The organism is Curtobacterium sp. ME26, from assembly GCF_903970945.1.
GTDB classification, from domain to species: domain Bacteria; phylum Actinomycetota; class Actinomycetes; order Actinomycetales; family Microbacteriaceae; genus Curtobacterium; species Curtobacterium citri.
On sequence record NZ_CAJCKG010000011.1, the window covers coordinates 1 to 96,892 of the forward strand.

The 96,892-nt window shown below is 72.0% G+C and carries 93 protein-coding genes, 3 pseudogenes and 1 riboswitch; of the genes and pseudogenes, 49 read left to right on the forward strand and 47 right to left on the reverse strand.

The features are described 5' to 3' along the window. Positions 1-572: 572 nt before the first annotated feature. Complete coding sequence (locus H7A69_RS06435) at positions 573-1,553, reverse strand: FecCD family ABC transporter permease (RefSeq protein WP_182046301.1); 981 nt, start codon at positions 1,551-1,553, stop codon at positions 573-575. Further along, positions 1,550-2,602 (reverse strand): FecCD family ABC transporter permease, encoded by a 1,053-nt coding sequence (locus H7A69_RS06440; protein WP_069711186.1) that lies wholly within the window; start codon positions 2,600-2,602, stop codon positions 1,550-1,552. The genes H7A69_RS06435 and H7A69_RS06440 overlap by 4 nt, the downstream gene beginning before the upstream one ends. Positions 2,603-2,791: 189 nt before the next feature. Between H7A69_RS06440 and H7A69_RS06445 the strand changes: the two genes are divergently transcribed. After that, positions 2,792-4,285, forward strand: a complete 1,494-nt coding sequence (locus H7A69_RS06445) for a S1C family serine protease (RefSeq protein ID WP_182046302.1) — start codon at positions 2,792-2,794, stop codon at positions 4,283-4,285. Positions 4,286-4,331: 46 nt separating this feature from the next. On the opposite strand, the gene H7A69_RS06450 is transcribed toward H7A69_RS06445, so the two are convergent. Further along, positions 4,332-5,489, reverse strand: coding sequence for a hypothetical protein (locus H7A69_RS06450; RefSeq protein WP_182046303.1), 1,158 nt, complete (start codon positions 5,487-5,489; stop codon positions 4,332-4,334). Between the two features lie 107 nt (positions 5,490-5,596). Continuing rightward, entirely contained in the window at positions 5,597-5,857 is a 261-nt protein-coding gene (locus H7A69_RS06455) for a hypothetical protein (protein ID WP_259346114.1), read from the reverse strand. Positions 5,858-5,901: 44 nt separating this feature from the next. Here H7A69_RS06455 and H7A69_RS06460 point away from each other — a divergent pair, with 44 nt between their 5' ends. After that, on the forward strand, positions 5,902-6,264 hold the full coding sequence (locus H7A69_RS06460; RefSeq protein ID WP_069711189.1) for an RNA-binding S4 domain-containing protein: 363 nt from the start codon (positions 5,902-5,904) through the stop codon (positions 6,262-6,264). Between the two features lie 23 nt (positions 6,265-6,287). Here the strand turns inward: H7A69_RS06460 and H7A69_RS06465 are convergent, their stop codons facing one another. The 3 genes from H7A69_RS06465 to H7A69_RS06475 form a co-directional block, all read right to left on the reverse strand. Further along, the gene (locus H7A69_RS06465; RefSeq protein ID WP_182046304.1) at positions 6,288-7,235 is read right to left on the reverse strand and encodes a J domain-containing protein; all 948 of its coding nucleotides are present in this window, start codon (positions 7,233-7,235) and stop codon (positions 6,288-6,290) included. 209 nt (positions 7,236-7,444) lie between these two features. Continuing rightward, positions 7,445-8,197, reverse strand: a complete 753-nt coding sequence (locus tag H7A69_RS06470) for a phosphotransferase enzyme family protein (RefSeq protein WP_182046305.1) — start codon at positions 8,195-8,197, stop codon at positions 7,445-7,447. 169 nt (positions 8,198-8,366) lie between these two features. Next, entirely contained in the window at positions 8,367-9,305 is a 939-nt protein-coding gene (locus H7A69_RS06475; RefSeq protein ID WP_182046306.1) for an NUDIX domain-containing protein, read from the reverse strand. A gap of 91 nt (positions 9,306-9,396) precedes the next feature. After that, a riboswitch (TPP riboswitch) is annotated at positions 9,397-9,492 on the forward strand. Between H7A69_RS06475 and thiM the strand changes: the two genes are divergently transcribed. The 4 genes and pseudogenes from thiM to H7A69_RS17425 all read left to right on the forward strand — a co-directional run. Then, complete coding sequence (gene thiM, locus H7A69_RS06480; RefSeq protein ID WP_182046307.1) at positions 9,481-10,338, forward strand: hydroxyethylthiazole kinase; 858 nt, start codon at positions 9,481-9,483, stop codon at positions 10,336-10,338. Its footprint overlaps the riboswitch before it by 12 nt. Continuing rightward, positions 10,335-11,003: a thiamine phosphate synthase gene (gene thiE, locus H7A69_RS06485; protein ID WP_182046308.1), complete on the forward strand. Its 669-nt coding sequence runs from the start codon at positions 10,335-10,337 to the stop codon at positions 11,001-11,003. Before thiM ends, thiE begins: the two co-directional genes overlap by 4 nt. A gap of 17 nt (positions 11,004-11,020) precedes the next feature. Then, a pseudogene (thiD, locus tag H7A69_RS06490) lies at positions 11,021-12,031 on the forward strand (bifunctional hydroxymethylpyrimidine kinase/phosphomethylpyrimidine kinase); the annotation flags it as partial. Between the two features lie 119 nt (positions 12,032-12,150). Next, a pseudogene (locus tag H7A69_RS17425) lies at positions 12,151-12,375 on the forward strand (bifunctional hydroxymethylpyrimidine kinase/phosphomethylpyrimidine kinase); the annotation flags it as partial. Positions 12,376-12,563: 188 nt separating this feature from the next. On the opposite strand, the gene H7A69_RS06495 reads toward H7A69_RS17425, so the two are convergent. From H7A69_RS06495 to H7A69_RS06510, 4 genes are all read right to left on the reverse strand, one after another. Then, the gene (locus H7A69_RS06495; protein ID WP_182046309.1) at positions 12,564-13,073 is read right to left on the reverse strand and encodes a metallophosphoesterase family protein; all 510 of its coding nucleotides are present in this window, start codon (positions 13,071-13,073) and stop codon (positions 12,564-12,566) included. Beyond that, complete coding sequence (locus H7A69_RS06500) at positions 13,070-13,558, reverse strand: MarR family winged helix-turn-helix transcriptional regulator (protein ID WP_182046310.1); 489 nt, start codon at positions 13,556-13,558, stop codon at positions 13,070-13,072. Before H7A69_RS06500 ends, H7A69_RS06495 begins: the two co-directional genes overlap by 4 nt. Positions 13,559-13,646: 88 nt before the next feature. Next, positions 13,647-14,108, reverse strand: coding sequence for a VOC family protein (locus tag H7A69_RS06505; protein WP_182046311.1), 462 nt, complete (start codon positions 14,106-14,108; stop codon positions 13,647-13,649). Between the two features lie 55 nt (positions 14,109-14,163). Next, on the reverse strand, positions 14,164-14,475 hold the full coding sequence (locus tag H7A69_RS06510) for a GNAT family N-acetyltransferase (RefSeq protein ID WP_353062841.1): 312 nt from the start codon (positions 14,473-14,475) through the stop codon (positions 14,164-14,166). 41 nt (positions 14,476-14,516) lie between these two features. On the opposite strand from H7A69_RS06510, the gene H7A69_RS06515 reads away from it, so the two are divergent. Beyond that, positions 14,517-15,164 carry an NADPH-dependent F420 reductase gene (locus tag H7A69_RS06515; RefSeq protein ID WP_182046313.1) on the forward strand — a complete coding sequence of 216 codons (648 nt, stop codon included), beginning with the start codon at positions 14,517-14,519 and terminating at the stop codon, positions 15,162-15,164. 163 nt (positions 15,165-15,327) lie between these two features. Continuing rightward, positions 15,328-16,467, forward strand: a complete 1,140-nt coding sequence (locus H7A69_RS06520) for a hypothetical protein (protein WP_182046314.1) — start codon at positions 15,328-15,330, stop codon at positions 16,465-16,467. 44 nt (positions 16,468-16,511) lie between these two features. Here the strand turns inward: H7A69_RS06520 and H7A69_RS06525 are convergent, their stop codons facing one another. Next, positions 16,512-17,369 carry a LysR substrate-binding domain-containing protein gene (locus tag H7A69_RS06525; RefSeq protein WP_069711201.1) on the reverse strand — a complete coding sequence of 286 codons (858 nt, stop codon included), beginning with the start codon at positions 17,367-17,369 and terminating at the stop codon, positions 16,512-16,514. A 148-nt stretch (positions 17,370-17,517) separates the two neighbouring features. On the opposite strand from H7A69_RS06525, the gene H7A69_RS06530 reads away from it, so the two are divergent. After that, a complete protein-coding gene (locus H7A69_RS06530; protein ID WP_182046315.1) occupies positions 17,518-18,843 on the forward strand; it encodes an MFS transporter in 1,326 nt (441 codons plus the stop codon). 308 nt (positions 18,844-19,151) lie between these two features. Here the strand turns inward: H7A69_RS06530 and H7A69_RS06535 are convergent, their stop codons facing one another. After that, positions 19,152-19,805, reverse strand: coding sequence for an NAD(P)-dependent oxidoreductase (locus H7A69_RS06535; RefSeq protein ID WP_182046316.1), 654 nt, complete (start codon positions 19,803-19,805; stop codon positions 19,152-19,154). A gap of 91 nt (positions 19,806-19,896) precedes the next feature. Here H7A69_RS06535 and H7A69_RS06540 point away from each other — a divergent pair, with 91 nt between their 5' ends. The 8 genes and pseudogenes from H7A69_RS06540 (at position 19,897) to H7A69_RS06575 (ending at position 29,281) form a co-directional block, all read left to right on the forward strand. Further along, the gene (locus tag H7A69_RS06540; protein WP_182046317.1) at positions 19,897-20,259 is read left to right on the forward strand and encodes a winged helix-turn-helix transcriptional regulator; all 363 of its coding nucleotides are present in this window, start codon (positions 19,897-19,899) and stop codon (positions 20,257-20,259) included. A gap of 138 nt (positions 20,260-20,397) precedes the next feature. Further along, positions 20,398-21,426, forward strand: a complete 1,029-nt coding sequence (locus tag H7A69_RS06545; RefSeq protein WP_182046318.1) for an NADPH:quinone reductase — start codon at positions 20,398-20,400, stop codon at positions 21,424-21,426. A gap of 96 nt (positions 21,427-21,522) precedes the next feature. Beyond that, the gene (locus H7A69_RS06550; RefSeq protein ID WP_182046319.1) at positions 21,523-22,695 is read left to right on the forward strand and encodes an ROK family transcriptional regulator; all 1,173 of its coding nucleotides are present in this window, start codon (positions 21,523-21,525) and stop codon (positions 22,693-22,695) included. A 155-nt stretch (positions 22,696-22,850) separates the two neighbouring features. After that, positions 22,851-23,966, forward strand: coding sequence for a sugar ABC transporter substrate-binding protein (locus H7A69_RS06555; RefSeq protein WP_182046320.1), 1,116 nt, complete (start codon positions 22,851-22,853; stop codon positions 23,964-23,966). A gap of 160 nt (positions 23,967-24,126) precedes the next feature. Then, on the forward strand, positions 24,127-24,891 hold the full coding sequence (locus H7A69_RS06560) for an ATP-binding cassette domain-containing protein (protein ID WP_182046384.1): 765 nt from the start codon (positions 24,127-24,129) through the stop codon (positions 24,889-24,891). Then, on the forward strand, positions 24,888-26,156 hold the full coding sequence (locus H7A69_RS06565; protein WP_182046321.1) for a sugar ABC transporter permease: 1,269 nt from the start codon (positions 24,888-24,890) through the stop codon (positions 26,154-26,156). The genes H7A69_RS06560 and H7A69_RS06565 overlap by 4 nt, the downstream gene beginning before the upstream one ends. 93 nt (positions 26,157-26,249) lie before the next feature. After that, positions 26,250-27,122: a patatin-like phospholipase family protein gene (locus tag H7A69_RS06570; RefSeq protein ID WP_182046322.1), complete on the forward strand. Its 873-nt coding sequence runs from the start codon at positions 26,250-26,252 to the stop codon at positions 27,120-27,122. Between the two features lie 87 nt (positions 27,123-27,209). Then, positions 27,210-29,281 (forward strand): annotated as a pseudogene (locus tag H7A69_RS06575) (S9 family peptidase). A 98-nt stretch (positions 29,282-29,379) separates the two neighbouring features. Here H7A69_RS06575 and H7A69_RS06580 read toward each other — a convergent pair. Next, positions 29,380-30,573: an acyl-CoA dehydrogenase family protein gene (locus H7A69_RS06580; RefSeq protein WP_182046323.1), complete on the reverse strand. Its 1,194-nt coding sequence runs from the start codon at positions 30,571-30,573 to the stop codon at positions 29,380-29,382. A gap of 63 nt (positions 30,574-30,636) precedes the next feature. On the opposite strand from H7A69_RS06580, the gene H7A69_RS06585 reads away from it, so the two are divergent. Beyond that, positions 30,637-31,257, forward strand: coding sequence for a QsdR family transcriptional regulator (locus tag H7A69_RS06585; RefSeq protein ID WP_182046324.1), 621 nt, complete (start codon positions 30,637-30,639; stop codon positions 31,255-31,257). Between the two features lie 47 nt (positions 31,258-31,304). On the opposite strand, the gene H7A69_RS06590 is transcribed toward H7A69_RS06585, so the two are convergent. From H7A69_RS06590 to H7A69_RS06605, 4 genes are all read right to left on the reverse strand, one after another. Then, positions 31,305-31,742 carry a VOC family protein gene (locus H7A69_RS06590; protein ID WP_182046325.1) on the reverse strand — a complete coding sequence of 146 codons (438 nt, stop codon included), beginning with the start codon at positions 31,740-31,742 and terminating at the stop codon, positions 31,305-31,307. A 64-nt stretch (positions 31,743-31,806) separates the two neighbouring features. Then, entirely contained in the window at positions 31,807-32,286 is a 480-nt protein-coding gene (locus H7A69_RS06595) for a VOC family protein (protein WP_259346115.1), read from the reverse strand. After that, positions 32,283-32,438 (reverse strand): hypothetical protein, encoded by a 156-nt coding sequence (locus H7A69_RS06600; RefSeq protein WP_182046326.1) that lies wholly within the window; start codon positions 32,436-32,438, stop codon positions 32,283-32,285. The genes H7A69_RS06595 and H7A69_RS06600 overlap by 4 nt, the downstream gene beginning before the upstream one ends. A gap of 202 nt (positions 32,439-32,640) precedes the next feature. Continuing rightward, the gene (locus H7A69_RS06605; RefSeq protein ID WP_182046327.1) at positions 32,641-36,099 is read right to left on the reverse strand and encodes a bifunctional proline dehydrogenase/L-glutamate gamma-semialdehyde dehydrogenase; all 3,459 of its coding nucleotides are present in this window, start codon (positions 36,097-36,099) and stop codon (positions 32,641-32,643) included. A gap of 81 nt (positions 36,100-36,180) precedes the next feature. Between H7A69_RS06605 and H7A69_RS06610 the strand changes: the two genes are divergently transcribed. From H7A69_RS06610 to H7A69_RS06625, 4 genes are all read left to right on the forward strand, one after another. Continuing rightward, positions 36,181-37,101: a LysR family transcriptional regulator gene (locus H7A69_RS06610; RefSeq protein WP_182046328.1), complete on the forward strand. Its 921-nt coding sequence runs from the start codon at positions 36,181-36,183 to the stop codon at positions 37,099-37,101. A gap of 124 nt (positions 37,102-37,225) precedes the next feature. After that, the gene (locus H7A69_RS06615; protein ID WP_182046329.1) at positions 37,226-38,965 is read left to right on the forward strand and encodes a hypothetical protein; all 1,740 of its coding nucleotides are present in this window, start codon (positions 37,226-37,228) and stop codon (positions 38,963-38,965) included. A gap of 243 nt (positions 38,966-39,208) precedes the next feature. Beyond that, the gene (locus tag H7A69_RS06620; protein ID WP_182046330.1) at positions 39,209-40,753 is read left to right on the forward strand and encodes a putative Ig domain-containing protein; all 1,545 of its coding nucleotides are present in this window, start codon (positions 39,209-39,211) and stop codon (positions 40,751-40,753) included. A gap of 175 nt (positions 40,754-40,928) precedes the next feature. Beyond that, entirely contained in the window at positions 40,929-41,561 is a 633-nt protein-coding gene (locus H7A69_RS06625; RefSeq protein WP_182046331.1) for an FMN-dependent NADH-azoreductase, read from the forward strand. 24 nt (positions 41,562-41,585) lie between these two features. Here H7A69_RS06625 and H7A69_RS06630 read toward each other — a convergent pair whose 3' ends face one another. Beyond that, the gene (locus tag H7A69_RS06630) at positions 41,586-42,629 is read right to left on the reverse strand and encodes an MBL fold metallo-hydrolase (protein ID WP_182046332.1); all 1,044 of its coding nucleotides are present in this window, start codon (positions 42,627-42,629) and stop codon (positions 41,586-41,588) included. 91 nt (positions 42,630-42,720) lie between these two features. Between H7A69_RS06630 and H7A69_RS06635 the strand changes: the two genes are divergently transcribed. Together H7A69_RS06635 and H7A69_RS06640 are read left to right on the forward strand one after the other, a co-directional pair. Continuing rightward, the gene (locus H7A69_RS06635; RefSeq protein ID WP_182046333.1) at positions 42,721-43,764 is read left to right on the forward strand and encodes an ATP-dependent DNA ligase; all 1,044 of its coding nucleotides are present in this window, start codon (positions 42,721-42,723) and stop codon (positions 43,762-43,764) included. Positions 43,765-43,792: 28 nt separating this feature from the next. Next, positions 43,793-44,008, forward strand: coding sequence for a hypothetical protein (locus H7A69_RS06640; protein ID WP_141718782.1), 216 nt, complete (start codon positions 43,793-43,795; stop codon positions 44,006-44,008). Between the two features lie 22 nt (positions 44,009-44,030). On the opposite strand, the gene ligD is transcribed toward H7A69_RS06640, so the two are convergent. Then, the gene (ligD, locus tag H7A69_RS06645; protein ID WP_182046334.1) at positions 44,031-45,050 is read right to left on the reverse strand and encodes a non-homologous end-joining DNA ligase; all 1,020 of its coding nucleotides are present in this window, start codon (positions 45,048-45,050) and stop codon (positions 44,031-44,033) included. A gap of 47 nt (positions 45,051-45,097) precedes the next feature. Here ligD and H7A69_RS06650 point away from each other — a divergent pair, with 47 nt between their 5' ends. The 3 genes from H7A69_RS06650 to H7A69_RS06660 are packed head-to-tail and all read left to right on the forward strand — an operon-like array spanning position 45,098 to position 47,781. Then, positions 45,098-45,934, forward strand: a complete 837-nt coding sequence (locus tag H7A69_RS06650) for a DUF429 domain-containing protein (protein ID WP_220456204.1) — start codon at positions 45,098-45,100, stop codon at positions 45,932-45,934. Between the two features lie 9 nt (positions 45,935-45,943). Then, positions 45,944-47,146, forward strand: coding sequence for a glycosyltransferase (locus H7A69_RS06655; RefSeq protein ID WP_182046336.1), 1,203 nt, complete (start codon positions 45,944-45,946; stop codon positions 47,144-47,146). Beyond that, a complete protein-coding gene (locus H7A69_RS06660; RefSeq protein WP_182046337.1) occupies positions 47,146-47,781 on the forward strand; it encodes a hypothetical protein in 636 nt (211 codons plus the stop codon). The genes H7A69_RS06655 and H7A69_RS06660 overlap by 1 nt, the downstream gene beginning before the upstream one ends. Positions 47,782-47,983: 202 nt before the next feature. Here the strand turns inward: H7A69_RS06660 and H7A69_RS06665 are convergent, their stop codons facing one another. Beyond that, positions 47,984-48,412, reverse strand: a complete 429-nt coding sequence (locus H7A69_RS06665; protein ID WP_069711223.1) for a DUF6892 domain-containing protein — start codon at positions 48,410-48,412, stop codon at positions 47,984-47,986. Positions 48,413-48,535: 123 nt separating this feature from the next. On the opposite strand from H7A69_RS06665, the gene H7A69_RS06670 reads away from it, so the two are divergent. Together H7A69_RS06670 and H7A69_RS06675 are read left to right on the forward strand one after the other, a co-directional pair. Continuing rightward, positions 48,536-50,005: an APC family permease gene (locus tag H7A69_RS06670; protein ID WP_182046338.1), complete on the forward strand. Its 1,470-nt coding sequence runs from the start codon at positions 48,536-48,538 to the stop codon at positions 50,003-50,005. Positions 50,006-50,241: 236 nt separating this feature from the next. Further along, positions 50,242-50,856 (forward strand): hypothetical protein, encoded by a 615-nt coding sequence (locus tag H7A69_RS06675; RefSeq protein ID WP_182046339.1) that lies wholly within the window; start codon positions 50,242-50,244, stop codon positions 50,854-50,856. Here the strand turns inward: H7A69_RS06675 and H7A69_RS06680 are convergent. The 3 genes from H7A69_RS06680 to H7A69_RS06690 form a co-directional block, all read right to left on the reverse strand. Continuing rightward, positions 50,816-51,292, reverse strand: a complete 477-nt coding sequence (locus tag H7A69_RS06680; protein ID WP_182046340.1) for a hypothetical protein — start codon at positions 51,290-51,292, stop codon at positions 50,816-50,818. The two genes, H7A69_RS06675 and H7A69_RS06680, sit on opposite strands and share 41 nt — an antisense overlap. A 97-nt stretch (positions 51,293-51,389) precedes the next feature. Next, positions 51,390-51,857, reverse strand: a complete 468-nt coding sequence (locus tag H7A69_RS06685; RefSeq protein ID WP_220456205.1) for a DUF6264 family protein — start codon at positions 51,855-51,857, stop codon at positions 51,390-51,392. Beyond that, the gene (locus H7A69_RS06690) at positions 51,857-52,246 is read right to left on the reverse strand and encodes a hypothetical protein (protein ID WP_182046342.1); all 390 of its coding nucleotides are present in this window, start codon (positions 52,244-52,246) and stop codon (positions 51,857-51,859) included. Before H7A69_RS06690 ends, H7A69_RS06685 begins: the two co-directional genes overlap by 1 nt. 117 nt (positions 52,247-52,363) lie before the next feature. Here H7A69_RS06690 and H7A69_RS06695 point away from each other — a divergent pair, with 117 nt between their 5' ends. Then, the gene (locus H7A69_RS06695) at positions 52,364-52,696 is read left to right on the forward strand and encodes a hypothetical protein (RefSeq protein WP_182046343.1); all 333 of its coding nucleotides are present in this window, start codon (positions 52,364-52,366) and stop codon (positions 52,694-52,696) included. A gap of 37 nt (positions 52,697-52,733) precedes the next feature. Here H7A69_RS06695 and H7A69_RS06700 read toward each other — a convergent pair whose 3' ends face one another. Then, positions 52,734-53,225: a DUF427 domain-containing protein gene (locus H7A69_RS06700; protein ID WP_182046344.1), complete on the reverse strand. Its 492-nt coding sequence runs from the start codon at positions 53,223-53,225 to the stop codon at positions 52,734-52,736. A 46-nt stretch (positions 53,226-53,271) separates the two neighbouring features. Here H7A69_RS06700 and H7A69_RS06705 point away from each other — a divergent pair, with 46 nt between their 5' ends. From H7A69_RS06705 to H7A69_RS06715, 3 genes are all read left to right on the forward strand, one after another. Continuing rightward, positions 53,272-54,702 (forward strand): amino acid permease, encoded by a 1,431-nt coding sequence (locus tag H7A69_RS06705; RefSeq protein WP_182046345.1) that lies wholly within the window; start codon positions 53,272-53,274, stop codon positions 54,700-54,702. A gap of 99 nt (positions 54,703-54,801) precedes the next feature. Further along, positions 54,802-55,128 carry a hypothetical protein gene (locus H7A69_RS06710; protein ID WP_182046346.1) on the forward strand — a complete coding sequence of 109 codons (327 nt, stop codon included), beginning with the start codon at positions 54,802-54,804 and terminating at the stop codon, positions 55,126-55,128. Positions 55,129-55,177: 49 nt separating this feature from the next. Further along, positions 55,178-55,438 carry a hypothetical protein gene (locus H7A69_RS06715; RefSeq protein ID WP_182046347.1) on the forward strand — a complete coding sequence of 87 codons (261 nt, stop codon included), beginning with the start codon at positions 55,178-55,180 and terminating at the stop codon, positions 55,436-55,438. Between the two features lie 42 nt (positions 55,439-55,480). On the opposite strand, the gene H7A69_RS06720 is transcribed toward H7A69_RS06715, so the two are convergent. Both H7A69_RS06720 and H7A69_RS06725 read right to left on the reverse strand, forming a co-directional pair. Further along, positions 55,481-55,786: a hypothetical protein gene (locus H7A69_RS06720; RefSeq protein ID WP_182046348.1), complete on the reverse strand. Its 306-nt coding sequence runs from the start codon at positions 55,784-55,786 to the stop codon at positions 55,481-55,483. A gap of 64 nt (positions 55,787-55,850) precedes the next feature. Then, positions 55,851-56,300, reverse strand: coding sequence for a BLUF domain-containing protein (locus H7A69_RS06725; protein ID WP_182046349.1), 450 nt, complete (start codon positions 56,298-56,300; stop codon positions 55,851-55,853). Between the two features lie 85 nt (positions 56,301-56,385). On the opposite strand from H7A69_RS06725, the gene H7A69_RS06730 reads away from it, so the two are divergent. The 3 genes from H7A69_RS06730 (at position 56,386) to H7A69_RS06740 (ending at position 60,400) form a co-directional block, all read left to right on the forward strand. Then, the gene (locus H7A69_RS06730; protein WP_182046350.1) at positions 56,386-59,688 is read left to right on the forward strand and encodes a DEAD/DEAH box helicase; all 3,303 of its coding nucleotides are present in this window, start codon (positions 56,386-56,388) and stop codon (positions 59,686-59,688) included. Between the two features lie 74 nt (positions 59,689-59,762). Next, complete coding sequence (locus H7A69_RS06735; RefSeq protein ID WP_182046351.1) at positions 59,763-60,005, forward strand: hypothetical protein; 243 nt, start codon at positions 59,763-59,765, stop codon at positions 60,003-60,005. Further along, positions 60,002-60,400: a type II toxin-antitoxin system VapC family toxin gene (locus H7A69_RS06740; protein WP_182046352.1), complete on the forward strand. Its 399-nt coding sequence runs from the start codon at positions 60,002-60,004 to the stop codon at positions 60,398-60,400. The genes H7A69_RS06735 and H7A69_RS06740 overlap by 4 nt, the downstream gene beginning before the upstream one ends. A gap of 8 nt (positions 60,401-60,408) precedes the next feature. Here the strand turns inward: H7A69_RS06740 and H7A69_RS06745 are convergent, their stop codons facing one another. Further along, the gene (locus H7A69_RS06745; RefSeq protein ID WP_182046353.1) at positions 60,409-61,188 is read right to left on the reverse strand and encodes an aldo/keto reductase; all 780 of its coding nucleotides are present in this window, start codon (positions 61,186-61,188) and stop codon (positions 60,409-60,411) included. A gap of 178 nt (positions 61,189-61,366) precedes the next feature. Between H7A69_RS06745 and H7A69_RS06750 the strand changes: the two genes are divergently transcribed. Next, positions 61,367-62,200, forward strand: coding sequence for an HNH endonuclease family protein (locus tag H7A69_RS06750; protein ID WP_182046354.1), 834 nt, complete (start codon positions 61,367-61,369; stop codon positions 62,198-62,200). A gap of 92 nt (positions 62,201-62,292) precedes the next feature. After that, a complete protein-coding gene (locus H7A69_RS06755; RefSeq protein WP_182046355.1) occupies positions 62,293-63,084 on the forward strand; it encodes an SDR family oxidoreductase in 792 nt (263 codons plus the stop codon). Between the two features lie 43 nt (positions 63,085-63,127). On the opposite strand, the gene H7A69_RS06760 is transcribed toward H7A69_RS06755, so the two are convergent. From H7A69_RS06760 to H7A69_RS06775, 4 genes are read right to left on the reverse strand one after another with little or no spacing between them, the layout of a single operon-like run. Next, positions 63,128-64,147, reverse strand: coding sequence for an aminoglycoside phosphotransferase family protein (locus tag H7A69_RS06760; RefSeq protein WP_182046356.1), 1,020 nt, complete (start codon positions 64,145-64,147; stop codon positions 63,128-63,130). After that, positions 64,144-65,055, reverse strand: a complete 912-nt coding sequence (locus H7A69_RS06765) for a carbohydrate ABC transporter permease (RefSeq protein WP_182046357.1) — start codon at positions 65,053-65,055, stop codon at positions 64,144-64,146. The genes H7A69_RS06760 and H7A69_RS06765 overlap by 4 nt, the downstream gene beginning before the upstream one ends. Continuing rightward, positions 65,055-66,014: a carbohydrate ABC transporter permease gene (locus H7A69_RS06770; RefSeq protein WP_182046358.1), complete on the reverse strand. Its 960-nt coding sequence runs from the start codon at positions 66,012-66,014 to the stop codon at positions 65,055-65,057. Before H7A69_RS06770 ends, H7A69_RS06765 begins: the two co-directional genes overlap by 1 nt. Then, entirely contained in the window at positions 66,011-67,360 is a 1,350-nt protein-coding gene (locus tag H7A69_RS06775) for an ABC transporter substrate-binding protein (RefSeq protein ID WP_182046359.1), read from the reverse strand. Before H7A69_RS06775 ends, H7A69_RS06770 begins: the two co-directional genes overlap by 4 nt. A 134-nt stretch (positions 67,361-67,494) precedes the next feature. Here H7A69_RS06775 and H7A69_RS06780 point away from each other — a divergent pair, with 134 nt between their 5' ends. Continuing rightward, positions 67,495-67,914 (forward strand): SseB family protein, encoded by a 420-nt coding sequence (locus H7A69_RS06780; protein WP_182046360.1) that lies wholly within the window; start codon positions 67,495-67,497, stop codon positions 67,912-67,914. 62 nt (positions 67,915-67,976) lie between these two features. Further along, the gene (locus H7A69_RS06785) at positions 67,977-68,114 is read left to right on the forward strand and encodes a hypothetical protein (RefSeq protein WP_182046361.1); all 138 of its coding nucleotides are present in this window, start codon (positions 67,977-67,979) and stop codon (positions 68,112-68,114) included. A gap of 149 nt (positions 68,115-68,263) precedes the next feature. Here the strand turns inward: H7A69_RS06785 and H7A69_RS06790 are convergent, their stop codons facing one another. The 7 genes from H7A69_RS06790 to H7A69_RS06820 form a co-directional block, all read right to left on the reverse strand. Next, positions 68,264-69,061: a nuclease-related domain-containing protein gene (locus H7A69_RS06790; RefSeq protein ID WP_182046362.1), complete on the reverse strand. Its 798-nt coding sequence runs from the start codon at positions 69,059-69,061 to the stop codon at positions 68,264-68,266. 135 nt (positions 69,062-69,196) lie between these two features. Continuing rightward, entirely contained in the window at positions 69,197-72,688 is a 3,492-nt protein-coding gene (locus H7A69_RS06795) for a TM0106 family RecB-like putative nuclease (RefSeq protein ID WP_182046363.1), read from the reverse strand. A 200-nt stretch (positions 72,689-72,888) separates the two neighbouring features. Further along, complete coding sequence (locus tag H7A69_RS06800; RefSeq protein ID WP_182046364.1) at positions 72,889-73,950, reverse strand: PD-(D/E)XK motif protein; 1,062 nt, start codon at positions 73,948-73,950, stop codon at positions 72,889-72,891. Then, positions 73,937-76,537: a Z1 domain-containing protein gene (locus H7A69_RS06805; RefSeq protein ID WP_259346118.1), complete on the reverse strand. Its 2,601-nt coding sequence runs from the start codon at positions 76,535-76,537 to the stop codon at positions 73,937-73,939. Before H7A69_RS06805 ends, H7A69_RS06800 begins: the two co-directional genes overlap by 14 nt. A gap of 227 nt (positions 76,538-76,764) precedes the next feature. After that, positions 76,765-78,654 (reverse strand): DUF262 domain-containing protein, encoded by a 1,890-nt coding sequence (locus tag H7A69_RS06810; protein ID WP_182046366.1) that lies wholly within the window; start codon positions 78,652-78,654, stop codon positions 76,765-76,767. Further along, entirely contained in the window at positions 78,651-80,120 is a 1,470-nt protein-coding gene (locus H7A69_RS06815; RefSeq protein WP_182046367.1) for a DNA cytosine methyltransferase, read from the reverse strand. Before H7A69_RS06815 ends, H7A69_RS06810 begins: the two co-directional genes overlap by 4 nt. A gap of 866 nt (positions 80,121-80,986) precedes the next feature. Next, entirely contained in the window at positions 80,987-81,940 is a 954-nt protein-coding gene (locus H7A69_RS06820) for an AraC family transcriptional regulator (RefSeq protein ID WP_259346116.1), read from the reverse strand. 122 nt (positions 81,941-82,062) lie between these two features. Here H7A69_RS06820 and H7A69_RS06825 point away from each other — a divergent pair, with 122 nt between their 5' ends. Continuing rightward, on the forward strand, positions 82,063-82,836 hold the full coding sequence (locus tag H7A69_RS06825; RefSeq protein WP_182046368.1) for an SDR family NAD(P)-dependent oxidoreductase: 774 nt from the start codon (positions 82,063-82,065) through the stop codon (positions 82,834-82,836). A gap of 87 nt (positions 82,837-82,923) precedes the next feature. Here the strand turns inward: H7A69_RS06825 and H7A69_RS06830 are convergent, their stop codons facing one another. Further along, on the reverse strand, positions 82,924-83,139 hold the full coding sequence (locus H7A69_RS06830; RefSeq protein ID WP_259346117.1) for a DUF1653 domain-containing protein: 216 nt from the start codon (positions 83,137-83,139) through the stop codon (positions 82,924-82,926). A 52-nt stretch (positions 83,140-83,191) separates the two neighbouring features. Between H7A69_RS06830 and H7A69_RS06835 the strand changes: the two genes are divergently transcribed. Together H7A69_RS06835 and vsr are read left to right on the forward strand one after the other, a co-directional pair. Continuing rightward, positions 83,192-83,782: a hypothetical protein gene (locus H7A69_RS06835; protein ID WP_182046369.1), complete on the forward strand. Its 591-nt coding sequence runs from the start codon at positions 83,192-83,194 to the stop codon at positions 83,780-83,782. Positions 83,783-83,853: 71 nt separating this feature from the next. Next, positions 83,854-84,387 carry a DNA mismatch endonuclease Vsr gene (vsr, locus tag H7A69_RS06840; protein ID WP_182046370.1) on the forward strand — a complete coding sequence of 178 codons (534 nt, stop codon included), beginning with the start codon at positions 83,854-83,856 and terminating at the stop codon, positions 84,385-84,387. On the opposite strand, the gene H7A69_RS06845 is transcribed toward vsr, so the two are convergent. Continuing rightward, positions 84,377-85,309, reverse strand: a complete 933-nt coding sequence (locus tag H7A69_RS06845; protein WP_182046371.1) for an NADP-dependent oxidoreductase — start codon at positions 85,307-85,309, stop codon at positions 84,377-84,379. The genes vsr and H7A69_RS06845 overlap by 11 nt on opposite strands. A gap of 112 nt (positions 85,310-85,421) precedes the next feature. Here H7A69_RS06845 and H7A69_RS06850 point away from each other — a divergent pair, with 112 nt between their 5' ends. The 5 genes from H7A69_RS06850 (at position 85,422) to H7A69_RS06870 (ending at position 91,565) form a co-directional block, all read left to right on the forward strand. Further along, positions 85,422-87,872: an ATP-binding cassette domain-containing protein gene (locus H7A69_RS06850; RefSeq protein WP_182046372.1), complete on the forward strand. Its 2,451-nt coding sequence runs from the start codon at positions 85,422-85,424 to the stop codon at positions 87,870-87,872. Between the two features lie 130 nt (positions 87,873-88,002). Further along, complete coding sequence (locus H7A69_RS06855) at positions 88,003-88,887, forward strand: ABC transporter ATP-binding protein (protein ID WP_182046373.1); 885 nt, start codon at positions 88,003-88,005, stop codon at positions 88,885-88,887. Further along, complete coding sequence (locus H7A69_RS06860) at positions 88,884-89,690, forward strand: ABC transporter permease (protein ID WP_182046374.1); 807 nt, start codon at positions 88,884-88,886, stop codon at positions 89,688-89,690. Before H7A69_RS06855 ends, H7A69_RS06860 begins: the two co-directional genes overlap by 4 nt. A gap of 52 nt (positions 89,691-89,742) precedes the next feature. Continuing rightward, positions 89,743-90,942, forward strand: a complete 1,200-nt coding sequence (locus H7A69_RS06865) for a sensor histidine kinase (protein ID WP_182046375.1) — start codon at positions 89,743-89,745, stop codon at positions 90,940-90,942. Then, the gene (locus tag H7A69_RS06870) at positions 90,939-91,565 is read left to right on the forward strand and encodes a response regulator transcription factor (protein WP_182046376.1); all 627 of its coding nucleotides are present in this window, start codon (positions 90,939-90,941) and stop codon (positions 91,563-91,565) included. Before H7A69_RS06865 ends, H7A69_RS06870 begins: the two co-directional genes overlap by 4 nt. 90 nt (positions 91,566-91,655) lie before the next feature. Here H7A69_RS06870 and H7A69_RS06875 read toward each other — a convergent pair whose 3' ends face one another. The 3 genes from H7A69_RS06875 to H7A69_RS06885 form a co-directional block, all read right to left on the reverse strand. After that, positions 91,656-91,976, reverse strand: coding sequence for a hypothetical protein (locus tag H7A69_RS06875; protein ID WP_182046377.1), 321 nt, complete (start codon positions 91,974-91,976; stop codon positions 91,656-91,658). Between the two features lie 79 nt (positions 91,977-92,055). After that, entirely contained in the window at positions 92,056-92,286 is a 231-nt protein-coding gene (locus tag H7A69_RS06880) for a hypothetical protein (RefSeq protein ID WP_182046378.1), read from the reverse strand. Further along, positions 92,283-92,573 (reverse strand): hypothetical protein, encoded by a 291-nt coding sequence (locus tag H7A69_RS06885; RefSeq protein ID WP_182046379.1) that lies wholly within the window; start codon positions 92,571-92,573, stop codon positions 92,283-92,285. The genes H7A69_RS06880 and H7A69_RS06885 overlap by 4 nt, the downstream gene beginning before the upstream one ends. Here H7A69_RS06885 and H7A69_RS06890 point away from each other — a divergent pair. After that, a complete protein-coding gene (locus H7A69_RS06890) occupies positions 92,566-92,823 on the forward strand; it encodes a hypothetical protein (protein ID WP_182046380.1) in 258 nt (85 codons plus the stop codon). The genes H7A69_RS06885 and H7A69_RS06890 overlap by 8 nt on opposite strands. A 115-nt stretch (positions 92,824-92,938) precedes the next feature. Here H7A69_RS06890 and H7A69_RS06895 read toward each other — a convergent pair whose 3' ends face one another. From H7A69_RS06895 to H7A69_RS06905, 3 genes are read right to left on the reverse strand one after another with little or no spacing between them, the layout of a single operon-like run. After that, the gene (locus tag H7A69_RS06895; protein ID WP_182046381.1) at positions 92,939-95,089 is read right to left on the reverse strand and encodes a glycoside hydrolase family 36 protein; all 2,151 of its coding nucleotides are present in this window, start codon (positions 95,087-95,089) and stop codon (positions 92,939-92,941) included. Continuing rightward, positions 95,086-95,979 carry an ABC transporter ATP-binding protein gene (locus H7A69_RS06900; RefSeq protein ID WP_182046382.1) on the reverse strand — a complete coding sequence of 298 codons (894 nt, stop codon included), beginning with the start codon at positions 95,977-95,979 and terminating at the stop codon, positions 95,086-95,088. The genes H7A69_RS06895 and H7A69_RS06900 overlap by 4 nt, the downstream gene beginning before the upstream one ends. Beyond that, complete coding sequence (locus tag H7A69_RS06905; protein ID WP_069711270.1) at positions 95,976-96,833, reverse strand: ABC transporter ATP-binding protein; 858 nt, start codon at positions 96,831-96,833, stop codon at positions 95,976-95,978. Before H7A69_RS06905 ends, H7A69_RS06900 begins: the two co-directional genes overlap by 4 nt. Between the last annotated feature and the right edge of the window lie 59 nt (positions 96,834-96,892).

The window sequence follows — 96,892 nt, forward strand, 5'->3', positions numbered from 1 at the left end:
CACCCGAACGGGGGGTCTGGTCGGTCGTGTGCGGGATCGCGCCGCGCGGGGCGGCATCGCGTGACGCCGCGCGGGTCCGCGCAGGCGCGCAAAGCACGCGCGCCCTGACGCGACCACCTGACGGGCGGGAGCCCCGGTGCGGGCCGCTCCCGCGACGCCCGGTCGCCGCGTCGCCCGTCGCTGCCCCGACCAGGTGCTCGTGGCTGCCGGCACGGGCGTACCTGTCGGTCCTGCCCCCGCCCGTGCGCCCGTTCCTTCCCAGAACAGGTGCTGTGGGATGCGGGAACGGGCGTACCTGGTGGTCCTGCACCGCCGGGTACGCCCGGAAGCACCGAGTACGCCCGGAAGCACCAGGCGGGCGGCCTGACGCGACCACCTGACGGACGGGAGGCGCGGTGCGGGCTGGTCCCGCGCCTCCCGTCCGACCGTGCGCCCGTTCCTTCCCAGAACAGGTGTCGTGAAATGCGGGAACGGGCGTACCTGGTGGTCCCGCACCGCCGGGTACGCCCGGAAGCACCAGGGACGCCCGGGAGCACCGGGCTAGCGAGCGGGCGGAAGGGCCCCCGCCACGCCTACCGGCCGCGAGCCAGCAACCAGAGCAGGTACGGCGCCCCCACGACACCCGTGACGACCCCGACGGGCAGCGCGTTGCCCGGGATCGCGAACTGCGCCAGCAGGTCGCTCGCCAGCGTGATCACCGCGCCGACCGCGGCGACGGCCCCGAGCGCGACGCGACCGTTCCCGACGAGCCGCCGGGCGACCGGTGCCGCCATCAGCGCGACGAACGCGACCGGGCCCGCGGTCGCGACCGCGCCGGCGGTCAGGCAGACGGCGGTGAGCAGGAGCAGGACCTTGGCGCGGTCCGGCCGGAGCCCGAGGGCGGCGGCGACCTCGTCCCCGAGCGCGAGGACGGTGAGGCGACGGGACTGCACGAGCGCCGCGGCGAGGAGCACGACGACGGCGACCCCGAGCACGCCGACGAGCGTGCGGTCCACGGCGTTGAGGCTGCCGGACAACCACAGGAGCGCCGTGCCCGCCTGCTGGACGGTGCCGGACGTCAGCATCCACCCGGTGATGCTCAGGCAGATCGCCGCGACCCCGATGCCGACGAGCACCACGCGGTTGCCGGTGATGCCCCGGCGCCAGGACAGGGCTGCGATCACGACCGAGACGAGGACGGCACCGACGACCACGGACCCGAACAACGCACCGCCGCTGGCCCCGAAGAGGACGATCGCGGTCAACCCGGAGGCGCTCGCCCCGGAGGTGATGCCGATGACGTCGGGGCTGGCGATCGGGTTCCGGACGACGCTCTGCACGATGCCGCCCGCCGCACCGAGGGCCGCGCCGACGAGCACGGCTCCTGCGACGCGGGGCCCGCGGAGCTGCCCCACGACGAAGTCCGAGACGGTGTCGCCGTGCCCGACGAGGGCACCGGCCACCTGCAGCGGCGAGAGCGGGATCTCCCCGACCCCGAGGCCGACGAGCACCAGGGCGACGAGCAGCAGGAGGACCGCACCGAGGACGGTGACCTCGCGGCGGACGGCGCTCACAGGCCGGTCACCACCCGCGAGCGGACCAGCCAGATGAACACGGGTGCGCCGATGAGCGCGGTGACGATCCCGACCTGCAGCTCCCCCGGGTACGCGACGACGCGGCCGATCACGTCGGCGACGAGCAGGAGCGCGGGCGCGACGAGGGCGGACAGGAGGATCGTCCAGCGCTGGTCGGGTCCGCTCAGTCGACGGACGGCGTGCGGGACCGCGAGGCCGACGAACGCGACCGGTCCGGCCGCGGCGACGGCGGAACCGGCCAGCAGGACCGTCACGACCCCGCCGACGATCCGCACGAGCACGACGCGCTGCCCGAGGGACGCCGCGAGCTCGTCGCCGAGCGCGAGCGTGTTGAGCGAGCGGCCGAGCCCGACGGCGACCACCAGCCCGACGAGCACCGGGACGGCGATGACCCCGGCGGTGCCGAGGTCCTTCCCGGCGAGCGCCCCGACCTGCCAGAAGCGCAGCTGGTCGAGGAGGCTCTGGCTCGACACGAGGACGGCGGTCGTGACGGACGAGAGCGCCGCGGCGACGACCGCCCCGGCGAGGGCCAGCCCGACGGGCGACAACCCGCGTCGGGCCACCGCCGCGACCGCGTAGACGAGCAGCGCGGCGAGGCCGGCACCGACGAAGGCGAACGGCAGGTAGGCCGCGGTGCCGCTGATCCCGAAGACCGCGATGCCGACGACGACCGCGAGCGCCGCACCGGCGTTGATGCCGAGGATGCTCGGGTCGGCCAGCGGGTTCCTGGTGACGCCCTGCATCACCGCGCCCGCGACACCGAGGGCGGCTCCGGCGAGGAGGCCGACGACGGTCCGGGGCACGCGGTTGCCGAGGACGATGAGGCCGACGTCGTCCTGCCGGCCCGGGTGCAGCACGGCGTCGAGCACCGTCCCGAGCGGGATCGGCCGGGAGCCGAACGCGATCGACAGGGCGACGGCCACGGCCAGCGCGACGACGGCGACCACCGCGGCGCCGACGAGCCGGGAGCGGGACGCCGGCTCCGGTCGGGGTCGCAGGACGGGGGTTCGGGGGGACGACGCGCGCATGGGAGGTCAGGCAAGCCTAACCGCGACCGTCGCACGGCGGGCCCCGAGGAACCCCTGAGCACCCGCCGGGCTCGTTCATAGGGTCGTCATGGGTTCGAGTCCTGTACTGGTCTCCGTCGACGCCCGCCCGGGTCGTCGAGGAACGGATCGACACCCCACGGGTGGTCGAGGGACGACCGGAGAGCACCGATGAACGAGAACCCCGCCGACGACCAGCGCGCGACCGACGGCCCCGCCTGGGAGGCCCCGCACGCCGACCGCACGACCCTCCGGCCGGCGTACGCCTTCGACGGCAGCGGCCCGTACCTCTACGGCCCCGACGGTTCCGGCCCCTACGCCTACACGCCGGACGGCCGCGGGCCGTACCTGCTCGGCAGCAGTGCGCTGGGCGGGAGTGCACTGGGCGGGACCGGCACCCCGCAGACCGCGTGGACCGCCGGAGCGGCGGCGGCGAACCACCCGGGGGCGGGGCGTCCCCGTCGCCTCGGGCTCCTGATCGGCTCGGGCGTCGCCGCCCTCGCGATCATCGGCGCCGCGGGCGGGACCGCGCTCGGGCTCTCCTCGCACGGCACGACCACGACCTCGAGCCAGTCGCAGGGCTCCACGACCCTGCCCGGCGGTGGGAGCGGGACGGGCGGCGGCACGAACGGCTTCACCGTCCCCGGGTACGGCGGCGGGACCGGCGGACTCGGGGACGGGAGCACCGGGGACGGCAGCACCGGCAGCGGCGGCACGGGGACGGGCACCACCGAGTCCGCGGCGACCCCCGCGACGGCCGCACAGAAGCGGGGCGTCGTCACGATCGACACGGTGTTGAACTACGACACGTCGTCCCAGGCCGCGGGCACCGGGATGGTGCTGACGTCCGACGGCACCGTCCTGACGAACAACCACGTGGTGCAGGGCGCCACGAGCATCACGGTCACCGACGAGACCACGGGCAAGGAGTACCGCGCGCAGGTCGTCGGGACGGACGCGACGCACGACGTCGCGGTCCTCAAGCTCGAGGACGCCTCGGGCCTGTCGACGGTCACGCTCGACGACGACGGCGAGCCGGCGACCGGCGACGCCGTGACGGACGTCGGCAACGCGGAGGGCACCGGGAACCTCGTGGCCGCGGCGGGGACGGTGACGGCGCTCGACCAGGACATCCAGGTGCAGAGCGAGTCCGGCACCGGGACCGAGTCGCTGCAGGGCCTCATCCAGGTGGCGGCCGACATCGTGTCGGGTGACTCCGGCGGCCCGGTGCTCGACAGCGAGGGCGAGGTCGTCGGCATGGCCACGGCGGCGTCCTCGGGCTCGGCCGAGGTCACCGGGTACGCGATCCCGATCACGACCGCGAAGGCGATCGCCGACAAGATCCTGGCCGGGGAGTCCTCGGACACGATCACCATCGGCCTGCCGGCGTTCCTCGGCGTGCAGGTCGGGTCGAGCGGCACGACGCAGACCGGCGGCGGCGTGGCGGTGGCGGGCACGGTCGAGGGATCCGGCGCCGCCGCGGCCGGGCTCGTCGCCGGCGACACCATCACGAGCCTCGACGGCACGGCGGTCGCCAGCAGCGACGCGCTGACCGCGGCGGTGCAGTCGCACGCGGTGGGCGACCGGGTCGTCGTCGGGTACACCGACGCCAGCGGCGCAGCGAAGACCGTGACCGTCACGCTGACCGCCGGTCCGGCGGCCTAGCCCGACAGCGGGGCGAGCCGGACAGCGGGCGAGCCCGGCAGCGGGTTCAGCCCAGCAGCGCCCGCACCACCGACCGGTACACGTTGGCCGGGGAGTCCGTCCGCAGGGAGGTCTCCCCGGCCGTCGTGCGTCCGACGCGCGCGAAGCCGATGCCCTCGGCGTGCACGACGACGACGGGCTCCGGCCGCCCGGGACGCCGGAGCGACGACACCGTCCACGGAGCCGCCCAGAAGCGCGCGAGCCGGGGGTCCTCCGCGGCGAGGGCCGCCGGCAGGTCGGTCCCGGTGCCGGCCGTCCCCGTCCGGCGGGCGAGCAGGTCGGACGGGACCGACCCCGTGCGGAACGGGAAGGTCCACGTCGGACGGATGCCGAGCCTCCCGGCCGCCACCGCGACCACCTGCTCGGCGGGGAGCCGGGCGACCGTCCCGCCCGTCTCGTCGGTGCCGTCCACGACGGTCTCCGACCAGGCCTGGAGGCGCGTGGTCCGTCCGTCGGGCAGGTGCTGGTCCAGCGTGACCGGCTCGACCGCGTCGGCCCAGGGGGCGAGGAGCTCCTGCGTCGGCTCGGGGAGCGTCCCGAGCCGACCGACCAGACCGGTCTGCACGAGCTCGCGGCCCGCGGGCGACCGCAGGAGCGCCGGGTTCCACCGACGTCCGGCGAGGCTCCGGAGCGTCGTGAGCGCCGCGGCGCCGAGGTGCACGCCGTCGAGCTGCGGGGCCGGCGCGGCGGCGGGCAGCGCCTCGAGCTCGCGCTGCGGCCGGACCGGGGTCGGCTCCGTCGCGCGGACGGACTCGAGGACGGCGGAGACGAGGTCGTCGGTCGCCAGCATCCGGGCGAGCGGCCGCTCGACCGTGAGGTCGACCCGGTGCCGTCCGGTGACGAACAGCAGGTGGGCGCCGGCGACGTCGCCGTCCTCGTCGGGTCGGACGTACTCGACCAGGCGCGCGGGTGCCCCGGCGGTCGTCCACGGGTCGCACCCGATGAGCCGGAGCCCGTCGACCGACCCGGGCAGCCGTTCGAGCAGCCCGGCGTGCTCCTCCGCGATCGTGCGGTCGGACGGCCGGGAGCGCACCGTCAGCACGACGTCGTCGCCGGTCAGCCGGAGGTCCGCGCGCGGGGCGTCCTCGCGGCGCCAGTGGTCCGGGCGGTGGAGCGTCAGGCGGGGGGTTCGGTCCTCGGTGCCGAGCGGGACGGGGACGGCCATGCTCCGAGGCTACGTCGGGGGCACCGCGCGGCCCGGGACGGCTCGCCGGGCGCGGTCGTCTGCGGGCCAGGGGCCGGGCGACACGTCGTCCGGGGGCGGCACGTCGTTCAGGGCCGGGGCCGGCGCGGTGCTGGTGGCGGTGGGACCGGCTTGGCGGCGACGACGTCGGCGAGCGGGACCTCGTCGGGGCCGCGGCGGGTGTCGATCGTCACCGTCGTCGCGGAGCGGGAAGCCAGCGTGCCGAGCGCGTCGCGGGCACCGTCGCCGTGGCGGGCGCGCACGACGAGCCGGTCGCCGATCGCCGCGTCGCGCAGGACCCCGAGCGCGAGGGCACGGGCGAGGGCGTCCTGCTCGAGCGGTTTCGGCACGGGGTCGAGCGTAGACGCCGAGCGGGCCCGCCTAGGGTGGGGGCATGGAGAAGGCACGCGTCGACAGCTGGATCTGGGCGGTGCGGATCACGAAGACCCGCTCCGCCGCGACCACCGCGTGCAAGGCCGGCCATGTCCGGGTCAACGGCGAGCGGGCGAAGCCGGCGCAGCCGGTCGGCCCCGGGGACGAGGTCCGGGTGCGGCAGCACGGCTTCGACCGGATCGTCGTCGTCACCGGGATCGTCGTCAAGCGCGGGAGCGCCGCCGAGGCCGCGAAGCACTTCGAGGACCGGACGCCGCCGCGCCTGCCGAAGGAGGAGGCGGGGTTCGTCCCGATGCGCGACCCGGGTGCCGGGCGCCCGAGCAAGCGGGAGCGCCGCGACCTCGAGAAGCTCCGCGGGTACTAGTCGCGGTCCGGCCCACGGTCAGCTCAGACGAACCGGACGGTCTGCTGCAGGCGGTCGCGGACGTCGAACACGTCGACCGAACCCTCGGGCGACCAGACACCGTTGAGCACCTGGCCGAGGGCGCTCCGTCGGACCACGAGCGCCGTCGGCTTCCGGGGCGAACCGACGACCTGCACGTCCTCGTCGACCGCGGCGTCCGGCACGACGAGCAGTCGGCCGGTGAACTTGACGCGGGTCTGCTTCTGCACCGCCCGTGCGGCGCGGACGAGCTCCTTCACCGGGCGCTCCCCGGGTGCCAGGGTCTCCCCCGCGATCTCCCCGTGCTCGATGCGGACCGGTGCGCCCCAGTCGATGGACTCGACGGCCCACAGGCCGCTCGGGGTGAGGACGGCGTGGTCGAGCTTCCCCTCGGCTCCGGCGTCCAGGTCGTGCCACACCGTCACGCCGATGCCCATGTCGGCGACGATCGCCGCCGTGGCCTCCTCGGCGAGGGCCTCGCCCAGGAGCCGACGGATGTGCCGCGGTGCCGAGCGGACGAGCGCCGGGTCGTACGGGTCCTCGATCGGGTCGCCGAGGCCGACCCACTCGCGCTCGGCCTGCAGGAAGACCTCGCGGGACCGGCCGCCGGGGTGACCGTGGGACCGGGCACGCGGGCGGGAGTCGCGACGCGCTGCCGGCGGTGCGTAGGCGTCGCGGCCGGAGTCGGGCCTCCAGGCCGCGGAACCGGACGGACCGGACGCGCCCTGCGGGGTCGACGTGCGGGAGCCCGCGTCGTAGGCGCGGCGCGCTGCGGGCGTGCCGATGCGCTCCCAGGCGACCTGGACCTGGCGGAAGCGCTGGGCGTCCCCGCCGAGGTCCGGGTGCGTCTCGCGGGCGGCCCGGCGGTACGCGCGGCGGAGTGCGTCGTCGTCGGCGGACGAGGGGACGCCGAGCACCTCGTACGGGGTGGCGTCGGCCGGGCTGTCGGTCATGGCCCGACGACACTACCCGAGGCACCTTCGGAGTCCGCCGCGTGCCCGCTGGGAGCTGGCGGGGGGCCCGGTGCGCGCCGCTCCTCCGGCGAGACGCCGCCCCCGGGTCGAGACGCCGCCGGTTCCGACGGCGTCTCGACGGCGCACAGGTGTCTCGACAGTCCGACGGCGTCTCGACGGGTCCGGAAGGAGTGCCGGATCCGCCCGGGTCAGCGGGCGGTGACCGCCGCGCGGACGTCCTCGGCGTGCGCCTCGAGCCAGGCGACGTCCGCCCGGTACAGGTCGGCGTGGCCGTGCTCGAGGTCGCTGACGAACTTGGGGTTGCCGGCTGCGGCCTCGGTCTCCATCGTCGTGACGAGGGCGACGAGCGACGCGGTCATCGTCTCGACGAGCACGCCACGCGACCGGTCGTCGAGGCCGTAGGCGCGGCAGAACTCCGCCGCCCGGTCGAGCCGTTCGTCGAGGCCCGGCGCGGTGCTGCCCTCGACGAGCCCCGTCGTGAAGGGCGCGAAACGGTAGACGGCACTCGCGACGTCCCAGACACGCGGGCCCGGGTGCGCCGTGTCGAAGTCGATGAGCCCCACGGCGGCGATGCCGTCGTAGACGCAGTTGTACGGCGCGAAGTCCCCGTGCACGATCGTCTCGACCGGCAGGCGCTCGGCCTGCGACCACACGTCGGTGTCCCCGGACCGCGGGTAGGTCGCCGCGGCGTCGTGGTACTGCCGCAGCAGTCGTGCGCTCGTGACGAGGGCCGCCTCGCTCGCGATCTCGGTGCTCCACGGGTAGTTGCCCGCGGTGCCCGGGACGAAGGTGACCGTCTCGAGGACGTCCCCGACGGCGATGGGCTCCGGCGCCGCCACGAACCCCTGCTCGTGCAGGTGGGCGAGCAGCCGGTGCACCGTGGGCGTCCAGGGCCCCGCGGGGCGGTGGACGCGGTCGTCGGCTCTGGTGACACGCTCCATCGTGACCTCCTGATCAGTACGTCTCCGTTGACGTGGGTGCCAGCGTATCCGTCCGGCTCCCGGTCCTGTCCGGGTGGCGTGTGAACATCACGTCACACGACCGTGTGCGTCCCCGGGACGGACGGCGTCCCGCACGGGGTGGACGGCGTCGCGCGCGGTGACGTCGTGTTCAGGCCCCGACGGACGCCGTCCGGTCCCGGAACCAGCCCGGTCCGCGGACCTCGGCGCCGAGGGCCTCGACGCGCGCCCGGAGCTCGCGGTCCGCCGTCACCACGACGACCGGCGCGTCCCCGGCCTCCACCGCCGCCCGGGTGGCCGCGACGACGGCGTCGTCGCCCGATCCCGCCGCACGCACGACCTCGACCGCGGCGCCCGTCGCGACGCCGCCGGCCCGGCCCGGGTCGGTGCCGTCGCCCGCTGCCCGTGCCGCGCCCTCGAGCACCACGGTCCACCGGGGCCACCACCGGGCGAACGGCAGCCCCAGCCCGTCCGCGTCGGTGCCGACGGCGGCGAGCGCCGTCACGGCGGACAGCAGCCGGTCCGCGGCACCCGCTCGGTCGCGCCACCAGCCGTCGGGCACGCTGCCCACGACGTTGGCCGCGTCGACGACCACGTGCGGCACGGTCGCGATCGATGCGCGCAGCGCCGCCCAGGACGCCCCGAAGCCCGGGTGCAGGGGCAGGTCGTCCACCTCGGCGACCGGCACCCAGGACAGCGCGAGGCTCTCCCGGTCGGCGATCACCGGTTCGAACGGCTCGCGTGCCCGTCCGACGACGGTCGTGTAGGTCCAGAAGCCCAGGTCGAGCACCGCCGCGTGCCGGAGTGCGATGCCGTCCTCGGGCACCCCCGCCTCCTCGGCGGACTCGCGGAGCGCCGCCGTGACGGCGTCCTCGCCCTGGTGCCGCGCACCGCCGGGGATCCCCCACGTGCCCCCGTGGTGGCTCCACTCGACGCGGTGCTGGAGCAGCACCCGCCCGGCCCCGTCGTCGACGAGCAGCCCGGCCGCGCCGAAGCGGCCCCAGGCCTTCGTCCCGTCCGGGCCGTACGCCCAGGCGTCGCCGGGGTCGCGGGGACCGGTCGGAGGGCCGGGAGGGGTCGCAGCAGGCACCCGTCAACCCTGGCACACGGCACCCGCCCGATGTCCGGATCCGCCCCGCACGACGTCGCGCGACGTGTCACGGGACGTCGTGTACGGTGACGACCGAGACACGGGGTGCCGCACCGAGCGGCTGAGATCACACCCGTCGAACCTGCTCGAGCTCGTACTCGCGAAGGGATCGTCCATGCACACTGCTGCGCCCGTACCCCCGTCCCCGGACTGGGCCGACCGCACCGCCGCGCTGCTCGAGGGGGTGCGTGCCCGCGGCCCCCTGGTGCAGTGCATCACGAACACCGTCGTGCAGAACGTCACGGCGAACGTCCTCCTCGCGCTCGGGGCGTCCGCCGCGATGGTCGACGTGACCACCGAGGCCGGCGCGTTCGCCCGGGTCGCCGACGCCCTGCTCGTCAACACCGGGACACCCCACCCCGAACCGCGTGCCGCGTCGCTCGAGGCCGCGCACGCGGCACACGACGCCGGCACCCCGTGGGTGCTCGACCCCGTCGCGGTCGGCTCGCTGCCGGTGCGCACGGCCCTGGCCCGCGACCTGCTCGCGCTCCGGCCGACGGTGCTCCGCGGCAACGCGTCCGAGGTCCTCGCCCTCCTCGGCGGGTCCGCCGGCGGGCGCGGGGTCGACAGCACCGCGGGTCCGGACGACGCACGTGCGGCCGCGGTCGCGGCGACGGACGGGAGGACCGTGGGCGCCCTGGCGGTGTCCGGTCCCGTCGACCTGCTGGTCGCGCCGGGCACGGGTGTGGTCCGCGTGGCGAACGGCACCCCGCTGCTGACCCGCATCACCGGCGGCGGCTGTGCCCTCGGCGCGGTGGTCGCGGCCTTCACCGCGGTCGCCCCGGAGGACCCGGGTGCCGCCGCGGTCGCCGCGACCGCGGTCCACACGATCGCGGCCGAGCTCGCCGCCCGCGACGCCGGCGGACCGGGCACCTTCCAGCCGCTGTTCCTCGACCGGCTCGCGACCCTGGCGCCCGAGGACGTGGTCCGCGAGGCCCGGATCACGACCGAGCCGACGGCGGTGTCGGCGTGAGCGCCACGACGGACGTCGGCGTCTACCTGGTGACCGACGGGCCGCTCGCCGACCGCCACGGACTCGGTGTGCTCGGCGTCGTCCGCGCCGCCGTGGCCGCCGGGGTCCGGACGGTGCAGGTCCGCGACAAGGACGCCTCCGCTCGGGACCTGCTCGCGCTCGTCGCCGCGGTCGCGGACGCCGTGGGCGACCGGGCCACGGTGGTGGTCGACGACCGCCTCGACGTCGCGCTCGCCGCACGGCACAGCGGACACCGGGTGGCCGGGGTGCACCTCGGACAGTCGGACGTCCCGGTGACGGCCGCGCGGGCGCTCCTCGGTCCGGACGCCCACGTCGGGCTGACCGCGAACACCCCGGCGCACGTTGCCGTCGTCGCGGGGCTCCCCCGCGGCACGGTCGACCTGCTCGGGGTCGGGGTCGTCCACCCGACGACGACGAAGGCGGACCACCCGCCGGCACTCGGGCACGCGGGCTTCGCGGACATCGCCGCGCTGGCCCGCCGCTCCGGCGTGCCGTGCGTGGCCATCGGCGGGATCACGCTGGCGGACGTCGCACCCCTGCGGGCCGCGGGCGCCGCCGGGGTCGCCGTCGTGTCCGGCATCTGCGCGGCAGCGGACCCCTACGCGGCCGCGGCCGCACACGTCGACGCGTGGACGCTCCGGTGACCGGGAGCGTCCCCCGCGTGCTCAGCATCGCGGGCACCGACCCGACCGGCGGCGCGGGGCTGCAGGCCGACCTCAAGGCGATCGCCGCGCTCGACGGGTACGGCATGGGCGTCGTGACGGCACTCGTCGCGCAGAACACGCACGGTGTCCGCTCGGTGCACGTCCCCGATCCGACGTTCCTGCGGGCGCAGCTCGACGCGGTGTCGGACGACGTCGTCGTCGATGCGGTCAAGATCGGGATGCTCGGCACCGCCGAGGTCGTCCGCACCGTCACCGCGTGGCTCCGCGAGCACCGTCCGCCCGTGGTCGTCGTCGACCCGGTGATGGTCGCGACGAGCGGCGACCGGCTGCTCGACCCGTCCGCCGCGACGGCGATGGGCGACCTGTTCGCCCTGGCCGACCTGGTCACCCCGAACCGGGCCGAGCTGACCGAACTGGCCGTGCTCGCCGGAGCGTCCGGGACGATCGAACGCACGCCCACCGACCTCGCACTGCTCGTCGCCCGACGGTGGGACGTCCTGGTGCTGGCGAAGGGCGGGCACGACCACGGGCCGACCGCGGACGACGTGCTCGTCGCCCCCGACGGCACGACCCGGACCTTCACCGCGCCGCGCGTCCACACGACGAACACGCACGGCACCGGGTGCTCCCTGTCGAGCGCGATCGCGACGCTCGCCGCGCACGCCGGCGACTGGGAGCTCGCGGTCGGCGGTGCGAAGACCTGGTTGACCGCGGCGCTCCGCGGCGCCGACGCCCTGCACGTCGGCACGGGCAACGGGCCGGTCGACCACGGGGCGGCGGCACGTGCCGCCCGGCCGCCGGTGGTCTGGACGGACCGCTGGTGGGACGACGTGGCGGCGACGCTCGACGAGGTCCTGGCGTGCGACTTCCTGGTCGCCCTGCGCGACGGCACCCTCGACGAGGACGTGTTCGCCGGGTACCTCGCGCAGGACCTCCACTACCTGCGGGCCTACGAGCGGCACCTCGCCCGGCTCGCCGACGTGTCGGCCGGGTCGGCGAGCACCTCCTGGGCGGCTGCGGCGCAGGGCTGCGCGGACGAGGCCCGCGACCTGCACCACCGCCGCCTGGCGGGTTCGCGCACGCGGAGGACCCGGTCCACCCGAAGTGCGCCGGCTACCTCGCGCACCTGCAGGAGGCGGCCGACTCGGGTTCGGCCGCCGTCCTCGCCGCCGCCGTCCTGCCGTGCTTCCGGGTGTACGCGTGGGTCGGCACCCGACTCGGGCAGGCGCCGGAGGGACACCCCTTCGCGGACTGGCTCGGGGCGTACGGCGACCCGGGGTTCGCGGCCGCGAGCGCCGAGGCGACCGCGATCGTCGAGGAGCTCGCGGCCGCGACAGACCCCGACGAGCGCGGCCGGATGACGCGTGCCTTCCGCCGGTCCACCGAGTGGGAGGCCGCGTTCTTCCGGATGCCCACGGAGGCCGCGGCGGCGGAGTCGGAGGCGGCGGAGGAGCCGGCCTGACCGGAGCACCCGCGCCGTGGACGCACCACGGGACGGACGGGAGGCACCCGGCGGGCCCGCCCCGCGCCTCCCGTCCGTCAGCGCGCAGCCGGCGGCAACCGGACCAGCTCGACCGTCAGGTCGCGCCCGTCGACCGTGCCGCGCATCCAGGTGAGGTCGGGCTGCCGCCGTCGGTCCGTCGGCGACCCGGGGTTGAGCAGCCGCATCCCCGACGGTGCGACGGAGTCCCACGGGATGTGCGAGTGCCCGAAGACGAGCACGTCGGTGTCCGGGTGCGCCGCGTCCGCCCGGCGCTCCCGCCCGGTCGCGGCACCGGTCTCGTGCACCAGCGACCAGCGCAGGTCCTCGACGGTGAAGCGCGCCACGAGCGGCAGGCGGTCGTCGAACGCCGGGCCGTCGTTGTTGCCGCGGACGCCCGCGAACCGGCGGGCCCGGCCCTGCACCGCGTCGAGCGTCGCGAGGTCGACCCAGTCCCCCGCGTGCACGACGAGGTCCGCCGTGTCCACGTCGGCCCAGAGCGGTGCCGGCAGGTCCTTCGCGCGCTTCGGCAGGTGGGTGTCGGACAGCAGGACGAACGAGGTCGTCACGACGCGGCGGGGTCCCGCTCGGAGGCCCGCGCGGGCATCGGCAGGCCCGCCTCGTCGGCGGCGCCGAGTCGTTCGAGCAGGCCGGCGAGGAGCGCGATGTCGTCGTCGGACCACTCGGCGAGCCGTTCCTCGAGCGCGTCCCGGTGCAGCCGGACCGAGCGCTCGAGGGCAGCGCGGCCGGCGTCGGTGACCTCGAGGGGCTTCGCGTTGCCCGAGCCGCCGTCCGTCGTGCGGACCAGGCCCGCGGCGAGCAGGCCGGAGAGCTGCCGTGAGATGGTCGAGCGGTTCAGGCGGAGGTACCGCGCGATGTCGATCGCCATGCACCCAGGGTGCTCGACGACGAAGTCCACGAGCGACTGGTCGACGACGCTGAGCACCAGGTCGTCGCCGCGTGCGCGGATGCTCGCGCGTCGGGTGATGCGCGAGAGTTCCGTGTAGGCGCGTCCGATGTCGGCGTTGCGGACGTCCGGGCCCGGGCTGCGCATCGCGGTCTCCAGCCTGTCACTGCGGGCGCCGGGTCCCCGGCGCTGGTCGGGTCCCGCCACTGTACCGGCGGGCGTGCTCGGGTCGGACTCAGCGGCCCGCCGCGGCGACCTGGAGCGCCGGGATGTCGAGCTTGACCATGTCGCGCATCGCGGCGAAGACCCGGGCGTTCGCGTCGGGGTCGCCGCCGCCGGTCATCAGGTCGCCCATCATCGACGGGGTCACCTGCCACGCCAGGCCCCAGCGGTCGTGGAGCCACCCGCAGGCGAGCGGCCGACCGCCGTCGGCGAGCAGCGCGTCCCAGACCCGGTCGAGCTCGTCCTGCGTGTCGACGTCGACCTGGAACGAGACGGCGTCGGTGTGCGGGTGCCCGGGGCCGCCGTTCATCGCGCGGTACGGCTGGCCGAGCAGGGTGAACTCGACGACGAGCGCGGTGCCGTCGGGGGTGCGGGCGACGCTGTCGACCCGGCTGTCCGGGAAGAGCTCCGTGTAGTACGTGGCGGCCTGCTCGGCCTGGTCGTCGTACCAGAGGAACGGGGTGATCGTCGGCATGGTGTCTCCGAGCGGGACGGGCCGACCGCGACGCTGCGGCCGGTCGGGGTGGGTCTCAGTCCGCCGTGCCGCGGCTGAGGAGGTGGGCCTTGTCGGGGTGCTCGTCGAACCACTTGCCGACGAACCAGCACATCGGCACGATGCGCTTGGTGGTGCGGGCCTCGACGTCCGCGACGGCGTGCTCGACGAGCTGCGCCGCGTAGCCGTGGCCGCGGTGCGACGGCACCGTGTACGTGTGCGGGAACGACACCGCGTCGTCGGTGGCCCGGCGGTCGAGGACGCTCACGAGCTCGCCGTCGACGTACATCGCGTAGCGGTCGCGGTCGGTCTCGTCGCGGAACTCGTGGGCCATGGCGCCATCATGCACCCGCGGGGAATGCGCCGCACGGAGGCGCGTTGCACGGTGCCATGACAACCATCGGCATCATCGGAGCAGGCAACATCGGATCCCAGCTCGCACGCCTCGCGGTGCAGCACGGCCACCAGGTCGTGATCGCGAACTCGCGCGGACCGGAGACGCTGCAGGACCTCGTCGCGGAGCTCGGCGACGGTGCCCGCGCGGCGACCCGTGACGAGGCGGCAGCGGCCGGCGAGATCGTCGTCGTGACCACCCCGCTCGCGGCGATCGAGACGATCCCCGTCGAGCCCCTCGTCGGCAAGGTCGTCGTGGACACGAACAACTACTACCCGCAGCGCGACGGTCACATCGCGGCGCTCGACGACGAGACGACCACGACCGCGGAGCTCCTGCAGGACCACCTGCGCGGTGCCCGGGTCGTCAAGGCGTTCAACCACATCGCCGCGCCGGCGCTCACCGACGAGGCCACCCCGGCCGGCACCGCCGACCGTCGCGCGCTCGTCGTCGCCGGTGACGACGCCGACGCCAAGCGCGTCGTGTCCGACCTGATCGACGCGTTCGGCTTCGACGTCGTCGACGCCGGTCCGCTCGCCGAGGGGTGGCGCATCCAGCGCGACACCCCCGGCTACGTGACGCGCTTCACGGCTGACGAACTGCGCGCGAAGCTCGCCGAGGCGAAGCGCTACCGCGACATGTAGTCGCCGCAGCACCAGGAGCCCCGGGCGGCTCCGCACAGCCGGACGGCGCCGTGCGGGGCCGCCCGTGACGTCTTCCGGACACACCCCCGGAACTGGGGCTGCGCCCCGGTGCATGCAGACGGATAGAACTGACGATGGATCAGCAGACCGAGGGAGCACGGAAGTGGCGCTGCACCGCATGTCGGACCGGGACCGGCCGCGTCGAGCGGTCCCCGCGTGGGTCGTCGCGCCCCCGGAGGACACGACCGGGGACGTCGGCCGGGAGGCCCGTCCCACCTCCGCCGCGCACCCGTCGGCCGCCGACACGGTCGCCGACGGTCCCGCACCCGCCGCCGTCGCGACGGTCGCGCCCGCCGGCACGCTGCCCGGGGTCCTGACCGGTCCGCTGCCGGACGGCGACGTCGTCGTGCCCGACTACCCGCCGCAGGAGCACCTGCTCCCGCCGGCCCCCACGTCCCCCGCCGTGCAGGTCGCACCGTTCGACACCGCCCCGCTGCCCGTGTCGCCCGCCGAGGCCACCGGTGCACCGCTGACGCCCCCGACCGACCCGACGCAACCCGCCGTCACGCACCCGGTCGCGGCACGACCCGCTCCGCCGGCCGCCCCGGTCGTCGGGCAGCCGCGCTTCTCGGTGCCCGGTCTCGAGCACGTCGTCGTCGAGGGCACCGAGCCGGAGCCCTCGGGACCGATCGGCTACCGGACGCCCGCGCGCTTCGCCCGGCAGCAGGCGCCGCAGCCCGTCGTGACCGACCCCGCGACGACGCCGTTCGACGCGATCATCGCTCCGCTGGCACCGACACCGCAGTCGCAGTCGCCGAGCACCGCGGACGGCTCCGCCGCCCCCGCGGACACGGCCACGGCCGACGACGAGGCCGGAACACCGTCGGTGGATCCGACCGAGGCGGAGGCGAGCGGACCCGACCAGGGCGCGACGGGCCTCCCGGCCGCGGGTCGAGCGTCCCGTGACCGCAGCCGGACCGCGATCGGTGCCACCCCGGCCGCCGTCCTCGGCGCAGTGACCGGCGCGGGTGCACTCGGGCTGGCCGCCTGGTGGTTCACCGCCCCGGCGACCCTGCACGCCACCGGGCTGGTGCTCGGCGTGCTGGCCCTCATGCTGTCGGGGACGGCGCTGCGCAGTTCCTCGGCGGCGTGGCAGCGACCGGTCGCCCTGCTCGGCGCCGTGCTCGGCGGGGTGGGCACGCTCGTGCTGCTCTGGGCGCTCGCGACGGCGCTCCTGCCGCTCGCCGGCGTGACGCTGCCGGACCTCACCGGTACCGGCGTCGTGCCGACGGTCGCGCCGTAGGGCGCAGGCGGATCCGCTTACGACACCGCGCGTCACAGCGCGTGTCAGACCGCGCGGACGACCCCGCGTGACAGGATCGCGCTCGTCAGGGCGTCGATCGGCTCCCGCTGCACCGTCGGGTTGGCGATGAGCACGTAGTCGACGGCGGGCAGGTCCGGCAGCGACAGGCGCTGCGAGACCTTGACGAGATCGGCCGGGATGAGCGAGTGCGGGAAGACCGCGACGCCGATGCCGGCCCGCACGGCGGCGAGCACCCCGTTGACGTCGCGCGTGTTGCAGGTGATCCGCCACGTGCGCCCCGCGGCCTCGAGGGCGTCGATCGCCATCTGCCGGCTGATGCTCGGCGCCTGGTAGGCGATCAGCGGGACGGGTTCGTCCCGCTCGAGCGCGATGCCGTCCTGCGCCATCCACACCATCTGGTCGGTGGCCACGCGCGTGCCCTCGGCGGACTCCCCCGCGGTCTGCTTGATGAACACCAGGTCGAGCTGGCCCGCGTGCACCCGGCGGAGCAGCGGCGCGGACTGGTTCACCGTGAGCTCGAGGTTGACCTGCGGGTGCAGGCGGCGGAAGTCGCGCAGGATCCGCGGCAGCTGGGTGATCGCGAGGTCGTCCGCCGCCCCGAAGCGCAGACGGCCCCGGGTCGCCGCACCCGAGAAGTAGGCGTCGGCCGTCGCGTGCGCCGCGAGGATCGACCGTGCGAAACCGGCCATCGCGTCGCCGTTGTCGGTGAGCGCGACCCCTCGGGTGTCCCGGGCGACGAGGGTGCGGGCGACCGCCGTCTCGAGCCGCCGGACGTGCTGCGAGACCGTCGGCTGGCTGATGCCGAGGCGCTGACCGGCGAGCGTGAAGCTGCCGGTCTCGGCGACCGCGAGGAACGTGCGGAGCAGGACCGGGTCGAGCACGGTGGACCTCCCGTCGGGACCGGGTCGTCCGACCGGCCATTCGACATCGCAATGGACTGATAGCCACCATAGGGGTGTCGAATGGGTCGGCACCACGTAGTTTCGCAGGGGAACGAAACCGCCCCCGACGATCCGGAGCCCCACCATCGTGAGTGCGTCATCGACGACCCTCCCCCCACCCACCGAACCGCTCCCGATCCAGGCCGACCGACCGCCGTGGCGCCACACGCTCATCGCCCTGTCCGTACCGAACTTCCGCCTGTTCACCGCGACGAACCTCGTCGCGATGACCGCCGGGTGGATGCAGCGCATCGCCCAGGACTGGCTCGTCCTGCAACTCACCGGGTCGGTCGCGCAGGTCGGCATCACCGTCGCCTGCCAGTTCGCGCCGATGCTGCTGTTCGGGCTCTGGGGCGGGGTGCTCGTCGACCGGTTCTCGAAGCGGGCGCTCATGATGATCACGCAGGGGGCCTTCGCCCTGCTCTCCGCGCTGCTCGCCGTGCTCACGCTCACCGGGGTGGTCGAGGCGTGGCACATCTGGGTCATCGCGTTCCTGGTCGGCGTGGTCACCGTGATCGACAACCCCGCCCGCCAGGTCTTCGTCACCGAGATCGTCGGGCACCAGCACCTGCGGAACGCCATCAGCGTGAACTCGAGCGTGTTCCAGCTCGGCGGCATGATCGGCCCGGCCCTCTCGGGTGCCCTCCTCGTCGCCGTCGGCGCCGGGTGGTCCTTCGGGGTGAACGCCGTCGCCTGCGTCGCGGTGGTCGTGACGCTCGGGTTCCTCCGCACCGCCGACCTGCACCGGACACCGCCCGCGCCGCGCTCGAAGGGCCAGCTCGTCGAGGGGCTGCGCTACGCCGTGCGGAAGCCGACGATCCTGGTGCCGGTCGTCCTCATGGCGTTCTTCTCGGTCTTCGCGCTGACGATGCCGGTGCTGCTGTCCGCCTTCGCCTCCGAGGTGTACGACGTCGGCGCCGGCGGCTACGGCGTCTTCAACTCCGCGGTCGCGGTCGGTGCGCTGGCCGGGGCGCTGCTGTCGACCCGGCGCGCGGTCGTCCGGCTGCGGACCATCGTCGGCGGGGTCTTCTGGACGGGCGTGCTGCTCGTGCTGTCCGGCTCGATCCCGGTGATCGCACCGTTCACGGCCGCGCTGGTGGCCGTCGGCATGTCGCAGCTGCTCTTCATGACGGCCTCGAACTCGCTCGTGCAGCTGTCGTCGAACGTGGCGATCCGCGGTCGGGTGATGTCGCTCTACGTGCTCGTGCTGCTCGGCGGCCAGGCGATCGGTGGTCCGGTCATGGGCCAGGTCGTCGACCACTTCGGGGCGCACGTCGGGATGGTCGTCGCCGGGGGCGTGCCCGCGGTGGCGGCGGTCGTCGTCGGGCTCGTGCTCGCGCGGCGCGGCGGGCTGCACCTGGCGGTCCGGATGCGGCACCACCTGCCGGTCCCCGCGATCGTCGGGCACCGGTAGCGCTGCCGCGGCAGCGCGCGGCGCCGCGTGCTGCCGCGCGCGCTGCGGCGGCAGGACCAACGCGAGGCACGTCGCGCCACGGGACGACGTGGCGCGACGTGCCTGCCGTGGTGCCGGAGCACGCCGCACCACCCGCCGGACGGGAGGCGCGGTGCCGGGCCGCCCCGCGCCTCCCGTCCGTCAGCGGTGCCGTTGCGGAGCGCCCCCGGACCGAACCGAACCACGGAACCGACGTCGAACCAGCCGCGGGGACTGGTTCGACGTCGGTTCCGTGGTTCGACGACGCCGCCGAGGCAGCGCCGGGAGCGTCAGTACGCGACGCCGAAGCGCGCGCGGTGGTGTGCCGGGCGCTCGACCTCGTCGACGACGGCGATCGCGTAGTCCGCGCCGGAGATGTCCGAGTTGCCCTCGGCGTCGGTGAGGAGCAGGTCGTCCGTCGTGCGGTAGGTGCCCTTCCGCTCGCCGGGGTTCCAGCTGCCGAAGGCCGCGGCCGGGCTCACGTAGAACCAGTCGACGTCGCCGGTGTAGTCGCCCGCGCGGAGCGCCTCGAGGATCTTGCCGTGGCTCTTCGCCTCGGGCTTGACCTCGTCCGGGAACTCGGCCGTGTCGACGAGCGCCGGGCCGCCCTCGGCGACGAGCAGCGAGCCCGCGCCACCGACGATGCCGAGCCGTGCTCCGGCAGCGGTCGCCGCGTCGACGAAGTGCTGGAACTTGTCCTTGAGCTCACTGCCGTCCGCCTGGACCGCCGACAGCGAGACGATGACGACGTCGGCGTCCTTCGTGACGTCGGCCACGAAGGAGGCGTCGAAGGCGTCGCCCTGCGCGAGGGTGAGGCCCTCGGCGGCGTCGAGCTTGGAGGTGTCGCGGGCGACGGCGGTGACGGCGATGCCGCGGGCCAGGGCCTCGCGGACGATGGCGGAGCCGGCGTACCCGGTGCCGCCGAAGACGACGATGCTGGTCATGTGGGGTCCTCTCGTGACTGGTGGACCCGACCGTACTCGCGTTACTCTCTCCCGGGAAGTAGGCACCTCTCGGTGCGTAACGGAGGTCACGATGTCAGCGCTCGAGTACAGCCCCTACGCGGCGGACTGCCCCTCGCGGCAGCTGCTCGACCGCATCGGTGACCGGTGGAGCGTGCTGACGATCGGCTCGCTCGTCGACGGGCCCCGGCGCTACTCGGCGATCGCGGCGCGGGTGCAGGGCGTCTCGCAGAAGATGCTGACGCAGACGCTCCGTGCGCTCGAGCGCGACGGGATCGTGACGCGGACCGTCTTCCCCGAGATCCCGCCGCACGTCGAGTACGAGCTGACCGAGCGCGGCCGGTCGCTCCGGGCCGTGCTCGAGCCGCTCGAGGACTGGGCGACGTCGCACATGGCGGCCGTGCAGGACAGCCGCGACGCCTACGACGCACGCTGACGCCGCCCGCTGACGCCGCCCGCTGACGCCGCCGGGCCGACGACACGCGCGGCCACCGCCGGACCGACGACGCGCGCGGCCGTCGTCCGCTGACCGTCGCCCGGAAGACACGTCGACGCCCGGTGGTTGCCTGGTGGCATGCGATCGATCGTCTACACGAAGCCCGGTGACAGCAGCGTCCTCGACCTGGTCGAGCGGGAGGTCCCGCAGCCCGGCCCCGGCGAGGTCCGCGTCCGCGTCGTGGTCTCCGGCGTCAACCCCACCGACTGGAAGGCCCGCGCCGGCGGCACCTACGGCGACGGCCTGCCCTTCCCCGAGATCACGCCGAACCAGGACGGCGCCGGCGTGGTCGACGCGGTCGGCGAGGGCGTCGACACCCTGCACGAGGGCGACCGCGTCTGGCTGTACATGGCCGCCGCGAGCCGCCCGACCGGCACCGCGCAGGAGTTCACCGTCGTCCCGGCGGAGCGCGCCGTACCGCTGCCCGAGGGCACGAGCCTCGACGTCGGCGCCTCCCTCGGCGTCCCGGCGATGACCGCCCACCGCGCGCTCACCACCCACGAGGACGGCCCGAGCCGCCTGGCCCCCGGTGCGCTCGAGGGCCGGACGGTGCTCGTCGCCGGCGGCGCCGGAGCCGTCGGGCACGCCGCGATCCAGCTCGCCCGTTGGGCCGGTGCCACCGTCGTCTCGACGATCAGCTCCGACGCCAAGGCCGCCCTCGCCACCGCCGCCGGCGCGCACCACACGGTGAACTACCGCGACGAGGACGCCGCCGCCCGCATCCGCGAGATCGCCCCCGACGGCGTGGACATCGTCGTCGAGGTCTCCATCCCGCAGAACGCGCAGCTCGTCGCCGACGTCCTGGCGAACCACGGCGTCGTCTCGATCTACGCGAACAACGGCGGTGACGACGCCACGCTGCCGATCCGTCCGAACATGTCGGTCAACGCGCGCTACCAGTTCCTGCTCCTCTACACGATCGGGGACCGCGCGCTGTCCGCAGCGGCCGAGGACGTCACCGCCGCGCTCCGCGACGGCGTGCTGCCCGTCGGCGAGGAGGCGGGGCTCCCCCTCGTCCGCTTCGCGCTCGAGGACACCGCCGCCGCGCACGACGCCGTCGAGGGCGACGCGGTGGGCAAGGTGCTCATCGACGTCCAGGGCGAGTAGCGCGCCGGACGGGAGGCGCGTGGCGGGTCCGCCATGCGTCTCCCGTCCGCTCGCGGTCACGGCTGTCCGCCGTGAGCCGCCCGTTACGCTGTCCCCGTGTCAGAGCCACGCCGCAGTCCCGGGAACCAGACTTCACTGCGTGAAGCCAACCGGGGCCGGGTCATCGCCGCGGTCAAGCGGCACGGCGGACTGACCCAGGTCGAGCTGGCGGGCGTGACCGGGCTCTCCCCGGCGACGGTGTCGAACATCGTCAAGGAGCTCGTCGCCACCGGCTCCCTGCACGCCACCCCGAGCACGTCGAGCGGCCGACGGGCCCTGCGCGTCACGCTGCCGCACGGCCTCGGCCTGGTCGCCGGCGTGCACGTCTCGCCCAGACACCTCCGGGTCGCGCTCTCCGACCTCAACGCGACCGTCCTGGCCGAGCGGCACATGCCCCTCGCCCGCGACCACCGGGCGGACGCCGAGCTCGACAAGACCGCGCTGCTCGTGATGGACATGGTCGAGTCCATCGGGTCGTCGATGAGCGAGGTGCTCGCCGTCGGTCTCGCCGTGGCCGCGCCGATCGACCGACGGACCGGCATGACGGCCCGGGGCGGGATCCTCCGCGGCTGGGACGGCGTGCCGCTCGGGGCGTCCCTGGCGAGACGACTCGACAAGCCGGTGCAGGTGGACAACTCGGCCAACCTCGCGGCCCTCGCCGAGCACCGCAGCGGTGCGGCGCGCGGGCGGAGCACGGTCGTCACGCTCGACGTCGGGAACGGCATCGGCGCGGGGCTCGTGCTCGACGGGCGGCTCTTCCGCGGGCACCACGGTGTCGCGGGCGAGTTCGGGCACACGCCCGTCGTGCCGCACGGTCCCGTGTGCCGGTGCGGGAACCGCGGGTGCCTCGAGGCGGTCGCCGGCGCCCCGGCGGTCCTGGCCGGCATCCGCGACGAGGTCGGCACGCTCAAGCTCGCGGACCTCGTCCTCCGTGCGATGGCCGGCGACGACGTGTGCATCCGGGCGATCGCCGACGCGGGACGCGCGATCGGCACCGCGGCCGTCGGCCTGTGCAACCTGCTCGACCCGGAGCGCCTCGTCGTCACCGGGGAGTTCGCCCGCGCCGGCGAGCTGCTGCTCGGGCCGATGCGGCACGCCCTCGAGTCGTCGCTCATCGTCGACGCGGACGGCACCCCGGACGTCGTGCAGGGGCAGCTCGGCGAACGCGCGGCGGTGACCGGGGCGCTCGCGCTGGCGATCGAGTCGGTGGACGTCACGCGGGCACGCTGACCCGGGCATCGGTCGACGGCCGGACCGTCCGGCCTAGATAACGTTTTCGGTACCACCCGCGAATCCCTTGCGTTCAAGTCTTGCAGCCAAGGACGTCCGCTGCCACACTCAGCACACCGCCACTGTGGGCGGTCCACCTGTTGGAGGACGTTTCAATGAAGAAAGCCACCACACGCGCCATGCTGGGTGCCGGCGCCCTGCTGCTCGCGATCACCACACTCGCCGGTTGCTCGAACGGAGCGGACGCGAACAACGGCTCCGGGGGAGGCGGCGGGGACGCGTCGAACGCGAAGATCGGCCTGCTCCTGCCCGACTCCGTCACCGCCCGCTACGCCAGCGCCGACCGCCCGCTCTTCACCGCCGAGGTGAAGAAGCAGTGCCCGGACTGCTCGGTCGTCTACGCGAACGCCGACGGCGACGCGTCGAAGCAGCTCCAGCAGGCCCAGTCGATGCTCACCCAGGGCGTCAAGGTCCTCGTCCTCGACCCGTTCGACGGCGAGGCCGCCGCCTCGATCGTGCAGCAGGCGAAGGCCAAGAAGGTCCCGGTCATCTCCTACGACCGGCTCATCAACAGCCCCGACCTGAGTTACTACATCTCGTTCGACAACGAGAAGGTCGGCGAGCTGCAGGGTCAGGCGCTCGTCGACGCCCTCGAGGCGAAGAACGTGCCGTCCGGATCAGGGATCATCATGGTCAACGGCTCCCCGACCGACAACAACGCCTCGCAGTTCAAGAAGGGCGCGCACTCGGTCATCGACAAGAGCGGGTACAAGGTCCTCGCCGAGTACGACACCCCCGGATGGGACCCGGCCAAGGCCCAGGACTGGGCAGCCGGGCAGATCAGCAAGCTGGGCACCGACGAGATCGCCGGCGTGTACGCGGCGAACGACGACACCGGCGGCGGTGTCATCGCGGCCCTCAAGGCGGCCGGTGCGAAGACGCTCCCGCCGGTCACCGGTCAGGACGCCAGCCTCGCCGGCATCCAGCGCATCCTCGCGGGTGAGCAGTACATGACCGTCTACAAGGCGTTCAAGCCCGAGGCGTCGAAGGCCGCCGACCTGGCGATCCAGTTCGCCAAGGGCGAGGACCCGAAGGGCGAGACCACGGTGCAGACCGCCGGTGGTGCGTCCGTGCAGTCGACCCTGCTCGAGCCCGTCGCGGTGACGACGAAGAACGTGCAGGACACCGTCGTGAAGGACGGCCTGTACAAGGTCGACCAGATCTGCACCTCGCAGTACGCCTCGGCCTGCTCCAGCGCCGGCATCCAGTAGTCCCGACGCGGGTCCGGGACGTCCCCGAACCCGGGGCAGCCCGGACCCGCACCGACCCACCCGCCCGTCCGGTCCCGCAGGACCGGGCGGGCCCCACCTCGGAGAGGACGCTCCCGTGAGCAACGAGGCACCCGCACCACACCCATCCGCCGAACCGGTGATGTCCCTCCGCGGCATCACGAAGCGGTTCGGCGCCGTCCAGGCCCTGAGCGAGATCGACTTCGACGTGTACCCGGGTGAGGTGGTCGCCATCGTCGGCGACAACGGCGCCGGCAAGTCCACGTTCGTGAAGATCCTCGCCGGGGTCTACACGCCCGACGGCGGCACCATCACGTTCGGCGGCGACGAGGTCACCGTGCCGAACCCGGCCGCCGCGCAGAGCCTGGGCATCGCGACCGTCTTCCAGGACCTCGCCCTCGCCGACAACCTCGACGTCGTGTCGAACCTGTACCTCGGGCGCGAGATCGCGCACCCGTTCCTCGACGAGGAGGAGATGGAACGCCGCTCGTGGGAGCTCCTGCAGCAGCTCGCCGCGCGGATCCCCTCGGTCCGGATCCCGATCGCCTCGCTCTCCGGCGGGCAGCGGCAGACAGTCGCGATCGCCCGCTCGCTCATCGGGGACCCCCAGGTCGTGATCCTCGACGAGCCGACGGCCGCGCTCGGCGTCGCACAGACCGCCGAGGTCCTCAACCTCGTCGAGCGCCTCCGCGAGCGAGGCCTCGGCGTGATCCTCATCAGCCACAACCTCGCGGACGTGCAGGCCGTGGCCGACCGGGTCGCCGTGCTCCGCCTCGGCCGGAACAACGGCACCTTCCGCATCGACGACGTCTCGTACGAGGAGATCATCGCCGCCATCACCGGCGCCACCGACAACGCCGTCACGCGCCGTGCGGCTGCCCGGACCGAGCAGGAGACCCCAGCATGAGCAAGACCGACGAGACCCTCACCGCGGCGACCCCGACGGCCTCCGCGGCGGACCTGCAGGACGAGCGGCTGCTCCGCGACCAGGGGCTCGGCGGCGCCGCGAAGGCGTTCGTCCGCCGGGTCCGCGGCGGCGACATCGGATCGCTGCCGGTGGTCGTCGGCCTCATCGTCATCTGGGCGGTGTTCCAGGCCCTCTCCCCCGACTTCCTGTCGCCCGGCAACCTGGTGAACCTCGCGCTGCAGTGCGCGGCGGTCGGCACCATCGCGATCGGCATCGTCCTCGTCCTGCTGCTCGGCGAGATCGACCTCTCCGTCGGCAGTGTCAGCGGACTCGCCGCCGCGATCCTCGGCCAGGGCCTGACGACGCTCGGCTGGCCGCTCTGGCTCGTCCTCGTCGTCGCGCTCGCGGTCGGCGCAGCGGCCGGACTGCTCTACGGGCTGCTCTTCACCCGGTTCGGGGTCCCGAGCTTCGTGATCACCCTCGCCGGGCTGCTCGGCTTCCTCGGCCTGCAGCTGCTCATCCTCGGGCCGAACGGGTCGATCAACCTGCCGTACACCGACCCGATCGTGCAGTTCGCCTCTGCGTCGTACCTGCCCCCGTGGCTCGCGTACCTGCTCGCCGCCGTCGCGGCCGGCGGGCTCTTCGTCACCGAGGTCCGCCGTGCCGCCCGCCGCCGGAAGGCCGGGCTCTCGACGGGTGCGATGTCCCTGACGATCACGAAGTCCGTCCTGCTGTTCGTCGGGCTCGCCGTGATGGTCTGGTACCTCTCCCGCGACTTCGGCACCGGCACCTCGTTCGTGTTCTTCGTCGTCCTCGTCGTGCTCATGAACTTCCTGCTCAAGCGCACGCGCTGGGGCCGATCGGTCTACGCGGTCGGTGGCAACGTCGAGGCGGCTCGACGCTCCGGCATCCGGGTGAACCGCATCTACATCTCGGTGTTCGTGCTCACCTCGCTCTTCGCCACGGTCGGCGGGATCCTGGCGGCTGCGCGGCTCAACTCGGCCAGCCTGTCCTCGGGTGCCGGCGACACGAACCTCAACGCGATCGCCGCGGCGGTCATCGGCGGGACGAGCCTGTTCGGCGGTCGGGGCAGCGCGTGGTCGGCGCTGCTCGGCATCATCGTCATCCAGTCGATCTCGAACGGCCTGACCCTGCTGAGCCTCGACTCGTCGATCCGCTACATGATCACCGGCGCCGTGCTGCTGCTCGCCGTCATCATCGACTCGCTGTCGCGGCGGAGCCGCGCCAGCCACGGGGCCGCCTGATCCCCTGACCGGGGTGGCAGACGGACGGGAGGCGCGTGGCTGGATCGCCACGCGCCTCCCGTCCGTCTGCCGGTCACCTGGTAAGCAGGACCCATGACCGACGTCGCCACGCCCACGCCCGGAACCAGAGCACTCGTCCTCGGCGGAGGCGGCGTCGCCGGCATCGCGTGGGAGGTCGGGGTGCTCTCCGCCCTGCAGGACGCGGGCGTCGACCTCGACGCCGCCGACCTGGTCGTCGGCTCGAGCGCCGGCAGCGTCGTGGGCGCCTTCGTCCGCGGCGGCGGCATCGCCAGCGCGTACGAGCAGCAACACGCGCCCGTGCCGAGCACCTACGTCGAGCCGGAGCGGATCGGCGGCGAGGACTTCCAGCAGCGCCTGGCCGCGGTGCTCGCCGGGGCCACCTCGGAGCAGGACGCCCGGGCCCGCCTCGGCGCGGTCGCGCAGCAGGTCGTCACCGGGCAGACCGACGACGAGCGCACGGCGACGTTCAGCGAGACGCTGCCCTCGCCCGAGTGGCCGGAGAAGCCGCTCGGCGTCACGACCATCGACGCGGTCGACGGCACGTTCAAGGTGCTCACCGCGACCACGGGCGTGCCGCTCCCCCGCGCCGTGGCCGCGAGCTGCTCGGTGCCGTTCGTGTGGTCCCCGGTCCGGATCGACGGCGTCCCGCACATCGACGGCGGCCTCCGCTCGGCCACGAACGCGGACGTCGCCGCCGGACACGAGCGGGTGCTCATCGTCGCCTGCGGCCCCGAGGGCCCGTCGCCGCTCGGTCCGTGGCTCGACCTCGCCGTCGAGTCGCTCCGCGCCGGCGGGAGCTCGGTGGAGGTCGTCGTGGCGGACAGCGGGGCGCAGCACGCCTTCGGCGACAACTCGCTGTCGCTGTCGACGCAGGCGCCCGCGGCGACGGAGGGACGCCGGCAGGGTGAGGCCGTGGCCGAGGCGATCGCCGCGTTCTGGGCCTGAACCGCTCGCGCACCGGTCCCGGACCGCTCGTCCACAGATCCGGTCCAGGGCTGTTGCAAGGTGCACGTCGCCCCGTAGCGTGAGGTCATGACGACGCCGTTCTCAGACCTGGACCAGTTCATCGCACTCCCCCGCGTGGACGGGATCGCGCTCAGTCCGGACGGGCAGTGGGTCGCGCTGACGGTGAGCACGCTCGCTCCCGACGCCACCGGGTACCGGCGCGCGGTGTGGTCCGTCGCCTCGAGCGGAGCGCGAAGGGCGAGTCCGGCGCGTCGTTCACCCGGAACGGCGACCTGCTCTTCGTCTCCGGCCGCCCCGACGCCGACTCCGAGGACGACACCGCGCAGCTGTGGCTGCTGCCGGCCGCGGGCGGTGACGCCCGCCCGGTCACCCGTCTGGCCGGCGGTGCCGGCGGCGTCGTCGCGACCGCCGGCGACGCCGACGTGGTCGCGCTCACCGCCGACCTGCTGCCCACCGCCGCCGCCGGCGAGCGCGTGGGTGTCGTGACGCGGGACGCCGCGCTGCGGAAGCGCCGTGACGACGCGGGGGTGCACGCGATCCTCCACGAGACGTACCCGGTCCGCTTCTGGGACCACGACCTCGGGCCGGCCGAACCGCACGTGCTCGCGCTCGACCTGGGCGACCTCACCGAACCGATCGCGGCCGAGCCCGCGACCGGTGTCACCACCGACGCCAGCGCCGGACGCCCCTCCGACGCTCCCGCGCCCTACCCGGCACACCTGCCGGAACCGCTCGACGTCACGCCGGCGCCGGGTCGCTCGCTCGACCACGTGTCCGGTGCGCTCACGCCGGACGGCCGGACGCTCCTCGCCGCCGTCGGGGTGCAGACCGAGCGCGGCCACCGGAGCGTCATCGTGTCGATCGACGTCGACACCGCGGCGCGCACCGTGCTGTTCGACGAGCCGGACACCGACCACGAACTCCCCACGCTCTCGCACGACGGCACCACGATCGCCTGGGTCCGCACGGTCCGCTCCACCCCCGCGGGCGCGAACGAGCAGGAGGTGTGGACCGCCGGCATCGACGGCTCCGGTGCCCGCCGGATCGCCGAGGGCTGGGACCGCTGGCCGTCCGAGCTGGTGTTCGCGCCCGACGACGGTGCGCTCCTGGCGGTGGCGGACCAGGACGGCCGCGCGCCGGTCTTCCGCATCCCGCTCGACGGCGGCGCCGTCGTGCAGTTGACCACCGACGACTGGGCGTACTCGGGTCTCCGAGTGGCGGCCGCGAGCGGTGTCGTGGTGGCGCTCCGGGCCTCCTGGGCGGCACCGCTGCACCCGGTCCGGATCGACGCCGACGGCACGGTGACCGCCCTGCCGACCCCGGCGCCGCTGCCCAGGGTCCCCGGACGGCTGGAGGAGGTCGAGACGACCGCCGCCGACGGCGCTCGGGTCCGCGGGTGGCTCGTGCTGCCCGAGGGCGACGGTCCGCACCCGCTCCTGCTCTGGATCCACGGCGGTCCCCTCAACTCGTGGAACCAGTGGTCGTGGCGCTGGACCCCGATGCTCGCGGCGGCGCAGGGGTACGCGGTGCTCCTGCCCGACCCGGCGCTGTCGACCGGCTACGGACTAGACTTCGTGAACCGCGGGTGGAACGCCTGGGGTCAGGCGCCGTACACCGACCTGATGGCGATCACCGACGCAGTCGCCGCGAGGCCCGACGTCGACGAGACCAGGACCGCGGCGATGGGCGGATCGTTCGGCGGGTACATGGCGAACTGGATCGCCGGGCACACCGACCGCTTCCGAGCGGTCGTCACGCACGCGAGCCTGTGGGCGCTCGAGCAGTTCGTGGGCACCACGGACATGTCGCAGTACTGGCAGTCGATCTTCGACGAGCAGGGGATGCGGGACAACGACCCGCACCGGTTCGTGGCTGACATCACGTCACCGATGCTCGTCATCCACGGTGACCGCGACCACCGGGTGCCGATCGGCGAGGGACTCCGGTTGTGGTCCGAGCTCGCCGAGCACCACGCGGCGTCGGACGGCACGATGCCGCACCGGTTCCTGTACTTCCCGGACGAGAACCACTGGGTCCTCAAGCCGCAGCACGCGGTGGTCTGGTACCGGACGGTGTTCGCGTTCCTCGGGCAGCACGTGCTCGGTGAGGAGTGGGAGCGGCCGGAGCTGCTCGGCTGAGCGGCGCCCGTGCCGGCGGGCCGCTGGCCTCCGCGCCCTGTCCGCGACATCGCACGTGTCGATCGACACGTGCGATGTCGCGGGAGCGGACCTCCGCCTCAGACGAACGCGGCCTCGCCCGTGATCGCGCGCCCGACGATGAGCGTGTTCACCTCGCGCGTGCCCTCGTACGAGTAGATCGCCTCGGCGTCCGAGAAGAACCGCGCGACGCCCTTGTCGAGGACGATGCCGTTGCCGCCCTGCACCTCGCGGCACCACGCGACGGTCTCGCGCATCCTCGCCGTCGCGAAGGCCTTCGCCATCGCCGAGTGCTCGTCCCCGCCGACGCCCTGGTCCTGCATCGCCGACGCCTGCGTGCACAGTGCGATCGACGCGGTGATGTTCATCAGCGAACGCACGAGCAGGTCCTGCACCATCTGGTGCGCCGCGATCGGCTTGCCGAACTGGATCCGGTTCCGCGCGTAGTCGAGCGCCGCCTCGTACGCGCCGATGGCGATCCCGATCGCCTGCCACGCGACCTCGGTCCGGGTCAGGCGGAGCACGGCGGCCGTCGTGCGGAACGAGTCGGCGCGCTGCAGCCGGCGCGACTCGGGCACGCGGACGCCGTCGAGGACGATGTCGGCGTTCTGCACGGTCCGCAGCGCGATCTTGTCCTCGATCTTCGTCGCGGTGAACCCGGGGGTGTCCGTCGTGACGAGGAAGCCCTTGACCTGCTCGTCGGCGACGTCCTTCGCCCAGATCACGACGACGTCGGCGAAGGTCGCGTTGCCGATCCAGCGCTTCTCGCCGTCGAGCACCCACGTGTCGCCCTCACGACGAGCGGTCGTCCGGAGTCCGCGCGCCGAGTCGCTGCCGGACAGCGGCTCCGTCAGACCGAAGGCGCCGACGACCTCGCCGCGCGCCATCCGCGGCAGCCACTCCTGCTGCTGCTCGTCGCTGCCGCCCACGGCGATCGAGTTCATGGCGAGCCCCGACTGCACGCCGATGAACGTCGAGACGCCCGCGTCGATGCGGCCGAGCTCGAGTGCGGCCCAGCCGCGGTACACGGCCGAGTTCTCGAAGTGCCGCACGAGCGGGATGCTCGGGCCGTACATGCCGAGCTCGGCGAGCGGCGCGATCGTCTGCACCGGGAACTCGGCCCGGGCCCAGTACTGGTCGGCGATCGGACGCACCTCGGCCTCGAGGTACGCGCGCAGCTGCCCGAGCGACTCCCGCTCACGGGCCGTGAGCCCCTCCTGGAACCGGTAGAAGTCGGACTCGAGCAGGGGCGTGTCGGTGATCGACGTTGACATGGGAGCAACGATGCATCATTCTCGAAAACGTTGCAAGACAGACCAGGCAGCTCAGGGGGAACAGTGAGCAACCAGCCACTCGGCACACTCGGATCGGCGCTCGTCCCGAGCGCGCTCGCGGCCAGACTGGAGGCCCACGGCGACGCCCAGCGCGCCTTCCGGTCGGCGCGACGTGCGTTCATCGACGGGGCCAGGATCGACATGGGCGCGCTCGCGTCGTCGCTCGGCGTGGACCGCACGTCGCTGTTCCGGTGGGTCGGCAACCGCGACCAGCTCCTGTCGGAGATCCTCTGGTCGTTGGCCGTCCCCACGCTCGACGCCGCGGGTCGCGCCGCATCGCCCGCGGGCGCCGCCCGCATCGTCGACGTCCTCGACCACTTCACGGTGGACCTCATCCGGGCGCCGTACTTCCGCGCGTTCCTCACGCGGGAGCCCAGCCGCGCCCTCCGGCTCCTGACGACCACCGACAGCGACGTGCAGCGGCGGTTCGTCGCCGTGGTCGCGACCGTCATCAGCGCGGAGCAGGAGGCCGGCACCTTCGACCCGGCGCCGCTGTCAGCCGAGGAACTCGCACGGTTGCTCGTCCGGGTCTCGGAGTCCTTCACGTACGCCGACCTGATCTCGGGCGACACCCCCGACCCGGCTCGCGCGCGGGCGACCTTCGAGTACATCCTGCGGCCCTGACCGGGTCCGCAGCGCCGGGATCGACGCTGCGGACGCGATCGGGAACGTCACTTCTGCGCGGCGAGCTCCAGGTTGATGTCGTCCGGGTCCTGGACCGACAGGATGACCATGCCCGCATCGCCGAGGTCGGTGACCTCGCCGTGCTCGATGCCCGCGGCGTCGAGTCGCTCGGCGGCTGCGCGGAGCTCGTCGACGGAGCCGACCACGAAGCTCACGTGGTCGAGGCCGACCGTGTCCGGGTCGAAGCGCTGACCGCTCGGTGCGACGGGGCGCAGGCCGAACAGCTGCTCACCGACCGGGAAGATCGCACCGCCGTAGAGCCGCTCGCGGTCCTCGGTGATCCCGGGCTCGTCGATGTGCTCACTGAAGTCCATCGCCGGTGCCGTGCCGAACAACTGCTCGTAGAAGGCCTTGCTGCGGTGGATGTCGGTGACGGTGACCCGCACGTGTGCGAGGCCGAGGGGCTTGACGATCTGTTCGCTCATGCCGTCGAGCCAACGCCGGGCACCTGGGCGGTGGTGGGGGTCGTGCGGCTACCGGCCAGCGTGCTCAGTCGTCCTGGCGAGCGGGGTCCGGACGGGGCGCTGCGAGTTCGAGGTTGATGTCGTCCGGGTCCTGCAGCGAGAGGATCACGAGACCGAACGGTTCGAGGTCCGTGACCTCGCCGTGCGCGATGCCCGCAGCGTCGAGCCGTCCGACGGCCCGGTGGAGGTCGTCGACGGACGCCACGCGGAGGCTCAGGTGGTCGAGGCCGACGCGGTCGGGGTCGAAGCGGTCGCCGGCCGGGGCGACTGGTCGGAGCCCGAGCGTCTGCCCGTGGAACGTGAACGAGCAGCCGCCGTAGGTGCGCCACGGATCGTCGCGGACCGTCGGGTCGTCGATCTGGTCGCTGAAGTCACTGCCGGGTGCCGTGCCGAACAACTGCTCGTAGAACGCCTTGCTCCGCGCGATGTCGGTCACCGTGAGTCGCACGTGCGAGAAGCCCTGCGGCTCGACGATGCCGTCACCCGCCGTCTCCGACGCGCTCACCGGAAGCCAGCGGTGTCGAACACGTGGCGCGGGAGTCCGTGGCCCGTGCAGCGGTCACGACGGCGGACGCCGCGGAGGACGTCCCGCACGTGGTCGCCGCAACCGGTCCACGAGGTCTTGCCGCACACCGGGCACTGGACGGACTCGCACATGTCCGCCACGGTACGCAGCGGCCCACCGGAGCGACCGGCGGAGGCGCCCCCTGCACCGCTGACGGTCCGGAACACGCACTCGGCGCCGCGGCCGTCGCGCAACGAACCAGGAAGCCGACATCGAACCAGCGGGCGGTGCTGGTTCGACGTCGGCTCCGTGGTTCGACGCCCGGTGCGGACCGTGTCAGATGAACGGACCGGGTCAGACGAGCGCGTCGGTGAGGTGGTTCGGCGTGCCGAAGCGGTGCGCGGTGATCGACACCGCCTGCTCGCGGAGGAACGGCAGCAGCTCGATCCGCCCGGCCTCGGTGACGGGCTCGCCGTACACCGCGACGTCGGGTCGCCCACCGATCGCGGTCGTGAGCGCTGCCGTGTCCCCATCGACGAGACGCACCCGCGTGGAGTCGCCACGCGCGATGCGGCTGGCGAACGCGTCGTCGGTCTGCCCCTCGGCGACCGAGCGGACGTTCGGCAGCGCGCGGATCGCGGACGCGACGACCGACGGCAGCGACGCGGCCGTCGAGACGTCCACGGTCGTGCCGGCGCGGAGCGCCGCGGCCACCACCCGGACGAGGTCGGCGGCCGAGGACTCCTCCGCCGACGCGAGCCGGACGTGGACGCCGGGGTACGGCAGGTACCGGGCGATGTTCCGCTCGGCGCTCAGCGCCGACACGTCGACCGCGGCGCCGAACAGCGTCGACCAGGCCTGCTCGTCGGACGCCGTGGCGCGGTCGAGCACCTCGGACGAGACGCCGGTCGCGCGGACGAAGGACCGCACCGACGACGACACCGCGGCACCGCTCGACGCCGTCGCGGACGTCCACGAACCGAGCCCGAGCAGGTAGTTGAGGCCACCGGCCTTGGTACTGGCACCGACGGCCGACTTCTTCCACCCACCGAACGGCTGGCGACGGACGATCGCGCCGGTGATGCCGCGGTTGACGTAGAGGTTGCCCGCCTGGATCCGCTCGAGCCACGTGCCGATCTCGGACGCGTCGAGCGAGTGCAGGCCCGAGGTCAGGCCGTAGTCGACCTCGTTGACGATGTCGATGGCCTCGTCGAGGGTCGACGCGGTCATGATGCCGAGGATCGGACCGAAGTACTCCGTGCGGTGGAAGGCGGACCCGCGGCGCACGCCGTCGCGGACACCCGGGCTCCAGAGCTGCCCGGTCTCGTCGAGCCGCTTCGGCTGCACGGCCCAGGTCTCCCCCGTGCCGAGCGTCGTGAGCCCCTCGAGCAGCTTGCCGGTCGCGGGCTCGATCACCGGTCCCATCTGCGTGGTGGGGTCGGTCGGGTACCCGACCGTGAGCGACGAGACGGCGTCGAGCAGCTGGGACCGGAAGCGGCGCGAGGTCGCGACGGACCCGACGAGCACGACGAGCGACGCCGCCGAGCACTTCTGCCCCGCGTGCCCGAACGCCGAGGCGACGACGTCCTTCACGGCGAGGTCGAGATCGGCCGACGGGGTGACGATGATCGCGTTCTTGCCCGAGGTCTCCGCGAGCAGCGGCAGGTCGGGGCGGAACGACCGGAAGAGCTCGGCGGTCTCGTACGCACCGGTCAGGATCACGCGGTCGACCTGCGGCGCGGCGATCAGCTGCTTGCCGAGGTCGTCCTCCGCCACCTGCACGAAGGCCAGGACGTCGGCAGGTGCCCCGGCAGCGTCGAGCGCGGTCTCGATGACCGACGCCAGGACGGCGCCGCAGCGCTCAGCCGGGGGCGCCGGCTTGAGCACGACGGCGGACCCGGCGGCGAGCGCGGCGAGGGTCGACCCGGCGGGGATCGCGACCGGGAAGTTCCACGGGGGCGTCACCAGGGTCAGGGCGGCGGGCGAGAAGGCGGCGCCGTCGACCTCGTCGAGCTGCCCGGCGAGCTCACCGTAGAAGTGCGCGAAGTCGATCGCCTCGGACACCTCGGGGTCGGCCTGGTCGATGGTCTTGCCCGCTTCGGCCGCCATGACCTCGACGAGTGCGGCGCGGTTCGCCTCGAGTGCGTCGCCGATCGCGTGCAGCACCGCGCCCCGCGCGCTGCCGGACCACTGCGCCCACGACGTGCCGGCGGTGCGGACGCGGTCGAGGACCGTGGTGAGCTGCGTGGCGGAGGTGAGCCGGGCCTCCCGGACGCCGCGCTCACCGAGCGTCGACGACGCGACGCGCGACGTGATCGCCGCGCCCCACTCCCGCACCTCGGCGACCGACGGGTCGCTGTCGGGGGTGTTGTCGAAGTGTCCGGGGCGCGGTCGCTCGACGGCCGCGTAGCGGTCCGCCACGCGGTGCGAGGGCGGGGCATCGAGGCCACCCGGCTGCGCGAGCGGCGCGAGGGAGTCGCGGAAGCGCGCTTCCTCACGCGCGAAGAGCCGCGGCGAGGACGCCAGCGAGAACACCGCCGACATGAAGTTCTCCTGCGACGCCCCTTCTTCGAGGCGGCGGATCAGGTAGGCGATCGCCACGTCGAACTCGCCCGGGTGCACGACCGGCGTGTAGAGGAGCAGCGAGCCGACGGTGCGGCGGACGGCCTCGGCCTGTCCCTGCGCCATGCCGAGCAGCATCTCGAACTCGATGCCCTCGCGGACCCCGCGCTCCCCGGCGAGCAGCCAGGCGTGTGCGACGTCGAACAGGTTGTGTCCGGCGACCCCGACCCGCACGTTCGCCACGCGCTCCGGCGTGAGTGCCCAGTCGAGCACGCGCTTGTAGTTCGTGTCCGAGTCCTGCTTCGTGTGCCAGGTGGCGAGCGGCCAGCCGTGCACGGACGCCTCGACCTGTTCCATCGGCAGGTTCGCGCCCTTGACGAGCCGCACCTTGATGTCGGCACCGCCCCGTGCACGACGGGCCGCGGACCACTCCTGCAGCTGCTGCATCGCGGCGAGCGCGTCGGGCAGGTACGCCTGCAGGACGATCCCGGCCTCGAGGTCGGTGAACTCGGGCTCGTCGAGGAGCTTCGTGAAGACCGCGATCGTCAGGTCGAGGTCCTTGTACTCCTCCATGTCGAGGTTGATGAACTTGCGCGGGCTGCTCTGCACCGCACGGCGGAACAGCGGCCGGAGCTTCGCGATGATGTCCTCGACCGCGTGGTCGAACGCCCACGGCGAGTGCGGGTGCACGGTCGACGAGACCTTGATCGACACGTAGTCGACGTCGGGGCGGGCGAGCAGCCGCTCGGTGCCCTCGAGACGACGCGACGCCTCCTTCTCGCCGAGCACCGCCTCGCCGAGCAGGTTGACGTTGAGCCGGACGCCGTCGCGCTTGATCTTGGCGATCGCCGGGCCGAGCTTGGCGTCGGTGGCGTCGACGATGAGGTGTCCGACCATCTCGCGGAGGACCCGGCGTGCGATCGGCACGACGACCCCCGGCAGCACGGGAGCCATGCCGCCGCCCAGTCGGACGAGCCCGCGGAGCGCCGCCGGCAGGAAGCCGGGAGCGTCGGGCGCGATCTGCCGGAGCTTCCGGGCGGCGACCCCGAGGTCCTCCGGGCGGACGACACCGTCGACGAAGCCGACCGCGAACGCCAGGCCCTTCGGGTCGGCGAGGACCCCGGCGAGCTGCTTCGCCGAGCCGTCGACCGGGTACGTCTCGGCCTCGGCCAACCACTGCCGCACGAGGGCGACGGTGCTGTCGGCGAGCGCGTCGTGGTCGGTGGTGGTGGGCGCCTGGAGGTCGGTCATGGGATCAGTGTGGAGTTCCGGAAGCGGTAGCGGAAGCAACTCCTGCTGATGCGTACCGTTCAGTTCAGCTACAGTCTCGTCATGTTCGACGTCCGGCGTCTGGTCCTCCTCCGCGAGCTGTCGATCCGTGGCACCGTGGCCGCCGTCGCCGAGGCGATGAACTTCACCCCGTCGGCGGTCTCGCAGCAGCTCGCGGTGCTCGAGCGCGAGGCCGGCGTGCAACTCCTCCGCCGGTCCGGACGCCGACTCCAGCTCACCCCGCAGGCCGAGGTCCTCGTGACCGCTGCGGGCGAGGTGCTCGACGTCCTCGAGCGCGCGCAGTCGTCCGTCGAGTCGACGCTGACCTCGGTGCAGGGACGCGTGCGGGTCGCGGTCTTCCAGTCGGCGGCGCTCGCGCTCATGCCGTCCGCGCTGCGTGCGATGGCGCTCGCGCACCCCGACGTCCGCATCGAGATGGTGCAGCGCGAGCCGGAGACCGCCCTCGGCGAGACGTGGGCGCGCGACTTCGACATGGTCATCGCCGAGCAGTACCCGGCGCACTCGGCCCCGCGGCTGCCCGGGCTCGACCGGCGAGACCTCACCACCGACGCCGTCCGGCTCGCCCTGCCGCCGGTCGACGTCTGCCTCGTGCCGCTGTCGGACGACGACCCCACGGTGGCGTTGCTCGACGCGGCCGAGATGCCGTGGGTGATGGAGCCGCGCGGGACCGCCTCACGGCACTTCGCCGAGCAGACCTGCCGCCGCGCGGGCTTCGAGCCGGACGTCCGGTACGAGACCGCGGACCTGCAGGCGCAGATCCGGCTCATCGAGTCGGGCAACGCGGTCGGACTCATGCCGGACCTGGTGTGGGCCGGGCGGTCCACGAGCTGCCGCCTGCTCGAGCTGCCGGAACCGGCGCGACGCACGATCTTCACGGCGCAGCGGATGTCGAGCGCGCACTCCCCCGCCGTGACGGCGCTCCGCGCGGCGTTGGAGCACGCGGCCACGACACAGCACGCCTGACGGCGGCCCCTGGCCGGCCCCGCACCGTTGCCGGATCGTGACCTCGGTGCCGTGAGGAGTGCCGTCGGTCGGACACCTCCAGGTGAGGGGCCACCGCGGCTCCACCAGATCCGAGGGGGATCCCATGCAGCACGTCCACCGCCCAGCCGTCCGACGCACCGCGGCGTTCGGCGCGACCATCGCCATCGTGAGCGCCGCGTCGGCGTTCGGGCTGGGCGCGACGAGCGCGACGGCCGAGAGCGCCGGACCGGAGGCGCCACCCACCAGCACGAGCACCGCCGCCGCCACCACCGCCACCGCGACCTCGACGGCCACCCCCACCGACACCGCGACGCCGGCCGCGCCCTCGGCGAGCACGCCGGCCGCCGCCCCGGCCGCCACCGCCACCCCTGCCGGCACCGTCACGGTCACCGGCACCCCGCGGGCCTGGCGCACCCTGACCGCCACGACGTCGGGGTGGCCCGCGGGCACGACCTTCACGTACGCGTGGCACTTCCGGCACCCGGTCGTCATCGACAGCCAACCCGCCACCGACCGGACGTACGTCGTCGACCCGGAACTCGCGGACGCGACGGTGACCGTGACGGTGACCGGCACCGCACCCGGTGCGACCCCGACGACCGTCACCAGTGCCCCGACCGCGCCGGTCGTCGTCGACCAGGAGGAGGACCTCCGCTTCATCTACGGGTCGCGGGTGGTCTCCGTCACGCCCGACGAACCGTTCTCCGTCTCCCTGTCGCCCGCACCGAACCCCGACCTGCGCTTCTTCGCGAACGGCTCGATCGGCGGCGGCCCCGACCCGAGCGCGCTGCCGACGGGCGTCACCCTGTCCGAGGACGGCGTGCTGTCCGGCACCCTGCACCGCTCCCCGTCCGAGGGCTTCTGGGTGCACGTCTCGACGCCGTTCCACCCCGACGGCGGCCTCTCCGAGCGCATCCTCATCAGCGCGATCCCCGAAGCGGGTAACGGGGACGGCACGGGCAGCGGCACCGGCACCGGGAGCGGCACCGGCACCGGCACCGGGACGGGCACCGGGACGGGCGACGTCGCGGGCTCGACCCCCGAGTCCCCGCTCCGCCTCGAGGCGACCGCCGGCGAGGCCTTCTCCCACGACTTCGCCGTCGACACCGCGCCCGGCGAGGACGCCCGCTACACCCTCCGGTCGCCGTCCCCCGAGCTGGCGGACGACCCGCTGCGCGGCACGGACTTCCGGTTCGACCAGCGCACGGGCGTCCTGTCCGGCTCGGACACCACGGCGGGCCTGTCCTCCCTCATCGTGGACACCACCGTCGGGGACCGAACCACGACCCGGTACGTCGAGCTCACCGTGCGGCCGGGCGCGACGACCGGTCTGCAGGCGTGGCTGACGCTCGTCGGCGATCCGCAGTTCCGGGAGTGGAAGGTGGACCAGGACGGCACCGTGACGCAGACCGTCTTCCCGAAGGGCGGACCGGGCCGGAGCACGACCGTGTCCCGGCCGAGCGTCCCGCAGTCGTCGACCCTCGACGTCCGGGCGACGCCGGTCGACCGATGGGGCAACTTCACCGCCCGCTACGAGGACCTCGACGGCGACGGCTCGGCCATCCGCTCGGACGTCCGCAGCGACGTCGCGACGGACGTCGTGACGCCGGACGGTGCCGCCGTCCGTGTCCGGTTCCCGCACGCCTCGACGCACACGCTGACGATCAGTCGGGGCGGCGCGACCGCGGTGGTCCCGATCACCGTCGTGCCGCGGGACGGACAGCTGGCCTTCACCGGCGCGGACACGACGGCACCGCTCGCCGCCTCGGGCGGGCTCCTCGCCGTCGGCGCCGCGCTGCTGCTCCACCGGGCTCGTCGTCACCTCCGTGATCGGCGCGTCTGAGCGACCCTGCCGACCACGTGACGGACGGGAGGCTCCCCACCAGCCGGTGGGGAGCCTCCCGTCCGTCACGGCGCCGTCGCCCGCCCGTGCTGCGGGGCCGCGCAGAGGGCCCCCAACACAGGTCACAATCCGGGCACGGAGACCCCTGCGAGTCACCTGAACCTCTACGATCCGAGAACGCCGTAGATTCACGGCAGATTCTCACGATCCGGCACCCGACCGGACCTGATCCCTGGGGGACCCGTGCACCGCAGCACCTCCACGACCCGACGCGCCTGCGCGCTCGGCACGACCGTGGCACTCATCGGCCTGACCACCGGCCTGGGCGTCTTCACCTCGACGGCCGCCTTCGCCGTCGAGGGCGACGCACCGACGCCCGTCGTCGCCTCGGCGGACCCGACGCAGCCCGCCGCGCCGACCGACGCCGCCACCGCCCAGCCGACCGACACCGCCACGACGCCGGCCCCCACGGACGCCGCGACCGCGCCGACGGACACCGACACCGCCACGCCGGCACCCACCGGCGAGCCCACCGCTCCGGCGACCACGGCCCCGGCGAAGACCGTCGCCCCCGCCGGCGGCTCGGCCACGACGAAAGCCGCCCCGAGCGCCGTCGCCGCCACCGTGACGATCGTCGGCGACGCGAAGGTCGGCACGACCCTCCGCTACGACTCCACCGGCATCGGCAACCCGTCGAGCGCCGTCTGGACCGTCGACGGTGCCTCCGTCGCCGAGGGCTCCTCGTACCTCGTCCCGAAGGAGATCATCGGCAAGACGATCACCCTGACGGTGACGGGCCCCACCCCCGACCAGACCGCGACCGCCACCACGAAGGCCGTCACCGAGGACGTCGCGTTCGCCGACGAGACCACCGCGGACGCACCGCTCACGCTGTCCCTCACGGCCGGCCAGGATCTCTCGCGCTCGTTCGCCGTCACCGCCGGCAGCGGCGACGTCACGTACTCGGTCGGGTACACCGACCCGTCGTACGCCGACCCGGACGACCCGGAGATGACGCCGGAGTACTTCCTGCCGGACGGCGTCACGCTCGACCCGACCACCGGTCTGCTCAGCGGCACGCCCACCAGCGCCAGCTCGTACGACTTCACGATCGTGGCGACGAACGGCACCTCGACCGCGACCGAGTACGTCGTGGTCGAGGTCGCCCCGGCCGAGGCCGTCGGCGTCCTCGCCTACGCGACGGACACGTCCTTCGAGGAGTTCTTCGACTCCATCGACGACGAGGGCAACCCGCGCCTCGACCACCCGGTCACCTCGTGGATCATCACCCCGGACGGTGAGATCATCACGCTGACGCAGCCGGCGGACTGGAACGAGGAGCCGACGGTCACCCTCGGCGGCAACCCGACCGTCAAGCAGGGCGGTTCGCTCTGGATCGACGGTGCACCGGTCGACCAGTTCGGCAACCCGACGGTGCAGCCCGACGAGGACGGCAACACCCCCGCGCCGACCGTCACGAGCGACGTCACGAGCGACCAGATCGCCTTCGACGAGGACGAGTTCTCCACGCGCGTCACGTTCCCGCACGCCTCGACCCACCACCTGACGGTGGCGCAGTCCGGCCTCTCGGTCTCCTTCCCCGTGACGGTCGTCCCGACCGCCGCGACCGTCGGCACCACGCCGACCGTCGTGACCCCCACCACGGGCCAGCTCGCCTTCACGGGTACCGACGCGACCGGCGCCCTCCCCTGGGCCCTCGGCTTCGTCGCCGCCGGTGCCGGCCTGCTCGGCGCGGGCGTCCTGCGTCGCCGCCGCGCCCAGCGCTGATCCACCCGCTCCCGTCCGGTCCGTCCCTCGGCACCGGACGCGAGGCACCTCCCGCGGCCCCGTCGCGTCCCTCCCGGACGCGGCGGGGCCGTTCCGCGTCCGCGCGGACTAGGCCGGTCGGCCGCACGTCCGGCACGCCGGTCGCGCCTCCGGTCCACATCGGTAGCGTTGGCGCATGCCCTCCCTGCTGCACATCGACTCCTCCGCCGACCTCACCCACTCGCGCTCCCGCGCGCTGACCGCCGCGTTCGCAGACGCGTGGCGCGCCCGCGGTCCCGAGTACACGGTGGTGCGCCGCGACCTGCACGTCGACCAGCTCCCGCACCTCGAGAGCTCCGCGCTGCACTGGGCGGTCGCCGACCGGACCGCCGATGAACACGTCGACCCGCAGGCCGAGGCACTCCGGCAGGAGGTCATCGACGAGCTCCTCGCCGCCGACGTCGTCGTGGTCGGCGCGCCGCTGTACAACTACACGGTGCCCTCGACCCTCAAGGCCTGGATCGACCGCGTGCACGTGCCGGGGGTGCTCGCCGGTGGCGTCCAGCCCCTCGCCGGCCGTCCGGTCGTCACCGTGGTCAGCCGCGGCGCGACCTACGACGCCGGCACCCCGACGGAGACGTGGGACCACGGGTCCCCCGTGCTGCACCTGATCCTCGGTACCGCGCTCGGCATGAAGCTGTACCCGGTCACCGTCAGCGCCACCCTGGCCGACCGGATCCCGGACCTCGCGGCCCTCGCCGAGCACGCCTCGGCCGAGTTCGCCGACGCCCGCACGACACTCGAGCGCCTCGCGACCACGGTCGTCTGACCCGACGAGCGGCACCGCCCGGCGTCAGGCCGGGCGGACCTCGTCACTGCGGCCGAGCAGGTCCACGTGGAAGGCCGTCTGCGTGAGCGCGCTCGCGAGCAGGAAGCCCGACATCGAGTCGATCCCGCCGCTGAACGGCACGCGGGACGCCACCTCGAACAACGTCGGCGACGACAGGTCGTCGAGCGCCCCGGCCACGTGACAGGTCCGCTCCTCACGGTGCCGGACGAGTGCGCGCACCCGGGTCACGACGTCGCGGAACCGGTACTCGTGCCCCGGGCAGACCTCGAGGTCGCCGTAGCCCTCGAGTCGCACGAGCGAGTCGAGGTACTGCCCGAGCGGGTTCGCACCCGTCCGGCCGCCCAGACCGATCCCGGAGTTGATCCGCGGCAGCACGTGGTCGCCGGTGAAGAGCAGCCCGTCCTCCACGTCGACGAAGCACAGGTGACCGGCGGTGTGCCCGGGGGTCCAGAGCGCCCGGAGCCCGCGACCGGCGACCGGCAGGAGGTCGCCGTCCTCGACGAGCAGGTCGGCGAGGGGTTCCTCCGTCCGGCCGAGCCCGATGCGCCGCCCGCTCCCCCAGGCGGCGACCACGCCCGCGCGCAGGTCGTCCGGCACACCCCAGGTCGCGATGTCCGCGTCGTTCGCGACGGCGTCGTCGTGCTCACGGCGCAGGGCCTCGACCTCGAGCCGGTGCATCGCGACCCGGGCACCGCTGGCACGCCGGATCGCCGCTGCCGCCCCGAGGTGATCGGCGTGCAGGTGCGTCACGACCACGAGTCCGATGTCGTCGACCGACCGGCCGATGTCGTGCAGACCGGCCCGGAGCACCTCCGGTCCGTCATCGGACGCCCACCCGGGGTCGATCACGGTGAGCACGCCGTCCGCGCCCTCGACCACGTGGGCCAGGGTCGCGTCCGCGACGCCGGAGCGGAAGGGCACCGCGATCGTCCAGATGCCGGGCCGGACCTCCTCGACGGGCGGCAGCACGCCGTCGCGGAGCGCGGTGGCCTGCACGGGACTGATGGGGTCCGGTGCCGGCGCTGCCGGAGAGGGCACGGTCGTCACGGCACCACCGTAGCGACCGCCGGTGACGCTGCGCAGGCCGCACCGCGCCTCCCGGCCCGACCCGGTGGGCACGGCCGAGTAGACAGGTCCCATGGAGATCGCACCGATGCTCGCCAAGGCCGTCGCCACCGTCCCCGATCCCGACAGCGTGCGGGGCGGCCTGCGGTACGAGCCGAAGTGGGACGGCTTCCGCGGCATCGTCACCGTCGACGGCGACGACGTCGAGATCGGCAGCCGCGGCGCGAAGCCCCTCACCCGGTACTTCCCGGAGCTCGTCGACGCGTTCCGCGAGCAGTTCGGCGGACGCGACCACCCGGTCGTGCTCGACGGCGAGGTCGTCCTCCGTTCCGGCGAGCGCGGCGCCGAGCACCTCGACTGGGAGGCCCTGTCGCAGCGCATCCACCCCGCCGAGTCCCGCATCCGCAAGCTCAGCGTCGAGACGCCCGCGCAGTTCGTCGCGTTCGACCTGCTCGCCGTCGACGGTTCGGAGCTGGTCGACCTGCCCTTCGACGAGCGGCGGCAGCGGCTCGAGACCCTCGCCGAGGGCATGCGCGACCCGCTCTTCGTGACGCAGACCACCCTCGACGTCGACCTCGCCCGCGAGTGGCTCACCACCTTCGAGGGCGCCGGCCTGGACGGCGTCGTCGCGAAGCCACGCGCGAAGCCCTACGAGCCGAACAAGCGCACGATGCTCAAGGTGAAGCACCACCGCACCGCGGACGTCGTCGCGATCGGGTACCGCGTGCACAAGAGCGGATCCGGGGTCGGGTCGCTGCTCGTGGGGCTGTACGACGACGAGGGCGAGCTCCGCCAGGTCGGCGGGGTCTCGGCGTTCACGGACAAGCGACGGCGCGAGCTGGTCGAGGAGCTTGACCCCGTCGTGCTCCGGGATGCGGACGGGAGGCCCGTCACCGGTGACGGGGAACGCTCACGGTTCTCGTCGGGTCGCGACACGTCGTTCGTCCGGCTGGCGCCGGAGCGGGTGCTCGAGGTGCGGTACGACCAGATGGAGGGCGACCGGTTCCGGCACACCGTGCAGTTCGAGCGCTGGCGGCCCGACCGGGACGCCCGGTCGTGCGGGTTCGAGCAGCTCGATGTCCCATCTGCGTACGACCTGCGCGACGTGCTCCGCTGACGGTTGCATCGTTCACCTACCGACCAATATGCTCACAGTAGTTAGGCTAACTAGCGACATCGAGGACGCGGCCTTCGGGTGCGGGGAACGGGAGCGGGACATGATCATCGACGGCATCAGCGACGCACACCGCGGCACCTGGTCCCGCCTCACCCGCCTGCACACGGCGAGCGTGACCCTCCCGATGCACACCTCGCGCGTGGCCGAGACCGACCGGCGCAGCGAGGACCTCACCGCGGCCTGACGGCTCAGGCGGGCGGGCGCGCTCAGGCCTTCTTGGCCCGCGACGGCTGCACGCGGGGCGGCTCCCCCGGCATCTTCGGGAAGTCGGGCGGGAACGGCAGCTCACCGAGGCCGTCGCCGAGGTCGCGCTCCCACCACGCGAGCAGCGGCGCGATGTCCCCGGGCTCGTCGTGCATCGCCTCCCAGGGGTCGCCGATCGCCGCGAGGCGTTCCGGGACCGACCGGACCGTGAAGGTCGTCGGGTCCGCCGCGTCGAGTTCGTCCCACGTGATCGGCGTCGAGGCGCTGGCGCGGGCGAGCGCACGCGGGCTGTACGCACCCGCCATCGTCCGGTCGCGGTTCGCCTGGTTGAAGTCGACGAAGACGCGCTGCCCGCGCTCCTCCTTCCACCACGCCGTCGTCACCCGGTCGGGCATCCGCCGCTCGAGCTCCCGGGCGGCGGCGATCACGGCGTGCCGGACGTCGAGGAACTCGTGCTCCGGCTTGATCGGCGCGAACACGTGCAGCCCGCGGTTGCCGCTCGTCTTGATCCACGCCGACAGCCCGACGTCGCCGAGGACCCGGCGGAGCTCGTGCGCGACCGGCACCGTGTCGTGGAAGTCGGTGCCCGGCTGCGGGTCGAGGTCGATGCGGAGCTGGTCCGGGTGGTCGGGGTCACCGGCACGGCTGGCCCACGGGTGGAAGACGACGGTGTTCATCTGCGCCGCCCACACGGCGACCGCTGGCTCGTCGATCACGAGCTGCGGGTGCGAACGGGCGCTCGGGTACGTCACCACGACGTCGCGGACGTAGTCGGGCGCACCCTTCGGCGGGTTCTTCGAGAAGAACGAGTCGCCGTCGATCCCGGCGCCGTAGCGCTGCAGGGAGATCGGGCGGTCGCCGTTCGCCCGGACGAACGCGTCCCCGACGGTCACGAGGTACTGCGCGAGTTCGAGCTTGGTGATCCCCGGCTCGGGGAAGAGCACCCGCGACGGACTGCTGATCCGGACCTCCCGGCCGCCGTGCGGCCCCGGGACCGTCAGCGTCGTCGCCTCGCTCGCCATGCAGCGGACGGTACACGGGCCCGACCCGTGGCGTGCACGATGGAGGAGTGACGGCGTACCTCGGGGTGGACCTGGCGTGGGGCCTCGGCTCCGGACGGAAGCCCGCGAACGAGACCGGTCTCGTCGCGATGGACGCCGACGGCGCGGTCACGGACGCCGGGTGGGCCCGCGGGGTCGACGCCGTCACCGACTGGATCGCGGAGCACCTCGGGCCGCGCACCCTGGTCGCCGTCGACGCGTCCCTCGTGGTGACGAACCCGACCGGGATCCGCGAAGCCGAGCGGCAGGTCGGGCAGCGCTACGGCCGGTGGAAGGTCGCGGCGAACCCGACGAACCTCGCGTCCGCGGCGAGCGCCGGCGCCCGGCTGCTCGAACGGCTGACGGACCTCGGCGTCGGGTACGTGTCGGACACCGCGGGGATGCGCGCGCGGACCGGCCCGGCCGCGTTCGAGTGCTACCCGTACACGACGCTCGTCGGCGTCGAGGAGCTCGGCTACGACGTGGAGCGACCCCGCTACAAGCGCCTCGACCTGAAGGTGCCCTCCGCGGAGGCCCGTGCAGCGCGAGCCGCAGCCTTCGACGACCTCGTGCACCGGCTCCGGACGACGCCGCTCGACCCGCCGCTGCTGCTCGACGCCCACCCGCTCACCGCCGGGCTCGCCGACCCCTCGGTGCTGCACGGGCCGACGCACAAGCACCGGGAGGACCTGCTCGACGGCGCCCTGTGCGCGTGGACCGCCGCGTTCTGGGAGCGGCACGGCGACCGACGGGTGCAGGTGCTGGGAGGTGATCCGGCCCTCCCGTCCGACCCGCCGGACGACGCGGGCCGGAGACCCGTCGTGGTGGCACCCGCCCGCCCGTCCCAGCGGCGACCCGCTGAGTAGGCTGACGACGTGAGCACCACCACCGAACCCCTGCGCATCGGGCTGGTGTCGCTGCACACCTCCCCCGGCGACGAACCCGGCTCCGGCGAGGTCGGCGGCATGAACGTCGTCGTCCGTCACCAGGCCGAGGCACTCGCGGACCGCGGACACCACGTCGAGATCATCACGCGGCGCTCCGACCCGACGCAGCCGGACAGCGTCTCGCTCGTGCCGGGCGTCTGCCTGCGGTTCCTGTCCGCCGGCCCCGCGCAGCCCGTGCCGAAGGGCGAGCACGATGCGTTCATCGAGCCGTTCCGCCGCGGGCTCGAGGCACTCGGCCCCTACGACGTGCTGCACTCGCACCACTGGTTCTCCGGCGCGGCCGCACTCCCGGTCGCCCGCGAGCGCGGCATCCCGCACGTGCAGTCGTTCCACTCGATCGCCGCCGACTCGGACACCCCGCTGTCCGAGGGCGAGCGGCCAGAGTCGGCCGGACGGCCCGCCGGCGAACGGCTGCTGGCGCAGGAGTCCGACGCGGTCGTCGTGGTCTCGGCGGCCGAGGCATCCACCGTCCGGGACCGCCTCGGCGGCCGCGACGACCGGGTCTGGATCGTCCCGCCGGGCGTCGACGGGTCCGTCTTCCGACCGGCCGCCGTCGGCGCGCGTCGCGCCACCTCGCCGTACGTCGTCGCCGCGGCGCGCGTGCAGCCGCTGAAGGGCCTGGACCTCGCCATCGAGGCGGTCGCGGGCATCAGCCGGGAGGCACGCCCCACCCTCGTCATCGCGGGCGACGCCTCGAGCGAGGCGGGCGACCACGTGGCGGAGCTGCGTCGGCTCGCCGCCGCGCACGGCATCGCCGACCGCGTCACCTTCATCGGTCCGCAGTCACGGGCCGACCTGGCGTTCCTGTTCCGGGGTGCGGCAGCCGTGCTCGTGCCGTCGCACTCCGAGACGTACGGCCTCGTGGCGCTGGAGGGGTCCGCGTCCGGCGTGCCCGTCGTCGCCGCGGCCGCCGGCGGGCTGCGCGAGGCCGTGGTCGACGGCGAGACCGGGGTGGTGCTCGAGTCGCGCGACCCGGCCGTGTGGGCAGCGGAGATCGAGCGCATCCTGACGGACACCGACTACGCCGCCGGCCTGGCCGCGGCCGGGCGGGAGCACGCCGAGCGCCTGAGCTGGGAGCAGTCGGCGGCCGGGCTCGAGGACGTCTACCGCCGGGTGCTCGGGCGGGCCTGATGGCCGACGGGACCCCGACGACGGCGAGCGGTCGGTTCGACGGGTTCTGGGCGGCGCTCGACGCGGTGCCGGTGGCCGACGACGCCGAGGCGCTCTACGACCCCGGCACCCCGGACGGTCGGCTCCGTCGCGCGAACCTCGCGGCCTACCTCGAGCACGTCGGGACCACGGCGGACACGCTGCTCGTCGCGGAGGCCCCCGGCTGGCGCGGCATGACGAACACGGGCGTGCCGTTCACGAGCATGCGAGAGCTCGACGCGCTCGGGTTCCCGGTGCAGGCCCCGCCCGCGCCGACGGCTCCGTGGGAGGCGTCCTCGCGCGTCGTGCACGCCGCACTGTCGGGCTGGTCGGGGCCGCTCCCCCTGGCGTGGGCGATCTTCCCGCACCACCCGTTCGTCGCGCCGGACCGGCTGACGAACCGGACGCCGCGACCGGCCGAGGTCCGCGACGGCGCCCCGGTCGCGCTCGCGCTGCTGCGCGCGCTCGAGGTCGACCGGGCGGTCCGCGTGGTCGCCGTCGGGCGGAAGGCGCAGGGGGCGCTCGCGCTGGCCGGCATCGAGGCCGAGGCCGTGCGGCACCCGGCGCAGGGCGGCGCCGCGCAGTTCACCGAGCAGGTGCGGGCGCTGCGGCGGTAGCGGGCGCGGGCGCGGGCGTCGGTTGCGCCGGCCGTTCCGCGGCTCGGTCGCACACGATCTGCGACATCGCACGCGTCGTTCGACGAGCGCGATGTCGGACGATGCGCTCGCATCCGGTGCGGACGCACGGAGCGACATCACGCGTGTCGATCGACGCGTGGAACGTCGCGGCCCCGACGCCGACGACCGGGACACGGGCCGGTCAGGCGGACTGCACCTCGACGCCCTTCGCAGCGAGCCGGTCGGCCACGTGCGCGGGCAGCGGTGCCGCGGCGTAGACGGTGGCCAGGGCCGGGAGGTCGAGCAGGTCGTCCCAGTTCTGCGGGTCGTACCGGTCGTCGGAGCCGTCCCAGCCGGGGTGCACGTCCTGCAGGACCTCGAGGTCGGTGTCGACGGTCAGCTCGGTCACCAGGGCCAGGTGCGACGGCAGGAGGTCGAGCTCGTCGTAGTACTGGCGCGCGCGGTCGTCCTGGCCCTCGACGTCCAGGTCCTCGCCGGTGTCCTCGTCCTCGTCGGGGGCGTACGGCTCGAGCACGTCGAGGTCGTAGCAGAGGACGTCGAGCACCAGCAGCTTCGCGTTGAAGTCGGCGAACTCGACGGGTTCCTCGGTGGTGTCGGAATCGTCGTACATGGCTCGGAGCGTAGCCACCGCCCCCTCGGAAGCGCTTGGCGGCCGCGCTACGGGCGTGTTGCGGCACCCCGGGAGGAGTCTGAGGAAGTTGACAGCGAGCCTCGAACCGGGAAAGGGTGACGCATGGCCACCACCAACACGGACCGCCAGCAGCAGGAACAGCCGACGCTCAAGCGCGTGCTCGGCCCCAAGCTGCTGCTGCTCTTCATCGTCGGCGACATCCTCGGCACCGGCGTCTACGCCCTGACCGGGCAGGTCGCGGCCGAGGTCGGCGGAGCAGCCTGGCTCCCCTTCCTCATCGCGTTCGCGGTCGCACTGCTCACCGCGTTCTCGTACCTGGAGCTCGTCACGAAGTACCCGCAGACGGCGGGTGCCGCGCTCTACGTCCACAAGGCGTTCGGCATCCACTTCGTCACGTTCATCGTGACCTTCATCGTGATGTGCTCCGGCATCACGTCGGCGTCCACGGCGTCGCGTGCGTTCGCCGCGAACCTCGGCGTCGGGTTCGGGCTCGAACTGCCGAACGCGGTCGTCATGCTCATCGCGATGGGCTTCATGCTCGCCGTGATGGCGGTGAACTTCCGCGGAGTGAGCGAGAGCGTGAAGACGAACGTGGTGCTCACCCTCGTGGAGCTGTCCGGGCTCGTGATGGTGATCCTCATCGGCTTCTGGGCGATCGCGGGCGGCAACGCGGACTTCTCGCGGGTCGTGATGTTCGACACCCCCGAGGACAAGTCGCTGCTGCTGTCGGTGTCCACCGCGACGTCGCTGGCGTTCTTCGCGATGGTCGGCTTCGAGGACTCGGTGAACATGGCCGAGGAGACCAAGGACCCGTCGCGGATCTTCCCGAAGGTGATGCTGACCGGCCTGGGCATCACCGCGGTCATCTACGTGCTCGTGTCGATCTGCGCCGTCGCGATCGTGCCCATCGGCGAGCTCGCGGGCAACGAGACCCCGCTCGTGACCACCGTGCAGACCGCCGCCCCGGACTTCCCGATCGCCGACCTGCTGCCCTTCATCTCGATGTTCGCCGTCGCCAACACCGCGCTGATCAACATGATGATGGCGTCGCGCCTGCTGTACGGCATGAGCAAGCAGGGTGTCCTGCCCGGCTTCCTGTCGCGGGTGTCGCCGACCCGTCGCACCCCGTCGACGGCCATCGTCTTCACGACGGCCATCTCGCTGCTGCTCATCGGCTGGGTCTCGCTCGACCCCGACTCCCCCATCGTCGTCGTCCTCGGCGGCACGACGTCGCTGCTCCTGCTGTCGGTGTTCGCGGTCGTCAACGCCTCGGTGCTCGTGCTCCGTCGCGACCGCGTGGACCACAAGCACTTCCGCGCCGGGGTCGTGATCCCCGTCATCGGTGTCGTGACCTGCGTGTGGCTCGTGGTGCCGTTCTCGTCCGGACGCGACCCGCAGCAGTACCAGATCGCGGGTGCGCTCCTGGCCCTCGGCGTGCTGCTCTGGATCGTCACGTGGTTCACGCACGGCCGGAAGCAGGCCGAGAAGGCCCCGACCGGGCTGGTCACCGAGCCCACGGCGGTCGTGCACCGGGGCGACGACCGCGATCCCGGCGACGACCGGACGGCATGATGGACGCCGTCGACGTCATCTTCGCGATCGCCATCGGGTCGATCGTCGTGATCGCGCTGTCGGCGACCGGCCTGTTCCGCCGCCGTCGCGACTGACCGGCGGCGCGACCGCCCGAGGGCGCGACACCCCCGATCGGGCGGGTGCGGTTCCCAGCCGGTGCACCTACGCTCGTCGTGCTCTGCACTCGACGGGCCGCGGCACCACCGCCGGTCCGCCCCGCCCGGAAGGACCCCCGCATGCGCCGCGCCGGCATCACGATCGCCTCGGTGTTCGGCGCCGGCGTGGTCGCGGCCGTCATCGGCGTGGTCGTGGTGGTCGTCATCGCGGTGCACTCGCTCACCGGCGCCGCCCGCGAGGTCACGGCGGCCCCAGCGTGCCCCGAGAAGCCGTCGGTCACGGTCGGCGGCATCGTGGTCCCCGCCGGTCCGGTCGGCGGCTTCTGCCAGGACCGCCTGGTGAACGCCGCCCACGTCATCGACGCCGCGCAAGCACTCGGCATCGGCCCGCACACGCAGGCGGTGGGGGTGATGACCGCGATCGGCGAGTCGAGCCTCGTGAACCTCGACCACGGCGACGCCGCCGGACCCGACAGCCGCGGGCTGTTCCAGCAGCGCGACAACGGCGCGTGGGGCACCTACGAGCAGCGGATGGACCCGTACACCGCGGCGACGATGTTCTACACGAAGCTCGTGAAGACCCCCGGCTGGAAGACGATGTCGCCGACCGAGATGGCGCACGCGGTGCAGATCAACGCAGACCCCGACCACTACGCGAAGTTCTGGCCGGAGGCGAAGGCCGTCGTCGAGGGTCTCACCGGGCAGACCGTCCCGGACACGGCACCGCAGGGCTGAGCTCGAGGTCGTCGGGCTCGTCGGGCTCGTCGGGCTCGACCACGCGCGCGCCCCCGGCGTGCACGACGACCTGCGCACGCAGCCGCACAGCACGTTCCGCGAAGGCGCGGTCGCACGCCTCGACCCACTCCCGGTCGACGGGGAAGAGCCGGGTCGCGCCGGGGCGTTCCCAGACGAGCACGACCTCCGTCGCCGACTCGTCCACGCAGACCTCGGCAACGAGCGTCGCGAAGTCCTCGACGTGGTCGTCCGGCTGCAGCGGCAGGTCCGACACCGGCAGCAGGAACGGCACCGGGAGCGCCCGCTCGTCGAGGAACAGCACCCAGCACTGCCGTCGGAGCGGCGTCCCGACGACGCCCGTCACGAGGGCGACGACGTCGGCGTCGGTGCGGGCGGGTGTGGTGAACAGGTGGTCGAGCACGTCGGTTCCGGTCATGCTCCGAGCATCGCGCCGAGGCGACGCCCACACAGCACAGCGGCACCCGGTTGTGGACCGACGCCCTCAGAAGGAGAGCTGTGCAGGAGCACGCACGTCAGACACCGTGCTGCACGGCGCTGTCGACGAGCAGCAGGGCACCCGAGAACACGACGACCTGCGCGGCGATGCCGACGAGCGCGACGGGCCACGCCCACCGACGCCGCACCAGTCGCAGCACGCACGCGACCGTCACCGTCACGAAGACGAGGGCCACGACGACCGGCCCCGCGTACACCACGGCACCGCCCAGCCCGACGTCGCAGGCATTGCCCGGGGCCGAGCACGAGTGGAAGGCCATCGACAGGAAGACGATGCCGCCCGCGGCGGCCACCGACTCGACCGCCGACAGCACCAGCAGGACGACCGTCGTGACCACGTCGACGACGTGCCGGCGCCCCTGGAGGGTGTGCCGAGCCTCCCGTCCGATCGTCGGCGACCCCGGGTCGTCCCGCACGGCCGTCCCGACCGCGGTCCGCCGCCCGGACGCGACGTCCGGGTCGTGCGGCGCGGCCGGCCGGACCATCAGCGACGGGCGCCGGCGGAGCCGCGCGTCGACCAGAGGGCGGCCCAGATGAGGAGGGGCTGTCCGAACAGCCGGGCGACGCGCTTCTCGTCAGTGTCGAGGCCGAACGCGCTGCGGCGGTTGACCCACTGCGAGAGGTTGCCCGGGAAGATCACCGTGAAGAACAGCGCCGCGATGCTGCCGACGACCTTCCGCCGGCGGCGCGGCGCGAGCAGGATCGCGCTCCCGAGACCGATCTCCGCCACCCCGGAGGCGAGCACGGTCGTGTCCGTGTCGAGCGGCACGAAGTCCGGGACCTGAGCCCGGAAGTCGCGGCGGGCGAAGGTGAGGTGGCTCGTGCCGGCGAAGACGAGCGCGAGGCCGAGGAGGACACGGACGAAGGTACGCATGCGTCCATCGTGCTCGCTCGCACCGCCGCCGTCCGGCGTGGCGGGTGCCCCGGCTCCCCCGGCAGTCCCCCACGCTGGGACGCGCAGGTGCGCCCGCAGGTCGGTACATTCGGACGCATGGGAACCGTCGCTCGGGACCACGAGCCACCCGCCGCGCTGGCGACGGTCGCCGTCCTGCTCGCCCCGCTGTCGCTCTGGATGGGCATCATCGTCCCCGCCGCGGGCATGGCCCGGCACGTGTTCCTCGGTGCGGTCTTCGGCATCGTCGGCGTGCTGTGCGGCCTGCGGGCGGCCCGCATCGCCGGCCGGCGTCGGGCCGTGCGGGTGTGGGCCTGGGTGGGTCTGGTGCTCGCCGCGATCGGCCTGGTGATGATGGCCTGGCAGCTGCTCACCTTCGCCACCGGCGGCGGCTTCCCGCCGCCGTTCTGGTCGCCCTACGCGCGACGCTGAGCCGGACGGGAGGCGCGGGTCGTGCCCGCCACGGCCCTCACCACCCGAGAGTGCCCGGGCCGCCCTTGAACGGTCCGACCACGCGTGACGTGATCCACCCGCCGTAGAAGTCGCCCTCCTGCGCCTGCACCACCTCGCCGCCGACCTCGCACGAGTCCATCGCCGACGGGTAGATCGCCACCTTGTCGCGGAGGTCCTCGTACCCTGGCTCCGGGGTCGGGTAGTTCCACGCGGCACGGGGTGCGACGACGCCGTCCCCGCCGACGACGTCGAAGTACCGTGCTCGGCCCTTGAACTCGCACATGCTCGACCCGTCCGCCGGTCGGAGCTCGACGCCCGCCATCGGCACGTAGTACACCGGCGGGTGGGAGGTCTCGAGCACGCGGACGGCGTCGGTGGTGTCGACCACGACCGATCCGCCGAGGCGGACGACGACCCGCTCGGGCACGGTCTCGACGGCGGGCGGGCGGGGGTAGTCCCAGACGGACTCCTGGCCGGGTCCGGGTTCGGTCCTCGATGTGGGGCGCATGGGGTCGGGTCTACCACCGCCGCCGCAGGAGGAGCAGAGTGGGCGCGTGACGACGACGACACAGGGCATCTTCCGACGGAAGCCGATCGACACGATCGACGACGGCGCCGAGGGCGAGGGCGGCGAGGGCGGCCTGAAACGGCACCTCGGCCTCTGGCAGCTCACCGCGATCGGCATCGGCGGCATCATCGGCGCCGGCATCTTCACGCTCGCGGGCACCGTGGCGAACGGGGTCGCCGGCCCGGCGGTCCTCATCAGCTTCCTGGTCGCCGGCGTCGCCAGTGCTGCTGCAGCCCTGTCGTACGCCGAGTTCGCCGGGCTCATCCCGAAGGCCGGCAGCGCCTACACGTACGGGTACGCCGTGCTCGGCGAGGTCGTCGGCTGGTTCATCGGCTGGGACCTGCTGCTCGAGTACACCGCGATCGTGGCCGTCGTCGCGATCGGCATCTCCGGGTACGTCGGCTTCCTCGTCGGCCAGTTCGGCATCGACCTGCCCGCCTGGATGCTCGGCGCGCCCGGCACCGGTGACGGTCACGTGGTCGACGTCTTCGCGATCGTGCTCTGCCTGCTCACGGCCTTCGTGCTCACCCGGGGCATCCGCAGCGCCGCCCGTTTCGAACTCGTCGCGGTGGCGATCAAGGTCGCGCTCGTGGTGCTCATCGTCGTGCTCGGGGTGTTCCACATCAACAGCGCCAACTACTCGCCGTACTTCCCGTTCGGGTTCGGCGGCGTGATGACCGGCGCCGCGACCGTGTTCTTCGCCGTGTTCGGCTACGACGCCATGTCCACCGCCGCCGAGGAGTCCACCGACGCCCGGAAGCACATGCCGAAGGCGATCCTGCTGTCGCTCGGCATCGCGATGGTCCTCTACGTGCTGGCAACCCTGGTGCTGACGGGGATGCAGAAGTACACCGACATCGACCCGGCCTCGGGCTTCTCGTCGGCGTTCGCGTCGGTCGGGCTCGGCGGCGTCGCGAACGTCATCGCGATCGGGGCCATCGTCGGCATCGTGACCGTCCTCGTGACCTTCATGCTCGGAGCGTCGCGCGTCTGGTTCTCGATGAGCCGCGACGGCCTCATGCCGGCGTGGTTCGCGAAGACCGACCCGAAGCGCCACGTGCCGACCCGGGTCACGTGGATCCTCGGCATCGCGTCGGCGGTGCTCGCCGGCCTGCTGCCGATCGGCATCGTCGCCGAGCTGACGAACATCGGCATCCTGCTCGCGTTCGTGGTGGTCTGCTCGGCGGTGATCGTGCTGCGCTACCGCCAGCCCGACCTCGACCGGCAGTTCCGGCTGCCCTTCATGCCGGTGGTGCCGATCATCGGGGTGGTCGCGTCGCTGTGGCTCGTGACGTTCCTGCAGTGGGAGACGTGGGTGCGCTTCGCGATCTGGTTCGCGATCGGGCTCGGCGTGTACTTCGGGTACTCGCGGAAGCACAGCAAGCTGGCGACATCCGACGCGTCTCAATCTCGATAGTCCGCAGATCGTCCGCAGGATCAGCGGTCGGCGTGGACCCCGACCTGTGTCCCCCCGCCTGTGCCCCGTATGCGGCGAACCGTCAGTGAGTGTCCAGTGGTGCTCGGAGCAGCTGAAGCATCCACGCTCGTGTGCTCCGCCTGCGGCCTCGAGGGCGACACTGCCGCGCTGTTGCAGGAGCGAGACCTCGCCGACCTCCTGCAGGACTTGCGCTCCGAGGAAGTCGCGGAGCCGGCCAAGGGCAGACGAAGAAGCAGGCCGCCCGGAATGATGCAGATCACCCCGCAGACCCTGAACCGCTCCATCCAGCAGGTCGGGCTGAAGACCCACACGGCCGATGGAGCGGTGTACGTGAACGCTGACCAGCGGCGGAACATCTGGCGTAGGAAGTGGATGAGGAACGCGAACCAGCAGCGCGGCACGTGAGCGCTCAACACGCATCGTAGGCTGCCTTCAGTCGCTGAAGGAGGGCTTGATGGACCACAAGACGGTCGACGAGCGAGACACGGAATGGGAAACGGCCACCCCACGCTTGCGAGCGTTCTTCTGGACCAGGGGGCGAACCCACCTGGACTGCGAGGAGATCTCCGGCGCGACCATCAGCGAAGCGTCGTCATGGGCGCGCGGGGAAGCAGCACGCCGGGGCGCCGCTCTGGACCTCGCCATCCTGTCCACCGACAAGGCAGGCGCTCCCGGGCTCATCTGGCTGACAGACGACGGCGGTGCGGACGCCTAGGAGCATCCGCACCGCTGTCGCGACCAGTCATTCTGACCAGGGCTACTCCGCGACGACCCACACGTGCTGCGCCTCCCACCCGTCCGGCACGGAGTCGCGGTACGCCGCGAGCGCCGCCGTGTAGCTCGGACCGGACGCCTCGTGCTCCCGCGTCGCCGTCGACCGCGCCGTCGCCCGGATCGTGGTCTCCCCCGTGGCCTTGCTCTCGACGGCGTTCGTCTGCGTCAGCGCGAACCCGTCGAGGTCGAGCGCGGCGACCGCGGCCTCCTTCGCCGCGACCACGGAGGTCGCGTACCCCTCGGCCTCGCGCGTCTCGGTCGAGCGGATCGTGCCTCGCAGTGTCGTCACCGGACCAGTATGACCGGCCCGAGCGACCGCTCGGCGCCCGTGCAGGCGACCGACCCGGTCAGGCTCAGGCGTCGCGCCGGTGCTTGCCCTTCGACGCCGTCGGGTCCGCCATCGGGTGGTTCCGGAACCAGCGGAGCAGCTCCCGCGGACGGCTGGCGTCGGCGCTGTGGTCACCATGGTCGAGGAACGTGCTGAACCCCTCCGGCACCGCGACGCCGTCGGACTCGCGGTCGTACGCCATCGACCACTCCGGGAAGCGCCGCGTGTGGATCGACTCCTCGACGAGCAGCCGGACCTCGTCGTGCCGGGGGTCCTCGACGATCCGTGAGTAGGTCGCCATCACCGCGTCGTACGGGCCCTCGAGCAGCTGCATGAAGCGGCCACCGCGGTGCACGAGCATCCCGGACAGGCCGTCCTCGGTGTTCCGTGCGCGCGCGTGCTCGAGCACCGCCTCGAGTGCGTCCTCGTCGAACGGCTCGGTGGCGGAACTCATGTACACCAGTGACTGCAGCACGCTCCGATCCTGCACCTTCCCGGCGGTGCGCGACGCCCCCAGATGACGGGCCGTGCCTGTCGGTCCCACCTGGCACGATGGGTCCGTGCCCGCCGCCCCGATGATCGACGCCGTCGACGTCATCCGCTTCGTCGGTCCGCAGACGTTCGGTCGGGCCCGTGACGTCGTCCGCGCGGGTCTGGTCGAGGACGCCACCTGGCACGACGACGACGGGACGGTCACGGCGGCCGTGTCCGGTTCCGCCGACGAGCCTTACGAGCTCCGCGTCGAGACGACGGCCGCCCGCGGCGAGTTCGTCCGCCCGGTCCGCAGCACCTGCTCGTGCCCCCTCGGCGGCGACTGCAAGCACGTCGCCGCCGCGCTCCTCACCGTCAACGCCCGCGCACTCGCGGCCGCTGCCGGGCCCCGGACGAGCGCCCCGGTGAGCGCACCAGCAGCCCCGGACTGGAGGCACGACCTGGCCCGCCTCGCCGGTGACGACGACAGGGTGGTCACCCCGCAGGGCACCCCCATCGGCCTCCAGTTCGAGTTGCGGGACGCGGTCCCCGCCGCGCTCGCCTCGCGCGCACGGGCGGCCGGTCGAGCGCTGCCGACGCGCTCGCGGAGCGTCCGGCTCGGCGTCCGGCCCGTCACGCGCAGCGCCGCCGGCAACTGGGTCCGCGGCCAGCTCACCTGGGGCACGCTCCCCTACTCGATGAACCGGCTCGGCATCGCGCCGGAGCAGCACGCCTGGTTCCTGCAGTTCTCGGCGCTGCACCGGGCCGGACAGCTCGCCGGGCTGCCGGGCGAGAGCGACTGGGTGCACCTCGACGACTTCGGCAGTCCGCTGCTCTGGCCGCTGCTGCAGCAGGCACCGGGGCTCGGCATCACGTTCGTCACGGGCAAGCGTGACGGCGGGGCCGTCCTCGGCGCCGAGGCCCGTGTGCTCCTCGACGCGGCCCGTCACGACGGTGCGCTCGTCATCGGTGCGAGCGCGGTCGTCGACGGCCGTCCCGTCCCCGAGGGCGCCGCTCGGACCATCGGCGACCACGGCGTCTACGCCTTCCGCGAGAGCCCCGAGTTCCACGTCACGCTGGCCCCGACGCCGTCGCCGGTCCCCGAGGACCAGCGTCGGATGCTCGTCGAGGGCTCCCGCATCACGGTCCCGAGCGAGGCCGTCGACGAGTTCCTGGCGGACTGGTCGCCGCGCCTCCGCGGGGCGCTGGGGCTGGTCAGCTCCGACGGATCGGTCGAGCTGCCCGAGCGCACCCCGCCCGAGCTCGTGCTCACGGTGACGTTCGAGCCCGCACGGGCCCCGCGCACCGACGACCGCGTGCACCTGCAGTGGCGCTGGCACGTCGACGGCCGGAAGGACCCGGTCGCCCTGCACGGTCCGCTGCCCGACCTGTCCGCGCTGCACGCCGCCGACGAGACCGAGTCGTCCGGGCCCGGCGGCGGGCTTGCCTGGTTCGAGGACGGCACCGTCGAGGACGCCGACGCCGCCGTCTTCGTGAACGAGCTCGTGCCGGCCCTGCCCGGACTCGGTGTCCGCACCGTCGTGCAGGGTGAGCCGACCGAACACGAACGGCTCAGCGGTCGACCGCACATCCGCGTCACGACGATGCCGTCCACCAAGCACGACTGGTTCGACCTCGGCATCTTCGTCACCGTGAACGGTCGGCAGCTCCCCTTCACGCCGCTGCTCCGGGCGCTCGCGAAGCGCGACCGGCGGATGAAGCTCGTCGACGGCTCCTACCTGTCGCTCGCCGACCCGGCGTTCGACCGGCTCAAGGAGGTCATCGAGGAGGCCCGCGAGCTCGACGAGTGGGAGCCCGACCAGCCGCTCACGGTGACACCGCTGCAGGCCGGCATCTGGTCGGAGTTCGACCAACTCGCCGACGAGTCCGAGCACGACGACCGGTGGCAGCGGATCGCGGCGGGCCTGCTCGACGCCGCACCCCCCGGTGACGTCCCCGTGCCCGACGCCGTGCACGCGGAGCTGCGGCCGTACCAGCACGCCGGGTACGCCTGGCTGCGGTTCCTGCGCGAGCACGGCATCGGTGGGGTGCTCGCCGACGACATGGGCCTCGGCAAGACGCTGCAGGTCCTCGCGATGGTCGCCGCCGCCCGCGCCACCGAACCTGACGGAGCGCCGTTCCTCGTGGTCGCGCCGACCTCGGTCGTCGGCAACTGGGCGGACGAGGCGGCACGCTTCACCCCCTCGCTGCGCGTGACGACGATCACGGCGACCTCGCTGAAGGACCACGCCCGGATCGCCCGCGCCGCCGCGGCCTCGGACGTCGTCGTGACGTCGTACGCGCTCCTCCGGCTCGACGCGACCGAGTACGCCGAGCTGCCGTGGTCGGCCCTCGTGCTCGACGAGGCGCAGTTCGTGAAGAACCCGCAGTCACAGACGCACCGGGCCGCGGTCGACCTGCCCGCGCCGGTGAAGTTCGCGATCACCGGCACCCCGCTCGAGAACGGCCTCACCGACCTCTGGGCGCTGTTCCACGTCGTCGCTCCCGGGCTGCTGTCCTCGTGGTCGCGGTTCGGCGACGACTACGTCAAGCCGCTCGGCTCGCCGGACCTGCGGGGCCAGGCCCGCGCGGAGCTCACCGCTCGGCTCCGTCGGCGGATCCGACCGCTCATGCTCCGGCGGACGAAGGAGAGCGTCGCCGCGGACCTCCCGCCGAAGCAGGAGCAGGTCGTCCGCGTGACGCTCGACCCGGCGCACCGCGCGCTGTACGAGCGGACGCTGAACCGGGAGCGCCTCAAGGTCCTCGACCTCATCGACGACCTCGCCCGGAACCGAATGATCGTCTTCCGGTCGCTCACCCTGCTGCGCATGCTCGCCCTGTCCCCGGCACTCGTGCAGGACGCCACCGAGCCCGGCGACCCGGTCCCCTCGGCCAAGCTCGACCTGCTGCTCGACGAACTCGAGCAGCTCGCCGCCGAGGGCCGACGGGCGCTCGTCTTCAGCCAGTTCACGACGTTCCTGCGCATGGTCGCCGACGCCCTCGACGCCCGCGGGATCGGCTACGAGTACCTCGACGGGTCGACCCGGAAGCGCCCGCAGGTCATCGACCGCTTCCGCACCGGCACGGCGCCGGCGTTCCTCATCTCGCTCAAGGCCGGCGGCTTCGGCCTGACCCTCACCGAGGCCGACACCGTGTTCGTGCTCGACCCGTGGTGGAACCCCGCCGCCGAGTCCCAGGCGGTGGACCGGACGCACCGCATCGGCCAGACCCGCTCCGTGAACGTGCAGCGCTTCATCGCGGAGGACACGATCGAGGAGAAGGTCCTGGCCCTGGCCGCGAAGAAGGCCGAGCTGTTCGCCACGATGATCGACGACGACGCCCTGTTCGCCGACGACCTGACCGCCGAGGACATCCGCTCCCTGCTCGCCTGACGCCTGGTCCGGGCCTGTGCATGCGACATACGAACGCCTTGGTCGCCGGCCGCGGACCTCGGTAGCGTCGCGCCATGCTCGTCGAACCCAGCCGGCCTGCTCCGCCGCGATCCACCCCGTCCCTGTCAGCCGTCGACATCACGACCGGTTCCGAGGCTCCACGCGTGGGTGTAGTGCGGCGGTCCCGCCTGTCCGGCCAGTCGACCTTCCGGCTCCCCAACGGCGCCGAGGTGGATCTGGTCGGCGCACTCGGCGCCTACTCGGGGATGTACCCACCCGGTCACCTGGCCGACCTCCGCGCCGTGCGGACAGCGTGATCGTCCTCGACGCGAACGTGCTGATCGCGCTGTTGGATCGGGAGGATGGTCTCCACACGCAGGCGTTCGAACTCGTGGAGGACCACGCATGGGACGTGTTCTGCACGTCGGCGGTCACGCTCGCGGAGACGCTCGTCCGGCCGACACGCCTCGGCAGCGCCGCAGACCACGAGCGGCACCTGGTCGCGCTCGGCGTCCACGTCGTGGCGATGTCCCGCGCGCAGGCTCGAGGCGTCGCAGGACTCCGTGCTCGCGAGCGCATCGGCTTCCCGGATGCGACCGCAGTCGTGACCGCACAAGGGGCTCGGGGCCGGTTGGCGACCTTCGACCGGCGGTTGGGGAAGCTTGCTCGCAAGCACGGAGTCGAGCTGGCCGACGTGCTCGATGTGGTCTGACCGGAAGGTCAGCCGGCGAGGCCGTCGATGCGCGTCACCTCGTCGCTCGAGAGCTCAAGGTGTGCGCCCGCGGCGTTCGACCGGATGCGCTCCGGGTTCGACGACTTCGGGATCACGACGAACTCGTGCGCCACGTGCCATGCCACGATGACCTGCGCCGTGTCGGCGTCGTGCGCCCGGGCGATCTCGACGAGCGTCGGGTCCTGCAAGTTGCTCGCCTTGAACGGGCTGTATCCCTCGAGCACCACACCGCGTTGCTGCAGCCCCGCGGCGACCCCGGCGTCGTACTCGGCCGGGCTCCAGCGGATCTGGTTCACGGCCGGGGTGGTCCCGGTGGCCTCGGTCAGCTCGTCGATCTGCGCCAACGAGTAGTTGCTCACGCCGACGGCGCGGGTGAGTCCGCCAGCCTGCGCCTGCACGACCTGCTCCCAGACGTCCGGACGGGCCTCGCCGTTCGGCGGCCAGTGCACGAGCCACAGGTCCAGGTGGTCGAGGCCGAGCTGGTCGAGGCTCTCCTCGATGGTCTGCCGCACGCGGTCGGCGTTGTCCGGCGGCAGCTTCGTCGTGACGAAGACGTCGTCACGCGCCAGGCCGGACGCGGCGAGCGCCTTGCCCACGCCGCGCTGGTTCGAGTAGCCCGTGGCGGTGTCGATGTGCCGGTAGCCGGCCTCGAGCGCAGCGCCCACGGCGGCGGGCGCATCGGCGTCGGGGATCTGCCAGGTGCCGAAGCCCAGGAGCGGCATCGACCCACCGGTGACGGACACGGAGGGGTTCGCATGATCGGTCATGCCCCGTGTCTACGCCGCACGGCCCCCGGTGCTCGGAGGCACGTCCCGGAGCGGACAACCGGGTCCGGTGCGCCGTGTCCCGCCCGGCTCCGTCGGTGCTCGACGGCAGGATCGAGGGCGGTCCGTCCGGACCGGTCCTACCGCGCCGCCGCGCCACCGCATCACCGAAGGCTCATCCATGACGTCGAACCGACGCCGCACCCGCACCCGCACCACCCTCAGCACGCTCGGCGTCGTCGTGGCCGTCGTCGTCCTCGGCGCGGTCCTCCATGCCGCCGGTCCGGTCGACACCGACGCCGACGCCGCACAGGACGCGACCCGCACACCGACGACCGCGCCGACGAGCAGCGGCGACCCGTCGGTCGGCGCGGGCGGCGGGGCGGGGGCGAGCAGCGCCTCCGGGCCGGCGACCGACGCGACCCGCACGGCCGACGCCGCCGGGACCACCGCCGCTGCCGCGGCAGCGGACGCCGCTCGACGACAGCTCGCACTCCTGCCCGTCAAGGGGAAGGCGCCCGCGACCGGCTACGACCGCGAGGCCCGCTTCGGCACCGCGTGGCTCGACGTCGACCGCAACGGGTGCGACACCCGCAACGACGTCCTCGCCCGCGACCTGAGCGGCGTCGAGCGGCAGGGGCCGTGCAAGGTCCTGCGCGGGACGCTCGTGTCGCCGTACACCGGCGAACGGGTGGACTTCGTGCGCGGCAACCGCACCTCGACCCTCGTGCAGATCGACCACGTCGTCGCGCTCGAGAACGCCTGGCGCACCGGCGCGCAACAGCTGTCCCAGGCCGAGCGCGAGGCCCTGGCGAACGACCCCGCGAACCTGTTCGCCGTCGACGGCCACTCGAACGCGCAGAAGCGCTCGGGCGACGCCGCGACCTGGCTCCCCGCTGCCACCGCGTTCCGCTGCACCTACGTCGAGCACCAGGTCGCCGTGAAGACCACCTACCGGCTCTGGGTCGCTCCGGCGGAGCGGGACGCGATGGAACGGGTCCTCGCGCGCTGCTGACATCGGGCCGCCTGGACGACAGGTGTAGCGTAGGTGGCAAGCTGATGCAGACGCATCGACTTCACCGTCGAAGACCGCAGGAGGCCATCACCATGCCCGACACCACCCGCTTCACCGACCGCGTCGTCCTCATCACCGGCGGCGGCTCCGGCCTCGGCCGCGCGACTGCCGTCCGCCTCGCCGCCGAGGGCGCGGCACTCTCCCTGGTCGACGTCTCCGCCGACGGACTCGCCGCCACCGAGGCCGCCGTCCGCGAGGCGACGCCCGACGCGCAGGTCCTCACCACCGTCGCCGACGTCTCCGACGAGGCCCAGGTCGACGCGTACGTCACCGCGACCACGGAGCGCTTCGGCCGCATCGACGGCTTCTTCAACAACGCCGGCATCGAGGGCAAGCAGAACCCCACCGAGGACTTCACCGCCGCCGAGTTCGACCGCGTCGTGTCGATCAACCTGCGCGGGGTGTTCCTCGGCCTCGAGAAGGTCCTCAAGGTCATGCGCGAGCAGGGCTCCGGCATGGTCGTGAACACCGCCAGCGTCGGCGGCATCCGCGGCATCGGCAACCAGTCCGGGTACGCCGCCGCCAAGCACGGCGTGGTCGGCCTCACCCGCAACTCCGCCGTCGAGTACGGCCGGTACGGCATCCGCATCAACGCCATCGCCCCCGGTGCGATCTGGACGCCGATGGTCGAGAACTCGATGAAGCAGATCGACGCGGAGAACCCGCGGAAGGCCGCCGAGGAGTTCATCCAGGTGAACCCGACGAAGCGCTACGGCGAGGCGCCCGAGATCGCTGCGGTCGTCGCCTTCCTGCTGTCCGACGACGCCTCGTACGTCAACGCGACGGTCGTCCCGATCGACGGCGGGCAGTCGGCCGCATACTGAGCGGACCCGGTCCGGCGGCGGACACGGACGGCTGACACGGACGTCAGGCCGCCTCGGCCGCCAGGGCCTCCCGCAGCCGGTCCTCGACGAGCGATGCGGATCCGATCGGCGCGAGGATCCCGGTGAAGACCCGGAGTTCCTCGTCCCGCTCGGCCCCGCTGCTCGCGAGCGCCGCGGTCATCGTCGCCGTCAGGTCCTCGAGCGCCCGGATGCAGGCGTACCGGACCAACCGGCACTCGTCGAGCTCCACCGGCCCGTACCCCCGACGGAAGGCGGCGAGCTGCGCCGCGGTCGCCGGCTGGAACAGCACGCTGAACTCCACCAGGTGCAGGTCGATCTCCCGCGGACCGACGACCGCCTCGTCCCAGTCGACCAGCCGCAGCGAGCCGTCCGGCTCGACGAGCACGTTCCCGAGGTGCGGGTCGCCGTGGCAGGGCACGGGCTCCCCGGGCGTCCTCGATGCGAGGTCGGTCCCGCGCAGCAGCAGGTCGATCCGGGGGCGAGCCGCACGCCAGAGGTCGAGCACCGGGTCGGTCCCGCCGACGGCTGCGGCGTCGAGCGCGCGGATCTCCGCGCGGTAGCGACGCCGGCGACGGCGGATGCCCCGACGCGCGCCCTGCCGACGCGGCGGCACGGGGAAGGCGTGTGCGTGCACGTCGGCGAGCAGCGCGCCGTAGGCGACCCACGCCTCCAGTCCGAGCCCGACGGTGGCGGCGTCCTCGCCCTCCGACCAGCGGGTCAGTGCGAGCTTCCCGCCGGCCCGACGGCTGCGTGCGCGCCCGTCGGTCGTCGGCAGGACGGTCGGGGTGCCCTCGACGCCCGCGGTGGCCATCGACGTGACGAGTCGCGTGCCGGTCCCCGTGCGGCGGGTGGTCCACTTCGCCGCCCAGGCCGTCCCGGCGTCGTCGACCACGCGCCAGACGACGGCCGAGGTGTCGGTGCCGCCGGTGACCTCCTCGATGTCGGCGACCTGGACGGCGAAGTCCTCGGCCAGCCAGTGCCGGGCGTCCTCGACCGAAGGGCGCGAGCCGGACGGGTCCTGCCGGGTGGAGCCCGAGCTCACCGCAGGCCGCTCCGCGACAGGCCCTCGACGAAGTAGCGCTGGAAGGCGAGGAAGAGCGCGACGATGGGCAGGATCATGAGCAGGTTGACCGCCATGATCGCGCCGTAGTCCGACGTGTACTGCCCCTGCAGCGTGCCGACGATGCCGATCGGCACCGTGAACAGGTCCTGGTTGCCGGAGAGCGCGACGAGCGGCCAGCCGAAGGCGTTCCACTCCCCCATGAACGTCAGCAGCACGAGGACCGCGAGCAGCGGACGGCAGAGCGGCAGCACCACCGACACGAACGTGCGGAAGCGGCCGGCACCGTCGAGCTGCGCCGCCTCGATGAGCTCGTCGGGGACGGCGAGGAAGAACTGCCGCGCCAGGAACACCCCGAAGATCGCCGCGGCCTCGGGCAGGATGACCGCCCAGAGTCCGCCGTACAGGTGCAGGCCGATCGAGATGAAGAACTGCGGCACGATGATCGCCTGCGGCGGGATCATGAGCGTCGACAGCAGCACGAGGAACAGCGCGTTCCGCCCGCGGAACTTCAACTTGGCGAAGGCGTACCCGGCGAGCAGGTTGCACACCACCGTGATGACGGTCACGACGACCGACACGAGCAGCGAGTTCGCGAACCAGCGCCAGACCGGGAACTCGGCGAACGGGCGCACGAAGTTCTGCAGCGTGAAGTGCTGCGGCCACAGGTGCAGCCCCGGTGCGTAGAGGTCCGCGCGGGTCGAGAACGCGGTGAGCAACATCCAGTACAGCGGGAAGGCCATCACCACGGTGACGATCACCGCGACGGTCAGGCGCAGCCAGAGCAGGCGGCCGCGACGCTTCCGCGGCGATCGGGTCGCGGTCGTGGTGGCCGCGGCGGCGGTCCGGCCGGACGCTGCGGCGCCGGTGTTCCAGGTCGAGGAGGTCATCAGTCCGTCTGGTCCCGTCCGGCGTTGAAGCGCCACTGCAGTCCGGTGATGAGGAGCGTCACGAGGTAGATCACGATGCCGACCGCGGCGCCGTAGCCGAGCAGCTGCGGGCCGTGCTCGTCGAAGGCCACCCGGTAGGCGTACGACACCACCGTGGTCGTGCCGTAGCCGGGGCCACCGCGGGTCATCGCCCACACGGTGTCGAACACCTGGAACGAGTAGATGAGGTTCATCACGAGCAGGAAGAACGTCGACGGACCGAGCAGCGGGAACGTGATGAGCCGGAATCGCTGCCAGCCGCTCGCGCCGTCAGTCGTCGCGGCCTCCTGCACGGCTGGGTCGACGCCCTGTAGCCCCGCCAGGTAGATGAGCATGTCGAAGCCGATGCGCTGCCAGAGCGTCATGAGGATGACCGCGGTCATCGCCCACCCGCCGCTCGACTGCCAGTCGATCTGCGGCAGCCCGAGCGTCGCCAGGAACTTGTCGATGAACCCGTTGTTCTGGTCGAACATCCACGCGCCGAGCACACCCGTCGCCACCCCCGACACGACGAGCGGCAGGAAGATGATCGTCCGGAACACGGCCCGGCCGGGCAGCACCCCGTTGAGCAGCACCGCGATGCCGAGCCCGATCGCCATGCCGACCGGCACGGTGAAGAGCGTGAAGACGCCGGTGTTCCACACCGACTGCCAGAACACCGGGTCGGTGATGAGCTGGGCGTAGTTGCCGAGACCGGCCCAGCTCGTCCCGCCCAGCGAGTCGAGGTCCTGGAAGCTGATCACCAGCGCGTAGACGAGCGGCAACAGCGTGAAGATCACGATGAGCACGACGTTCGGCAGCAGGAACGCCGACGCGGCGGCCGTACTGGAGGCACGGAAGCGTCCGGCAGACAGCCGCGGTCCGCGCCGCACGGCTCCGCCCGCCGTGGCACCGCCGATGCGCTCGGCCGCGCCCGTCATGCGGCCACCGCCTCGTCGATCGCCGAGCTGATCGAGCGGATCGCCTGGTCGGTGCTCCGCCCGTGGAAGGCGAGCTCGAGCTGGTCCTGCAACGCGGTGTTCACGCTCGCGAAGCCCGGCACCACCGTCTCGCGCACCGCCGTCTCGGTGATCGTCGTCGCCTGCTGCGTGAAGACGCCCATCACGTCGGGGCGCACCGCGTAGTCGAGCGGGGTGTCCGCCAGGCTCAGCAGCGTCGGGAGCTCGTTCGCCCGCTGGCAGAAGTCGCGCATCTGGTCCTCCTCGACGAGGAACTTGAGGAAGGCCGCGGCGAGCTCCGGGTTCTCGGTGTCCCGCGTCGCGACGATCGCGTTGCCGCCGAGGTCGGACGCCGCCGCCCGGTCCTGCGGCATGTAGGTGGTGGTCCACTCGCCGCCCTGGTACCCGTTCGTGCCGTCGGCCAGCTCGGGCACCAGGAAGTCGCCGACGAACGTCATCGCGACCGTCTGGTTGAGGAAGAAGTTGTCCGAGTAGACCGTCGTCTTGATCGTGTTGTTCGCCGGCACCCAGCGCTCGTCGAAGAACCGCTGCGTGAACGCCATCGCCTTCTTGCCGGCGTCGCTGTCCACCGCCGAGCGGGTCAGCTCGGGTGTGAGCAGCGACCCGCCCGCCTGGTACAGGAAGCTCGCCCAGCGGTAGGCGCCGGCCGCGGTCCAGTCGTAGGCGAAGGGGTACTTGTCGTCGGGCAGGCTCTTCCGGAGCTTCGTGCTGACGTCGGCGAACTCCTCCCACGTCCAGGCGTCCTCGAGCCGGTCCGGCACGGCGCCGATGCCCGCTTCGTCGAGGGCCTTGCGGCTGAACGCGATCGCCGACGTGTCAGTCTGGTGCGGGACGCCGTAGGTGCGGCCCTCGAACCGGACCGCGTCGTACAGCGCCGGCAGGAACGCCTTCGACTCCGCGGCGCTGAGGTACGGCGTCATGTCGAGCAGCACCCCGTGCGAGGTGTACTTGCCGATGCTCGTGTAGTCGACCCGGAACACGTCCGGTGCCGTTTTCGAAAGGATGCCCCGGTCGATGCCGGAGAAGAACCCGTCGTACGGCAGGGTCTGCAGCTCGATCGTCGCCTTCGGGTGCCGCTTCTCGAAGCCCGCCTTGGCCCGGGCGAACCCGGTGTTCTCGCCGTCGCTGCCGCCCCAGAACGCGAAGCGGAGCGTGCCCTCGACCTCGCCGATGTCGGCCTTCGACCCGGGCGCCGCCGTACTCGGTTGCGGTCCGTTGTTCGCGACGCACCCGCTCAGGACGGAGGCGGCACCGAGCCCGAGCGCTCCTGCGAGGAGCGATCGTCGGGTCAGCTGGGATGGTGACACGGTGCTCCTGACTCAGGTCGTGGACACTTGCTCGGACTGTAGACGCCCGTACCGACACCGGTGCCGCCAGTGCGCATTCGGCCTGCGCGCCGGTGCGTGGGAGCATGGCGGGACACCATCTCGGAGGGAACGCGATGAGCAGCAACGAGACGACCGGGTCGGCCTTCGGGCGCGGCGTCGACAACACCGCGTCCACCGCGGCCGGCGAGCTGCGGACGCGGATGGCCGCTTCGGCCGAGGGCTTCCTGTCGAGTGCGGCCTGGGTGCCGTGGAAGTCGGCGGACGACCCCGAGGGCGGGAGCATCGCGCACGTGATGATCCGCGAGCTGCCCTTCGTGCCGGTCTTCACCGACCCCGCCGAGCTCACTGAGGGCGTCCCCGGCACCGAGGCCCGTCCGGTGCGGATGGCCGAGCTCGTGACGGCGGTGCCGGAGGAGTTCGGCATCGTCGTGGACCCGACGAGTGCGGAGGCGGCGAACTTCCTGCACGCCGACGTGCTCGCTGGGATCCGGGCGCAGTTGCGTGGGGAGCTGCCCGTCGACGACGAGGACTGACCGCGGCCGCCCGGGCGGCTCGCTCGGCTGGCGGCTTCGCACCGAGTTGGGGAGGAACCTCGATGCTGCTGCTCGTCGCACTCATGGTCGCGGTCGTCTACGTCGTGGGGGTGGCGGTCGTCGCTGCCGTCCTGATCCGCCGGCGGAACCGTGTGCCGCTGCCGAACGCTCGTCGCCGGGGCTGCTGTTCGGCGTGCTGATCGCCGCGGTCCTGGTCGCGCCGCTCGTGTGGGCCGTCGCGAGCGTGACGATCGCGGGGATAGCGGACGTGCTCAGGGACGTCGCGTCCTGATCGGTTGCTCGTCTACATTCCGGACCGACGGTGAGCCCGTGGCGGTCGGTTCGCTCGTCAACTTCCGAACAGGACGGTTGCCAAGCCCGAGAGGGCCATGAGGCCGGCAGCGGGCAGCGTGACGGCGCCGAGCACCACGGCGAGCGCTGCCCGCCGTCGCCGCGTACGTGCGTCGTCGATCTCGCGGAGCAGCCGATCGAAGCGCTGTTCGAGGCGGAGCGTGTCGTCGAGCACGACCGCGCTCGCGTGCCACGTCCCGCGGTCCTCCGCGAGCATCGAGAGGTAGCGGACCGCCTCGTCGGAGTGAGCACGCTCGAGTCCGGCGATCCACGGCCGCACCTGCTCCGGAGTCAGCACGACCACGGCCGCACGCTTCTTGCCGAAGGTGATGCGTTCCGCCGCCACGACGAGCAGCGGCTGCACGAGGATGGGCACGCCCGCTGCATCGGACAGGAGGCGCGTGGCCCTCCGACCTTCGCTCTGCGCGGCGTTCATGTGCGAGGTCTTCTTCCCTCCGACCATGAACGCGCCACCGCCGACGAACACCTTGTGTCCGCTGTGGTTCTTCGTGTTGACGGAGAAGACACCGGTCGGACCGATCACCAGGTGGTCGATGTCGGTCGACCCGGAACCGACCGGCACCGCATGGAGCACCGTGAACGCCGGCCCGAGGCGGTCGAGTTCCGCGGCGACCCGACGCTCCCCCATCGCGCCCTTCAACCACGACCGTGCGGCCGGGACCACCGGATCGGCGCCCCAGAAGCGCTGCGCCTTGGTTCGTGCCGGCGCCTCGGACTGCAGGCGGAGGCACTCCTGCATCACCGCGTACCCGGGGCGACGGGCGCGAAGGGTCATCGGCAGGGCGCCGACCGGCGTCGCTCGAGGCACAGGTCCGTGCAGCGGGTCCGGTTGTCCGAGCGTTGTTGGTCCGTCTGACACACCCCGACGCTCCCAGCCGCACGGCGATCGAGGAAAGCCCACGTTCGGGCGTCAGGCTCGCGGCTCGACCAGCTCGATGAACCGCGACAGCAACGACAGGCCGCTGATCGACGGCGGCAACCCCGTGGTGAGCGCCGGCGAGTACACGAGGTACGCCGCCCACTGCGCCCGCGACAACGCCACGTTCAACCGGTTCGGCATGAGCAGGAAGTCGAGCCCGCGCGGGATGTCCGCCGCGCTCGACGCGGCGAGCGACGTGATCGACACCACGGCCTCACGCCCCTGGAACATGTCGACCGTGCCGACCTGCGTCCCGCGGAGTCCGGCGCGGTCGAGGGCCTCGCGGATGAGCGCCCCCTGTGCGTTGTACGGCGCGACGACGATGACGTCCTCGTCCGTGAGCGGACGCGAGACGTCCCCGTCGACCCACCGGCGTCCGATCAGGTCCTGCGCTAGCTCCACGACCCGCGCGGCCTCCTCGGCGGAGGACGTCGTGTTACCGCTGTGCACCACCGGCACCGGGTGGACGCCCGGCTCGAGGTCGTCCAGGTGCCGCCCGCTGACGATCGACGTCAGCTGCCCGTCGTAGGACAACCCCGAGACCGACGCCGTCAGCGCGGGCTCCATGCGCCGAGTGTGCGCCAGGAAGTAGCCGAACTCGGGCGGGAGCACGTGCTCCCCGTCCGCCAACCACCCGAGCGCGGATTGGTCGACCGGCTCCGGGTGCGACCCCTGTGACACCTGCGGGAGCTGCTGCGGGTCACCGAGCAGGAGCAGGCGCTGCGCGGCGATGGAGGACGCGATGGTCGGGGCGAGCGAGAACTGCCCGGCCTCGTCGACCACGAGCAGGTCGAGGGAGCGTCGCGGGATCGTGCCCTCGTTCGCGAAGGTCCACGCGGTCCCGCCGACGACTCCCCCGGTGCCGGTCTCGGCGCACGACGACAGGAAGGCGGAGACGGCGGCGTTGTTCTTGACCGGCGTCCATGCGGCGGCCTCGAGCTCGTCCTCGGTCGCACCGGACTTCGGTACCTTCACGACGCGGTCGGCGGGCACACCCGCGCGGACCACCGACGACAGGAAGTTCTCCGATGTCGCGTGGGACTGGCCGACGACCCCGACGCGCCAGCCGTGCTCCCGGACGAGCCGAGCGACGACGTTCGACCCGACGTAGGTCTTGCCCGTGCCGGGAGGGCCCTGGATCGCCAGGTACGACCGGTCGAGGCCGAGCAGCGTCGTGACGACCGCGGAGACGGTGTCGTCCCCGGCGACCGGGGCGAGTGCGCCGCGCGGCGGGACCCGGCGGAGCAGGTCGAGCGCCGGGTCGGGCAGCATCGACGGCAGGGCGTCGAGGACCTCCTGGCCCCACTCGGCAATCGCCTCGGGCTGCGGCTTCGCCCGCGGAGGGGCGGCCGGCGCGAGGGCGATCGGGAAGTCGTGGTGGGGCTCGCCACCGCCGACCGGCAGGCTCTCCTTCACCAGGACCTCGAACGCATCGCCGTTCTGCTCGGCGTCCAGCACGACCGCGCGAGCCGACGCGCCCTTCGAACCCGGCGCCGGAGCGGTGACCGACGGCGGGAGTGGGTCGTCGTAGACGAGGTGGGGCGTGCCTCCCGGCCGGATGCGCGAGCCGGGCGCGAGCGTCCCCGACAACCGGATCTCGCGCGACTGCGAGCGGGCACGCGGCAGCGTGTCCCAGTCCCGCTCGACCGACGCGCGCTCGACGACCAGGACGTCACGCGTGTCCGCCCAGTCGTCGACGGGGTTGCGGAGGCGGTCGAAGTGGTCCTGCCAGAAGGTCTTGGCCTCGCGGCGGTGGTAGTCGATCGCGGCGGCCGCGAGCGCCAGGGCGGTCTGGTCGGCGTCGCGGTCGAGGGGGTCGACGTCCGCGATCTGCGCGGCGAGGGCCGTGTACACGGGGTTCGGCTCGCGCTCGACGGGGATCGGCGGGAGGAGTTCGGCCTCGTCGGTCGCCGGCTCAGACCGCGGCGGCCAGAGCGACAGCAGCCAGTCGCGGAGCCGCAGCGTCGAGCGGCAGTCGTAGGCGTTGTAGTCGGCGACCTGGTCGAGCATCCGCTGACCGGTCGCGGGGTCGCCGTTCCGGAGTTCCTCGATCGCCTCGACGTAGGCGGTGATGCTGTCGGCGGCGTTCGTGACGTCGCTCGTGCGGAGGTCCTCACCCATGTACAGCGGCTCGAGCTTCTTGATCGAGTAGCTGCGGCTGCCGACCACCAGGGCCTTGCGGACGATCGGGTACAGGTCGACGAGGACGCCGGCGCGGAGCAGGTCGTCGACGTCGTCCTCCCCCACGCCGTGCCGGGCGGCGAGGGACAGCAGGTGCGTCCGCTCGTACGCCGCGTAGTGGTAGACGTGCATGCCCGGGTGCTGCGCGCGGCGCTCCTTGACGAAGGCGAGGAAGTCGATCAGCGCCTGGCGCTCGTCGCGGACCGTGTGTGCCCAGAAGGCGGTGAAGTCGGCGCGGTCGTCGACCAGGCCGAACAGGTAGTCGAGGCCCCAGTGGACGCCGTCCTCGGTGTGGAGGGGGTCGCCCTCGAAGTCGAAGAAGACATCGCCGGGGTCGGGCGCGGGGATCGCGTCGAGGGCGCGGGAGTCGTGGAGTTCGAAGCGCGGCTTGGCCGGCCCCTTCTGGGCTCCGCCTGCTTGCTGCTCGGCTTCGGTCTCGGTCTGGAGGCGCGCCTGACGGACCAGCCTGTCTTGCGTGGATCGCGACATCCCTGGCACGGCCGCGGTGCGGTTCGCCAGGTCGTCGATCGTCCGCACCCCCTGCCGGATCAGCTTCGTGCGCTGGTCGAGGCGCATGCCGGCGACGAGGACCAGGTCGCGGTACTGCTGCACCTGGGTCTGGCAGATGGTGCAGCGGCCGCAGCTGGAGTAGTGGGGGTCGCCCCACTGCAGTTCCTCGTGCTCCCGCATCCGCTCGGCGATGACCCGCTCGAGCTCGGCGCGCTGCGTTCGGTACACCGGGGCGATGTCGGCGAGGTCGTGCGTGGTGGTCGTCCGGTCGCCGAGCACCAGGTGGACCTGCTTGCCGGTGGGGATGCCGTGCGCCTGCATCTGCTCGGCGTAGGCGGCCAGCTGGAGCAGGGCGCTGATCTTGGCGTGGCGGGCGAGCTTGGTGTCGTAGACCTCGTAGGCGCCCTCGGCGTTGCGGAGGATGAAGTCGGCGAAGCCGATGAAGCCCGGGCGATCGGGGGTGGGCGGCTCGTGGAAGGTCGGTTGGTAGAGGACGTCGGCGCCGGTCTGGAACGCATTGATCGCTTGTTGCGCTGCCGCTGGGTACTCGGGCGGTGTCGGTCGGTCGAACTCGACGACGTCGCGGGTCTGCTTGAGGATTTCGAGGTAGTCGAGCTCGTGCTGGTCTCCCAGGCGTGCGGTGCGCTCGAGCATGTCGTCGTGCTCGTCGGGCAGGGGACCGCCGCGGCCGAGCTTGGCGTCGAGGCGGCGGAGGAATGCCCACTCGCAGGTCGCCCACGTGCTGAGGTCGCTCGGGCTGAGGAGGGCCTGGCCGTCGGTGGTGATCTGCATATGCTCCCCTGTGTCGTTCGGTGCCCCGCGAGCTTAGGGGCGTCCGCCGACGTTCCTCGCGTCCCTTGGGATCATCCGCCGAAGCCGTGTCGTTTCCCCTGGGCGCGAGCACGTCACCGGCGCGGGTCTTGCCGACGGGGCCGACGTTCTCCACCGCAGCGGAGGCGGGTGAAACGCTCGATTACTAGTCGCCAAAGTGTCTACGGATGCAACTCCAAAATGCTTTCGGCGACGCGGCGGCGGCCTGACAAGGGGTTACTGTGCGTGATCACCGCGGGCAGGTCCACTCGGAACATCAACGACTGGACATCTACATGCTGGTGCTCTAGAACATCTTCTCTCCGGAGGACTTTAATCGAGAAGTCGCTCATGTCATACCCCCGAACGAACGTGATCCCGAACCGGGTCGTAAATGGCGCATCGTTAGCCATCGACTCGTGCTCATAGCCGATGCCAGACTCGGAGCCGTACGCGGAAACCCGGCTCAAGAATATTGCGCTCACGCCCGCAGCACTAACGGCGTTTAGTCGCAGGAGAATGCTATCCACAAGGAAAGGGATCGACACAGCCGTCATACCGGGTTCCGCCAAATGCAGGCCAACACTGACGAGCAGAAGACGGGCTTCCCCCGGCGCATCGTCCGAGGCTGGTGCAGGTTCAACCTGGTGGACACCTTGAATGAGGTGACTCGAGGCACTCCGGGTAGTGGTCTTGATCTCCACCCCGGTGCCCTCCCAACTGAGGTCCCGAGCTGAGCGCCGCCAACCATCCCATGCAGAAACGATCCCACCCACATGCATGTCATCTGCTTGGCGACAGAGCGAATCGAGGATTAGTAGTTCGCCAGCCAGCCCCAGGATCGCATTTTCAGATATCTCAAGACGCTTGATCGACAGCTCGATCAACGGCTCAGCGACGGCGAATGCACGTTTGAGGTCCGAATCCGCGTCCTCACGCAAGAGTTCCGCGGCGATGAACGCGCCCACGTGATCAAAGTGACCGAGCGCTGGCAGGAGGATTCGGTTGGCACTGAAGGGCGACTGATTGATACGGTGCCATGAGTGGTGGTGCATTGCCGAGTCCACGGCGCGCATCCTGGCCTTCAGCGGGTCGCCTGCCAGAAATAATTCTAAGTGCCCCCGACTATTTCTGGCGAGGCCCACTACTTGAGCCTCCGTCAGCCAGGTAATCGTACGGTCATTCCCCGCGTCCCCAGCGGGAATTGACACCACCTTCGAGAGCACGTCCTCAAAATTGATCATGTGTGAGATTCCTCCGGGCATCAGCGGCCACAGCACGCGTGGCGGAGAACTGTTCAGGGCCGCCAGCTGGAATGCAGACCCCTACTGCCACAGCGGGGTGCAGTTGTCCTGGATGTTGATTGATGTAGAACAGAATCTGCCCGTCGGAGCCACTCGGGCGCCACGACGTGCCATCACTAACGAGAGGCGAGAACGCCTCCCGACGGTAGGTGTCGAAGTACGCGTCGCCACGGTATTGTCCCGGGACCGCGGTGGGATCGTTTGCGCCCCAGGTCGTGGTGAGTTCCCCCGAGGACACATTCTTAGTGGTTGCGCGAACCTCGAACGGGAATCGCTTGTGCGGGCCAAGGGAAACCCGTGCGCCATTTCCATAACGGATGCCCACCCAGAACCGCGGCCGATCGGCGGTTTTGAGCGCAAGGTTCGCGTATGACCATAGCTCGCCCGGGCTGCCAGTGATGAAGAGCCCAGGGACCGGCCGGGTTAGACTCGCGGACCAAAGACGGAGATAGGCGGCGATAGAATACGGACAATCCCGCCGCGCAGAGTCTCCTTGCCCCCGCGCGACTGGTGGACGGTAGAGACGCGGTTCAGGCAGCGGAGCTACAGAATGCACCCGCGACTCGATCCGCCTCCAAAGGTCCCCCTGCGTACCTTCGGCACTAGGACGGTACTCATCGAAGGAAAGGCTGTCGAGCATCTCGGCAGCCTCAGACAATTCGAGGGGACGATCCAGGATGCGGCCCCGAAGGACCCCCCCGACAGTGAGATCGGATGAGGACCCCGAAAAGCGCCGTGCGACTACTTCGAGATTCGGATCAGCTCGCCGACCGCTATTTATTACTCGAACGAAGGGCTGCGCTCCCGGCGCTAGCGGACGGCTCCCTATGTTTGCGATCTTACCCGTCGCGACGAAATTCGCGCCCTGTAGAATAGCCGGCTCAGTTCCGCCAGCCATCATCCGTTCCGAGATAGCGGCGCGCAGAGCCTCGTCAGTGTCATGATAAGCGCGGAAGAGGCCAAGCTGCTCTCGGGACGCGAAGACGCGGCATAGATCGATATGATCACCACGATAGCCAAACCATCGCTGCATCTGCATCTGCGTGTCGGCGAGAGGGTTGCTTGATGAGCGCTGAAATAATGCGGTCGTCATGCCTTCGAGGGTCAGCCCGCGGGCCATCACGTTACCGGAGACAAAGATCGTACTAAGGTCTCGTGCAGCCCTCCACTTCCCGGTTTCTATATCCTCCGTAGGCGCATACGCAGGACGGTCGTCCGCACCCGGATCACTGTTCACGACCGCCACTCTGGTTCCCGGAATAATCTCGTCGACCAACAGTGTCTCGGTCGTCTTCCAGTCGGGGAACATCGCAGGTGTAAGCACATCGAACTCTGACCCGATAGCATCGGCGGACGCACGATATTTGTCGAGCCATCTCGACCACGGCGCCGGATCCGCTAGCAACCCCGTTATCAGTGCCTCAGGCAGCCGAGCATCTCTCCCTTTCAGGAGCCGGTGCGCAATCTGACGGTCGGCGACGCCAGACCACAGCAAAAGCTCTTCGGCCGCTTCAAAGTGCTCCTTGATGACCGCCGAGGGGTGGTAGAGCATTGAGTGAGGTGAAGAGACACTCGAGCGGGCGTCAGCCTCGGTCGTGAAGTACGTCGCTCTTGCCGATGTCGGACCGAGCTTGCCCGACCTAAACAAACGAATTGCGCCCGCGACTAGGAATGCCCTAACCGCTTCCGCGAGGTCGTGAGGGGCGGCACCGGTCGTCTCCACACACAAGCCCGCGCTGCTAGCTCGTCGATAAAAAATCTCCCCGCCAGTGTAATAGGCGGGCATGCCCGCGGGCTCCGGGTAGCTCGCCGAGCGAGGCACGCTGAGGTCTGCCGGGTCTGCCAAATCGACCGGATAGCCGACGTCAAGTGGGGTGCGCAGCGACACCAAGAAGTGGCGGGGAGCGAGTGGATTGTGGTCTTCCTGCAGGAGGTTAGCCTGGGGCGTAGCGGTGTAGGCAACGTAGGTAGCAAAGAAATTATCCGGTGCCCCTTGAGGCGGGTCCCACAAATTTGCAACAGTCCGGGGAATCTGCTTGAGATTACCATACACGGGGTCCTGAGACGTTTCTACGATTGCGTCCAAAACGGAGCCATCATCCGCCTCGTCGTCGAGCACCAACATATGCACGGGGCGGTCGAGTTGCCTCACCGCGCCGAACACGTTTTTGCGGAGGCTATTGCCGAGCGCGCGAAGGTGGTCGGTTTGCTTCATCGCGACGATGATGAGCGGTTGACGCTGCACCATCCGTTGCTTCACGGTCGCCGGCATCAGCCCGTAAATGCGGTCCAACGGCTGATTACCCTCTGAAAGCGCGACGGCAGCGGGTGGGCAGAGCAGTCGACGCGAGCGCTTGGCCGCTCCATCTGGGCCGGCGTCGAGCTGCGCGATGACGCGCCCATATGTTTGTCGCCAAAGCGAGAGGCTAGTGCCGGCCAACACCACGATGACGTCTACACCACGGTCCATCGCCATTGCAGACACACCAAGCATCGACGCGGTCTTACCCGACTGGACGGAGCCCATCACGAGTCCGGTCCGTGCACGACCGGCTGGCCAGCTCTCGCGAGCCGGAGCGCCGTCGCCGAAGATGCCACGTTCGAGGATGTAGCGGCTGTCCGTCTCGATGGCCGCTCGCGCAGTCGGACTGATTCCCTGAAGTTCCGCCGCATAGCGCGACCACCAGGAATCTGCAGGAGGCGCTCCCGGCGCATGGAAGTAGACGTGCTCGGTGAGCGGCGGCTGCGGCATAGTCAGCGCTCATTCTCCGGAAGGATCATGCGCTCGAGCGACTCGTACCCAGAAGAACCAAAGCGATGCTTCACGGCCTCGGAGGCTCGCGCGGGGTCGAGGCCAAGCGCTTCGATCAATCCCTTGGCGATGCGCGCGATGTAATCCCACTGCGTCTTGCTCTGGGCCTTCTCGATCCGCTTCCAAGCCCCGCCACTGGTCTCCCAAATAGTTTCAGCATTCAGCGCGATGCGTTCCTCGATGTCGTCCGGAGATGCAGCGAACGCGAAGGCCATCCCAACGAGCGAACCAACGAGTTGCAATTCTTGCCACCTAGTTCCTTTGCCGCCGTCCATAAACTCCTCGGACCACAGCTCTGAATGGCGCGCGTGCAGATCTATGGCAGAAACCAGCCATTCGAATAGATCGGCGATTACCTGCTTCGAGCGCAGCGGGTCCTGCTCATCGTCCTGGACCCGGGTAAGGAGCTCGTCGATGTGGCGCGCGGTTGTCTTGACCTTTTGGCCGTTCGTATCGAGCAAGAGCAGCGACAGGATCCAAGACACGACCTTGGTTCGACGGTAACGAGCTACGCCAAAGTTATAACCTCTGAGAGTCTCACCGAGACTCGCGAGGTCTGAGACGTGAGCGAGCGAAGGGGCGATGTCTTCGACGGCGACCCTGGGGTCCGCATCTCCCGCCGCAAGCAGGATCGCAGGGGTCAGTTCAATCTCATGGAACGCGGCGTTCCTAATCTCCTCGGCATTGAGGTGAACGCCCTGCCGGTTGTATAGCTTGAAAACGTCGTGAATTTGGCGAGGGTTAGCCTGCGTGTATCGGATCACCGGAACCTTGTACGGCACAGTTCTGGTGAACAGTTTCTCGACTGTCATCTCAGCCCCGGCGACTTTGATAACTTGCTTGAGGATTTGCGTATAATACTTACCATGAAGCGCCTCCAGCTCGGGGCCAAGAAGGCCGCCGCTTCCGTTGTTACGCAACTTGAAGGGGAAATAGTATTCGTTCTCCAAAGCGGCAGTGATGCTTTCGTTCTCTAACGTCTTCCACGCTGCCTTGAACTTGGGATAGTCCTCTCGGAAGTTCTTAAGCAGATCTTTGCCTGGATGGCGGGCTTCCGCCTTCTGGACACGCTCAAGCGCAGCGGGATGACTGCCGACGAATCGGAGGAGCGCCGTAAGCCGCTGCTTGCCATCGACGACCTCCTGCGGATCAGAAGCACTGACCTCGCGTAAAATGATTGACGGAAGGGGGATCCCACGGAGGACGGATTCAATAAGCGCCTGTCTGTCGCCCGTCGTCCAGACGTCCCCGCGCTGATACGACGGAGTGAGATTGAGGTCGGAATTGGTCAACTCGCTAATCGGCACAACGTCGGACGTGGCAATGACAGGTTCGGTACTCAGAGGCTGGGCACCGGGATCGGACTCTTCCCAGGCCGCCGACCAACGACTCGTCGCGGACGCCCGCGTGGCGCCCTCAGCCTCCAGATCCTCCGCGAATTGCTGCTGTAAACGCAGCGCGAGTTCGATGCGCTGGCTGAGCCGCTCCAGCGCCAGTGGGGAGAGCTGAGTTGAATCAGCTGCCTTATCGATGGCATCGTCCGGCTCCAATTCAAGACCCGCTACAAGGCTGGAGAGGAATGCGTCACGACCGGAGTTCGATAACTGTTCGGACAGGTTGAGCCAGCCCTGCAACTCCACGATGAAGGGCATCCATGAGTCCGATGACATGTCAACATCTGCGCTGCTGATGGACGAGGGCGCCGCCGATATGCCAGACGGAGTGTCAGTAGCTTCGGACAGCGCGGAGATCCCCGCAGCGATGCTCTCCCACAACTGAGTGCGAGGGTCCTCAGCGATCTCGATGTCTACGACATCAACATTCTCGGTCACGCAGTTGCTCCTCGGAGGTTGTGGTCGGAGTGAGTAGTCACGGAATCGCTCAGCCCGTCGAGAAGGCGATGGGCGATGGCGCTGACCACACCGGCGTTGACGGCGTTGCCGAGCGCCTTGTAGGCGTCCAAATCAGAAGAAGGAAGCTCGATGCCGCCAAGGCTCTGGAGTTCCGCGCACTCAGCAGGAGTCATGTAACGTCGCTTGCCGGTGAGGTTAGCACCAAGGATTGGAACCTGAGTTTTGGTGAACGCGATCAAGCTTGGCGACGTCGTTGGGCGCTTAATTCGCAGGCCCGATGCACGCACTTGTAGTACGAAGTTGTCGATGTCGCGCTCCTCGCCCTGCGCATTCCACTCCATCTTCTGAAGGCTGGAGTGCAGGTGCTCTGGCTGCCACTGCTCGAGCCAAGGGTCGATCCAGGACGAGTTCTCCTGGTAAAAGCGTCGATTCTGGCGGATGAAGGCGCGCTTCCAGGCTGGGAACTGGATGTCCCCTTCGCGGTTCGCGTGACTCGGGATCAGTCTCTTCTGTTCAGCAACGGAACACTCGAGGCTTCGACCAAAGCTACCCTTTAGGTTCATCTGCCGCAGACCCCACACCGGTCGTCGCTTCCACACACCGGCCGGAGTCTCATCCTCGTACGGATAGGTTGCACCGAATTCCATCGACCAGATTGGGAAAGACGGCATTTTCAACGATGCTGGGGATCGACGAAGGAAGTCCCCCCACATGTCAATCGCGCGTAGGGTTTGACTAGGGATAGCGCGTGTGCTTGGCAATTCGTGTCGAAGTACCGAAGTTATGTCCGTTGGGTCGCTGCGCTTCGGGGGCCACACGGATTCATCCAGTCCATCGAGTGACCCCACGAAATAGACGCGGTCTCGAACCTGAGGGATGCCGAAATCATGAGGAGAGAATCTGCGGACGTCGACGAGATAGCCGAGTGCCGCCAGCATGTCAAGGATTTTTCTGCGAGTACGACCCTCATCGTGCGTCAGGATATTGGGCACATTTTCCAGAATGAAGCGGCGCGGTCGCTTGACTTTGAGAATCTGGTGAACCTTGAAAAAGAGATGACCCTGAAGAGTGTCAGCAAAGCCCATTTGATCCCCGGCCTTCGAAAAGGGCTGGCATGGGAAACCCGCCGTCAGCACGTGGTGGTCGGGGACCTCGCGTTCAATGACCGAGTCGGTGTCAAGATCGTTGATGTCGCTCCACGGCTTGATTCCAAAGTTTCTCGTGTACAGGGCGTTGAGCGTCGGTTCCCATTCAGCAGCGAACACACCCTCGCCCCCAAGACCGTCAAGAGCGACATGGAAACCCCCGAGGCCCGCGAACAGATCGACGAACGTGAAGGCGGCCCGAGGAGAGTCGTCAACATCCGCGGGAGGCAGGGAGAGCACGTTCGGCTCTACTCGTCGCACGGCAGTCAGACGAGCGTTCGCAGACAGGGCGCTCATCATCACTCAGTCGTTGCTGGTGAGGCACCAGCGTCTGTTGGGATCGTGGCCGAAGTCATGGCACGACTTTAGGGGCACGGTCTGACGTCGTCCCGCAGGCGCGACGCAATGACGCTTGCTGGGGCCTCGCCGGCTTGTCCTCGTCGTCCGCGCCCGCCGAGTCGTTAGCTTCTGAACGAGGAGGCCTCGACGAAGCGCCGGACGGTGATCAGGCCAAATGCCCTACGACGTCAGCACGGACCGCCCCCGCGTCAGCTCTGCCTTCAACTGCTCCTGCGCCTCCACAGCACGCGCAGCCGGCAGCGTGTCCGCCACCCGCGGCCTCAACGTACCGCCGTCCACCACGTGCCGCAGCTGCTCGGGCTTGTCGAGCGCCCGGTATTTCGGATCACCATCCCCTGCACAAACCTAGTTCCCTTGCTTCGTTGCCCTGCCACCCCGCACGTCTGGGGAGACTCCCTGTCGCAAACGGCGTGAAGGACGTCGTAGCGCTGCACTGCAGCATCGACGAGCGCATCGACACCGTCCGGCACGAGTTCGCCAACAGCAGAGGCTGCAGGAACACCCGCGGCACCACATGATTCGGCCCGAGCGACCAAATCAGGGCTTCGTCCGCCCGCGCAGTATCCGCGATCATGGTCGGCCCGGTGGTCTTCGCCAGCTGCACCAAGTAGTTCTCCAGCAGCCCAGCTGCCCCGATCACGGCGAGCGGCAGCCCGGCGCGAGCGAGGGCGTGCGACAGGGTCTGCAACGCTGTCAGTCCGTCCATAGGCTAGGTCGCCGCAGCCTCGACCTACGTCCCGCGAGGGACCCGCGTGAGCGCCCCTACCGGCGCAATCCGCTCCTGCACGACCGCACCGCGGCTGGCTCTACACCGCCCCGACCCCCGCCAACTCCCCCCGCACCACCACCGCATCCGCCGCCGGCGGCCTCCCGTACGCCTCCCGGTAGTCCCGCGAGAAGTGCGACGCACTCCGGAACCCCACCACAGCAGCAGCTCGCGCCGCCGTGTCCCCGTGCACCACCATCCGCCGCCGCGCCTCCCCCAACCGCGTCCGCTTGAGGTACTGCGCCGGTGTCATCCCCGTCGCATCCTTGAACCGCGCGAACAACGTCGACTCGCTCACCCGCAGCTCCCGCGCGAGCCGCTCCATCGACCACGCCTCGGCCATGCGCCTGGTGAGCAACGCCGTCGCCCCGGCGACCACCGACGACCCGGTCCCGTCGAGAGCCGCCGTGATCCTCGGTGCCTGCTCGGTCTGCAGCAACCGCAGCACGATCTCGCGCGACACGAGCGGGAACAGCACGGGGCTGTCCTCCGGCGCGTCGAGCAGCGCGAGCAGCCGGGCGAACGCGTCCGCCAGGGGCTCCGTCCAGCTCCCGAGCCGAGGCAGCGGGGCAGCGGCAATCCCTGACGCCGACACCGGCACGGACATCGAGGCGATGACCTCCCCGACCACCATCGGGTCCAGTCGCCAGACGACCGCGACGAACCCGTCATCCCCCGCTGCGTCGACCACCCCGGCGACGACCGGCAGGTCCACCGGCGTGATGATGAACCGCTCCCGGCCCCACACCTGGTCGTCCTCCCCGACGATCGAGCGCTTCCGCCCGCGCAGCACGACCGACAACGACGGTTCGTACCGCCGGTCGAACAGCCCGGTCGGCTCGTGCACCTTCGACACGGTCAGCCCGAGGGTCTCCGCGTGGTGCGCCGATCCTGCTCGGGCGACGGCGTCCAGCCGGTCCTTCCCGGGGACCGCAGCATGCGCGGACGCAACCGCCGCCGCACGGTCGAGGTGCTGCGCGATCCGGTCGTCCACGTCGCCACGCTACCCACGGGACGGAGACCGCGACAGCGCTCCGGGGTCCTGCTGCGGGATTCGTCAACGTCCTCGTGGATCCGGGCAAGCCGCGGCCACCGAAGACGCCGGACCATCGACGCATGACCACCGCACCGAACGACCAGACCACACCCCGCACCGCCCTCGTCACCGGCGCATCGAGCGGCATCGGCGAGGCCATTGCCCGTGAACTCGCCGCCGCCGGCCTCACCGTCGCCGTCCACGGCCGCGACGAACAACGCACCCGCGCCGTCGCCGAGGACATCGAGCGCCAGGGCGGGCACGCCGTCGCGCTCACCGCCGACCTGTCGCAGGGCCCCGACGTGGTCCGCGCCCTCGCCGCCGAGGCCCGCGAGCAGCTCGGCGGCCACGTCAACGTCCTCGTCAACAACGCCGGCGTCTACCCCGGCGGCCCGACCGAGTCCCTCGCCGACGACACCGTCGACGCCCTCCTCGCCACGAACATCCGCGCACCCCACGTCCTCGTCGCCGCCCTCGCTCCCGGCATGGCGGAGCGCGGCAGCGGCCACATCGTCAACATCGGCTCGTGGATGGCCCGCGTCGGCGTCCCCTTCATGGCCCTCTACCCCGCCACGAAGGCGGCCGTCGAGCAGCTGACCCGCGCCTGGGCCGCCGAGTACGGGCACCGCGGTATCCGGGTCGTCACCGTCGCGCCCGGTGTAACGGCGACGCCGGGGAACGCCGACTCGGCCGACGTCCTCGCCGCGATGACGCGGGGCACCCCCGCCGGCGTCCCGGTGCAGCCCGTCGACATCGCCCGGGCGGTCCGCTGGGTGGTCTCCGACCACGCCGCGTTCGTCACCGGCGGCACCATCGACGTCGACGGCGGGATCGCCTCCACGCGGATGAGCTGACCGCGACTCGCCTGAGCACGGTCCGGAACCACGTGCCGGACGGGAGGCGCGGTGCCAGCTGGCACCGCGCCTCCCGTCCGTCGGCGGTCACTCCAGACGGACGAAGCGCGGCCCCTCGTACCCGTCTCGCGACACCTGGGTGGTGAAGTCGGCGAGCGACCGGACCCAGTGCCCCCGCTCCCCGTACAGCGCCTGGTAGACGACGACCGGCTCCTCGGTCTCGACGTCCTTCGCCACCAGGACCACCTCGTACTCCCCACCCTTGAAGTGCCGGTACCGTCCGGGCGTCACGTCGCTGCTCACGCGGCCGATGGTAGCCGGACGTCATCGCGGACCGGGCCCTACTGTTGCCCCTGTGGAGACGCAGTTGCAGGATGCCGTCCGTCAAGCCGCACGCCGGGCGTCCTGGATCGCGCTCGCCGGTGCCGTTGCGGGGATCGCGATCGGGGTGTGGCTGAGCTACGGCGAGCGCTCGCTCGAGGTGTTCCTCACCAGCCTCGGCTGCGCGATGGCCCTCGGAGGCCTCGGCGCCGCACTGTCCACAATGGTGTCGCAGTTCCGGATGAAGCACCTCGTGAGCGCCGCGACCGGGGGTCTCGACGCCGCCGAGCAGCGCGACGTGCAGCGAGCGGTCCTGTCGGGAGCACCGATCCCCGCTGCCCTCGAGGCACGAGCCGTCGCCCATGCTCACGTGCTCGAAGTGACCCTCCCGCTCGTCACGGCGCAGCAGCTCTTCCTCTTCTGCGGCATCGCGGGCTCGCAGGTCATCGGCCTCGCGTCGGACGTGACGTCGTGGTTCCGGATCGTCCTCGTCGGGGTGCTGGTCGTCGTCGGTGCGATCACGGTCGTGCAGCTCCGGCGCAGCCTCGCCCGCGTCCGACACTTCCTCGCAGCGCACGACGACGTTGCGGCGGAGACCGCGTCCGCTCCTCCTGCACAGCGCTAGCGCAGCGGCAGACGGTCCACCGATCGCTCGTTCGGCATGCCACGACCTGACCCGTCTGTGACGCTCGACGCATGGATCAGTGGGAAGCCGACGACGCACGCCGCCGCCACATGGCCCGCTTCGGCCGCCGTGACACGGCACCCGAGCTCGCGCTGCGCCGAGAGCTCCATCGCCGCGGCCGTCGGTTCTTCGTCGACCGGCAGGTGAGCCGCCGGTGTCGCGTCCGCCCCGACCTCGTGTTCCCGCGGGCGCGGATCGCGGTCTTCGTCGACGGCTGCTTCTGGCACCTCTGCGAGGAGCACGTGCAGCTCCCGAAGGCGAACGCCGAGTTGTGGAGGCGGAAGCTCCTCGCGAACCGGCAGCGCGACGCCCGGAACCAAGCGATCCTGACGTCGGAGGGCTGGCGCGTGATCCGCTCGTGGGAGCACGACGATCCCGTGGCCACCGCAGATCGTGTCGAGGAGGAGCTCGATCGCTGGGCCACCATCGTCAGTCGAAGGCGGAAGTCTGACCGTCACCGCGACGGACGGGAGGCACGGTGCCACCTGGCACCGCGCCTCCCGTCCGGCATGTGGTCGCCCAAGCGACCCGCGCTCACCAAGTGAGCACGAACCGCCCCCGCGTCCCGCCGGCCTCGAGCCGCTCGTGCGCCTCCGACGCCCGCTCCGCGGGCAGCACCTCGGCGACCCGCGGTACGAGGATCCCGTCCTCCACCGCCTGGCGCAGCTCCTCGAGCAGGTCGAACGACGTGTACTCCGAGAACACCATGATCCGCTCGAACCGGATGTCGCGAGCGCCGTTGCCCTCCCAGCCCCGCACGTCCGCGAAGAACCCGCCGTCGCGCACGGCGTCGACGACCTCGTCCCGCTGCACGGCGGCGTCGGCGAGCGCGTCGACCCCGTCCGGCACGATCCCGCGCACGGCGGCCGCGAAGCCGTCACCACGTCGGACCAGGTGGTCGGGTCCGAGCGACCGCACGAGGTCCTCGTCCTTGGGCGCGGCGTCGGCAATGACCGTGATGCCCCGCTGCTTCGCGAGCTGCACGACGTAGTTCCCGAGCAGGCCCGCGGCTCCGGTCACGGCGAGCGTCCCCCCGGTGCCGAGCCCCGACCGCGCGAGGATCTGCAGCGCGGTCAGGCCGTTCATCGGGACGGTGGCGGCCTCCTCGATCGACAGCCCGGCCGGGATCCGCGTGAACGAGCCGACCGGCGCGACGAGGTGCTCGACGTACGCGCCGCCGTGCTCGGACAGCGGCAGGGCCATCGCCATGACCTGGTCGCCGACCTGCCAGCCCTCGACCCCGTCGCCGACCTCGTCGATGACCCCGGCGGCGTCCATCCCGGGCACGTACGGCGGCGATGCCTCCGACGAGTCCCGCTGGCCCGCACGGACCCCGGTGTCGGTGGGGTTCACGGCGAACGCCTGCACCCTGATGCGGACGGTGCCGGAGCCGGCGTGCGGCTCCGGGACCTCGTGGACGGCGAGGGCCTCGGGCCCTCCGAACGTTTCGACTCCGACGACCTTCATGCCTTCCGGTCTACGCGCGGGCGCTGCGGTCCACTCAGCGGACGTTGCAGGAGGGAACACGCGGACGGCCCGGACCGGACACCGCAGGGTGTCGCCGCCTACGCTCGAACGAATGCCCGCCCCGCACCACCCCACGGACCACACCATCCCGGCCGACGGCTTCATCCGCGTCCGCGGCGCCCGCGAGCACAACCTCCGCGACGTCGACGTGGACATCCCCCGTGACCGCATCGTCGCCTTCACCGGCGTCTCCGGCTCCGGCAAGTCGAGCCTCGCCTTCGGCACCGTCTTCGCCGAGGCCCAGCGCCGCTTCCTCGAGTCCGTCGCCCCCTACGCCCGACGCCTCATCGCCCAGGGCAGCACCCCGCACGTCGACGAGATCACGGGCCTGCCCCCGGCGGTCGCCCTGCAGCAGCGCCGCGGCGCCCCGAGCACCCGGTCGACCGTCGGCACCCTGACGACGCTGAGCAACTCCGTCCGGATGCTCTACTCCCGCGCCGGCACCTACCCCGGGGGTGCCGAGCAGCTGTACTCCGACTCGTTCTCCCCGAACACCGCGGTCGGAGCGTGCCCGCGCTGCCACGGCCTCGGCACGGCGCACGAGGTGACGGAGGCCTCGGCCGTGCACGACCCGTCGCTGTCGATCCGCGACGGCGCGATCACCGCCTGGCCCGGCGCCTGGCAGGGCAAGAACCTCCGCGACGTGACGGCCGTGCTCGGCTACGACATCGAGCGGCCCTGGCGGGAGCTGCCGCAGGCGGACCGTGACTGGCTGCTCTTCACCGAGGAACAGCCCGTCGTCGAGGTCCACCCCAAGCGCGACCGCGTGGCGAAGCCGTACAAGGGTCGCTTCTGGAGCGCCCGGCAGTACACGCTGCACACCCTCGCCGACTCGCAGAGCGAGGCCCAGCGGAACAAGGCGATGCGCTTCGTCGAGTCCGGCCCGTGCCAGCTCTGCCACGGCTCCGGTCTGACCCGCGCGGCCCTCGCGGTGACGTTCGGCGGGCTGGACATCGCGGCGTTCAACGCGCTGCCGCTGTCCGAGGTCGCCGAGGTCCTCCGCCCCACCGCCGAGCTGACGGAACCGTCGGCGGCACAGAGCCGGGTGACGTCCGGAGAACGGTCCGAGGTGGCGAAGTCGATCGCCGCGGACCTGCTGAGCCGCGTCGAGGTCCTCACCGGCCTCGGGCTCGGCTACCTCGGTCTGGACCGGGCCACGCCGACGCTCTCCCCCGGCGAGATGCAGCGCCTCCGCATCGCCACGCAGCTCCGCTCGGGGCTCTTCGGGGTCGTCTACGTGCTCGACGAGCCGTCCGCGGGCCTGCACCCGGCCGACGCGGAGCCGCTCGTGCAGGTCCTCGAGGACCTCCGCGCGAGCGGCAACAGCGTCTTCGTCGTCGAACACGACATGGACATCGTCCGTCGGGCCGACTGGATCGTGGACGTCGGCCCCGGTGCCGGGACCGGCGGCGGTCGCGTGCTCTACAGCGGGCCACCCGAGGGACTCGCCGACGTGTCGGAGAGCGTGACCCGTCGCTACTTGGCGCCCCGAGCACCACGCGACCCGCGCAACCCGCGCGAGCCCGTCGGCACCCTCGAGATCCGGGACGCCACCCTGCACAACCTGCGTGGACGGACCGGCAGCGCCGCGGACGCTGGCGGGCTCGACGTCGACCTGCCCCTCGGCGTGATGACCGCCGTGACCGGGGTGTCCGGCTCCGGCAAGTCCTCGCTCGTCGGCGGGGTCCTCCCCGCGATCGCGACCGCGCACCCCGTCATCAGCCGGGTGGTCGAGGTCGACCAGAAGCCGATCGGCCGGACACCTCGGTCGAACCTCGCGACCTACACGGGCATGTTCGACGCCGTCCGCCAGGCCTTCGCCGCGACCGACGACGCCCGCGAGCGTGGGTGGACCGCCGGCCGGTTCTCGTTCAACGTCGAGGGCGGCCGGTGCGAGGTCTGCCAGGGCGAGGGTTCCGTCTCGGTCGAGCTGCTCTTCCTGCCGGGCAGCTGGGCACCGTGCCCGGAGTGCCACGGCGCCCGCTACAACGCCGAGACCCTCGAGGTCCGCCGGGGCAGCGCGACCATCGCGGACGTCCTCGGCATGACGGTCGACGAGGCCGCCGAGGCCCTCGCGGACCTCCCCGCCGCCGCCCGCGCCCTCGACGCCCTGCGGAGCGTCGGCCTCGGCTACCTCCGCCTCGGACAGCCCGCACCGGAGCTCTCCGGCGGCGAGGCCCAGCGGATCAAGCTCGCCACCGAACTCCAGCGGGCGCGCTCCGGTCACACGCTCTACCTGCTCGACGAGCCGACCACGGGGCTGCACCCCGCCGACGTCGAACTCCTCACGGCACAGCTCGCCCGGCTCACCGACGCGGGCAACACCGTCGTCGTGGTCGAGCACACGATGTCCGTCGTCGCCCAGGCCGACCACGTGATCGACATGGGTCCGGCGGGCGGCGACCAGGGCGGCCGCTTGGTCGCATCCGGCACACCGGCGGCGGTCGCCGCCGCACCGGACAGCAGGACGGCTCCCTTCCTGCGGGCGGCGCTCGGTTCCTGACGCGCGTCGGACGGGAGGCACGGCCCACGCCCGCCACGACCGCGGCGGTCAGCAGCATCCTCCGATCGGAGGATGCTGCTCCGCCCGGCCTTCCGATCCGCCGCCCGCACGGCGCGAGCAGGCTGGGACCATGCCGAACAGCCCCGCCATCCAGGTCGAGCGCCTCACGAAGCAGTACCCGAACGGCAAGCGCGCCGTGTCCGACGTCTCGTTCACCATCGAGCGCGGCGAGACCTTCGCCCTGCTCGGCCCGAACGGCGCCGGCAAGTCCACCACGGTCGAGATCCTCGAGGGCTACCGCTCCCGCACCGCCGGCGAGGTCCGCGTCCTCGGCCACGACCCGGCCCGCACGAGCCGCAGCCACAACGCCCGGGTCGGCATCGTCCTGCAGACCAGCGGCGAGTCCCCGAACGTCACCGTCGCCGAGCAGCTCGCCCACTTCCGGCACCTGTACCCGCGGAGCCGGTCGGTCGAGGACCTCCTCGCCGTCACCGGGCTCGAGGCCCAGCGCAACACCCGGATCAGCCGGCTCTCCGGTGGGCAGCGGCGCCGGGTGGACGTGGCGCTCGGCATCATCGGCCGGCCCGAGGTGCTGTTCCTCGACGAGCCCACGACCGGCTTCGACCCGGAGGCCCGCCGGCAGTTCTGGCAGCTCATCGACGACGTCAAGCGCGAGGGCACGACGATCCTGCTCACGACGCACTACCTCGACGAGGCCGCACACCTGGCGGACCGGGCGGCGGTGATCGCCGACGGCAGCCTCATCGACATCGCCCCCATCGACGAGATCGGCGGCACCGAGGCCCGGACCCCGGTCGTCCGGTGGCGCGACGACGCGGGCATCGAGCACGAACGGCGGACCACCGATCCGACCGCGCTCGTCCGCAGCACGGCGACGGCGATGCACGACCTCGAGGTGATCCGCCCCGCGCTCGAGGACGTCTACCTCGCGATGATCGCCGAACACAGCGCACAGCACAGCGCGCACCACACGACCACGGAGGACGCAGCATGAACGCCGCAACACTCGGCCTGCACCGCATCGGCTACGAGGTCCGCTCCTACTTCCGTGCCCCCGACGCCGTGTTCTTCACCTTCCTCTTCCCGGTCATCATGCTGGCGCTGTTCTCGGTCGCCTTCAGCGGTTCGCCCGACATCCAGGCGGGCCCCGACGTGAGCGTCGACTACGCCACCTACTACCTGCCCGGCCTCGTCGCCACCGCTCTCCTGCTCTCGGGTACCCAGTCGCTCGGCGTCGACATCGCCGGCGAGCGGAGCGACGGCACGCTGAAGCGCCTCGGCGGCACCCCGCTGCCGGTCCTGTCGTACTTCGTCGGCAAGATCGGCATGGTGCTGGTCACCGTCACCGCCCAGGTCGTGCTCCTGCTCCTGATCGCCGCCCTCCTCTTCGGCGTCGACCTGCCGACCGACGGCGGCGCGTGGGCCCGGTTCACCGGCATCGTGCTCCTCGGCGTCGCCACGAGCTGCGTCCTCGGCATCGCGATCTCGGCGCTCCCCCGCGAGGGCCGCCGTGCCACCGCGACCATCGTGCCGATCGTCCTGGTCCTGCAGTTCATCTCCGGTGTCTACCTCCCCTTCACACAGCTCCCCGACTGGTTGCAGACCGTCGCCGGCGTCTTCCCCCTCCGTTGGATGGCGTCGGGCATGCGGTCGGTGTTCCTGCCCGAGGGCTTCGCGTCCGCCGAGCCGGGAGGCGCGTGGCACCTCGGTCTCGGAACCCTCGTCCTGGCAGCATGGCTGGTCCTCGGTGTGGTCGCCTGCCTCCTGACGTTCCGGTGGAACCGTCGAGATGCCTGACGGGCCTGTGGAGAACCGCCGGACCGGCGCGGATCGATGGGAGGCTGGCCGCATGGACCGCATCACGACCCAGCGCAACGTGGGACTCCACGTCGCCTTCGGCGTGACGGTCGCGCTCATCGCGGTGATCGCGGCCCTCGGCTGGTCACCGTGGTCGACCCGGTGGCCCGCGTTCGCGATGCTCGGCGTCCTCGCCGTCGCGTACGTCGCGTACGGCCGGCGCGGGTACGACGACCCCCGGTCCGCGGCCGCGTTCGTGCCGCTCCTCGTCGTCGCGGCCCTCGTCCTGCCGGCCGTCGTGCCGAGCACCGCGTTCGTGCAGTGCATCCTGTTCCCGGTCGCCTGGTGCCAGATCGAACGCGCCCGGACGTCGATCGCCGTCTCGGTCGTCATCGGCATCGCGTCGGGCATCGGGCTGCAGATCGCCTCCGGGCCCGACGAGTTGCTCTCGACGCTCCTCATCGAGAGCATCAGCGTCGTCGGAGCCTGCGCGCTCGGCCTCTGGATCACCCGCATCGCCCGGCTCTCGGACGAGCGACGGCTGCTCCTCGAACAGCTCCAGTCCGCGCAGGCGTCCCTGGCCGAGGCACACCGCACCGCCGGCGTGACGAGCGAGCGGGAGCGTCTGGCGCGCGAGATCCACGACACCGTCGCGCAGGACCTCGCTGGCATCGTCATGCTCACCGAGCGGGCGCGTGGCGACCTCGACGCCGACCGGGTCGACCGGCTGCGCGACCGACTCGCCGTGCTCGAGGAGGCCGCTCGCACAGCACTCGAGGACTCCCGCACCCTCGTCGCCGCCGGAGCCGCCGGCGTGTCGAGCGACGGCCTCGGGGCAGCGCTCCACCGCCTCGGCGAACGGTGCACCCGCGAGACCGGGATCACCGTCACCGTCGATGCTCCCGACGTCCCGCTCGACCGCGACACGCAGGTGGTCCTGCTCCGCGTCGGCCAGGAGGCCCTGGCGAACGTCCGCAGGCACGCCCGGGCCACCTCGGCGCGGGTCGCACTGCTCGTCGACGGCCCGCAGGTCACCCTGCGGATCGCCGACGACGGCGCCGGCTTCGACGCGTCCGTCCCGTCCGCCGGCCACGGCCTGCGCGGCCTGCGCGACCGCCTCGCCCTGGCCGGCGGGACCTGCGTGGTGGCCTCGTCGCCCGGAGCCGGCACCGTCGTCGAGGCGACCGTCCCCACCGGGGCCGGGCGGCGCCTCCCGTCCGCACCCGCACCGCTGTCGGCGGTGACGCGGTGATCCGCGTCGTCGTGGCGGACGACCACCCGATCGTCCGCGCCGGGATCGTCGCGCTCCTGCAGGACGCCGACGACGTGTCGGTGGTCGGGCAGGCGAGCGACGGCGAGACCGCGGTCTCGATCACCCTCGCTGAGCGTCCCGACGTCGTCCTGATGGACCTGCGGATGCCCGGCATCGACGGGGACGAGGCAACGGCGCGGATCCTCGCCCGCGAACCCGCCATCCAGGTCCTGATACTCACCACGTACGAGTCCGACGACCAGATCCTGGCCGCGATCGAGGCCGGGGCCGCCGGCTACCTGCTCAAGGCGGCACCGGAGTCCGAGATCCTCGCTGGCCTCCGCGCCACCGCCCGGGGCGAGACCGCACTCGCGCCCTCGGCGGCCGCGGCCCTCGTCCGCCGGGCCACGACGAAGGCCCCCGCCGGACCGACGCTGTCCCCGCGCGAGCTCGAGGTGCTGCAGCTCGTCGCGCAGGGCGGGTCGAACCCGGCGATCGGCCGCGCGCTGTTCCTCAGCGAGACGACGGTGAAGACGCACCTCGGGCACGTGTTCGAGAAGCTCGGCGTGAACGACCGCACCCGGGCGGTCACCCGCGCGATGGAGCTCGGACTGCTTCGCTGACACCCGTCCTCGCCGCTGTCACCGCGGGTTCGATGCCGGGTGTTCCCGGGGGCGACGGGACGTTCGGCGGCCGGAACTCCGTCGGGACGCTCACCGTTCACGCTCCACGCGGTACCAGCGAGGTCGGAGCCGCCGCGGAACACCGGCCAGCAGGATCCACAGGCCGAGCGCACCGGCCACGGCGGCGCACAACGCGAAGACGAAGGAGAACCCGAAGACCCGCGTTCGGATGAAGCTCGCCGCGAGCCCCATCGACAGCACTGCCAGACCCAACCAGAACCACCCGAAGACGACGTTCTGGTGGATCCGACCGATCCACGAACGCCAGACGCCGGCGTACGCCAATGCTCCGGCGCCGCCGAAGACGATCCCGATGGCGAACAGCATGACGAGGAATCCGACGGGTGTCACTCGAGATCCTCGTCCACCCGCTCCGGCGAGATCCCCGTGGTCATCGACCGTCGCGGGTCACGGCACCGATGACCTGTGATCACGCGCCGCTCCGGTGCCGGTACCAGCGCGGGGTCAGCCACGCCGGCACACCGAAGATGAACAGTCCGACCGCGACGAGGATCAGCACGAAGGCCGCGACCATCGCGAGAGCGGTGACCACGAATGCGTGCGTCGACAGGAGCGCCCCGAAGGCGCCCAAGCAGATGCCGCCGAACCCGAGGAAGGCGGTCGCGAACGCGCACGACACCGCGATCATCGCCCAGATCATCCGAAGATCCCCCTCCACACGTCGTGCACACCCTTCGCGAAGTCCGACCCCTGGTACATGTCGTTCAGCTTGTCGCCGAGCACCTCGCCGCCTGTCCCGCCGAACCAACCCCCGATGGCGCTCCCGACGATACCGCCCACGACCGTCCCGACTCCTGGTGACAGCGCGGTCTCGATGGCACCTCCGATCCATGCACCGGCAGCCGCTGCGCCGACCGGTACGGTCGAGTGCGACGAAAGCGGAGGGGACGACCTGATCTGGATCGTCGGCGCGGCGCTGATGCTCATCGGCTTGCTCGGCTACAGCGGCCTCTGGCGCTCCTGGGCGAAGGGCGGCCTGTCGTACTGGGTCTTCGGCCTGTTCTGGTTCGGCCTCGGCATCGTCCTGGTGAGCATCGTCCTCGCCCTGCCCGCCCGCCCGAGCTGGCTCTTCTGGATCCCGGCGGTGATCGCGCTCCTGGGCGCCGGGTCGACCTGGTACCTCCCGCCGGCGCTCACCCCGCGCTGGTTCCGCGCGCTCCGCAGCAGCTGGCGCTGAGCGGCGCGACCCGCGCGGCGAGACGGGACGGACAGCGGACGGGAGGCACGGCACCTGCCCGCACCGCGCCTCCCGTCCGTCGACGCGCACCGTCTGCCATCCGGCGCGCGTCCCCTCAGCGCCCCGTGTCCGCCCCCTCGATCCGGACACGGAACACCCGAGCCGTCGGGGTCGCACCGCCGTTGTCGACGTGCAGCACCCCCGCGGCCCCGTCCCAGGACACCGTCCACGGCGCCACCGCCGTCGGGAACAGCGGCTCGACGACGACACGACCCGGTGCCGGACCCGGATCGAGCGGCAGCGCCACCGTCCGCGAGGCCCCCGGCAACGACCACACCGACAGGTACAGGTCGCCCGACGCCGTCCGGAGGCCGAGCGCGACCCACGGGTCCTCCCACCCGGGCAGCCCGAGCGGCCACACCGGCAGCACGGTGTCGACGACCTCGAGCACCTGACGGTGCGCGGCGATCGCGGACCCGACGACCGCCCGCTGCTCCGCCGACATCCGCGGCAGGTGTCCCGACAGGTACATCCGCCCGAGCACCCCGTTCACGAGCGACAGCGTGAACAGCTCGTCGGACATCTCCGGTGCCGGGTACGCCCAGTTCCCCGCCTGCTCGGGCAGCATCGCGGCGGGAGCCGCGGCGGCGATCGAGGCGGACAGCACCGGGTCCTGCTGGTCCGAGGTGGACTGCATGTGCAACCGGGACAGCATCGCCTGGTCGGCGCGCATCGCCCCGGACGCGCAGTTCTCGATGAGCAGCGCCGGGTACCGGTGCTGGACGTCGTCGAGCCAGTCGAGCAACGCACGACCGCCGTCCACCGAACCGGCCCACGGCCCGGTCATGGTGTTGTCGTCCATCTTGCAGAAGGTCACACCGAAGGTCCCGACGAGCCGGTCGACCACGGCGTCCAGGTGTGCTCGGGCGTCCGGTGACCGCAGGTCGAGCACGTGCCGTCCGTGCTCGGCGACCCGCACGCCGTGGTGCTGCACGAACGCGGAGTCGGGCAGCGAGGACGCGAGTGGCGAGTGGATGCCGATGACCTCGGGCTCGAGCCAGAGCCCGGCCTGCATGCCGCGGCTCCGGATGTGGTCGACGACCTCGCCGAGCCCGCCCGGGAACCGCGAGGCCGCGGGCTCCCACGCCCCCACGGTGTCCCACCAGTGCCCCTCGGCGTACCAGCCGGCGTCGATGCAGAAGAGGTCGGCGCCGGCGTCGGCGGCCGCGTCGATCAGCGGCAGCAGCTTCTCGGTCGTGGGGTCGCCCATGAGCGTGTTCATGTAGTCGTTGAACACGAGCGGCATCGCGGCGTCGGCGGCCCGCAGCTTGCGGGAGGCCCGGCGCTGCGCGGTGAGCACCCCGAACGCCTGGTCGATCGAGCCCGCGATGCCCACGGAGACCGGCACCGAGGTGAACGGCGCCGACGGCGTGACCACCGCGGTCCACTGGTGCTCCTGGTCGGTCGGTCCGCTGAGCAGCAGGTACGCGGCGCTCCGCGTCTCCCCGAGCTCGTACAGCCACGGGCCGTTGTGCTCGACCTCCCAGACGAGCGCGTACCCGGGTCCGGTGAGCACCCCGATGGGCAGTGCCTCGCCGGTGGACCACGATCCCCGGTTCTGCACGACGGCGCGGCTGCGGGGCGGGTGGTGCTGCGCCTCGCGGTCGATGCGCGCGAGGCCGATCTCCCGCAGGGGGTCGGTGCGCCACCGGCTCTCGGCCGCCCAGTCGTTCGCCGCGTGCGTCAGCGACAGGTCGTCGACGTCGACGCCCGAGTCGGTCAGCCACGCGCCGCTCGCGAACGAGGACACGGAGTCGACGACGTGCTCGCCCCGCTCGGCCCGGACCTCGGTCCAGGTGCGGAACGCCGGCACGCCGTCGTGCGCCCGGAAGACCGAGACGGTCTGGAGGCCCGTGGCCGCGTCCGCCTGCACGATCCGGATCCCGGGTCCGGTCACCACCACGGCCGCGCTCGCGTCCGTCCCGTCGGGCACACCCGACCCGTCGGTCGCGTCCGTCGCGCCCGTCGCCTCGTGCGCCACGTACCGCAGCCGCGCACCGACGGTGGAGTCGACGTGCCGGAAGCCGCCCGGGAACCGACCGTGCCCGACCGTCGTCAGTTCGACGAGCGGCTGCGGTTCGGCGGTCCCGTCCGACAGCGTCCCGCCGTCCGGCACGAACGACACGAGCGACACCGGCTGCTCGGGACCGGTCCGGAACCGGGCGGTGAAGCCGGTCGTGACCCAGTCGACGAACGGCGCCGTCACCGGGCACCGACGGGCGCCGCCGGGGCGTCCACCCACGCGCCGAGCCCGTGGTCGTAGCAGGTGGTGTTGTCGATCGTCGCCCGGTCGACCACGGGTCCCGCGGTCACGCGCCGGTCGACACGCTCGGGGTCCGGCGCAGCGTCGGCGAGCAGCCGCGTGTAGTCGTGGTGCGGATCGAGGATGACGGCGTCCGACGGTCCCCGCTCGACCACCCGGCCGCGGTAGAGCACGAGGATCTCGTCCGAGAAGTGCCGCGCGGTCGCCAGGTCGTGCGTGATGTAGAGCACGGCGAGGTGGTCCTCGCGCTGCAGCCGTCCCATCAGGTTGAGCACGCTGAGCCGGATCGACACGTCGAGCATCGACACCGGTTCGTCGGCGACGAGCACCTGTGCGCCGGGTGCCAGCGCTCGGGCGATCGCGACCCGCTGCCGCTGGCCACCGGAGAGCTCGTGCGGGCGACGCTCGGCGAAGTCCTCGTCGAGGTTGACGCGGTCGAGCAGCTCGCGGACGCGCTCCCGGGTCTCCTCGGCTCCGCGCGTCCGGTGGTGCAGCTGCAGCGGCCGGGCGATGTGGTGCTCGATGGAGTGGAACGGGTTGAGCGACGCGAACGGGTCCTGGAAGACCATCTGCACGTGCCGCCGGTACATGCTCCCGACGACGGGCGTGCCGTCCTCGAGCCGGACGTCGATCGACCCGCTCGTGACGGACTCCAGCTTCGCGAGCATCCGCGCGATCGTGGACTTGCCGGAGCCGGACTCCCCCACGAGCGCGACGGTCCGGCCGGGCAGCAGCTCGAAGGACACGTCGTCGACGGCGCGCAGCGTGTTCCTGCGCAGGCCCTTCCGGACGTGGAAGTCCTTGGTCAGGTGGTTGACGGTCACGCTGGTCACGATGCGACCTCCTCGAAGCCGAGGCCCGTGCGGATGAAGTCACCGCGGGCGCCGGACAGGCTCGGGAACGACCGCAGCAGGCGCTGCGTGTAGGGGTGCTGCGGCTCGTGCTGGATGCGCGCGGCGGTGTCGCACTCGACGACCTCGCCGCGGAGCATGATCGCGATCCGGTCGCTGATCTCGAGCAGCAGCGGCAGGTCGTGCGTGATGAACACGACCGCGAAGCCGAGCTCGTCCCGCAGTCGGACGATCTCCCGCAGGATCTCGCGCTGGACGACGACGTCGAGCGCGGTGGTCGGCTCGTCCATGATCATCACCTGCGGCTCGAGCAGCATCGCCATCGCGATCATGACCCGCTGCCGCATGCCGCCGGACAGCTCGTGCGGGTAGGCGGTGATGCGTGCCGGGTCGACGCCGACCCGTCGGAGTGCGTCCTCGGCGATCGCTCGTCGCTCCCGCTTCGGCATGCCCTTCCGGTGCTCGACGAGGGCGTCGTCGAGCTGCGCCCGGATCGTGGTGACCGGGTTGAGCGCGTTCATCGCGCCCTGGAACACCATGGACAGCTTCGACCAGCGGACCGCGCGGAGCCGCTCGTCGCTCAGTCCGAGCAGGTCGACGTCGCTGCCGTCGCGGTCGTGGAACGTGATGCTGCCGGACGCCACCTTCGCCGGCGGCTTGTGCAGCCGGGTGATGGCGTAGGCGAGCGTCGTCTTGCCGCAGCCGGACTCCCCCGCCAGCCCGAGGATCTCCCCCGGTGCCAGCGAGAGCGAGACGTCCTTGACGGCGTGCACGGGCCGTTCGGTCTCGTAGACGACGTCGAGGTGGTCGATGGTGAGGACGGCGTCCCGGGTCATCGGGTGAGCGGCGTGGAGGGGAGTCGTGTGCAGAGCGGGGCGCGAGGGCGGTGGCGCGG

Excerpts from the sequence above, each read along its gene's own strand:
- H7A69_RS06500 (WP_182046310.1), bottom strand. The coding sequence starts at position 13,558 with ATGCGCAGCCCGGGCCCGGACGTCCGCAACGCCGACATCGGACGCGCC.
- H7A69_RS06670 (WP_182046338.1), top strand. The coding sequence starts at position 48,536 with ATGGCCACCACCAACACGGACCGCCAGCAGCAGGAACAGCCGACGCTC.
- H7A69_RS06865 (WP_182046375.1), top strand. The coding sequence starts at position 89,743 with ATGGACCGCATCACGACCCAGCGCAACGTGGGACTCCACGTCGCCTTC.
- H7A69_RS06600 (WP_182046326.1), bottom strand. The coding sequence starts at position 32,438 with ATGTGCGAGTCCGTCCAGTGCCCGGTGTGCGGCAAGACCTCGTGGACC.
- H7A69_RS06640 (WP_141718782.1), top strand. The coding sequence starts at position 43,793 with ATGCTCACAGTAGTTAGGCTAACTAGCGACATCGAGGACGCGGCCTTC.
- H7A69_RS06675 (WP_182046339.1), top strand. The coding sequence starts at position 50,242 with ATGCGCCGCGCCGGCATCACGATCGCCTCGGTGTTCGGCGCCGGCGTG.
- H7A69_RS06515 (WP_182046313.1), top strand. The coding sequence starts at position 14,517 with ATGACAACCATCGGCATCATCGGAGCAGGCAACATCGGATCCCAGCTC.
- H7A69_RS06825 (WP_182046368.1), top strand. The coding sequence starts at position 82,063 with ATGACCACCGCACCGAACGACCAGACCACACCCCGCACCGCCCTCGTC.
- H7A69_RS06855 (WP_182046373.1), top strand. The coding sequence starts at position 88,003 with ATGCCGAACAGCCCCGCCATCCAGGTCGAGCGCCTCACGAAGCAGTAC.
- H7A69_RS06540 (WP_182046317.1), top strand. The coding sequence starts at position 19,897 with ATGTCAGCGCTCGAGTACAGCCCCTACGCGGCGGACTGCCCCTCGCGG.
- H7A69_RS06700 (WP_182046344.1), bottom strand. The coding sequence starts at position 53,225 with ATGCGCCCCACATCGAGGACCGAACCCGGACCCGGCCAGGAGTCCGTC.
- H7A69_RS06460 (WP_069711189.1), top strand. The coding sequence starts at position 5,902 with ATGGAGAAGGCACGCGTCGACAGCTGGATCTGGGCGGTGCGGATCACG.
- H7A69_RS06660 (WP_182046337.1), top strand. The coding sequence starts at position 47,146 with ATGGCCGACGGGACCCCGACGACGGCGAGCGGTCGGTTCGACGGGTTC.
- H7A69_RS06555 (WP_182046320.1), top strand. The coding sequence starts at position 22,851 with ATGAAGAAAGCCACCACACGCGCCATGCTGGGTGCCGGCGCCCTGCTG.
- H7A69_RS06580 (WP_182046323.1), bottom strand. The coding sequence starts at position 30,573 with ATGTCAACGTCGATCACCGACACGCCCCTGCTCGAGTCCGACTTCTAC.
- H7A69_RS06770 (WP_182046358.1), bottom strand. The coding sequence starts at position 66,014 with ATGACGGGCGCGGCCGAGCGCATCGGCGGTGCCACGGCGGGCGGAGCC.
- H7A69_RS06465 (WP_182046304.1), bottom strand. The coding sequence starts at position 7,235 with ATGACCGACAGCCCGGCCGACGCCACCCCGTACGAGGTGCTCGGCGTC.
- H7A69_RS06625 (WP_182046331.1), top strand. The coding sequence starts at position 40,929 with ATGCCCTCCCTGCTGCACATCGACTCCTCCGCCGACCTCACCCACTCG.
- H7A69_RS06785 (WP_182046361.1), top strand. The coding sequence starts at position 67,977 with ATGCTGCTGCTCGTCGCACTCATGGTCGCGGTCGTCTACGTCGTGGGG.
- H7A69_RS06560 (WP_182046384.1), top strand. The coding sequence starts at position 24,127 with ATGTCCCTCCGCGGCATCACGAAGCGGTTCGGCGCCGTCCAGGCCCTG.
- H7A69_RS06795 (WP_182046363.1), bottom strand. The coding sequence starts at position 72,688 with ATGCAGATCACCACCGACGGCCAGGCCCTCCTCAGCCCGAGCGACCTC.
- H7A69_RS06790 (WP_182046362.1), bottom strand. The coding sequence starts at position 69,061 with ATGACCCTTCGCGCCCGTCGCCCCGGGTACGCGGTGATGCAGGAGTGC.
- H7A69_RS06755 (WP_182046355.1), top strand. The coding sequence starts at position 62,293 with ATGCCCGACACCACCCGCTTCACCGACCGCGTCGTCCTCATCACCGGC.
- H7A69_RS06470 (WP_182046305.1), bottom strand. The coding sequence starts at position 8,197 with ATGGAGCGTGTCACCAGAGCCGACGACCGCGTCCACCGCCCCGCGGGG.
- H7A69_RS06750 (WP_182046354.1), top strand. The coding sequence starts at position 61,367 with ATGACGTCGAACCGACGCCGCACCCGCACCCGCACCACCCTCAGCACG.
- H7A69_RS06885 (WP_182046379.1), bottom strand. The coding sequence starts at position 92,573 with ATGAGCATCAGCGCCGCGCCGACGATCCAGATCAGGTCGTCCCCTCCG.
- H7A69_RS06735 (WP_182046351.1), top strand. The coding sequence starts at position 59,763 with ATGCTCGTCGAACCCAGCCGGCCTGCTCCGCCGCGATCCACCCCGTCC.
- H7A69_RS06570 (WP_182046322.1), top strand. The coding sequence starts at position 26,250 with ATGACCGACGTCGCCACGCCCACGCCCGGAACCAGAGCACTCGTCCTC.
- H7A69_RS06615 (WP_182046329.1), top strand. The coding sequence starts at position 37,226 with ATGCAGCACGTCCACCGCCCAGCCGTCCGACGCACCGCGGCGTTCGGC.
- H7A69_RS06780 (WP_182046360.1), top strand. The coding sequence starts at position 67,495 with ATGAGCAGCAACGAGACGACCGGGTCGGCCTTCGGGCGCGGCGTCGAC.
- H7A69_RS06610 (WP_182046328.1), top strand. The coding sequence starts at position 36,181 with ATGTTCGACGTCCGGCGTCTGGTCCTCCTCCGCGAGCTGTCGATCCGT.
- ligD (WP_182046334.1), bottom strand. The coding sequence starts at position 45,050 with ATGGCGAGCGAGGCGACGACGCTGACGGTCCCGGGGCCGCACGGCGGC.
- H7A69_RS06745 (WP_182046353.1), bottom strand. The coding sequence starts at position 61,188 with ATGACCGATCATGCGAACCCCTCCGTGTCCGTCACCGGTGGGTCGATG.
- vsr (WP_182046370.1), top strand. The coding sequence starts at position 83,854 with ATGGATCAGTGGGAAGCCGACGACGCACGCCGCCGCCACATGGCCCGC.
- H7A69_RS06805 (WP_259346118.1), bottom strand. The coding sequence starts at position 76,537 with ATGGGCTCCGTCCAGTCGGGTAAGACCGCGTCGATGCTTGGTGTGTCT.
- H7A69_RS06905 (WP_069711270.1), bottom strand. The coding sequence starts at position 96,833 with ATGACCCGGGACGCCGTCCTCACCATCGACCACCTCGACGTCGTCTAC.
- H7A69_RS06505 (WP_182046311.1), bottom strand. The coding sequence starts at position 14,108 with ATGCCGACGATCACCCCGTTCCTCTGGTACGACGACCAGGCCGAGCAG.
- H7A69_RS06445 (WP_182046302.1), top strand. The coding sequence starts at position 2,792 with ATGAACGAGAACCCCGCCGACGACCAGCGCGCGACCGACGGCCCCGCC.
- H7A69_RS06450 (WP_182046303.1), bottom strand. The coding sequence starts at position 5,489 with ATGGCCGTCCCCGTCCCGCTCGGCACCGAGGACCGAACCCCCCGCCTG.
- H7A69_RS06800 (WP_182046364.1), bottom strand. The coding sequence starts at position 73,950 with ATGATCAATTTTGAGGACGTGCTCTCGAAGGTGGTGTCAATTCCCGCT.
- H7A69_RS06565 (WP_182046321.1), top strand. The coding sequence starts at position 24,888 with ATGAGCAAGACCGACGAGACCCTCACCGCGGCGACCCCGACGGCCTCC.
- H7A69_RS06665 (WP_069711223.1), bottom strand. The coding sequence starts at position 48,412 with ATGTACGACGATTCCGACACCACCGAGGAACCCGTCGAGTTCGCCGAC.
- H7A69_RS06440 (WP_069711186.1), bottom strand. The coding sequence starts at position 2,602 with ATGCGCGCGTCGTCCCCCCGAACCCCCGTCCTGCGACCCCGACCGGAG.
- H7A69_RS06850 (WP_182046372.1), top strand. The coding sequence starts at position 85,422 with ATGCCCGCCCCGCACCACCCCACGGACCACACCATCCCGGCCGACGGC.
- thiM (WP_182046307.1), top strand. The coding sequence starts at position 9,481 with ATGCACACTGCTGCGCCCGTACCCCCGTCCCCGGACTGGGCCGACCGC.
- H7A69_RS06880 (WP_182046378.1), bottom strand. The coding sequence starts at position 92,286 with ATGATCTGGGCGATGATCGCGGTGTCGTGCGCGTTCGCGACCGCCTTC.
- H7A69_RS06545 (WP_182046318.1), top strand. The coding sequence starts at position 20,398 with ATGCGATCGATCGTCTACACGAAGCCCGGTGACAGCAGCGTCCTCGAC.
- H7A69_RS06845 (WP_182046371.1), bottom strand. The coding sequence starts at position 85,309 with ATGAAGGTCGTCGGAGTCGAAACGTTCGGAGGGCCCGAGGCCCTCGCC.
- H7A69_RS06695 (WP_182046343.1), top strand. The coding sequence starts at position 52,364 with ATGGGAACCGTCGCTCGGGACCACGAGCCACCCGCCGCGCTGGCGACG.
- H7A69_RS06715 (WP_182046347.1), top strand. The coding sequence starts at position 55,178 with ATGGACCACAAGACGGTCGACGAGCGAGACACGGAATGGGAAACGGCC.
- H7A69_RS06680 (WP_182046340.1), bottom strand. The coding sequence starts at position 51,292 with ATGACCGGAACCGACGTGCTCGACCACCTGTTCACCACACCCGCCCGC.
- H7A69_RS06605 (WP_182046327.1), bottom strand. The coding sequence starts at position 36,099 with ATGACCGACCTCCAGGCGCCCACCACCACCGACCACGACGCGCTCGCC.
- H7A69_RS06685 (WP_220456205.1), bottom strand. The coding sequence starts at position 51,857 with ATGGTCCGGCCGGCCGCGCCGCACGACCCGGACGTCGCGTCCGGGCGG.
- H7A69_RS06890 (WP_182046380.1), top strand. The coding sequence starts at position 92,566 with ATGCTCATCGGCTTGCTCGGCTACAGCGGCCTCTGGCGCTCCTGGGCG.
- H7A69_RS06535 (WP_182046316.1), bottom strand. The coding sequence starts at position 19,805 with ATGACCAGCATCGTCGTCTTCGGCGGCACCGGGTACGCCGGCTCCGCC.
- H7A69_RS06815 (WP_182046367.1), bottom strand. The coding sequence starts at position 80,120 with ATGATGAGCGCCCTGTCTGCGAACGCTCGTCTGACTGCCGTGCGACGA.
- H7A69_RS06635 (WP_182046333.1), top strand. The coding sequence starts at position 42,721 with ATGGAGATCGCACCGATGCTCGCCAAGGCCGTCGCCACCGTCCCCGAT.
- H7A69_RS06590 (WP_182046325.1), bottom strand. The coding sequence starts at position 31,742 with ATGAGCGAACAGATCGTCAAGCCCCTCGGCCTCGCACACGTGCGGGTC.
- H7A69_RS06765 (WP_182046357.1), bottom strand. The coding sequence starts at position 65,055 with ATGACCTCCTCGACCTGGAACACCGGCGCCGCAGCGTCCGGCCGGACC.
- H7A69_RS06690 (WP_182046342.1), bottom strand. The coding sequence starts at position 52,246 with ATGCGTACCTTCGTCCGTGTCCTCCTCGGCCTCGCGCTCGTCTTCGCC.
- H7A69_RS06860 (WP_182046374.1), top strand. The coding sequence starts at position 88,884 with ATGAACGCCGCAACACTCGGCCTGCACCGCATCGGCTACGAGGTCCGC.